General features: G+C 67.4%; 102 protein-coding genes, 1 tRNA gene and 1 pseudogene (2 of these 104 cut by a window edge). 36 read left to right on the top strand and 68 right to left on the bottom strand.

From position 1 onward, the window contains the following. From ACZ5PO_RS05705 to ACZ5PO_RS05690, 4 genes are all read right to left on the bottom strand, one after another. A protein-coding gene (locus ACZ5PO_RS05705) for a phosphotransferase family protein (RefSeq protein ID WP_464191159.1) crosses the window boundary here: on the bottom strand, window positions 1-322 show its 5' portion. The gene continues 716 nt to the left of window position 1, outside the view; the window shows 322 of its 1,038 coding nt (coding positions 1-322); the start codon lies at window positions 320-322; its stop codon lies beyond the left edge, outside the window. A gap of 92 nt (window positions 323-414) precedes the next feature. Continuing rightward, window positions 415-717 (bottom strand): hypothetical protein, encoded by a 303-nt coding sequence (locus tag ACZ5PO_RS05700; protein ID WP_464191157.1) that lies wholly within the window; start codon window positions 715-717, stop codon window positions 415-417. Between the two features lie 110 nt (window positions 718-827). Further along, window positions 828-1,469, bottom strand: coding sequence for a response regulator transcription factor (locus tag ACZ5PO_RS05695; protein ID WP_464191154.1), 642 nt, complete (start codon window positions 1,467-1,469; stop codon window positions 828-830). Window positions 1,470-1,788: 319 nt separating this feature from the next. Beyond that, window positions 1,789-2,790, bottom strand: coding sequence for an AraC family transcriptional regulator (locus tag ACZ5PO_RS05690; RefSeq protein ID WP_464191152.1), 1,002 nt, complete (start codon window positions 2,788-2,790; stop codon window positions 1,789-1,791). 285 nt (window positions 2,791-3,075) lie between these two features. Here ACZ5PO_RS05690 and ACZ5PO_RS05685 point away from each other — a divergent pair, with 285 nt between their 5' ends. Next, on the top strand, window positions 3,076-4,518 hold the full coding sequence (locus tag ACZ5PO_RS05685; protein ID WP_464191150.1) for a DUF1254 domain-containing protein: 1,443 nt from the start codon (window positions 3,076-3,078) through the stop codon (window positions 4,516-4,518). Between the two features lie 233 nt (window positions 4,519-4,751). On the opposite strand, the gene ACZ5PO_RS05680 is transcribed toward ACZ5PO_RS05685, so the two are convergent. Both ACZ5PO_RS05680 and ACZ5PO_RS05675 read right to left on the bottom strand, forming a co-directional pair. Continuing rightward, on the bottom strand, window positions 4,752-5,588 hold the full coding sequence (locus ACZ5PO_RS05680; protein WP_464191148.1) for a penicillin acylase family protein: 837 nt from the start codon (window positions 5,586-5,588) through the stop codon (window positions 4,752-4,754). 125 nt (window positions 5,589-5,713) lie between these two features. Further along, window positions 5,714-7,150, bottom strand: a pseudogene (locus ACZ5PO_RS05675) (penicillin acylase family protein); the annotation flags it as partial. A gap of 273 nt (window positions 7,151-7,423) precedes the next feature. Here ACZ5PO_RS05675 and ACZ5PO_RS05670 point away from each other — a divergent pair. The 9 genes from ACZ5PO_RS05670 to ACZ5PO_RS05630 all read left to right on the top strand — a co-directional run bounded on the left by ACZ5PO_RS05670 (window position 7,424) and on the right by ACZ5PO_RS05630 (window position 15,343). After that, window positions 7,424-8,581 (top strand): ABC transporter substrate-binding protein, encoded by a 1,158-nt coding sequence (locus tag ACZ5PO_RS05670; RefSeq protein WP_464191146.1) that lies wholly within the window; start codon window positions 7,424-7,426, stop codon window positions 8,579-8,581. A gap of 28 nt (window positions 8,582-8,609) precedes the next feature. Next, window positions 8,610-9,482 (top strand): branched-chain amino acid ABC transporter permease, encoded by an 873-nt coding sequence (locus ACZ5PO_RS05665; protein ID WP_464191144.1) that lies wholly within the window; start codon window positions 8,610-8,612, stop codon window positions 9,480-9,482. Further along, entirely contained in the window at window positions 9,479-10,417 is a 939-nt protein-coding gene (locus ACZ5PO_RS05660; protein ID WP_464191142.1) for a branched-chain amino acid ABC transporter permease, read from the top strand. The genes ACZ5PO_RS05665 and ACZ5PO_RS05660 overlap by 4 nt, the downstream gene beginning before the upstream one ends. Continuing rightward, complete coding sequence (locus tag ACZ5PO_RS05655; RefSeq protein ID WP_464191140.1) at window positions 10,414-11,202, top strand: ABC transporter ATP-binding protein; 789 nt, start codon at window positions 10,414-10,416, stop codon at window positions 11,200-11,202. The genes ACZ5PO_RS05660 and ACZ5PO_RS05655 overlap by 4 nt, the downstream gene beginning before the upstream one ends. Continuing rightward, a complete protein-coding gene (locus tag ACZ5PO_RS05650; RefSeq protein WP_464191138.1) occupies window positions 11,189-11,908 on the top strand; it encodes an ABC transporter ATP-binding protein in 720 nt (239 codons plus the stop codon). The genes ACZ5PO_RS05655 and ACZ5PO_RS05650 overlap by 14 nt, the downstream gene beginning before the upstream one ends. Next, complete coding sequence (locus tag ACZ5PO_RS05645) at window positions 11,901-12,665, top strand: SDR family NAD(P)-dependent oxidoreductase (protein WP_464191136.1); 765 nt, start codon at window positions 11,901-11,903, stop codon at window positions 12,663-12,665. Before ACZ5PO_RS05650 ends, ACZ5PO_RS05645 begins: the two co-directional genes overlap by 8 nt. Further along, on the top strand, window positions 12,658-13,419 hold the full coding sequence (locus ACZ5PO_RS05640) for an SDR family NAD(P)-dependent oxidoreductase (RefSeq protein WP_464191134.1): 762 nt from the start codon (window positions 12,658-12,660) through the stop codon (window positions 13,417-13,419). Before ACZ5PO_RS05645 ends, ACZ5PO_RS05640 begins: the two co-directional genes overlap by 8 nt. A gap of 22 nt (window positions 13,420-13,441) precedes the next feature. Then, window positions 13,442-14,269 (top strand): polysaccharide deacetylase family protein, encoded by an 828-nt coding sequence (locus ACZ5PO_RS05635; RefSeq protein WP_464191132.1) that lies wholly within the window; start codon window positions 13,442-13,444, stop codon window positions 14,267-14,269. Window positions 14,270-14,554: 285 nt separating this feature from the next. Continuing rightward, complete coding sequence (locus tag ACZ5PO_RS05630; RefSeq protein WP_464191130.1) at window positions 14,555-15,343, top strand: IclR family transcriptional regulator; 789 nt, start codon at window positions 14,555-14,557, stop codon at window positions 15,341-15,343. 117 nt (window positions 15,344-15,460) lie between these two features. Here ACZ5PO_RS05630 and ACZ5PO_RS05625 read toward each other — a convergent pair whose 3' ends face one another. Then, entirely contained in the window at window positions 15,461-17,707 is a 2,247-nt protein-coding gene (locus tag ACZ5PO_RS05625; protein WP_464191128.1) for a heavy metal translocating P-type ATPase, read from the bottom strand. A 69-nt stretch (window positions 17,708-17,776) separates the two neighbouring features. Between ACZ5PO_RS05625 and ACZ5PO_RS05620 the strand changes: the two genes are divergently transcribed. Together ACZ5PO_RS05620 and ACZ5PO_RS05615 are read left to right on the top strand one after the other, a co-directional pair. Beyond that, on the top strand, window positions 17,777-18,196 hold the full coding sequence (locus tag ACZ5PO_RS05620; RefSeq protein WP_464191126.1) for a MerR family transcriptional regulator: 420 nt from the start codon (window positions 17,777-17,779) through the stop codon (window positions 18,194-18,196). A 162-nt stretch (window positions 18,197-18,358) separates the two neighbouring features. After that, entirely contained in the window at window positions 18,359-19,432 is a 1,074-nt protein-coding gene (locus ACZ5PO_RS05615; RefSeq protein ID WP_464191124.1) for a tartrate dehydrogenase, read from the top strand. A 127-nt stretch (window positions 19,433-19,559) separates the two neighbouring features. On the opposite strand, the gene ACZ5PO_RS05610 is transcribed toward ACZ5PO_RS05615, so the two are convergent. The 8 genes from ACZ5PO_RS05610 to cyoA form a co-directional block, all read right to left on the bottom strand. Beyond that, the gene (locus ACZ5PO_RS05610) at window positions 19,560-20,018 is read right to left on the bottom strand and encodes a cupin domain-containing protein (protein WP_464191122.1); all 459 of its coding nucleotides are present in this window, start codon (window positions 20,016-20,018) and stop codon (window positions 19,560-19,562) included. Window positions 20,019-20,129: 111 nt separating this feature from the next. Then, the gene (locus tag ACZ5PO_RS05605; protein ID WP_464191120.1) at window positions 20,130-20,663 is read right to left on the bottom strand and encodes a response regulator transcription factor; all 534 of its coding nucleotides are present in this window, start codon (window positions 20,661-20,663) and stop codon (window positions 20,130-20,132) included. Continuing rightward, complete coding sequence (locus ACZ5PO_RS05600) at window positions 20,656-21,885, bottom strand: ATP-binding protein (RefSeq protein WP_464196696.1); 1,230 nt, start codon at window positions 21,883-21,885, stop codon at window positions 20,656-20,658. The genes ACZ5PO_RS05605 and ACZ5PO_RS05600 overlap by 8 nt, the downstream gene beginning before the upstream one ends. 201 nt (window positions 21,886-22,086) lie before the next feature. After that, a complete protein-coding gene (locus tag ACZ5PO_RS05595; RefSeq protein WP_464191118.1) occupies window positions 22,087-22,923 on the bottom strand; it encodes an SURF1 family protein in 837 nt (278 codons plus the stop codon). After that, window positions 22,920-23,312: a cytochrome o ubiquinol oxidase subunit IV gene (cyoD, locus tag ACZ5PO_RS05590; protein WP_464191116.1), complete on the bottom strand. Its 393-nt coding sequence runs from the start codon at window positions 23,310-23,312 to the stop codon at window positions 22,920-22,922. Before cyoD ends, ACZ5PO_RS05595 begins: the two co-directional genes overlap by 4 nt. Further along, window positions 23,309-23,938, bottom strand: a complete 630-nt coding sequence (cyoC, locus tag ACZ5PO_RS05585; protein WP_464191114.1) for a cytochrome o ubiquinol oxidase subunit III — start codon at window positions 23,936-23,938, stop codon at window positions 23,309-23,311. Before cyoC ends, cyoD begins: the two co-directional genes overlap by 4 nt. A gap of 3 nt (window positions 23,939-23,941) precedes the next feature. Further along, window positions 23,942-25,945: a cytochrome o ubiquinol oxidase subunit I gene (gene cyoB, locus ACZ5PO_RS05580; RefSeq protein WP_464191111.1), complete on the bottom strand. Its 2,004-nt coding sequence runs from the start codon at window positions 25,943-25,945 to the stop codon at window positions 23,942-23,944. A gap of 101 nt (window positions 25,946-26,046) precedes the next feature. Further along, entirely contained in the window at window positions 26,047-27,192 is a 1,146-nt protein-coding gene (gene cyoA / locus ACZ5PO_RS05575; protein ID WP_464191109.1) for a ubiquinol oxidase subunit II, read from the bottom strand. A gap of 235 nt (window positions 27,193-27,427) precedes the next feature. On the opposite strand from cyoA, the gene ACZ5PO_RS05570 reads away from it, so the two are divergent. Further along, window positions 27,428-28,735 carry an MFS transporter gene (locus tag ACZ5PO_RS05570; RefSeq protein ID WP_464191107.1) on the top strand — a complete coding sequence of 436 codons (1,308 nt, stop codon included), beginning with the start codon at window positions 27,428-27,430 and terminating at the stop codon, window positions 28,733-28,735. A gap of 26 nt (window positions 28,736-28,761) precedes the next feature. Here the strand turns inward: ACZ5PO_RS05570 and ACZ5PO_RS05565 are convergent, their stop codons facing one another. The 4 genes from ACZ5PO_RS05565 to ACZ5PO_RS05550 all read right to left on the bottom strand — a co-directional run bounded on the left by ACZ5PO_RS05565 (window position 28,762) and on the right by ACZ5PO_RS05550 (window position 31,473). Next, on the bottom strand, window positions 28,762-29,313 hold the full coding sequence (locus tag ACZ5PO_RS05565; protein WP_464191104.1) for a GNAT family N-acetyltransferase: 552 nt from the start codon (window positions 29,311-29,313) through the stop codon (window positions 28,762-28,764). Next, the gene (locus ACZ5PO_RS05560) at window positions 29,313-29,621 is read right to left on the bottom strand and encodes a type II toxin-antitoxin system TacA family antitoxin (protein ID WP_464191102.1); all 309 of its coding nucleotides are present in this window, start codon (window positions 29,619-29,621) and stop codon (window positions 29,313-29,315) included. Before ACZ5PO_RS05560 ends, ACZ5PO_RS05565 begins: the two co-directional genes overlap by 1 nt. A gap of 342 nt (window positions 29,622-29,963) precedes the next feature. After that, window positions 29,964-30,266, bottom strand: a complete 303-nt coding sequence (locus ACZ5PO_RS05555) for a hypothetical protein (protein WP_464191100.1) — start codon at window positions 30,264-30,266, stop codon at window positions 29,964-29,966. Between the two features lie 181 nt (window positions 30,267-30,447). Next, entirely contained in the window at window positions 30,448-31,473 is a 1,026-nt protein-coding gene (locus ACZ5PO_RS05550; RefSeq protein ID WP_464191097.1) for a GlxA family transcriptional regulator, read from the bottom strand. A gap of 157 nt (window positions 31,474-31,630) precedes the next feature. On the opposite strand from ACZ5PO_RS05550, the gene ACZ5PO_RS05545 reads away from it, so the two are divergent. Then, on the top strand, window positions 31,631-32,449 hold the full coding sequence (locus tag ACZ5PO_RS05545; protein ID WP_464191095.1) for a dienelactone hydrolase family protein: 819 nt from the start codon (window positions 31,631-31,633) through the stop codon (window positions 32,447-32,449). 689 nt (window positions 32,450-33,138) lie between these two features. Here ACZ5PO_RS05545 and ACZ5PO_RS05540 read toward each other — a convergent pair. Continuing rightward, entirely contained in the window at window positions 33,139-34,890 is a 1,752-nt protein-coding gene (locus ACZ5PO_RS05540; protein ID WP_464191093.1) for an N-acyl-D-amino-acid deacylase family protein, read from the bottom strand. 245 nt (window positions 34,891-35,135) lie between these two features. On the opposite strand from ACZ5PO_RS05540, the gene ACZ5PO_RS05535 reads away from it, so the two are divergent. Both ACZ5PO_RS05535 and ACZ5PO_RS05530 read left to right on the top strand, forming a co-directional pair. Then, window positions 35,136-36,185 (top strand): lysylphosphatidylglycerol synthase domain-containing protein, encoded by a 1,050-nt coding sequence (locus ACZ5PO_RS05535; RefSeq protein WP_464191091.1) that lies wholly within the window; start codon window positions 35,136-35,138, stop codon window positions 36,183-36,185. 1 nt (window position 36,186) lies between these two features. After that, window positions 36,187-37,296, top strand: a complete 1,110-nt coding sequence (locus ACZ5PO_RS05530; RefSeq protein ID WP_464191089.1) for a radical SAM protein — start codon at window positions 36,187-36,189, stop codon at window positions 37,294-37,296. A 56-nt stretch (window positions 37,297-37,352) separates the two neighbouring features. Here the strand turns inward: ACZ5PO_RS05530 and ACZ5PO_RS05525 are convergent, their stop codons facing one another. Then, a complete protein-coding gene (locus tag ACZ5PO_RS05525; protein ID WP_464191087.1) occupies window positions 37,353-38,294 on the bottom strand; it encodes a LysR family transcriptional regulator in 942 nt (313 codons plus the stop codon). 456 nt (window positions 38,295-38,750) lie between these two features. Between ACZ5PO_RS05525 and ACZ5PO_RS05520 the strand changes: the two genes are divergently transcribed. The 3 genes from ACZ5PO_RS05520 to ACZ5PO_RS05510 all read left to right on the top strand — a co-directional run bounded on the left by ACZ5PO_RS05520 (window position 38,751) and on the right by ACZ5PO_RS05510 (window position 41,204). Continuing rightward, a complete protein-coding gene (locus ACZ5PO_RS05520; RefSeq protein WP_464191085.1) occupies window positions 38,751-39,263 on the top strand; it encodes a flavin reductase family protein in 513 nt (170 codons plus the stop codon). An 88-nt stretch (window positions 39,264-39,351) separates the two neighbouring features. Continuing rightward, the gene (locus ACZ5PO_RS05515; protein ID WP_464191083.1) at window positions 39,352-40,500 is read left to right on the top strand and encodes an LLM class flavin-dependent oxidoreductase; all 1,149 of its coding nucleotides are present in this window, start codon (window positions 39,352-39,354) and stop codon (window positions 40,498-40,500) included. A 104-nt stretch (window positions 40,501-40,604) separates the two neighbouring features. Continuing rightward, window positions 40,605-41,204 (top strand): glutathione S-transferase family protein, encoded by a 600-nt coding sequence (locus ACZ5PO_RS05510; RefSeq protein ID WP_464191081.1) that lies wholly within the window; start codon window positions 40,605-40,607, stop codon window positions 41,202-41,204. Between the two features lie 184 nt (window positions 41,205-41,388). Here the strand turns inward: ACZ5PO_RS05510 and ACZ5PO_RS05505 are convergent, their stop codons facing one another. The 5 genes from ACZ5PO_RS05505 to ACZ5PO_RS05485 form a co-directional block, all read right to left on the bottom strand. Next, a complete protein-coding gene (locus tag ACZ5PO_RS05505; protein ID WP_464191079.1) occupies window positions 41,389-42,234 on the bottom strand; it encodes an HpcH/HpaI aldolase/citrate lyase family protein in 846 nt (281 codons plus the stop codon). Next, a complete protein-coding gene (locus ACZ5PO_RS05500) occupies window positions 42,224-43,393 on the bottom strand; it encodes a CaiB/BaiF CoA transferase family protein (RefSeq protein WP_464191077.1) in 1,170 nt (389 codons plus the stop codon). Before ACZ5PO_RS05500 ends, ACZ5PO_RS05505 begins: the two co-directional genes overlap by 11 nt. Window positions 43,394-43,455: 62 nt before the next feature. Further along, the gene (locus tag ACZ5PO_RS05495) at window positions 43,456-44,895 is read right to left on the bottom strand and encodes an aldehyde dehydrogenase family protein (protein WP_464191075.1); all 1,440 of its coding nucleotides are present in this window, start codon (window positions 44,893-44,895) and stop codon (window positions 43,456-43,458) included. 670 nt (window positions 44,896-45,565) lie between these two features. After that, on the bottom strand, window positions 45,566-45,895 hold the full coding sequence (locus ACZ5PO_RS05490; RefSeq protein WP_464196694.1) for a zinc-binding dehydrogenase: 330 nt from the start codon (window positions 45,893-45,895) through the stop codon (window positions 45,566-45,568). After that, window positions 45,865-46,536, bottom strand: a complete 672-nt coding sequence (locus tag ACZ5PO_RS05485) for an alcohol dehydrogenase catalytic domain-containing protein (RefSeq protein ID WP_464191072.1) — start codon at window positions 46,534-46,536, stop codon at window positions 45,865-45,867. The genes ACZ5PO_RS05490 and ACZ5PO_RS05485 overlap by 31 nt, the downstream gene beginning before the upstream one ends. Window positions 46,537-47,164: 628 nt before the next feature. Here ACZ5PO_RS05485 and ACZ5PO_RS05480 point away from each other — a divergent pair. The 6 genes from ACZ5PO_RS05480 (at window position 47,165) to ACZ5PO_RS05455 (ending at window position 51,512) form a co-directional block, all read left to right on the top strand. Further along, a complete protein-coding gene (locus tag ACZ5PO_RS05480) occupies window positions 47,165-47,674 on the top strand; it encodes a methylated-DNA--[protein]-cysteine S-methyltransferase (RefSeq protein ID WP_464191070.1) in 510 nt (169 codons plus the stop codon). A gap of 283 nt (window positions 47,675-47,957) precedes the next feature. Further along, window positions 47,958-49,040, top strand: coding sequence for a bifunctional DNA-binding transcriptional regulator/O6-methylguanine-DNA methyltransferase Ada (gene ada, locus ACZ5PO_RS05475; RefSeq protein ID WP_464191068.1), 1,083 nt, complete (start codon window positions 47,958-47,960; stop codon window positions 49,038-49,040). 131 nt (window positions 49,041-49,171) lie between these two features. Beyond that, entirely contained in the window at window positions 49,172-49,678 is a 507-nt protein-coding gene (locus ACZ5PO_RS05470; RefSeq protein ID WP_464191066.1) for a DNA-3-methyladenine glycosylase family protein, read from the top strand. 327 nt (window positions 49,679-50,005) lie between these two features. Then, complete coding sequence (locus tag ACZ5PO_RS05465; RefSeq protein WP_464191064.1) at window positions 50,006-50,473, top strand: hypothetical protein; 468 nt, start codon at window positions 50,006-50,008, stop codon at window positions 50,471-50,473. Continuing rightward, on the top strand, window positions 50,457-51,107 hold the full coding sequence (gene alkB, locus ACZ5PO_RS05460; protein ID WP_464191062.1) for a DNA oxidative demethylase AlkB: 651 nt from the start codon (window positions 50,457-50,459) through the stop codon (window positions 51,105-51,107). Before ACZ5PO_RS05465 ends, alkB begins: the two co-directional genes overlap by 17 nt. Window positions 51,108-51,260: 153 nt before the next feature. Next, window positions 51,261-51,512, top strand: coding sequence for a hypothetical protein (locus ACZ5PO_RS05455; RefSeq protein ID WP_464191060.1), 252 nt, complete (start codon window positions 51,261-51,263; stop codon window positions 51,510-51,512). 193 nt (window positions 51,513-51,705) lie between these two features. Here the strand turns inward: ACZ5PO_RS05455 and ACZ5PO_RS05450 are convergent, their stop codons facing one another. Then, window positions 51,706-52,503, bottom strand: coding sequence for an isocitrate lyase/PEP mutase family protein (locus ACZ5PO_RS05450; RefSeq protein WP_464191058.1), 798 nt, complete (start codon window positions 52,501-52,503; stop codon window positions 51,706-51,708). A 383-nt stretch (window positions 52,504-52,886) separates the two neighbouring features. On the opposite strand from ACZ5PO_RS05450, the gene ACZ5PO_RS05445 reads away from it, so the two are divergent. Next, window positions 52,887-53,453 carry a methylated-DNA--[protein]-cysteine S-methyltransferase gene (locus ACZ5PO_RS05445; protein ID WP_464191056.1) on the top strand — a complete coding sequence of 189 codons (567 nt, stop codon included), beginning with the start codon at window positions 52,887-52,889 and terminating at the stop codon, window positions 53,451-53,453. A gap of 187 nt (window positions 53,454-53,640) precedes the next feature. Here ACZ5PO_RS05445 and ACZ5PO_RS05440 read toward each other — a convergent pair whose 3' ends face one another. The 3 genes from ACZ5PO_RS05440 to ACZ5PO_RS05430 form a co-directional block, all read right to left on the bottom strand. Then, the gene (locus tag ACZ5PO_RS05440; RefSeq protein WP_464191054.1) at window positions 53,641-54,339 is read right to left on the bottom strand and encodes a TMEM175 family protein; all 699 of its coding nucleotides are present in this window, start codon (window positions 54,337-54,339) and stop codon (window positions 53,641-53,643) included. 257 nt (window positions 54,340-54,596) lie between these two features. Beyond that, window positions 54,597-55,046 (bottom strand): ester cyclase, encoded by a 450-nt coding sequence (locus tag ACZ5PO_RS05435; protein WP_464196692.1) that lies wholly within the window; start codon window positions 55,044-55,046, stop codon window positions 54,597-54,599. A 584-nt stretch (window positions 55,047-55,630) separates the two neighbouring features. Beyond that, window positions 55,631-56,983 carry a ferredoxin reductase family protein gene (locus ACZ5PO_RS05430; RefSeq protein ID WP_464191052.1) on the bottom strand — a complete coding sequence of 451 codons (1,353 nt, stop codon included), beginning with the start codon at window positions 56,981-56,983 and terminating at the stop codon, window positions 55,631-55,633. Window positions 56,984-57,421: 438 nt separating this feature from the next. On the opposite strand from ACZ5PO_RS05430, the gene ACZ5PO_RS05425 reads away from it, so the two are divergent. The 3 genes from ACZ5PO_RS05425 (at window position 57,422) to ACZ5PO_RS05415 (ending at window position 60,317) form a co-directional block, all read left to right on the top strand. Beyond that, on the top strand, window positions 57,422-58,117 hold the full coding sequence (locus ACZ5PO_RS05425) for a VIT1/CCC1 transporter family protein (RefSeq protein ID WP_464191050.1): 696 nt from the start codon (window positions 57,422-57,424) through the stop codon (window positions 58,115-58,117). Between the two features lie 179 nt (window positions 58,118-58,296). After that, window positions 58,297-58,974, top strand: a complete 678-nt coding sequence (locus tag ACZ5PO_RS05420) for a response regulator (RefSeq protein ID WP_464191048.1) — start codon at window positions 58,297-58,299, stop codon at window positions 58,972-58,974. Beyond that, a complete protein-coding gene (locus ACZ5PO_RS05415) occupies window positions 58,971-60,317 on the top strand; it encodes a sensor histidine kinase (protein WP_464191046.1) in 1,347 nt (448 codons plus the stop codon). Before ACZ5PO_RS05420 ends, ACZ5PO_RS05415 begins: the two co-directional genes overlap by 4 nt. Before the next feature lie 12 nt (window positions 60,318-60,329). On the opposite strand, the gene ACZ5PO_RS05410 is transcribed toward ACZ5PO_RS05415, so the two are convergent. Genes ACZ5PO_RS05410 through ACZ5PO_RS05390 form a run of 5 tightly spaced genes read right to left on the bottom strand, consistent with a single transcriptional unit; the run spans window position 60,330 to window position 65,216 of the window. Next, the gene (locus ACZ5PO_RS05410) at window positions 60,330-60,989 is read right to left on the bottom strand and encodes a class I SAM-dependent methyltransferase (protein WP_464191044.1); all 660 of its coding nucleotides are present in this window, start codon (window positions 60,987-60,989) and stop codon (window positions 60,330-60,332) included. A gap of 26 nt (window positions 60,990-61,015) precedes the next feature. Beyond that, entirely contained in the window at window positions 61,016-61,681 is a 666-nt protein-coding gene (locus tag ACZ5PO_RS05405; protein WP_464191042.1) for a tetratricopeptide repeat protein, read from the bottom strand. A 29-nt stretch (window positions 61,682-61,710) separates the two neighbouring features. After that, window positions 61,711-62,490 carry an SDR family NAD(P)-dependent oxidoreductase gene (locus tag ACZ5PO_RS05400; protein ID WP_464191040.1) on the bottom strand — a complete coding sequence of 260 codons (780 nt, stop codon included), beginning with the start codon at window positions 62,488-62,490 and terminating at the stop codon, window positions 61,711-61,713. Continuing rightward, window positions 62,480-64,636, bottom strand: a complete 2,157-nt coding sequence (locus ACZ5PO_RS05395) for an AMP-binding protein (RefSeq protein WP_464191038.1) — start codon at window positions 64,634-64,636, stop codon at window positions 62,480-62,482. The genes ACZ5PO_RS05400 and ACZ5PO_RS05395 overlap by 11 nt, the downstream gene beginning before the upstream one ends. After that, entirely contained in the window at window positions 64,620-65,216 is a 597-nt protein-coding gene (locus ACZ5PO_RS05390) for a thermostable hemolysin (protein ID WP_464191036.1), read from the bottom strand. The genes ACZ5PO_RS05395 and ACZ5PO_RS05390 overlap by 17 nt, the downstream gene beginning before the upstream one ends. Before the next feature lie 289 nt (window positions 65,217-65,505). Here ACZ5PO_RS05390 and ACZ5PO_RS05385 point away from each other — a divergent pair, with 289 nt between their 5' ends. Beyond that, on the top strand, window positions 65,506-66,177 hold the full coding sequence (locus tag ACZ5PO_RS05385; RefSeq protein WP_464196690.1) for an LOG family protein: 672 nt from the start codon (window positions 65,506-65,508) through the stop codon (window positions 66,175-66,177). 34 nt (window positions 66,178-66,211) lie between these two features. Here the strand turns inward: ACZ5PO_RS05385 and ACZ5PO_RS05380 are convergent, their stop codons facing one another. Then, window positions 66,212-68,590 carry an HAD-IC family P-type ATPase gene (locus ACZ5PO_RS05380; protein ID WP_464191034.1) on the bottom strand — a complete coding sequence of 793 codons (2,379 nt, stop codon included), beginning with the start codon at window positions 68,588-68,590 and terminating at the stop codon, window positions 66,212-66,214. A gap of 131 nt (window positions 68,591-68,721) precedes the next feature. Continuing rightward, the gene (locus ACZ5PO_RS05375; RefSeq protein ID WP_464191032.1) at window positions 68,722-70,272 is read right to left on the bottom strand and encodes a bifunctional AfsR/SARP family transcriptional regulator/alpha/beta hydrolase; all 1,551 of its coding nucleotides are present in this window, start codon (window positions 70,270-70,272) and stop codon (window positions 68,722-68,724) included. A gap of 149 nt (window positions 70,273-70,421) precedes the next feature. Between ACZ5PO_RS05375 and mddA the strand changes: the two genes are divergently transcribed. Further along, the gene (mddA, locus tag ACZ5PO_RS05370) at window positions 70,422-71,255 is read left to right on the top strand and encodes a methanethiol S-methyltransferase (RefSeq protein WP_464191030.1); all 834 of its coding nucleotides are present in this window, start codon (window positions 70,422-70,424) and stop codon (window positions 71,253-71,255) included. A 152-nt stretch (window positions 71,256-71,407) separates the two neighbouring features. Here the strand turns inward: mddA and ACZ5PO_RS05365 are convergent, their stop codons facing one another. From ACZ5PO_RS05365 to ACZ5PO_RS05355, 3 genes are all read right to left on the bottom strand, one after another. After that, a complete protein-coding gene (locus ACZ5PO_RS05365; protein WP_464191028.1) occupies window positions 71,408-72,082 on the bottom strand; it encodes a dienelactone hydrolase family protein in 675 nt (224 codons plus the stop codon). Between the two features lie 174 nt (window positions 72,083-72,256). Then, on the bottom strand, window positions 72,257-73,657 hold the full coding sequence (locus ACZ5PO_RS05360; RefSeq protein ID WP_464191026.1) for an MFS transporter: 1,401 nt from the start codon (window positions 73,655-73,657) through the stop codon (window positions 72,257-72,259). A 133-nt stretch (window positions 73,658-73,790) separates the two neighbouring features. Beyond that, window positions 73,791-74,186 (bottom strand): luciferase domain-containing protein, encoded by a 396-nt coding sequence (locus ACZ5PO_RS05355; protein ID WP_464191025.1) that lies wholly within the window; start codon window positions 74,184-74,186, stop codon window positions 73,791-73,793. A gap of 220 nt (window positions 74,187-74,406) precedes the next feature. Here ACZ5PO_RS05355 and ACZ5PO_RS05350 point away from each other — a divergent pair, with 220 nt between their 5' ends. Then, window positions 74,407-75,003, top strand: coding sequence for a TetR/AcrR family transcriptional regulator (locus tag ACZ5PO_RS05350; RefSeq protein WP_464191023.1), 597 nt, complete (start codon window positions 74,407-74,409; stop codon window positions 75,001-75,003). A 458-nt stretch (window positions 75,004-75,461) separates the two neighbouring features. Here ACZ5PO_RS05350 and ACZ5PO_RS05345 read toward each other — a convergent pair whose 3' ends face one another. From ACZ5PO_RS05345 to ACZ5PO_RS05295, 11 genes are all read right to left on the bottom strand, one after another. Then, window positions 75,462-76,598 (bottom strand): acyl-CoA dehydrogenase family protein, encoded by a 1,137-nt coding sequence (locus tag ACZ5PO_RS05345; protein ID WP_464191021.1) that lies wholly within the window; start codon window positions 76,596-76,598, stop codon window positions 75,462-75,464. A gap of 82 nt (window positions 76,599-76,680) precedes the next feature. Beyond that, window positions 76,681-77,865, bottom strand: coding sequence for an acyl-CoA dehydrogenase family protein (locus tag ACZ5PO_RS05340; RefSeq protein ID WP_464191019.1), 1,185 nt, complete (start codon window positions 77,863-77,865; stop codon window positions 76,681-76,683). 43 nt (window positions 77,866-77,908) lie between these two features. Beyond that, window positions 77,909-79,105, bottom strand: coding sequence for an acyl-CoA dehydrogenase family protein (locus ACZ5PO_RS05335; RefSeq protein ID WP_464191017.1), 1,197 nt, complete (start codon window positions 79,103-79,105; stop codon window positions 77,909-77,911). A gap of 19 nt (window positions 79,106-79,124) precedes the next feature. Beyond that, window positions 79,125-80,303: an acyl-CoA dehydrogenase family protein gene (locus tag ACZ5PO_RS05330; RefSeq protein ID WP_464191015.1), complete on the bottom strand. Its 1,179-nt coding sequence runs from the start codon at window positions 80,301-80,303 to the stop codon at window positions 79,125-79,127. Window positions 80,304-80,334: 31 nt separating this feature from the next. Next, a complete protein-coding gene (locus ACZ5PO_RS05325; RefSeq protein WP_464191013.1) occupies window positions 80,335-81,099 on the bottom strand; it encodes a VOC family protein in 765 nt (254 codons plus the stop codon). Between the two features lie 24 nt (window positions 81,100-81,123). Beyond that, on the bottom strand, window positions 81,124-82,341 hold the full coding sequence (locus ACZ5PO_RS05320) for a CaiB/BaiF CoA transferase family protein (protein WP_464191011.1): 1,218 nt from the start codon (window positions 82,339-82,341) through the stop codon (window positions 81,124-81,126). Between the two features lie 9 nt (window positions 82,342-82,350). Next, window positions 82,351-83,052, bottom strand: a complete 702-nt coding sequence (locus ACZ5PO_RS05315) for an ABC transporter ATP-binding protein (RefSeq protein WP_464191009.1) — start codon at window positions 83,050-83,052, stop codon at window positions 82,351-82,353. Next, complete coding sequence (locus ACZ5PO_RS05310; RefSeq protein WP_464191007.1) at window positions 83,045-83,815, bottom strand: ABC transporter ATP-binding protein; 771 nt, start codon at window positions 83,813-83,815, stop codon at window positions 83,045-83,047. The genes ACZ5PO_RS05315 and ACZ5PO_RS05310 overlap by 8 nt, the downstream gene beginning before the upstream one ends. Then, on the bottom strand, window positions 83,812-85,740 hold the full coding sequence (locus ACZ5PO_RS05305; RefSeq protein WP_464191005.1) for an ABC transporter permease: 1,929 nt from the start codon (window positions 85,738-85,740) through the stop codon (window positions 83,812-83,814). The genes ACZ5PO_RS05310 and ACZ5PO_RS05305 overlap by 4 nt, the downstream gene beginning before the upstream one ends. Window positions 85,741-85,817: 77 nt before the next feature. Further along, window positions 85,818-87,068 (bottom strand): ABC transporter substrate-binding protein, encoded by a 1,251-nt coding sequence (locus tag ACZ5PO_RS05300; RefSeq protein ID WP_464191003.1) that lies wholly within the window; start codon window positions 87,066-87,068, stop codon window positions 85,818-85,820. Window positions 87,069-87,265: 197 nt separating this feature from the next. Further along, window positions 87,266-88,045, bottom strand: a complete 780-nt coding sequence (locus tag ACZ5PO_RS05295) for an SDR family NAD(P)-dependent oxidoreductase (RefSeq protein WP_464191001.1) — start codon at window positions 88,043-88,045, stop codon at window positions 87,266-87,268. Between the two features lie 549 nt (window positions 88,046-88,594). Here ACZ5PO_RS05295 and ACZ5PO_RS05290 point away from each other — a divergent pair. Further along, a complete protein-coding gene (locus ACZ5PO_RS05290) occupies window positions 88,595-89,437 on the top strand; it encodes an enoyl-CoA hydratase (RefSeq protein WP_464190999.1) in 843 nt (280 codons plus the stop codon). 51 nt (window positions 89,438-89,488) lie between these two features. Here ACZ5PO_RS05290 and ACZ5PO_RS05285 read toward each other — a convergent pair whose 3' ends face one another. The 8 genes from ACZ5PO_RS05285 to ACZ5PO_RS05250 form a co-directional block, all read right to left on the bottom strand. Then, a complete protein-coding gene (locus tag ACZ5PO_RS05285; protein WP_464196688.1) occupies window positions 89,489-90,169 on the bottom strand; it encodes a TetR/AcrR family transcriptional regulator in 681 nt (226 codons plus the stop codon). Between the two features lie 283 nt (window positions 90,170-90,452). Further along, on the bottom strand, window positions 90,453-91,268 hold the full coding sequence (locus ACZ5PO_RS05280) for an enoyl-CoA hydratase (protein WP_464190997.1): 816 nt from the start codon (window positions 91,266-91,268) through the stop codon (window positions 90,453-90,455). A 131-nt stretch (window positions 91,269-91,399) separates the two neighbouring features. Continuing rightward, the gene (locus ACZ5PO_RS05275) at window positions 91,400-93,700 is read right to left on the bottom strand and encodes a CaiB/BaiF CoA-transferase family protein (protein ID WP_464190995.1); all 2,301 of its coding nucleotides are present in this window, start codon (window positions 93,698-93,700) and stop codon (window positions 91,400-91,402) included. 1,025 nt (window positions 93,701-94,725) lie between these two features. After that, complete coding sequence (locus ACZ5PO_RS05270; protein WP_464190993.1) at window positions 94,726-96,501, bottom strand: monovalent cation:proton antiporter-2 (CPA2) family protein; 1,776 nt, start codon at window positions 96,499-96,501, stop codon at window positions 94,726-94,728. Then, on the bottom strand, window positions 96,501-97,553 hold the full coding sequence (locus tag ACZ5PO_RS05265; RefSeq protein WP_464190991.1) for an LLM class flavin-dependent oxidoreductase: 1,053 nt from the start codon (window positions 97,551-97,553) through the stop codon (window positions 96,501-96,503). The genes ACZ5PO_RS05270 and ACZ5PO_RS05265 overlap by 1 nt, the downstream gene beginning before the upstream one ends. A 71-nt stretch (window positions 97,554-97,624) precedes the next feature. Then, window positions 97,625-99,028, bottom strand: a complete 1,404-nt coding sequence (locus tag ACZ5PO_RS05260) for an alginate export family protein (protein WP_464190989.1) — start codon at window positions 99,026-99,028, stop codon at window positions 97,625-97,627. 149 nt (window positions 99,029-99,177) lie between these two features. Next, window positions 99,178-99,831: a hydrolase gene (locus ACZ5PO_RS05255; protein ID WP_464190987.1), complete on the bottom strand. Its 654-nt coding sequence runs from the start codon at window positions 99,829-99,831 to the stop codon at window positions 99,178-99,180. Between the two features lie 443 nt (window positions 99,832-100,274). Beyond that, window positions 100,275-101,168, bottom strand: coding sequence for a LysR family transcriptional regulator (locus ACZ5PO_RS05250; RefSeq protein WP_464190985.1), 894 nt, complete (start codon window positions 101,166-101,168; stop codon window positions 100,275-100,277). A gap of 570 nt (window positions 101,169-101,738) precedes the next feature. On the opposite strand from ACZ5PO_RS05250, the gene ACZ5PO_RS05245 reads away from it, so the two are divergent. The 3 genes from ACZ5PO_RS05245 (at window position 101,739) to ACZ5PO_RS05235 (ending at window position 103,925) form a co-directional block, all read left to right on the top strand. Further along, window positions 101,739-102,575 carry an alpha/beta fold hydrolase gene (locus ACZ5PO_RS05245; protein ID WP_464196686.1) on the top strand — a complete coding sequence of 279 codons (837 nt, stop codon included), beginning with the start codon at window positions 101,739-101,741 and terminating at the stop codon, window positions 102,573-102,575. Between the two features lie 155 nt (window positions 102,576-102,730). Beyond that, entirely contained in the window at window positions 102,731-102,949 is a 219-nt protein-coding gene (locus tag ACZ5PO_RS05240; protein ID WP_464190983.1) for a hypothetical protein, read from the top strand. Window positions 102,950-102,956: 7 nt separating this feature from the next. Continuing rightward, on the top strand, window positions 102,957-103,925 hold the full coding sequence (locus tag ACZ5PO_RS05235; protein WP_464190981.1) for a quinone oxidoreductase family protein: 969 nt from the start codon (window positions 102,957-102,959) through the stop codon (window positions 103,923-103,925). A 506-nt stretch (window positions 103,926-104,431) separates the two neighbouring features. Here the strand turns inward: ACZ5PO_RS05235 and ACZ5PO_RS05230 are convergent. The 9 genes from ACZ5PO_RS05230 to ACZ5PO_RS05190 all read right to left on the bottom strand — a co-directional run. Continuing rightward, window positions 104,432-104,508, bottom strand: a tRNA-Arg gene (locus ACZ5PO_RS05230). A gap of 17 nt (window positions 104,509-104,525) precedes the next feature. Further along, window positions 104,526-105,821 carry a BaiN/RdsA family NAD(P)/FAD-dependent oxidoreductase gene (locus ACZ5PO_RS05225; protein ID WP_464190979.1) on the bottom strand — a complete coding sequence of 432 codons (1,296 nt, stop codon included), beginning with the start codon at window positions 105,819-105,821 and terminating at the stop codon, window positions 104,526-104,528. 131 nt (window positions 105,822-105,952) lie between these two features. Beyond that, window positions 105,953-106,702, bottom strand: coding sequence for a hypothetical protein (locus ACZ5PO_RS05220; protein ID WP_464190977.1), 750 nt, complete (start codon window positions 106,700-106,702; stop codon window positions 105,953-105,955). A 242-nt stretch (window positions 106,703-106,944) separates the two neighbouring features. Beyond that, window positions 106,945-107,247: an alkylphosphonate utilization protein gene (locus ACZ5PO_RS05215; protein WP_464190974.1), complete on the bottom strand. Its 303-nt coding sequence runs from the start codon at window positions 107,245-107,247 to the stop codon at window positions 106,945-106,947. A 116-nt stretch (window positions 107,248-107,363) separates the two neighbouring features. Next, window positions 107,364-109,088 (bottom strand): AMP-binding protein, encoded by a 1,725-nt coding sequence (locus tag ACZ5PO_RS05210; protein WP_464190972.1) that lies wholly within the window; start codon window positions 109,086-109,088, stop codon window positions 107,364-107,366. Between the two features lie 44 nt (window positions 109,089-109,132). Next, window positions 109,133-110,005, bottom strand: coding sequence for an ABC transporter permease (locus ACZ5PO_RS05205; RefSeq protein ID WP_464190970.1), 873 nt, complete (start codon window positions 110,003-110,005; stop codon window positions 109,133-109,135). Window position 110,006: 1 nt separating this feature from the next. Then, the gene (locus tag ACZ5PO_RS05200) at window positions 110,007-110,960 is read right to left on the bottom strand and encodes an ABC transporter permease (RefSeq protein ID WP_464190968.1); all 954 of its coding nucleotides are present in this window, start codon (window positions 110,958-110,960) and stop codon (window positions 110,007-110,009) included. A 5-nt stretch (window positions 110,961-110,965) separates the two neighbouring features. Next, window positions 110,966-112,522, bottom strand: coding sequence for an ABC transporter substrate-binding protein (locus ACZ5PO_RS05195; protein WP_464190966.1), 1,557 nt, complete (start codon window positions 112,520-112,522; stop codon window positions 110,966-110,968). 19 nt (window positions 112,523-112,541) lie between these two features. Continuing rightward, a protein-coding gene (locus ACZ5PO_RS05190) for an ABC transporter substrate-binding protein (RefSeq protein ID WP_464190964.1) crosses the window boundary here: on the bottom strand, window positions 112,542-112,626 show its final stretch. It continues 1,472 nt past the right edge of the window; only the last 85 of its 1,557 coding nucleotides appear in the window; the start codon falls outside the window, past its right edge; its stop codon occupies window positions 112,542-112,544.

Genomic DNA, 112,626 nt, shown 5'->3' with positions numbered 1-112,626 from the left:
CGGCCGAGACGGAGAACGGCCGGCCGAGCCAGCGGCTGTCCTCCTCCAGCAGCAGCGGCTCCGCGACCGGCAGTCCCGCCCGGTACACCGCGTCCATCGTCAAGTATTCGGTGCGCCGGTCCGTGTCGATCAGGCTGGAGACGGGATCGATTCGCACGATCAGGCCGCGAGAGCTCTCTCCGGTCCGCGCGCTGCATTTCCATGTCTCGCGGGAGGCGCCGCCCGGTATGCGGGCGAGATCGGTGACATCCGTCGGGGCATTCCACGTGTGGCGAAGGTAATCGCTCAAACCAAGGCGCAACGTCTGCTCGCGCGTGCTCACAAGGTCCACTCCACGACTGTGGCGCAGGGCGCTTCGGCAAGCGCGCCGCCGTCCGGCCCGGGTGCCGGTGTCATCGCTATGGGGCTGTCGGGCTAGCCTTGCCGCCCCTCCAGCAGGCCCGCCAGAGGCGACGGCCGGAGCACGTCCGGGGCGGAAGGGCTCATCCGCGAGCGCGAGGCGACCGCGACGCGGATCGGCACGCGCGCCGGGCCGTTGCCGAAAGGCGGCTCCGGCCCGATCGGCGGGCCGTCGAGGGCGGTGGATTTGAGCCGAAGCAGCAGCCGCCCGAATGGGATGCGCATCTTCGTCTTGGCCAGATGCCAGCCGAGGCGGGCGCGTGCGCCGTGGCCGAGGTGCTTGCCGGGCCAGCGGTCGGCGGGGTGGTGCTGCGGCATGCTCGCTCCTCCCTTTGCGTCCCCGGTGCGTGCCGGAGGCGTCATCCGACCGATACAATCGGCCTAAGGCACCGCTCAATCCCTACAAAGAAGGGGATGGGCGGCAGCGGTCATTCGAGGCCGATCTCGCCGCGGCGGAAGGCGATCGACACCAGCTGGGGGAGGTTGCGGGCTTCGAACCGCCGCATGGCATTGCCCAGGTATTCGCGCACGGTGAACGGCGACAGCGAGAGGGAGCGCGCCACCTCTTTGATCGTGCAGCCACCGGCGACGAGGCGCACGCAGTCGCGCTCGCGCGCCCGGAGCCCCGGCCGCCCCTGCGGCTCGCCGCGCGCCGCCTGCATCCGCTCGAGGGCGTCGATGAAGGCGTAGGCGACCGCCTGGAGCCCGAAGTGAGCGTCGCCGACCAGGGGGGACGAGGCGGTGCCCCAGGTCTCGCTGCTCCAGCCCACATAGGCCGTGCCGCCGTCCGGCAGGTGAACGGGCACGCCGATGCACGAGCAAATGCCGAAGTCGCACTGCTGCGCCCGTATGGCCTTGTCCTGGGGCGACAGGTCGGCTTCGTCGCCGTCCATCAGCCAGCTCCGGAACGGCAGGCGTTCGCGCAGGCCGCGCCGCACGTCCAGGTGAATGCGGCCGATCTGGTTGGCGTGCCACCAGTCGATCAGCGCTTTCGATTCGCCCAGGGCCGCACAGATTCGGTCCAGCCGGCGCTCCAGCAGCACATTGTCGACCAGGACGGGGTTCGGCATCCCGACCACCTGTCCCGCGCTCAAGACGGCGTCCGTGGCAGCGTCGAGGGCGTTTGCCGAGCGAATGTCGCTTGCTAGCTTCGCTAGCTGTCCGACGACGTCCCTGCCGTTTTCGGACATCATGCAGAGCCTCCCTGAGCGCCGCGCGCCGGACGACGTGCCGCCGGCAGGAGGCCCTGAACGCACGCTTTCGGCGCGTTCTTTCAGAGCCGGGCAACGCCCGGACTCTTGATTGATTTCAATATCCTGTTGCGCGCGCCGCGGACTGTCAATCGGACGCGCAACCTGCGCTCGCGCGCGCCGCCCGGCCACCGACGCGTCAAAGACGGCGAAACTCCCGTGGTCCGTGGCCGGTGGCCTTTCGGAAAGCGCGTGCGAAATTGGCGGGAGAGGAATATCCCATCTCCGCCGAAACGCGGGTGATCGAGCCATTCGTGTGCCGGAGCAGCTCAGTGGCGCGCTGAATCCTGACCGCGCTCGCCAAGCCGCGAAAATCGGTGCCAGCTCGATTCAGCTCGCGTTGCAGCGTTCGGACGCTGGTGTCCATCGATTGCGCGGCACTCTCGATGGAGACGCTGCCGGTGAGAACTTGGGCGCGGACCTGCTCCACGACGACGTCGAGCAGATCCCGCGGAGCGCCGCCCCGGCGGTCTCGCGCCACATCCTCGATGGTGGTCATCGCCCATGACGCGCGCCGCGGAGCAGCCCGCAGATGATGGCGTTCCATGACAATGGTCACGGCTGGTGCGTTGAAGAGCACCGGGCACTGGAAGACGTCTTCGAACAGCCCGGTCTGGCGTGGCTTGTCGATATCGAGCTCAATCCGCAGCGGCCGCCAGCCACCGGGCAAATAGGCCCTGAGGACGCTCAGCAGGACGCCGGCCGCGGCTCCGGCGATCATGTCGTAGCCGGCGCGGCCGGCTAAGGCGAAGCCGTAGCTATATCGCGCTTCGTTGCCGACGATTGCGACCGACATCCTGTCATCGGTGCTATGATAAGAAAGCGCCGCAATGGCGCGTTCGATGGATTGCCCGAGGGTGTCGGCGCCGAGCACGTAGCGCCCGAAGCTGCCATAGTTGGCAACGTTCATCGCTGGGGCCATCAGGATCCCGAGGTTGGGCTCGCCCGCCGCTCTGGCCGCGGCATTCACGAAGCCGACCACCGCCGCGTGCGGGATGAAGCAATTCCGGTCCTCGGTCAGCTCGGGATCGAAGCCCGCGGCGCGGTTGGCGTGCAGAAGCGCCTTTTCCCCGATTTGATGACGCACGAAAGCCGGCACGCCGTGCAGTATGTGGTTGGAGATGACCGGAATCTCAGCCATGCGCGGGACGCTCCGGAGGTACCGCCATGGTGGCGTAAAATGAGTGGTCTCGAAGGCCGATTGCTGCTTTGTGGCGCAATATAAGTGTGTCGGACAAACGGGGGAACTCGTTTGAAGCCGTCGGCATGGCTTTGACTATAGCCGAGGAGGTTGTCGGCCGTGAGCGTGACGACGCTGCCGATGGCCGGACCGGCGTCTCGGACGCGCAGCGGGCGTGGTCAGGCGAGGCTTCTGCTGCCTATGCGCGCTCAACGATAAATTGCGAATCGGAAGGAAGTTGTCCAGATGCTTACAAAACGCGATCTGCTCCGCTCTGCCGCGATAGCTGCACTCGCCGCCACGACGGCGAAGTCTACCCCGGCTCTTGCGCAGAACAAAGCCGAATGGCCCTGGCTGTTGGAGGCCAAGGACATCGCCGAAGAAGGCTTCATCTTCGGCCTGCCGCTGGTGATGAATTACGCGGTCATGCAAGAATTCGCCGTTGATAAGAACTCGGGGCAGTTCAAGGCGCCGTTCAACGAAATCAACAACATGCACCATGTCGCCACCCCGGCGGATACGGCGGTCATCACGCCGAACAGCGACACCCCTTACTCGGTCATCTGGCTGGATCTGCGCGCTGAACCGATGGTTATCTCGGTGCCGATAATCGAAAAGGACCGCTACTACGCGGTCCAGCTCATCGACGGCAACACCTACAATTTCGGCTACATCGGCACGCGCGCCACACGGGCCGAGCCGGGCGACTATCTGGTGGTCGGCCCCGACTGGAAAAGTGAAACGCCCACCGGAATCAAGCAGGTCTTCCAATCGACGACGCCGTTCACGCTCGCGCTTATCCGCACCCAGCTCTTCAACCCCGACGACATGCCGAACGTCGAGAAAATCCAGGCCGGCTACAAGGCGCAGCCGCTTTCTGCCTTTCTTAAGCGCCCAGCCCCGCCTGCCGCGCCCAAGATCGAGTTCCTTCCGGCCACCACGGCCGGGATCAAGGACAACTTCTTCCAGTATCTCGACGCAGCCCTGCGATTCGTCCCCGAGACGCCAAGGGACAAGGCAATTCGCGCGAAACTTGCCAAGATTGGCATCGGTCCCGGCAAGACCTTCGATTTCAAGGATCTGTCGCTCGAACATAAAGCCGAAATCCTGGTCGGCATGAAGCAGGGTGACGACAAGGTCGACAGATGGCTGGCCGGCGGAAACAAGGCCATCAACGGCTGGAACGTCGGCTCGTTCTTCGGCAACGAGGCCTTCTTCAACGGTGATTGGTTGATGCGGGCCGGGGCTGCCAAGGGCGGTCTCTATGGCAACGATGCCGTGGAAGCCATGTACCCCTACACCCGAAAGGACGCGGCCGGTGAGCTGCTCGACAGCAGCAAGCACAAGTACACCATCACCTTCGCACCCGGCCAGTTGCCGCCAGTGAATGCGTTCTGGTCTGTTACGATGTACGACGGCAAGAGCCAGCTCCTGGTCAAGAATCCGATCAATCGCTACCTCATCAACTCTCCGATGTTGCCGGCGATGAAGAAGGAGGCGGACGGCTCGCTGACGCTATACATTCAAAAGGACAGCCCCGGTGCGGACAAGGAAGCAAATTGGCTCCCGGCGCCGGATGACACCATCTATCTCGTGATGCGTCTCTATTGGCCGAAGCCTACGCCACCTTCGGTCCTGCCGCCGGGCGAAGGGACTTGGCAGCCACCCGGTGTGAAACAGGTGTCATAGCTGGCGCAGGTTTCGTACGCGGGCGGCTCGCCCTGCCGCGCGTCTGCTTCGGACGGCACCGCGATGAAGCAATGCCGTCGGGTCGCCGCGCGTTGCTTCGGCGCGACAACGAGGCCATGGCTTCGCGCCGATCGGTCGGTGGCCCAGGCGTGGCTCCCCGGACATCGCGGGTGCCGCCGCGCGTTTCGATCTCAACCTCATCCGCACCGGCGGATCCGCGCCGCCGCCGGCCCTCACCCGCCGGCGGCGGCCTCGAGCTTGCCGCTCGCCGGCACCAGCCTGATCCGCTGCGCCGTCGCCGCCTCCACCGCCTGCTGCGAATAGACGAACGGCACGTATTCGCCCTTGGCCCACAGCACCGAGAGGTCGCGGTAGTGCGGCGAGCGGCTGTCGCCGGACTGGCCGGGCGTGTTGACGCAGAGGCTGGCGTCCCAGTTGCCCACGTCGAGCACGAAGCGCACGGAGGCGCCGGTGGTCACGCGAAAATCCTGGGGCCGGTAGGCGGCGAGCATGACGGTGGAGCCGCCGCCGCCCTTGGGCAGGGGGCCGACGTCGAGCGCCTTCGCGGCCTTGGCGCCGGCGACGCCGCTCAGCGCGTGCTCGAAATAGCCGTGGTGCAGCGCGCCCCATTGCCAGTGGCCGGGGTCAGGCCCCAGGCGGTCGCGCGCGTCCCGCACGGCCGCCGCCAGCGTCTCCGCCAGCAGCCGATCGCGCGCCGCGGGCGGATCGTCGCCGAAGTGATGGTCCGGCTGCTCCAGGGCCTGGAGCATGCCCTCGACGTCGCCGGGCGCCAGCAGGGCGCGCAACGCGGGGTCGGGCACGAACAGGGCGAACAGCGCCGGCTTCAGGTGCCTGGTGAACCACAGCTCCGAGAGCGCCGCCGCAGCCGAGTCCGCGTGCAGCGCGTTGTCCCAGGCGAGCAGCATGGCACGGCCCGCGGCAAGATCCGCGTCGGCGCCCGGCGTGATCGCTCCCAGCAGCGCCTGCAGCCGGCGGGCCGGCATCGAGACGGTGTCGGTCTGCAGCGCGGCGGAGGCCGCCACCGAGTGCGTGGCGTCGGCGGCCAGCACCTCGCGGATGCGCGCGGCGCGGCTGTTCTCCAGCCACTCGTAGCCGATGCGCGCCCGCTCCTCGTTCCAGCCCGGGGGATGTTGAACTCGTTGGCGCTGGCGACGAAGCCGTCCGGCGGATTGACCAGGCTCGGCATGTCGTCGAGGTCGACGAAGCCGTCCCACTCGAAGCGGCCGTCGCCGGGCACGGGCAGCAGCCCGTCCCAGGCGCGGCGGATCGGCGTCATGCCGAAGGGCAGCCAGGCGATGGTGCCGCTGGTATCGGCGTAGACGTGGTTGAGCGAGGGCGTGGCGAAGCGCCGGATGGCGTCGCGGAACTCCTCGAGGTTTTTGGCGCGCATGGACGACAGGCCGGCCAGATAGGCGCCGGCGCCGGGCTCGAACCAGGCCGAGCGGACGGCGTAGGCGACGCGCCGCTCCGGATCGGCGTAGAGCACGGGCCCGTGGCGGGTGAAGCGCAGCGGGCGCACCTGGTCGGCTTCGCCCTTCACCTGGAAGCGCTCGTGGCTCACCTCCATGGCGACCCACTCGTCGCCGTAGCGATAGCGGTCCGGGTTCCCGGGCTCCGTCTCGTAGACGTAAATGTCCTCCTGGTCCGAGCCGAAGATGGTCTGGGTGAAGGCGATGGTGCCGTTGTGGCCCATGGAGATGCCCGGCATCGACGGCTCGCCGGCGCCGATCACGTCAAAGTCCGGCGCGGTGAGGTGGACCAGGTAGCGCAGCGACGGCACGCCGTGGGTGCGGTGCGGGTCGCCGGCGATGACCGGGCGACCGCTGCCGGTGCGCGCCGGCGCCACGGCCCAGTTGTTCGAGCCGGTCCACTCGGCATCGGCGACAACCTCGCTCAGGTCGTTCACCTTGGTCCATCGCCCCTCCTCGGCGAGGGGCGCCTGCAAGCGCTCGTCGGAAAAGCTGACGCCTGCGGTCGCGAGCTTGAACAGGTCGAGCACCTCGAGCGGGATCGAGGCGAGGTCGAGGCCGCCCGGATTGGCCGGGACGACCCGCGGCTCGAGGTTCTTGCGCAGCAGGTCGGTGGCGTCGTCGGTGCGGGAGGCGAGGCAGGCGCGCATGATCTCGGACAGCGCGTTGCGCGTCAGCGCGTGGCTGCGGATGCGGACCACGTCCTGGGGCTCCCAGCGCGCCGGGCGCGTTCCCGTCAGCCCGAACTCGACGGGCAGGCGCGCCGGCTCGCGCTCGGTCAGCGCCACGTAGGCGTTCACGCCGTTGGCGAAGGCGGTGCAGATGGCCCGCGCATCCGGCGCGTAGCTCGTCCACTCCGCGTCCATGTCGCCGCGGAACAGGAAGGCGCGGGAGGCGCAGTCCTGGGCCAGATAGCCGGGCCCGAAATCGGCCGCGAGCAGGCCGAGGCCGCGCTTGCGCCAGAGGTCGATCTGCCAGAGCCGGTCGCGGGCCGCGTTGAACCCCTGCGCAAAAAACGCGTCCGCCGCGCTCGCCGCCTTGATATGACAGATGCCCCAGCGGTCGATGCGGATCTCGGCCGGCGCCGACAATCCCTCGAGCGGGATCGCTTCCGTGACGGATGCGGCGGTGTCGTTGGCCATGGCAGTCCTCCAGCGGATGAAGCGGCGCCCGCCCAGTGGCGGCGAGGCCCAAACGTATTGATACGCAATACGAATAGATCGATATCCGATATTATGATCCGAGTGGGCCCCGCGCTGCAAGTCGGCCGACTGCCACTCGAAAAGGCATGGATGTTATCGTCTTTGGGCAAGATTGGAGAAAATTCTGTTTGACAGGCTTCGACGCGGCGGCGCACCATCTCGATATAGGCGTATCGGATATCGATACGACATGCCGCAGCCCAGGAGCCAGCCTTGATCCGCATCTCTCGCCGCAGATTCATGGTTGCAGCGCTCGGGGTGGCGACGCTGGCACCGCTCGCCGCCACGGCCCAGGAGACGGGGCCGCTCCGCATCGGCTGCATGCTCAGCCTGTCGGGCCCGGCCTCCATCGAGGGGCATCAGATCCTCAAGGGCGTCGAGTTCGCCGTGAAGGAGGCCAACGACAAGGGCGGCGTCTTCGGGCGCAAGCTGGAGCTCGTCGTCGAGGACGACGAAGGCAATTCGACCAAGGGCGTCACGGCGGTCCGCAAGCTCATCGAGCGCGACAAGGTGCCGTTCATCATCGGCACCTATCCGACCGCGGTCGTCCTCGCCGCCTCCAAGGTGGCGCGCGAGTACAAGGTGCCGATGCTGTCCGGCGGCTCGACCGGCGCCGCCGCCACCGACGCCAACCCGGTGGGCGACCCGTGGTTCTTCCGTGCCTGGCCCGACAGCAACGGCCAGGGCGCGGACACGGCGAAAGCCATCGTCGGCCAGTTCAAGGCCAAGACCGTGGCGATCCTGCACGACGCCACCAACTACGGCGTGACCTTGGCCGACAAGGTCACCAGCGTGGTCGACGCGGCCGGCAGCAAGATCGTCGCGCGCGAGAGCTTCAACGCCGGCGAGCAGGATTTTTCGTCCATGCTCACCAAGATCCGCACGCTCAAGCCCGATGTCGTCTACATCGCCGGCTGGATCGGGGACGGCGCCACCATCGTCCGCCAGGCGGCGGAGGTGGGCCTCAAGGCGCAGTTCGTCGGCTCCGGCTCGATGCTGAGCGACGATTTCATCAAGCTCGCCGGCCCCGCCTCCGAGGGCTTCGCCGTGGCCTCGCTCTATGAGCCGTCCACGCCCAACGAGGCCGGCCGCGCCTTCGCCGCGCGCTTCAAGCAGGCCTACGGCTCCGAGCCCGGCACGCTCAACGCGCTGGGCTTCGATTCCACCAGCATCGCCATCGAGGCCCTGCGCCGGGTCGGCAAGCCCGACAGCCTCGCCGTGCAGCAGATGCTGAAATCCGGTCTGAAGGACTTCCCCATCGTCCAGGGACCGAAGGGGGCCACGGCCGCCTTCGACGAGCACGGCAGCGTGAACTTCCCGATGTTCATCGCCATCATCAAGGACGGCAAGCGCATCCTGTCGGGCTCCTGAGCCAGGCGCCGACAGAGGAGCCTGTCCCTTGGATCTCTTCCTGCAGTACCTGGCCAACGGCGTGGTCATCGGCAGCACCTACGTCCTGGTGGCCGTCGGTCTCACCCTGATCTTCGGCATCCTGGGCGTCGTCAACTTCGCCCACGGCGAGTTCTACATGCTGGGGGCCTACGCCGGCATCTTCGCCGTCACCCTGCTCGGCCTGCCGCTACTGGCGGCGGTCGGCGTCGTCGTGGTCTTCTCCTGCGGCCTCGGCCTCGGTGCCGAGGCCATCCTCAACAAGCCGCTCAAGCACCGCGACGCGACCAGCTCGATCATCGCCTCGTTCGGCCTGGCGGTGGCGCTGCAGAACGCCGCGCTGCTCGCGCTCGGCCCGCAGCCGCTGCTGCTGCGCACCTCCCTCGCCACCATCCCGGTCGAGATCGGCCCGGTGTTCATGCCGATGCAGCGCGCGCTGATCCCGATCGCCATGATCGTGCTGATCACGACGCTCTACGTCGTGCTCCGCTACACCTGGACCGGCCGCAGCCTGCGCGCCATGGCGCAGCACGCGACCGTCGCGCGCCTGTGCGGCGTGCGCGTCGAGCGCGTCGCCGTGGTGACCTTCATGGTGGGCGCGTCGCTGGCCGGGGTCGCCGGCTTCCTCATGTCGTCGGTGTTTATGGTGCACCCGCTGATCGGCAACATGATCGTGCTCAAGGCCTTCACCGTCGTCATCCTCGGCGGCATGGGCAATATCGCCGGCGCCGCCGCGGCAGGCCTGCTGCTCGGCATCACGGAATCGATGACCTCGGCCTACCTGACCAACGGGCTGCGCGACATCGTCGGCTTCATCGTCGTCATCGCGGTGCTGCTGTTCCGCCCGCAGGGCCTGTTCGGCGCGGCGGTCGAGCGCTCATGAAGCCCCTGTTCGCCGCCCTCGCCGTCGTGGCGCTGCTGGCCCTGTCGCCGCTCGTGCTCGGCGGCTACGAGGTCAACGTGCTGATGGTGGCGCTGTTCTATGTGATCGTCGCCACCGGCCTCAACCTCGTCGCCGGCTATTGCGGCCAGTTCTCCTTCGCCCAGGGCGCCTTCTACGGCATCGGCGCCTATACGACCGCCATCATGGCGCGGGATCTCGGCACCGGCTTCTGGGTCAACCTGCCCGCCGGCATGGTGGTCGCCGGCGCCTTCGGGCTGGCGCTCGGCGTTCCGGCCCTGCGCGTCAAGGGCCACTTCCTGGCGATCGTCACCATCGCCTTCCAGACCATCGTCTACCTCACGCTGACGCAATGGTCGTCCTTCACCGGCGGCCAAGTGGGGCTCCCCGTGCCGGCGGTCGGGCCGGTCGGCGCCTTCGGCACGACGCTGTTCGAGATCTCGAGCCTCCGTTCCTATTTCTGGCTGACGCTGGCGCTCGCGGTCGGGCTCGTCTTCGTCGCCTGGCGGCTCACCCGCTCGCGCCTGGGGCGGGAGTGGATCGGCATCCGCGACGACGAGACCCTGGCCAGCGCTGTGGGTCTCGACACCACGCGCGGCAAGCTCGCCGCCTTCGCCATTGCCGCGGCGATGGCGGGGGCGGCCGGGGTCGTCACCGCCCATGCCATGCAGGGCGTGACGCCCGACGATTTCACCATCTGGATCTCCGCCACGGTGGTCGCGATGATGATCGTCGGCGGCAAGGGCACGTTCGTCGGCCCGATCCTCGGCGCCGTGCTGCTCACCCTGCTCCCGGAGCTCCTGGGACGCTTCGCCGAATACAAGCTGCTCATCTTCGGCGTGCTGCTGGTGGTCACCATCACGCTGATGCCGGAGGGCATCATGGGGCGGCTCTACCCGGCGGAGCGCCGGTCGTGAGCGCGCCGGTGCTCGAGGTGGTCGGCGTCACCAGGCGCTTCGGCGGCGTCGTGGCGGTCAGCGGCGCCAGCCTCACCGTGGGGCCTGGCGAGATCGTCGGGCTGATCGGTCCCAACGGCTCCGGCAAGTCCACGCTGGTCAACCTGATCACCGGCGAGCTGGCTGCCAACGAAGGCCGCTTCGTCTTCGACGGGCAGGACATCTCCCGCCTGCCGCCGCACGCGCGGGCGCGCCTGGGTATGGCCCGCAGCTTCCAGATGCTGCGGCTGTTCGGGTCGCTCAGCGTCGAGGACAACCTGCTGCTGGCCCGCCACATCCGCATGAAGAGCAGCCTCGCCGACAGCCTCTTCGGGGCCAAGGCGGCGCGGGCCGAGGAGGCCCGGGTGCGCGCCCGGGCGCGCGAGCTGCTCGCCTGGTTCGACCTGGAGGCGTTCGCGACGAAGCCGGTGTCGGCATTGTCCATCGGGCAGCAGCGCATGGTGGAGCTGGCGCGCGGCATCATCTCCGAGCCCAAGCTGTTCGTGCTGGACGAGCCGGCGGCGGGCCTGTCGCCGCCCAACGTGGACCGGCTGATCGAGCTGATCCGGCGCATGCGCGATTCCTTCGGCATGAGCATCCTGCTGGTCGAGCATGACATGCGCGTGGTGCGCGACCTGTGCGACCGCGTCGTGGTGCTCGATTCCGGCGTCATGATCGCCGAGGGCGAGCCGGAGCGCGTCATCAAGGATCCCGCCGTCGTCGAGGCCTACATCGGCTCGGGCTGGAGGCGCCGTGCTCGCGCTTGACAACATCGTCGCCGGCTACGGCCGCACCCGCATTCTGCACGGCGTCAGCCTCGCCGTGCCCAAGGGCGGCCTCGTCGCCCTGCTCGGCGGCAACGGCACCGGCAAGTCGACGACGCTCAAGGCCATCGCCGGTCTGGTGAAGACGGACGAGGGGCAGATCCTGCTCGACGGCCGGCGCATCAACGACGTGGCGGCGGAGGAGCGCGCCACCATCGGCCTGTCGCTGGTGCCGCAGGGCAAGGAGGTCTTCGGCGCCATGAGCGTCGAGGAGAACCTGCTGATGGGCGCCTACCACCGGCGCCGCCACCGGGCCGAGGTGGCGGCCGACCTGGAGAGCATCTACCAGCGCTTCAAGCGCCTGCGCGAGCGGCGCAAGGTGGCGGCCGGCATGCTCTCCGGCGGCGAGCGGCAGATGCTGTCGATCGGCCGGGCGCTGATGGCGCGGCCCTCGGTGCTGCTGCTCGACGAGCCGTCGGCGGCGCTGGCGCCGCGCGTGGTGGAGGAGGTGGCCGACGCGATCCTGGCGCTGCGCGACCTCGGGCTGACGCTGCTCCTGGTCGAGCAGAACGTCGGCATGGCGCTCGACATCGCGGACTACGTCTACGTCATCCGCGGCGGCCGCATCGCCTACCAGCGCGAGGTCGGCGACGGCCTGGCGCTGGACGAGCTGCGTGAATTCTACCTCGGGGGGCAGGCCCATGACTGACCGTTTCGCCGGCCGCATCGTCGCCGTCACCGGCGCTGCCGGCGCCCTCGGCCGGGCGACGGCGCTCATGCTGGCGCGCGAGGGCGCGCGGCTGCTGCTGTTCGACCGCGACGGCGCCGGCCTGCACGACACCGCCGCCGCCTGCCCCGGCTCGGTGATCTGCATCGGCGACGCCGCCCGCGCCGCCGACGTGGAGGCGGCGGCCCAGATGGCCCGGGATGCGTTCGGCCCGGTGGAGATGCTGGTCGCGGCGGCCGGCATCCTCGGCCCGGCGCGGCCGGCCATCGACGTGGACGAAGAAACCTTCGACCGCGTCTTCGCCGTGAACGTGAAGGGGCCGTGGCTCGCCGCCAAGGCCTTCATCCCGCAGATGCGCGAGGTCGGCCGCGGCTCCGTCGTGCTGTTCTCGTCGACCGCCGGCATCGTCGGCTCGCCCATGCTGTCGGTCTATTCCGCGTCCAAGGGCGCGGTGACGCTGCTGACCCGCAGCCTCGCCCTCAACCACGCGCGCGACAACATCCGCGTCAACTGCGTCTGCCCGGGCACCATCGACTCGCCCATGGCCTACGACGGCATCGACCAGGCGGGCGACGGCGCAGCGCGCCAGCGGCGGCTGGCCGAGATGACCGCCAAGCATCCCCTGAACCGCTTCGGCACGCCGGACGAGGTGGCGGCCGCGGTGCTCTACCTGCTGAGCGACGCGGCCGCCTTCTCCACCGGCGTCGCCCTGCCCGTCGACGGAGGCCGCCTTGCCTGATCCCACCCGCTTCTCCGGCAAGGCCGCCATCGTCACCGGCGCCGCTCGCGGTATCGGCGGCGCCACGGCCCGGCGGCTCGCGGCCGACGGCGCCCGCGTGCTGCTGGTCGACGTGCTGCCCGAGGTCATGGACACCGCCGCCGCCGTCGGCGGCACCGGCCTCGTCGTCGATATCACCGACCGCGCGGCGGGAGCCGCCATCGTCGAGGCGGCGCTCGCCGCCTTCGGGCGGATCGACATCCTCGTCAACAACGCGGGCGTCGGCGGCTCCAAGGCGCTGGTTGAGTCCGACGACGCGCTGATCGACCGCATCATCGACACCGACCTCAACGCCATGCTGCGCATCACCCGCGCCGTCATCCCGCAGCTGACCAGGCCCGGCGGCCGCATCGTGAACGTCTCCTCGATTTTTGGGCTGATCGGCTATCCCGGCACCACCGCCTATGCGGTGGCCAAGGCCGGCGTCGCCCATTTCACCCGGCAGCTGGCCGGCGAGCTGGCGCCGGAGGGCATCCTCGTCAACGCCATCGCGCCGGGCGTGGTGGAGACGCCGATGACCGCCCAGCGGCTGCGCGACCCGCACTACATCAAGCTCCAGGTCGACCCGACACCGCTCGGCCGGGTCTGCCAGCCGGAGGAGCAGGCCGCCGTCATCGCCTTCCTCGCCTCGGACGACGCCTCGTTCGTGGCGGGCGCTGTCATACCGGTCGACGGCGGCTATACCGCCGCCCGCCATACGCCTCGCGATCAATGAGCGTAGAAAGGGAGAACCGTCCATGCACGACATGAGCGTCAAATGGCCGAACGGCGCGCGCTGCGCCGTGATGCTGACCTTCGACTTCGACGCGGAGACGCTGTGGACCTCGCGCGATCCGGACAATGTCAGGCGGCCGGGCGTGCTGAGCCAGGGCAGGTACGGCGCCAAGGTCGGCGTGCCCAAGATCCTCGACACGCTGGAAGAAGCCGGCGTCAAGGGCACGTTCTTCGTGCCCGGCTGGACCGCGGAGAACCATACCAGCCGGCTGGAGATGATCCTCAAGGCCGGCCACGAGGTCGCCCACCACAGCTACTCCCACCGCTGGGTCAGCGACGACCCGGCGGCCGAGGTGGAGGAGATCGAGAAGGGGCTGGAGGCGCTGAAGCGCACCGTCGGCGTGGTGCCGAAGGGCTACCGCTCACCCGCCGGCGAGGTCAGTGCCGGCCTGTTCAAGCTGCTGCAGAAGCACAATTTTCTCTACAACTCGTCGCTGATGGACGACATCAATCCGTACCGCCACGTGTTCGAGGACGGCTCCAAGGGGCCGATCGAGCTGCCCTGGCACTGGAGCCTGGATGATGCGCCCTTCGCGCTGTTCTCGGTCAAGAACCCCCGGCCGATCTTCACCAATCAGCACATGCTCACCGTCTTTCAGGACGAGTTCCGCGAGATCTACCGCTGGGGCGGGCTCTACAACATCATCTTCCACCCGCAGGTGAGCGGCCGGCCGAGCCGTATCGCGCTGATCCGGGAGCTGATCGCCTTCATCCGCACCTTCCCGGGCGTCTGGTTCGCCACCGGCGCCGAGGTCGCGGACGCCTGGTCCGCCGCCTACGAGCAGGGGTGAGGGCAGCAAAGGTCAGCGGCCGAGCCGCCGCGTACCTTCTCCCCGCTTGCGGGGAGAGGGCAGGGTGAGGGGGCTAGCCGCATGGCGTGACCGGCCTTCAGCCTATTTCTGCACGCCCCCTCACCCGGCTTGCGCTACGCGCAATCCGACCTCTCCCGCAGGCGGGGCGAGGTGCGCGGCTGCCGCGCCGGCGCCCTTACTGTGAAGAAGGGGTCGCCCGATGCCATGCATGCGCGCCGACAGTGTATGGAAGCGCTCCCTCGATCTGTGACCCTGGATCATGTGATGCATAACAACGGGCGGTTTCAGGCCGTCGACGAGCGCTTGTTCCTCCAGTCCGTCTCGCGCGCGCTCGACGTGCTGGAGGCATTCGCCGCCGATCCCCGGCCCAAGTCGCTGGGCGAGATCGCGGCGGCGGCCGGCATCACCAAGAGCGCCGCCCAGCGCATCGGGCAGACCCTGCTCGGCCGCGGCTACCTGGAGCAGGCGGAGGGCGGCGGCCTCACACTCGGGCGTTTGCTGCTCGACCGCTCCTTCGACTACCTGCGCTCCAACCCGCTGATCGAGCGGGCCACCCCGGTGCTGACCGACCTGCGCAAGATCACCGGCGAGCGCGTCGACCTCAGCCTGTTCGACGCCCGGCACGACAACCTGGCGATCGTCTATGCCATCCGCCAGCAGAGCAAGCGCGAGACGTTCTATGCGACGCTGGCCGGACGGCGCATCCCCACGTTCGCCTCCACCGGCGGGCGCTGCTGCCTGGCGCATCTGGCGGACGAGGCCGTGGACGACATCCTGGCCCGCTCGGACCGGCGCGCCATCACGCCGATGACCATCACCGCCATCGACGGCATCTGGGCCAAGGTGCACGAGGCGCGCCAGGACGGCTACGCCTTCGCGGCGCAGGAGGCCTTGATCGGCGAGATCGTGCTCGCCGCCGCCATCCGCAGCGGGGCGGGCGAGCCCATCGGCGCCCTGCACATCGCCGGCTCCCTCAGCGACTGGTCGATCGACGCCTTCCGCAAGCGCTTCGCCCCGCTCGCCATCGAGGCGGCGCGGGCGCTGGGCGGGTAGCGCTTTGCAATTGGATGAACACCATCCAATTGCAGAGACATTCTCCAACATTTGAATCTGGAGCGCTTCGCGATTCCGGCCGGGATCGCCGATCCCGCGAGCCCTGCTTCGGATTGTCTACCCGAGCCTCACCCGCAGCAGGCGCAGGGCGTTCATGGTGACGAGCACGGTGGCGCCGGTGTCGGCCAGGATGGCCGGCCACAGCCCCGTCACGCCCAGCACCGTCGTGACCAGGAACACGGCCTTGAGGCCGAGCGCGATCGTGATGTTCTGGTGGATGTTGGCCATGGTGCGGCGTGAGAGGCGCACCATCCGGGCGATGTCCGTGACGCGGCCGTGCAGCACGGCGGCGTCCCCGGTCTCGAGCGCCACGTCGGTGCCGCCGCCCATGGCGATGCCGACGTCGGCGGCGGCGAGCGCCGGCGCGTCGTTGATGCCGTCGCCGATCTTGGCGACGATGCGTCCCTCGCCCTGCAAGCTCCGGACAATGGCCTGCTTGTCCTGCGGCAACAGCTCGGCGCGCGCCTCGATGCCGAGCCCCCGGGCGATCGCCTCCGCCGTGCGGCGGTTGTCGCCGGTCAGCATCACGGCCGACACGCCCTCGGCCCGCAGGGCGGCGAGGCCGTCGGCGGCGTCCGCCCGCGGCTCGTCGCGCACGGCGACGAGGCCGGCAACGCCCTGCCCGGCGACGAGCACGGAGACGGTCTTGCCCTCGTCGTTGAGCCTGGCGATGCGGACCTGCTGCTCGGGGGTGAGCGTCACCTGCTCGGCCGCCGCCTGCGGCGAGCCGAGGAACAGGGCCGTTCCGTCGACCGTGCCGGTTACGCCCTTGCCGGGCACGGCCCTGGCCTCGGCGGCGGCGCGCACGGCCACGCCCATCGCCTCGGCGCGTCCCAGGACGGCGAGCGCCAGCGGGTGGCTCGACCCGCGCTCCAGCGCGGCCGCCATGGCGAGCACCTCGGCCTCGCCGCGGCCAAAGCCGATCACGTCGGTGACCTGGGGCTTGCCCGCGGTCAGCGTGCCGGTCTTGTCGAAGGCGGCCACGGTGATCTTCCCGACGGTTTCGAGCACTGCGCCCCCCTTGATGAGGAGGCCGCGGCGCGCGCCGGCCGACAGCGCCGCGGCGATGGCCGCCGGCGTCGAGATGACGAGCGCGCAGGGGCAGCCGATCAGCAGAATCGCCAGCCCCTTGTAGATCCACTCGTTCCAGCCGTCGCCCGTGAGCAACGGCGGCAGCACGGCGACGAGCGCGCCGAGGACGATCACCCCCGGCGTGTAATAGCGGGAAAAGCGGTCGATGAAGCGCTCGGTCGGCGCCTTGCTCTCCTGGGCCTCCTCCACAAGCCGCACGATGCGGGCGATGGTATTGTCAGCCGCCGCCGCGGTGACGCGGATCTTCAGCACGGCATCGCCGTTGATCGTGCCGGCGAACACGCTCGCGCCGGGGCCCTTGAGCTTCGGGATGCTCTCGCCGGTGACCGGGGCCTCGTCGATGGCGCTCTCGCCCTCCACAACCTCGCCGTCGGCGGCGATGCGGTCTCCCGGGCGCACGAGGATGAGCGCGCCCACGGCGAGGCTCTCCGCCGGCACCTCCTCGATGCGGTCGCCATGGTCGAGCAGCGCCGTCTTCGGCACGAGGGCGGCGAGCCCCTTGATGCTCGCCCGCGCCCGTCCTGCGGCAACGCCCTCCAGCAGCTCGCCGACCAGGAACAGCAGCACGACCGCCGCCGCCTCCTCGGTGGCGCCGATGATGACGGCGCCCACGGCGGCGATCGTCATCAAGGTCTCGATCGAGAACGGCGAGCCCAGCCGGGCGCCGGCGATGGCGCGGCGCGCAATGGGAACCAGGCCCGCCAGCATGGCGGCGAGGAACGCCCAGCCCGCGATCTCCGGCACAGCGCGGCCGGCGACATAGGCCAGCAGCAGGGCGACGCCGCAGGTGATGGTCAGCCGCCCCTTGCGGCTGCGCCACCAGGGGCCGTCCTCGCTCGTGTGGTCGTGCAGGTGCCCGCTCAGGCCGGCTTCGCCGGCTTCTCCCTTGTCCTGCGCATGCGCGTGGTCGCCGCCGCCGTGATCGTGGTGCTCGTGGCCGTGATCGAGGTGCCCATCCGCATGCTGGTGGGCGGGCGCATGGCTGTGGCCTGCCGCAGGCGCGACGCCGTAGCCGAGCGGCGCCAGCTGCGCCTCGATGCGCGACAGCAGCTCGGGGCTCGGCCGGTGGTGAACGGTCATCGTGCCCGCTGTCGCCGAGACCGAGACGTCCTGGATCCCCGGCAGGCGGCGCACGGCCGCGTCGACCTTGGCGGCGCAAGCGCCGCAATCCATTCCCGTCACGCGGTAGCGCGTCCGCACAGCGTCTTCCATGAGCCGACCTTTCTTCTCGCCGGCTCTCCTCCTACATCCTCTAGCGACTAGAGGTTCAAGGGGGTCCCCATGGAATTTTCGATCGGTGAGCTCTCGCGCCGCACCCAGGTCAAGGTGCCGACCATCCGCTACTACGAGCAGGTCGGCCTGTTGCCGGCGCCGAGCCGCACGGAAGGCAAGCAGCGCCGCTACGGCGCGCCGGAGGCGATGCGGCTCAACTTCATCCGGCACGCGCGCGAGCTCGGTTTCGAGATCGAGGCTATCCGCGAGCTTCTGGAGCTGAGCGGCAGACCCGATCGTCCCTGCACGGAAGCCGATGCCATCGCCCGCCGGCATATGGAAGCCGTCGAGCGGCGGATTGCGCAGCTCACGGCGCTGCGCGCCGAGCTCGCGCGGATGATCGACGAATGCGGCCACGGCGAGATGTGCGAGTGCCGCGTCATCCAGGTGCTTGCCGACCACGGCCAGTGCACGCGCGACCATCATTGAGGCCCGGCCGGGCCGCGATCAAAGCCGTGCGATAGAGCGCCTCGTCTGCCATCGGCATCGCGGGCCGAACCGGCTACAAACGTCTGGGCCGCGAACGGCCTCGGAGCTGCCGGCCCGCCGCGCCGGCCTATCCGGCCACCCCCTCAAGCAGGAGACACCGACATGGCCGACAGACGCTATCGCATCGCCGTCATCCCGGGCGACGGCATCGGCAAGGAGGTCATGCCGGAGGGCATCCGCGTGCTCGAGAAGGCGGCCTCGCTCTACGGCTTCACCGTCGAGCAGAGCTGGCACGAATTCGCCAGCTGCGACTGGTACGCCCGCCACGGCCAGATGATGCCCGACGACTGGAAGGAGCGGATCGGCCGCTCGGACGCCATCTTCTTCGGCGCGGTCGGCTGGCCCGACACGGTGCCCGACCACGTCTCGCTCTGGGGCTCGCTGCTGCTGTTCCGGCGCGAGTTCGACCAGTACGTCAACCTGCGGCCGGTGCGGCTGATGCCGGGCGTCGCCTCGCCGCTCGCCGGCCGCGGGCCGGGCGACATCGACTTCTGGATCGTCCGCGAGAACACGGAGGGCGAATACACCTCGATCGGCGGCCGCATGTACGCGGGCACGCCGCGCGAGATCGTCATCCAGGAAACCGTCATGTCGCGCCACGGCGTCGACCGCGTCCTGAAGTATGCCTTCGAGCTGGCGCAGCGGCGACCGCGCAAGCACCTGACCTCGGCCACCAAGTCGAACGGCGTGGCGATCACCATGCCCTATTGGGATGAGCGCGTCGACGCCATGAAGGCGGCGTACCCCGAGGTGCGCACCGACAAGTACCATATCGACATCCTGACGGCGCAGTTCGTGCTCCACCCCGACCGCTTCGACGTGGTGGTCGCCTCCAACCTGTTCGGCGACATCCTGTCGGATCTCGGGCCCGCCTGCACCGGGACGATCGGCATCGCGCCGTCGGGCAACATCAATCCGGACCGCACCCATCCGTCGCTGTTCGAGCCGGTGCACGGCTCGGCGCCGGATATCGCCGGCCGGGGCATCGCCAATCCGGTCGGCCAGATCTGGTCCGCTGCGATGATGCTCGACCACCTGGGCGAGACGGGCGCGGCCGCCGCGATCGTGCGGGCGGTCGAGCGTGTGCTGGCCGATCCGGCCGGCCGCACCGCCGATATCGGCGGCCACGCCGACACCGTCGCCTGCGGCAAGGCGATCGCCGCCGCGCTGGAGTGAGCAGGGCGGGCCTCTGCCCCGCCCGACGGACTCGTTTGATCGGGCAGAATAGCGCTGCGCCGTTGAATTCGAGCGCCATCGGAGCCGCGTCTTGCGACGGCCGCGACGTGCGTCCGCCGCCTCCGGGCTACGGTGGGTAGGGGGTACCCTCCTTGTGCAGGAACCGGCCGTCGGTGCTCGGGCTCATCATGTCGATGTCCGAGCAGGTGATGACATCCGTGGGCGAGCGCGAGCCGACCTCGATATAGACCGCCGGGGCAGCGGACCGGTTGATCATGTGGTGACCGTTGCCGGAGCTCTTCGGAAAGGCTGCGCAATCGCCGGCACGAAGCAGCGTCTCGCCGTCATCCTCGATCAGCGTCAGTTCGCCTTCGAGCACATAGACGAACTCGTCTTCGGCCGAATGCCAGTGGCGCTGGCTCGACCAGCCCCCCGGCGGCAGCCGCATGAGATTGATGCCGAAATCGGCGAGGCCGCCGGCGTTGCCCAGCCGCTGCCGCACGCGCTCCGCGCAGGGAGCATCGAACGGCGCCGGATATCCTGAGCCGAGCCGCTTCGGCACCGCGTCGATGTCGATCTTGGGCATGGGACCCTCCTGTCAGGCGCTAGAGCATTTCGCCATTGGATGAGGTCATCCAATGGCAGAGAAATGCTCATAATTTTTTGAATCTGGAGCGCTTGGAGAGATCGTGGACGCCTACGTCACCCGCCGCTTCTCGAGCTTCCGCGCCAGCGTCCGGCGGTGCATGCCGAGGCGGCGGGCGGTTTCGGAGATGTTGAAATCGGTCTCGACCAGGGTCTCGTGGATGCGCTCCCATTCGAGCGTCTTGATGGACGAGCGCCGGGCCGTCAGCGGCACGCTCGTATCACCCTCGGCCTTGTCGAACGCCGCCTCGATATCGTCGGTGTTAGAGGGTTTGGCGAGGTAGTGGCAGGCGCCGAGCTTGATCGCCTCGACGGCGGTGGCGATGCTGGCGAAGCCGGTCAGCACGACGATCTTCATGCGTGGATCGTGGCTGTGCAGCGCCTTGACGCATTCGAGGCCGGACTCGCCCACCAGCTTGAGATCGATGACGGCGTACATGGGCGAGACCGTCTCGATCAGCCGGCGCACGGCGTCCAGGTCGCCGCAGACGTGGACGTCGTAGTCGCGCCGTTCGAACGACCGGCGCAATGTGCGGGCGAACGACGGGTCGTCCTCGACGATCAGGAGTGATGGCCTATCATCCATAGTCGGCCTCCTGCGACAGCGCGGCGAGCGGGAAGGTCAGCGTGACGGTTGCACCGCGCGGGCCGTTGGCTGCGGCAACGGTGCCCCCGAGCTTACGCACCACGTTCACGACAAGGAACAGGCCGAGCCCGCTGCCGGGGCGGCCCTTGGTCGAGCGGTAGGGCTTGCCGAGCTGATCGATCATGTCCGGCGGAAAGCCCTGACCGCGATCGCTCACGATGATGGCGAGCCGCTCCCCCCGCCGCTCGACCACGACACCGACCCACGCCGGCGACGCTTCCAGCGCATTGTCGAAGACGTTGAAGATCACCTGCTTCAGCGCGAGATCGGAGACGATCGCCTCATCCGGGGCAAACCGGTTCACGTAGTCGAGCGAGGCCGGATTGCACAGCGCCCGCCAATCCGCGACGAGCTCGTCCATGAACGTCCTGACCGTCGTTCTGACCGTGCCTTCGCCGCGCGCCTCGCCGGAGGAGAGCAGGATGCCGGAGACGATGGCCTTGCAGCGGCCGAGCTGCGTCTGCATCTCGTCCAGGTCGTGCAGGGTTTCCGCGTCCATCGCGAAGGTCGGCATGCGGCGCCAGTCGTTGACGATCACCGACAGCGTGGCGAGCGGCGTGCCGAGCTCGTGCGCCGCCCCGGAGGCCAGCAGGCCCATGCGGACGATGTGATGCTCCTCGGCCGACTGCTGGCGCAGCTCGGCCAGGCGCAGGTCGCGGGCCCGCAGATTGCGGTTGATCCGGGTGACGAAGAAGACGAGCAGGCTGGCCGCCAGCACGAAGCAGATGAACATGCCGCGCGTGTGGAGGCTGAAGAGCTCGTCATCGCCGCCTTGGCGGCCGAGGATGGCAATCGGCCGGTAGACCACGGTCAGGCCGATGAAGCAGGCGCTCGTCACGAAGACCAGCACCCAGGTCGACCAGGCCTCGAGCAGCACGGCCCCGATGATCACCTGCAGCAGGTAGAGCGACACGAAGGGGTTGGTGGCGCCGCCGCTGAGGCAGAGCTGGACCGTCAGCGCCGCGACGTCGAGGAGCAGCTCGAGGAAGAGCTCCCCATTGGTGACGTCGCTTCGGCGCCGCAGCCGGACGAGCGTGAAGGCGTTCAAGCCGATCAGGAAGACGATGACGCCGCCCATCGGCAGCAACGGCAGGTCGACATCGAGCCACGCGTCGACGATCGCGATCGTCGCAACCTGACCGATGACCGCGGCCCAGCGCATCTGCACCAGAAGGAGCAGGTTCTTCTTGTTGGCCGTATCCTGGGCGGAAATTGTCCTTGCTCCTCGGATGTGTGCCGGATCCGTGTCGCGGTTGCCTGGCCGTCCGCCGTCAGCGAACGGATATAGTCACTCTTCTTGTCCGGGAGGGGGCGGATGCGCCACGGGGCCGCTCTCGCTTCACGCAACAGTGACGCGCCCGGCTCAGATGACGCCGTCCGATCGGGAGGCGGCGCGGGCGGTGCGCCGTGCCCGCAGGCGCCACTCGCGCCGTCCCACCAATACGACGGCAGCCATCGGCAGGGTGCTCAGCGCGAACCAGGTGAGCGCGTAGACGAGATGGTTGTTGGCGAAACGGACCACCGTCAGCCCCCCGACCGGCAGCGCCTGCGCGTCGGATCCCCGATCGGCGTCCACGAAGTAGGGGGCGACCTGCGACAGCCCGCGCCGGTGCGCGATGGCCGCCACGTCGCGCGAGTACCAGCGGTCGGCGGCCGGGTCGTTGGCACGGAGGAAGGCGCCGCCGACCTCGGTCATCCGCAGCAGGCCCGTCACCTCGGCCGGCCCGTCCGGGGGCGCGGGCCTGTAGGCGGCCGGATCGCGCTCGCCGGATGGGATGAAGCCGCGATTCACCAGCACGGTGAAGCCGTCGGTGGTCTCGAGCGGTGTCAGCACCCAGTGGCCGCTGCCCAGCGCCGTGGACGCGAACACGCGCGTCTCCCGATCGTAGCGGAAGCGCCCCGTCAGCCAGAGGTGGCTGTATTCGTCGCCTGCCGCGCTGATCGCCGCCCACCGCTCCGGGCCGGGCGCGGCCGCGGGCGGGGCGCTCACGCGCGTCTCGACCCGCTCGATCAGGTCGAGCTTCCAGTGCAGCCGATGCACCTGCCAGACGCCGAGCGCCAGCAGCCCGGCCGCGAGGGCGAGCGCCGCGAGGCCGAGGACGAGCAGGGCCCAGGCAGGGAGCGGGCGCCGGTCCGCCGGCGCCGCGGCGGCCCGGGCGGCGGGGCGTGCATCCCCTCCCGCAAGGCCCGCCGCGATCACCGCATCTGTTCCATGGTGTGGCTGGGCATCATGTTGGTGTTGAGGTGGTACATCACCCACAGCGAGCCGCTGAGCACGATCACCAGGATGATGGCCGTGAAGATGAAGGCCATCATGGTCCAGCCCTCGTCCGAGTGGGTGTTCATGTGCAGGAAGTAGACCATGTGGACGACGATCTGCACCGCGGCGAACGCCATGATGGCGAAACCGGCCACCTGCTTGCTGGCGATCGGCTCGGCCATGACGATCCAGAAGGGGATGGCGGTGAGCAGCACCGACAGCCCGAAGCCGATGAGGTAGCCCCGCATCGAGCCGTGGGCATGCTCGCCGCCATGCGAAGCCGCGCCGTCGGCGTGAGCCGCCGCTCCCGTGTGCGCCTCAGAGCTCATCGCAGCATTCCCATCAGGTAGACGAAGGTGAAGACGCCGATCCAGATCACGTCGAGGAAGTGCCAGAACAGGCTGAGGCACATCAGACGGCGCTGGTTGGCCGGGATCAGGCCGCGCAGGCCGACCTGAACCATCAGGGTGACGATCCAGATCAGGCCGAAGGTCACGTGCAGCCCGTGCGTGCCGACGAGCAGGAAGAACGACGACAGGAACGCGCTGCGCTGGGGCGTCGCGCCGATATGGATCAGGTGGGCGAACTCGTAGAGCTCGATGGCGATGAAGGCGAGGCCGAACACCGCGGTGACCGCCAGCCACGCCTGCGTCGCCCGGACCCGGTTCTTGTCCATCGTCAGCATGGCGAAGCCATAGGTGATCGAGGACAGCAGCAGCATCGTCGTGTTGAGCGCGACGAGCGGCAGCTCGAACAGGTCCTTGGGCGCCGGCCCGGCCGCATAGCTGGTGCCGAGCACGCCGTAGGTGGCGAACAGGATCGCGAAGATGAGGCAGTCGCTCATCAGGTAGATCCAGAAGCCCAGCATCGTGCTGCTGCCGTCCGGATGCTCGTGCTCATGCGCGAGGTGGAAGACCGGCTCCTCGGCCGGCGCGATCTTCGTGACGACGGTCATCGCTCAGCCCTGCACGGCCAGTTGGCGGGTCCGCGCTTCCTCGACCCGAGCGACGTCGTCGGCGGGAATGTTGAAGCTGCGGTGGTAGTTGAAGGTGTGGGCGATGGCGACGGCGATCAGCGCGGCGAAGCTGACGGCAGCGAGCCACCAGATGTACCAGATGAGGGCGAAGCCGAGCGCCACGCTGAGCCCGGCCAGGATGATCCCGGTGGCGGTGTTGCTCGGCATGTGGATCGGCTGGAAGCCGCTGAGCGGCCGCTTGTAGCCGCGCGCCTTCATGTCCCACCAGGCGTCGACATCGTGGACGACGGGCGTGAAGGCGAAGTTATAGGCGGGCGGCGGCGACGAGATCGCCCATTCCAGGGTGCGTCCGTTCCACGGATCGCCGGTGACGTCGCGCAGGGCCTCGCGCCGCCGGATGCTGACGTAGATCTGCACGACGAAGGCGGCGATGCCGGCGACGACGAAGGCCGCGCCGATGCCGGCGATGATGAACCAGATCTGCAGCGACGGGTCGTCGAACACCCGCATGCGCCGGGTCACGCCCATCAGGCCGAGGACATAGAGCGGGGTGAAGGCGAGCCAGTAGCCCACCACCCAGCACCAGAAGCTGATCTTGCCCCAGAACGGGTCGAGCCGGAAGCCGAAGGCCTTGGGGAACCAGTAGGTCATGCCGGCGAACAGCCCGAACACCACGCCGCCGATGATGACGTTGTGGAAGTGGGCGACGAGGAAGAGGCTGTTGTGCAGCACGAAGTCCGCGGGCGGCACGGCCAGCAGCACGCCGGTCATGCCGCCCACCACGAAGGTCAGCATGAACGCCACGGTCCACATCATCGGCAGCTCGAAGCGGATGCGGCCGCGGTACATGGTGAACAGCCAGTTGAAGATCTTCGCCCCGGTCGGGATCGAGATGATCATCGTCGTGATGCCGAAGAAGGAATTAACGCTGGCGCCCGAGCCCATGGTGAAGAAGTGGTGCAGCCACACCAGGTAGGACAGCACCGTGATCACGATGGTGGCGTAGACCATCGAGGTGTAGCCGAACAGGCGCTTGCCCGCGAACGTGGCCGTCACTTCCGAGAAGATGCCGAACACCGGCAGGACGAGGATGTAGACCTCCGGATGTCCCCAGATCCAGATGAGGTTCACATACATCATCGGATTGCCGCCGAAGTCGTTGGTGAAGAAGTTCGTGCCCACGTAGCGGTCGGCGGAGAGCAGAACGAGCACGACGGTCAGCACCGGGAAGGAGGCGACGATGAGCACGTTGGTGCACAGCGACGTCCAGGTGAACACCGGCAGCCGCATCATGGTCATGCCGGGGGCCCGCATCTTGATGATCGTGCAGATCAGATTGACGCCGGATAACGTCGTGCCGACGCCGGCGACCTGCAGGGCCCAGATGTAGTAGTCCACCCCCGCGTCCGGGCTGTAGCCGATGCCTGAGAGCGGCGGATAGGCGAGCCAGCCGGTGCGCGCGAACTCGCCGATGAACAGCGACATCATCACCAGCACCGCGCCGCCGGCCGTCATCCAGAAGCTGAAGTTGTTCAGGAAGGGGAAGGAGACGTCGCGGGCGCCGATCTGCAAGGGCATGATGTAGTTCATCAGCCCCGTGACCAGCGGCATGGCCACGAAGAAGATCATGATCACGCCGTGCACGGTGAACAGCTGATCGTAGTGGTGGGCGTTGAGGTAGCCCTCGCTGCCGTTGAACGCCATCGCCTGCTGGAGGCGCATCATGACGGCGTCGGAGACGCCGCGGATGAGCATGACGATACCCAGCACCATGTACATGATGCCGATGCGCTTGTGGTCGACGCTGGTGAACCACTCGCGCCACAGATAGCCCCACAGGCCGAAGCGCGTGATCGTGGCGAGCAGGGCGAGCCCGCCCAGCGCCACCACGGCGAAGGTGACGACGACGATCGGCTCGTGCAGCGGAAGCGATTCCAGTGACAGGCGGCCGAAGATGGCGTGGAGGGCGGGCGAGCCTTCCGACATGTGCTCTCACCTTCTCTGGTCTAGGGCGCCGGCCGTGAGGTGCGAGGACCCACGCGGTCCCCGGCGCGCAACGAGGAGTGCAGCGGCGGCTTGCGCCGCTGCTAGGAATTGCGGGGCGTCATGCTCGGCTGTGGCTTGGCCGGCTTCGTGGCCGGGCGCGGCAGCCCGGCTCCCTGGATCGGCTCGGACGGCGCCGGTGGCGCCCATGCGGTGAGCCTGCTGTTCGCCTCCTCCACGCTGCAGACGCTGGGGAGGTAGGCGGGGGCCGCACCGAAGACGGCGCCGCGGCGGGCGTGCTTGTCGTAGGTGAGCGGCAGCACGTTGTTGACGCCGGCCAGCCCCAGGCCACCCTTGGCGTCCAGCGCCATCCGCTCGTTCATGCACATCTTGCCGGGCTCGACGCACATGTTGAGGATGGCGCCGAAGAGGTCTGCGTCGACGCGGCCGTAATGGCGCACCGGCTCGTTCTCGCTCGGCCGCTCGAGGGCCAGGTAGCCCGGCCGGTCGAGCCCGTTGCCGCTGGCGCGGACGCTCGCCACCCACTTGTCGAAGTCGGCGCGCTCCATGCCATGGAAGGCGAAGCGCATGCCGGAGAAGCCCGCACCGCTGTAGTTGGCGGAGAAGCCGCGATAGGTCCCCGGCTTGTTGATCACCGCATGCAGCTTGGTCTGCATGCCGGGCATGGCATAGATCTGGCCGGCCAGCGCCGGGATGTAGAAGGAGTTCATCACCGACGACGAGGTGATGCGGAAGTTGATCGGCTTGTCGACCGGGGCCGCCAGCTCGTTGACGGTGGCGATGCCGAGCTGCGGGTAGATGAACAGCCACTTCCAGTCGAGCGCGACGACCTCCACCTCGACCGGCGTCGCGTCGGCGGCGACGGCCCGCTCCGGATCGATCCGGTCGAGCGGCCGGTAGGGGTCGAGGAGGTGCGTGGCCATCCAGGTGACGGCGCCCAGGCAGATGATGATCGCCAGCGGCGCGGACCAGATGACGAGCTCCAGGCGCGTCGAGTGGTGCCAGTCGGGATCGTAGGCCGCCTCGGTGTTGGAGTGGCGGTAGCGCCACGCGAACAGCACGGTGAGCGCCATCACCGGAATGATGATGACGAGCATCAGCAACGTCGAGATCAAGATGAGGTCGCCCTGCTGGCTGGCGACGTCGCCGGAGGGGCGTAATACAATCAAGTTGCAACCGCCTAGAATGCTTATAAGCGGCAGAAGGGCAGCAATCCGAAAGGGTCTCACGACACCACCTGGAAATGGGCACTGTTATTTGGAGGCATCGCTAGCGCCGGGAGTACGAGATCGGCATTGGACAATTTGCCCAATGCCCAGGCCGGGGGGTGCGGCGGCAAGAAGAGCCGCAGACAGGGGCCCTGCCGAGCGCGGCGGCCGTGCGGAGCATGCGCGCCGGTGGCGCCCGTCTCCGGCCGGATCGGCACGTGCCCGCGCGAGAGGCCCGTTCATCGGTGTGGAGTTGATGGCTCAAACGTCAGCGCTGGAGCGGGATGCAACAAGCATCCACGCGGATGAAGAGGTGGACGCCGGCGACATCGCCGTGGGCGTCATCATTGGCCGCACGTCGGAGTATTTCGACTTCTTCGTCTATGCCATCGCGTCGGTGATCGTGTTCCCGAGGCTCGTATTTCCCGAGCACGATGCGCTGACCGGCACGATCTACTCCTTCGCCATCTTCGCCTTGGCGTTCCTGGCGCGGCCGTTCGGCACCATCATCTTCATGGCCGTCGACAGGGCCTATGGGCGCAGCGCCAAGCTCACCAGCGCGCTGGTCCTGCTCGGCACCTCCACCGTGGCCATCGCCTTCCTGCCCGGCTACGTCCAGATCGGCGTCGCATCGGCCTGGCTGCTGGCCCTGGCGCGCATCGGCCAGGGCGTGGCGCTCGGCGGCACGTGGGACGGCCTCGCCTCGCTGCTCGCCCTCAACGCCCCCGCGCGCCGTCGCGGCTGGTATGCGATGATCCCGCAGCTCGGCGCCCCGCTCGGCCTGATCATGGCGAGCGCCCTGTTCGCCTTCTTTGCGGCCAACCTGTCGTCCGAGGATTTCTACGACTGGGGCTGGCGCTACCCGTTCTTTGTCGCCTTCGCCATCAACGTGGTGGCGCTGTTTGCCCGCCTGCGCATGGTGGTGACGCCCCAGTACCGGCAGCTGTTCGAATCGCGCACGCTGCAGCCGGCGCGGGTCGGCGAGACGCTGCGGGCGCAGGGCGGCAACGTGTTGATCGGCGCCTTCACGCCGCTGGCGAGCTTCGCGCTGTTCCACATGGTCACGGTGTTCCCGCTGTCGTGGGTGTTCCTCTACACCCGCGACGGACCGGCCCGCTTCCTCGGCATCGAGACCCTCGGCGCGGTGGCCTGCATCGTCGCCATGGTCATCTCGGGCGCGATCGCCGACCGGGTCGGCCGGCGCGCCCTGCTCGGCGGCTCGGCTGCCGCCATCGCCGTCTTCAGCGGTTTCGCGCCGCAGTTCCTCGATCTCGGCCTCGGCGGCGAAGCGATCTTCATGATCCTCGGCTTCATCCTCCTGGGGCTGTCGTTCGGCCAGTCCTCCGGCGCGCTCGCCTCGCGCTTCCCGATCCGCTACCGCTACACCGGTTCGGCGCTGACGTCGGACCTCGCCTGGCTGTTCGGCGCCGGCTTCGCGCCGCTGGTGGCGCTGCTGCTGGCCAGCAGCTTCGGCCTCATCGCCGCCGGCGCCTACCTGCTGTCGGGCGCCGCCTGCACCCTCGCCGCCCTGTGGCTTAGCCGGCCGCAGGGGGAGGGCGAGTAGGCGGGGAGCGCAGCCGCGTGACGAGCTCAAGACGCTGACAGCAGCGCCTGGATCACCTCGATCGGCATGAGCATGACCCGCGTTCCGAGCGGGGAGGGCACAAAGCCGTGCCTTTGATAGAAGCGCCCGGCTTCGTCGTCGATCGCGTGAGCCACGACCGCGCGAACGCCGGCGATCTCGGATGCGGCAAGGCAGCGGCGCAGCGCATCGGCCAGCAGATCGGTTCCGAGCCCGGTCCCCTGATGCGCCTGGTCGACGGCCAGACGTCCGATCAACAGCAGGGGGATCTGCTCGGGCATGCCCCGTCGCAGTTTGGCGCTCGGCAATGCAACCCGCATTTCCATCGCCGTCGAAACGGCGTAGTAGCCGACGACACGCTTGGGTGCCTCCGAAGCGCAGACCACATAGGTCCGTGCCGACATCCCTTCGCTGGCAAAAGCACGCTCTCGCAGCCAGTCATCAAGGGAGGAATGCTTTCCGTTCCGGAAGTTGCCGACGTCATGATCGCCGCTCAGCAGCTCCGGAGGCCGGACCCGCGATGCCCTGCCGGCCTGTCCGCCATCGCCGCCTGCCGGCATCAACGTTCCCAGGCGGGCTGACGTCTCATGCGCGTGCGAAGCTCCTCGGACGGCTTCGCCGGCGCGTCCAGCAACGCGAGAAACTTGTCGTGCGCTTCGGCATCGAGAAAGAAGCTGCGCTGATCCAGAATGGTCTCTTCCGCCTGCCGACGGGCGCTGTCCAGCATGAACTCCGACAGCTTCTGCCCCCGCAAGGCCGCCGCCCGGCTCAGCAGCGCCTTGGTGCCCGCCGACGCACGAATCTGAATGACATCATCCTTCCGAGCCGAATGCTTCCGGTCGGTGTCCGCCTGAGCCGACTGCGCCATTGGGCTCTCCTGGTCTTACCACGGCACTTAGTCGTTGCCACGACAATGTCAATACAGCCTCTTCCTGCGAAGTGAGCCCGTTGGCGCGCGGCCGCGGCACTCGCCGTCGATACGAGCGCCCAGCAATGGCCCCACGCGGCTTGAAACCGGCACCTCCGACCGGCCGATCGCAATGAGGCGACGTCGGATCCCGTCGACGAGATTCGCTCCGAGGTCGTCTCTCCAGGCAGCCCAGGCTATGAGCTTAGCTGATGCTGAGGCAGCCCCGGCCCTGTCCCGCACGGCCCCGTTGCGGCCCGGGCGCCCCGAGCCGTGGCGAGCGGATCACCCGCCATAGCGCCTCTACCGAAACGCCGCTCGCCCGCCGCCGTAGCGCCTGTGCCCGAAGCCGGCCCTGCCGTAAGGCCTGCCGTGATAGCCAAAGCCCGGCCGTCCATAGACGCCCCGGCCATAGCCATAACGCCCGCCGCGGTAATAGCCGCCGCGGCGGTAGTAGCCCCCGCCGGCATAATAGCCGCCACCACCGCCGTAATAGCCACCACCGCCGTAATAGCCGCCGCCGTAGTAGCCGGGGCCGCCGTAGCTCGCTCCTCCGGCATAGTAGGAGCCCGGGCCGGGCGATACGCAGCCGGTCAGCACGGACATGCCAACCGCTGCAACGAGAATCGACAGGGTGCGGCCTAGGGTCATTTCACTCGCAGCGCTTTGTGTCGGGCAGGCGGGCGGCCGCCCGCATCCCAGCAACTAGGGCGCTCGGCCGCCTGATCAATACCTCCCGGCCATCCCGTGGCCTTGCGGCCGCCGCGATTCCAATGCCGGCGCCGCATCAGGACGCGGCCGGGGAGGCCGCCCGGTTCCCGATCGCGGCGGTCCGCCGATCGTCGAACACGTTCAGCCTGAATTGGCTCGGCGTCGCCCGCGTGCCCTTGCGCATGAGACGCCGCAGCGCGGTGGCGTCGGCGTAGCCGACCTGTTCGGCGACCTGCTCGACCGACATCCGGCTCGTCTCCAACAGCATGCGCGCCCGATTGATGCGCACGCTCTGGAGCAAGGCCGACACGCTGCGCCCGGTCGCGGCCTTGATGTGGCGAAGGAGCGTGCGGTTCGACATGCTGAGCTCCGTCGCCAGCTCCTGCACGGTGGGCGGGTTCGGCAGCCCCGCCTCGAAGCGCGCCACCAGCCGGCCGACGAGCTCGTTGCCGTTGGCGAGCGCCGCCGGCACGATGAACGGCGCCTGCGACTGCCGCCCATCGATCACCATGGCGCGCGACACCGCGCCGGCCAGCGACGGGCTCAGTCCGGTGAGCAGCAGATGGAGCATGAGATCGACATGGGCGAAGGCGGCGCCGCCGGTGACGATGTTGCCGTCGGCGACCACCATCTGATCGACATCGACGACGCAGTCCGGCTCCAGCTGCCGGAGAAGGCCGCCGAGCCACCACGTGGTCGTGGCCCGCTTGCCAGCCAGCAGGCCGGCTTCCCGCAGGAGGAAGACGGCCGAGCATGAGGCCGCAATGGTGCCCCCGGCAGCGGCCTGGGCCCGTAACGCTCCGATCGCCCGGACGGCGTCCGGCTGCGAAAAGCGGCTCATCACGGCGTCGGCGGTCTCGAGGCCGAGGCCCGGCACCACCCAGATCGAACCGTCCGGCCGTGGCGTCTTCGGCAGGAGCGTCGCGTCGATCTTGAGGCCGTTGCTGAGCACGACCGTCGTCTCGGTCGAGCACACCCGCCATCGCGGCGCAGCGCAGCCTGCCCCGGTGGCGAGGCTCGCGGCGCTCGACAGGATGTCGAGGGTGGCTCCCACACCGGACGCGAAGGCGCCGCGGAGCGCGAGGAGGGTGAAATCGAACATTGGCTGATCAAGCCTCAAAAATGTCAGATCCGACACTTCAGTCAAACGCCGTCCGGCGGTCAGATGCAAGCCGCGTCGACCGCATCGGCGCTGCCGTCGCATCCGGCGCGGCGGCAAGCAGCGGCGCGCCGCCGACCCACCGAAAGGATACCGGCCCATGCCGACGAGGACGCTCGACGCCTACGATCCCCTGGAGGATTTCGCGCCACGCAAGCTCACACTGAGCGGAACGACCAAGATGGTCCACGTCTCGGGCGCAGGGCCGGGCGTGATCGTGATCCACGAAATGCCGGGCATCAGCCCGCACGTCGCGCGGTTCGCCCGCTGGGTGCGGGAGGCGGGGTTCACCGTCTACATGCCGTCGCTGTTCGGCCGCGACGGCGAGCCGGTCGATCTCGAGATCGGCAAGGCCATCTTCAAGCGCGTCTGCATGAGCGCGGAGTTCCGGGCCTTCGGCGCGGGCGGCTCGAGCCCGGTGACCAAGTGGCTGCGGGCGTTGGCGAAGCTTGCGCACGAGGAGTGCGGCGGCCCGGGCGTGGGGGCGATCGGCATGTGCTTCTCGGGCAATTTCGCGCTCAGCATGATGCTCGAACCGTCGATGCTGGCGCCCGTTCTGTCGCAGCCGACGCTGCCGATGGACGACGACGCCGGACTGGAGATCGCTGCGGACGAGCTGAAAGCCGTCAAGGAGCGTCTCGACAGGGAGGACCTCACCGTGCTGGCCTATCGCTTCGAGGGCGACCGCTTCTGCAAGGCCCAGCGCTTCGCGGCCTATCAGGAGGCGCTCGGTGACCGCTTCGACGGCCGCGTCCTGCCCGACAGCGCGGCCAATCCCGACGTGCCGGAATTCTTCGCCAAGGCGGTGGCAACCCCGCACAGCGTCGTGACGGTCCATCTCATCGACGAGGAGGGCCAGCCGACCCGCACGGCACGCGACGAAATCCTCGCCTTCTTCACCCGCCGGCTCGCGTCATAGCAAGTCTAATGGGCGAAGAAGGCGATCCAGATCGCTGCTGCGAGCGCGCCGAGTGCGACCACGACCAAGAGCGCGAACAAGGCGTACACCGACCTTCGTTTGCGCACGGCTACTCCCTCCGGCCGCCGCGATCCTTGCAATTACGACGTGCTGCCGTGGCCCCGCCGATTGGCGCGGCAGAGGCATCCCGAACCGCGGTTCACGCACTTTCGAGGGGGTGTAGGGCTCGCACCGGGCGCTCTTGGGGAGCTTGCCGGCCCATGCCTCCCTCGGGCCGCGCGGCAAACCGCCGAAGAGCGGCGCGGGCCTCTTCGCACGCCAGAGCCTCCTCGGGCGTCGCGTGCTCATGGTTACAGCCTATGCCGACCCCACCCGCGACAGTCGTGCACAGACGCCATGTGGTGGAAACCGCGCCGTCGTCACGACGTGCGACTCCGGACATCAATTCAAGAATCATTTTCGCGCCCCCCCCACCGGACCTCTCATAGGCCGGCCCCCTTCGATCGACATTGAAGGGCGGGGATCGGTCCGCCTCAACAGGGGGAAATTCCCCCGTCAACACCGGTTGGACTCAGGATCGTGCGGCCCGCGCCGCCGACCGTCGCGTTTGGGGAGTGCATCCCGTTCGCCGGAGCGCGGCCGAGCCCGTTGCCCCGGCCGCCGTCAGGTGGCGCCTGCTCGCCGCCGGCTCACTCCGCCGCGACGCCCTGGGCCAGGGCCGCCGGGGCCGGCTGCGGGCCGCGCACCAGCGCGCCGGGCAGGGCGCCGGTGGCCTCGCCGTCGCGGTAGGTGACCTGGCCGGCCACGACGGTCGCCGTGTAGCCGCGCGCCCGCTGCAGGAAGCGGCGGCCGCCGGCCGGCAGGTCCGCCCTGATAAAGGGCTTCTCGATGGCGAGCCGGCCGAAGTCGACGACGTTCACGTCGGCACGCAGGCCGACACGGAGGAGGCCGCGGTCGTAGAGGCCCACGGCGTGGGCCGTGTCGCTGGTCAGGCGGCGCACGCACTCCTCGAGCGGCAGCCGGTCGGTCGGACGGTCTCTGCCCCACCAGCTCAGCAGATAGGTCACGAAGCTGCCGTCGCAGATGAAGCCCACGTGTGCGCCGCCGTCGCCCAGGCCCATGATGGCGTTGGCGTCGCCCAGCATCTCCCGGCTCGGCTCTAGATTGTAGTCGGCGTAGTTGAGGATCGTGAACAGCAGGAAGTCGGTGCCGTCGCCGGCGACGATCAGGTCATAGGCGACCTCCGGCGCGCTGCGCCCCTCGCGCGCGGCGATCGCGGCGATGGAGTTCTCCTCGGCCGGCTCGTAGTTCGGATTGTCGTCGAGCAGGAACAACCGCTTGTAGTTCAGCGCGCGCAGCAGCGGCACATTGCCCTTGCTCAGATCCTCGCTGAGCACTTTGGCGCGGAACTCCGGATTGCGCATGATGGCGAGCCGCTCGGCGAAGGGCTTGTCGGCGATCGATCGGTACGCCTGCGTGCCGGAGAACGGATTGAGGCTGCTCGTGAGACCGAACAGGACGCTGATCGGCCGCGGCGGAAAGACCGGCCGCATGATGTGGCCTTCGCGCGTCGCCTGGCCCGCGAGGGCCAGCAGCTTGCGGTAGTCGCCCGGCCGGTCGTGCTTCTGGAACAGCGAGAACAGGCACGGGCGCCGGGATGCCTCGACCACCCGCCGCAGCATGGCGAACTCGGTCTCCGCATCGGGCTGGTTGAAGTCCGTGATGAGCTGCAGATGGCCCTTGCCGGCGTCGGCGAGGCCCATGGCCAGGCCCAGGAGCTCGTCCTCCTGCGCCTTCAAGGTCGGCGTCGGGTCGCCGGCCAGCGTCTTGTGGTTGATCGTGCGCGAGGTGCTCACGCCGAAGGCGCCGGCGCGGATCGCATCCGTCACGATCTGGCGCATGCGGGCGACGTCGGTCGGCGTGGCGTTCTCGAGCCGGAGCGCCCGTTCGCCCATGACGTAGACGCGCACCGCCGCATGGGGCAGCTGGGCGCAGACGTCGACGTCGCGCGGGCGCGCCGCCACCACGTCGAGATAGTCGCCAAAACTTTCCCAGTTGAAATCGAGGCCTTCGGCCAGGCAGGGGGCCGGGATGTCCTCGACGCCTTCCATGAGCGCGATGAGCTTGTCGCGATCGGTGGCCTTCACCGGCGCGAAGCCGACGCCGCAATTGCCCATCACCACGGTCGTCGCGCCGTGCCAGGCGCTCGGCGCCAGGTGGCGGTCCCACACCGCCTGGCCGTCGTAGTGGGTGTGGATGTCGACGAAGCCGGGGGTGACGAGCTGGCCCTTGGCGTCGATCTCCTCCCGACCGAAGCCCGCGACGCGGCCGATCTCGGCGATGCGGCCGCCGCGGATGGCGACGTCTGCCTCGAACGAGGGGCCGCCGCTGCCATCCACCACCGTGCCGTGACGGATCACCAGATCGAAGTCCCTGGCCATGTCTCTCTCCCATAGCGGCGGCGCAGGCACCGCCTTTTGCTCCATAATCTGTCTTACGGAACGGATGGGTCAAGGGCTTGGCCGCCTTGCACCCGCGGTGTGGCGCCGCTTGCGCGCGGATGTTATTCATGTTGGTCGGCTGCAGGCCTGCGTTGGCTCGGCTGGCTCGCGTTGGCATTCGGTCGGGGCTGGGTTATCTCAATCGGATCGCGGGGGAGCCTTCCCTGACAAGCAGGATGCGTGACGTGGCCGAGCCGTCGTTGGAGCGAGGGGGCGACGGGGGCGACGCCTTTCCCGGCCTGCGGAGCGGCCTCCGCTATGGCGGGATTCTGCTGGTTCTCCTGTGTCTCGCCTTCGCTGCCTTGGCCCTCTTCATCGACGGCGGCCTCGGCGAGATGCGGCGGGTGGTCGCCGCCTTGCCGGCGGGCCTGGCCGTGTCCGCCGCTGTGCATGTCCCGCAGATCGTCTTTACCGCCCTGGCGTGGTGGTGCCTCCTACCGAGGGACGACCGCCCCTCCGTTCGGGCCATGACGATGCTGCGGTGGTTCCGGGAGACCGCGAACACACTGCTCCCGGCTGGCGCCATCGTCGGGCAGGTGGCGGCGGCACGGCTGCTGACCCGCTGGGGCGTTCCGGGGAAGCTGAGCGCCGCGACGGCCACCATGGACGTGACCGTGGAATCCGTGTCGCAAGGCCTCTTCACGATCGTCGGCCTCGCGCTTCTTCTCATGATCAATCGGGAGACCGATCTGCTCGGTGCGGCGGTCGTCGGGGCGGGACTCGGCGTCGCCGGCATCGTGGCGCTGGTGGTGCTGCAGGGGGGCCGCTCCTTGAGCTGGGCGGAAAATCTGCTCCTGCGTCGTTTTCCGAAGCTGAGGCTCGAGTCCTTTCAGAGCTTCCGCTCGACCATGGCCGAGGTGCGCGCCGCGCATGGCTCCCTGGCGTGGGCCATGCTCTGGCACAGCATGGCCTGGGTGCTCGGCAGCGTGGAAATCTGCGGTGTCCTGGCGCTTCTCGGCCACCCGATCGATCTGAGCCGCGGTCTCATCATCGAAAGCCTCAGCCAGGCGATGCGCATCGCCGGCTTCATGCTGCCGGGCTCCCTCCTGGTCCAGGAAGGCGCGATCGTGGCGTCCGCGGCCCTCGTCGGCGTGCCGGCGGAGGCCGCGATCGTCGTCGCGCTGGTGCGCCGGGCGCGCGAGCTCGCCATATCCCTGCTCGGTCTCGTGGCGTGGGCCGGCGCCGAGCGCGCCGACGCCCGCCAACGCGCCGTCACCATTTCTCAAGGACGATGACATGCCCGGTCTGACCGATCTTCTGCGTCTCATCCCGTCCGGCGGCCCGGCGGTCTGCAACATCTCGGTCACCAACGTGTGCAACGCGACCTGCGACTTCTGCAGCTTCGCCCACGACAAGGGACTGATCACCCATCGCCGCTGGCTCGACGCGCAGCGCTTCGGCGCGGCGCTCGAGCTTCTCCACTCGCGCGCCAACGTCAGGTTTCTCACCTTCATGGGCGGTGAGCCGCTGTTGCATCCCAAGATCATCGACATGGCAAAAATGGCCGCCGACGCGGGCATCCAGGCCACCCTCGTCACCAACGGCTGGAACCTGCTCGACAAGCTCGATGCCGTTGCCGATGCGGGCATCAAGACGATCTTCATTTCCATCGACAGTGCCGATCCCGCGGTTCACGAGAAGAACCGCGGCTTGAAGGGCGTCTGCACGCGCATCAAGGAAGCCAATGGCCGGATGGCGAAGCGCGGCATGACGCCGGTCGCCTCCGTGGTGATGAGCAAGCTGGTCACGGATTACCGTGCCCTTGGCCGGTTTCTCCGGGAGCTCGGCTTCAAGGCGGTCACCTTCTCCTATCCGCGCAAGGCCGCCTATGGCTCGTCGTCGATGGTCTTCGCGGAGGACAGCGACATCGTCGACGTCTCCCCGGAGGAGCTGATCCGCTCCTTCGCGGCGGCGGACGGCATCCGCGACATCATCCCGGTGCAGAACCCGCGCGCCTCGATGGACGATATGGTCCGCAGGCTGCGCGGCGAGAAGGAACGCTTCGTCTGCGTCGCCGGCTACAAGTATTTCTATCTCGACTGGAACTATGACCTCTGGCGCTGCGAGGCCTGGAACAAGCCGATGTGCTCGCTGTGGGATTTTGACGGCGCGCAGACGATCCGCGACGGCTGCCAGGCCTGCATGACGGACTGTTATCGCGACGCCAGCGTCATGCTGCACCTGGCCGTGGCGATCGGCGACGCCTTCAAGCGCCTCTCGGAGGCGCGTCCGATCGCGGCTGCGGCCGCCCTGGCCAATCGCCAGACCATCGGAGCGCTCGGGGCGGTCGTCGGCCAGGGCGCACATCTGCAGGGACTGACCGGTATCGGGCGAAGCCGCCGGTAGGCCAGGCCGGTCCACCGAATGGATCCTCGCTTCCGGGACGGTGGCTCAGCCTAAGCCTACGGCCGGGCGCCCCCACCGTCCGCGCTTGCCCCGGACGCGCGCGGAGGAAGCAGCGTGGCGGCTCGCTGCACCATCTCCGCGAACTCCCGCGCGGCGGCGGAAAGCGGTCCCTCGCCATAGACGAGGCTGAGCGACGCGCGTGGCGCGTTGCCCCTGATTTTTCGGTAGGCCACGCCGTCGGCCTGCAACCGATTCATGGAGGCGGGCACGATCGCGACGCCGATACCGGATGCGACCAGCGCGATGGTCGATGCCATCTGCGGCGCCTCCTGGACGATACGGGGGCTGAAGCCGGCCTTTTGACAGCCGCCGATGACCGTGTCGTAGAGCGCCGAGCCGTTGGCCCGCGGATGCAGTATGAACGGCTCCTGCGTAAGCTCCCTGATGGCGACGGCCTTCAGCTTGGCCAGGCGATGCCTCACCGGCAGCGCGACCTGCATCTCCTCCTCGAAGAGAAGGCGCGACCACATGCCCTTCGTCTCGCTGCTCGCCGGCCGCAGAAACGCGATGTCCAGGCGGCCTTCGCGAAGATATTCGAGCGATACGCGGGTGGTGTTCTCGCTCAGGAAGACGTCGACCCTCTCGTGTCGCGCCCGGAACTCGCTGATGATGCCGGGAACGAACGGATTGAAGGACGCGGAGCTGGTGAAGCCGATTCTGACGGAGCCGCGCTCGCCCCGTGCGATCTGCTGGGCCGAGGCGACGGCCCGCTCGGCCATATCGAGAACCGCTCGCGCGTCCTTCAGGAAGGATTCGCCTGCCGGGGTCAGCTCGACGCCGCGCGACAGGCGGTGGAAGAGCTGCGTCCCGATCTCGCCTTCGAGCACCCGGATCTGCTGACTGAGGGGAGGCTGGGCAATGCCCAAGCGCCTGGCGGCTCGTGTGAAATGAAGCTCCTCTGCGCAGACCACGAAATATCGGAGACGACGAAAATCCATATCGGACCCCTGTCAGCACTGGACGTCTTGCACCCCGGCGATCGACGGGACGAGCCGCGGCCCGCGCTCTCGAGCCGGCACTCGGTCGACGGACGGCGTCCCCGCCCGAGGATACAAATCTCATATCGAAATAGCATGTCCCATATATTGGACATTTCGATTGCCGCGCTCGATGTTGTCCTGACTGGGGATGGATGGAGAGCGGTGCAAGCGATGGTGGCCGCGTAACGACCGCGGCTTTCGGCAGTCACGGGCCGGCGCCGGATAGTTTTCGGTGGATCGCCGCCCACGACCGATCAATGTTTCCGCCGTGCACCGCGCGGCTGTGCTGATGATTTTCCAGATCGGCCCAGCCACTGGCTCCTTTGTTCTTGCGCCGGGAGGAACACGTGCGGCGAACGACAGGCTCGAGCCGTCGACCGATCGTTCCGACCAGAAAAAAGAGGAGGGCGGAAGGTGGAGGAAGGACGCATCTGTGAAGGCGAGCTGTCGTCGGCCTTCAAGGCCGCCATGCGGCGTATGGCAGCCACGGTCACGATCGTCACGGCCAGGGCCGGATCGCGACGCTATGGCATGACGGCGACCGCGGTCAGCTCCGTCACCACCTCGCCGCCGTCGCTTCTCGCATGTGTCAATAGATCGGCGAGCGTTCACGATCCGATCGCCGATACGGGCAAGTTCTGCATCAATTTGCTCGCTTGCAGTCATGACGGGCTCGTGCCGCTGTTCAGCGGCAAGCTGAACGGCGAGGAGCGGTTCTCGGCGGGCGCCTGGGCTGACCGATCGGGCGAAGCGCCCTACCTCGTCGACGCGCAGGCCAGCCTCTTCTGCTCGCTCGTTCGATCAATAGCCCATGGCAGCCATTCGATCTTCATCGGCGAGGTCGAGGACGTGCACCTGAGCGGAGAGATCTCTCCGTTGCTGTACCAGGATGGCTCGCTGGTCCGCTCGACCGCGCTCGGCGCATGACGCGCGGCGTGTCCGCAGACCGGGTGCCCCGAGATGCGTCCACCGCCGGTTCAATTCAGCCCATCGACACGATCACGAGGACATGGTCATGAGCAATCTCGACGCCTATCGCGCCGCCGGAAACCCGATGTTCAACAACAACAAGCTGAAGCTCGGGATCTTCGGCTCCAACTGCTCGAACGCGTGCGCCATTACCCTGGCGGAAACCAGCTTCCGTCCGACCTTCGAGAAGAACCTGGAGATCGCTCGCACCCTCGAAGCGGCGGGCTTCGAGTGCATGGTTCCCATTGCGCGCTGGCGCGGCTTCGGCGGCCCGTCGAACTTCAACGGCAACTGCATGGAGACCTACACATGGGCCGCTGCGCTCGCCGCGCAGACGAAGGACATCTTCCTGTTCGCGACGTCCCACGTCCCGACGCTCCATCCGATCGTGGCAGCGAAGATGGCGACCACGATCGACCATATCTCCAAAGGGCGCTTCGGGCTCAACATGGTCTGCGGCTGGTTCACACCGGAAATGGAAATGTTCGGCGTGAAGATGATGGAGCACGATAATCGCTACGAATACGCGAGCGAATGGGTCGAAGTCGTCGAGAAGCTCTGGAGCGAGGAATGGTTCGACTTCTCCGGGGAACATTTCACGATCAACCAGGGCTTCTCGGATCCGAAGCCATATCAGAAGCCACGCCCGGTGCTGATCAGCGCGGGCTCCTCGCCCAAGGGACGAGACTTTGCCGCACGTTACTGCGACATCAATTTCTCGGTCGTGGAGGACCTCGAGAAGGGGAGCGCATGGGTGCGCGACATGAAGAAGCTCGCCTGGGATTCCCACCGGCGCGAGATCGGCACGTTCACGTACTCGTACGCCGTGGTCCGCGACACCGAGAAGGAGGCTCGGGACTATTTCAACCATTATGTCCACGAGAAGGGCGATTGGGAGGCTTGCGACAATATCTGCCGGGTCTTCGGCGTCGAGAGCGGAAGCTATTCGCAGGAGTATTTCGACAAGTTCCGCGAGAATTTCATCGCGGGCTGGGGCGGCTATCCACTCGTCGGTACGCCGGAGCAGGTCGCCGACAAGCTGGTCGCCCTGTCGTCGACCGGGATCGACGGCACGCTCATCACCATGGTTGATTACAATCAGGAGCTTCCCTATTGGAACGAGCGGGTCATGCCGCTGCTCGAACAGGCCGGGCTCCGCGAGCCGAAGGTCGAAGCGGCGCGGTCGGCCGCCTGAGCTGCTGGCGAGAGCGGCAGGGGCGGGTATCTTCGACCGTGATGGCCGCCGGTTAACGGCGGCCATCAAATGCGCGATGTGCCTATAGGGAGACCGGAAGCGCCATGCCCGCGAAAGTCCTGATCAACACGACGTCTCCCTACGCCCGGATTGCGCGCGTGGCGCTCATCGAGAAGGGCATCCGGCCGGACGAGCAGATCGTCAATCCCTGGAACGACGATCCTGCGCTGATGGCGGTGAACCCTGCGGCGCGGGTGCCGGCGGTGGTGACCGAGAAGGGGCGCCCGCTGACGGAAAGTCTTCTGATCCTGCTCTGGCTTGAGAAGACGATCCCGGAGCCGAGCCTCGTCTTCGGCGATGTCGAGACGGTCGTCGCGAAGGCGGGCCTCGCCTTCGGAGTGATCGAGGCGGCGGTCCACACGTTGGTCGGCCGGGTGATAACCGGCGCCGGGTTCGATGCGGCGCCGGTCGGCCTGAGGCGCCGGCGGACAATTCTCGCCGGGCTGCAGCAGCTGGATGCGGACCCGCCGCCCTACGACGGCGGCACGCCGGACATCGCCGTCATCACCGCGGTCATCGCCATCGACTACGTGCGCCTTCGCTTCTCCGACACGGAATGGTTCCGGACGTTCCCGAAGCTGGAGGCCCTCCGTGCGACGGTCGCGGATCGGCCGGCCTTCAAGACCACGGAGCCCTACGTCTGAGACACCGCTGCATCCGTGCCGCGCGGCCTGCGCCGGCGAACGCGGATCAGCTAAGTCGGCTTATCATCCAGCGCCGCCGATGCGCCGCTGGCGGCCGGCGCGACCGTCGGACGACGCGGCGCTCCGGCGAATCCGATCTCTGCAGGCCGTCGGCCCCGACGCGACCCGGACATCCTCCGGCGCGTCACCGGCCTTTCGGCGCGGCTGCGGCGTCCGAGCCGGGGCGCGCCAGGATGCGCTCGGCCTTGATGAGGACCGGCCGATCCACCATCCGGCCATCGATGGCAAAAGCGCCGCTCTGTCCGGACCGCGTGGCTGCATCCAGGACCCTTCGGGCCCAGTCGCGCTCCGCGGCCGATGGCGTGAAGCCCTCGTTGATGGCGGCGACCTGCTTGGGGTGGATGCAAAGCTTGCCCCCGAAGCCGAAGGCGCGGGCGCGGTCGACATCGGACGCCAGGCTCTCACCGTCCGACAGGTCGGTGGTCACGCCGTCGACGGGGGAGGCGATGCCCGCGAGCCGGGACGCCAGGACGAGGTGCGAGCGAAACGACGCCAGTGGATCGCCGTCTGCGGGAATTCCAAGATCGAGCTGAAAGTCGATCGATCCGAAGAGGAGGCGCACGACGCCGTCGCCCTGGGCCAGCACTTGCGCCGAAGCCATCCCGCGGGCGCTCTCCACGAGCGGCAGAAGGGCAGCGGCCGGCGCCGCCCCTCTCACGCGCTCCATATCCCGCAAGCTCTCGGCCTTCGGCAGAACGATACCGGCGACGCCCCGATGGCGGCATGCCTCGAGATCGCAGGCGAACTCGGGCGAGCCGGCCGCGTTGATCCTGACCAGCACGGGGCGATCCGGCGAAAGCCACTCTGTGAGGCGCGCCCGCGCTTCCGCCTTCCGATCGTCGGCGACCGCATCCTCGAGGTCGATGATGGCGAAGTCGGCGCCGGAGCTTGCTGCCCTGGCGAAGCGTTCCGGCCTGTCGCCCGGCACGAACAGGAACGATCGGGCGGCTGCGATCGATTCAGCCGACACGGGCAGTCGTCCGGACCGGGGTGTCGATCCCCAGCTCCGCCAGGATCTTGGCGTTGTGCTCGCCGACGGCGGGGACCGGATCCATGCGGGGGAGGAACTCGCCGGGCACGCCGGGCGGCAGCAGGGCCGGCACCTGACCGGCGGGCGTATCGACGTCGACCCAACGGCTGCGCGCGCGGAGCTGCGGGTGGTTCCAGACCCCTTCCATGTCGTTGACGTTGGCGTTGGCGATGCCGGCGCGGTCGAGGCGCGCCACGACCTCGGCGGTCGAAAGCTCCGCGAAGGATTGCCTGATGATCGCCTTCAGCGCCTCGCGCTCGGCGGAGCGCTGCGCATTGGTCGCGAAGCGGGGATCGGTTGCGAGATCCGGCTTGCCCAGCACGATCTCGCAGAAGGCCGCCCACTCACGCTCGTTCTGAATGCCGAGCATGACGGATGGGCCATGCCCGACGGGGAAGGGGCCGTAGGGATAGATGCTGGCATGGGAGGCCCCGGCGGGAACCGGGGGAGGCGCTCCGTCGAACGCGTAGTAGAGCGGGAAGCTCATCCATTCGACCATGCATTCGAGCATGGAGATCTCGATGTGGCAGCCGCGGCCGGTCTTTCCGCGCACGATGAGCGCGGCCAGGATATTGCTGTAGGCGTACATGCCGGCGGCGATGTCGGCGATCGAGCAGCCCGCCTTCGCCGGCTGGTCGGTGCTGCCCGTGACCGAGAGAAATCCCGCCTCGCTCTGGATCAGAAGGTCGTAAGCCTTCTTGTCGCGGTAGGGGCCGTCTGCTCCGTAGCCCGAGATATCGCAGACGACGAGAGCGGGATGGCTCTCCCTGAGCTTCCCGTAGCCCAGGCCGAGGCGGTCGGCCGCGCCCGGCGCGAGGTTCTGCACGAGAACGTCGGCGCGTGTCAGCAGCGCGGCCAGGATGGCCATATCGTCTGCGTTCTTGAGGTCGAGCGCCAGGCTTTCCTTCGAACGGTTCACCCAGACGAAGTGGGACGACTGGCCATGCACCCGCTGGTCGTAGCCGCGCGCGAAGTCGCCCGCGCCCGGCCGCTCCACCTTGATCACCCGCGCACCGAGGTCGGCAAGCTGGCGCGTGCAGAACGGGGCGGCGATGGCATGCTCCAGGCTCACCACGGTTATGCCTTCCAGTGGGCGCATGTCATTCGACTCCCGGCTTCCTTTGGCTGTCCCGACGGCCCGGCCCTGAACCCGCGCCGGCTTCAGACGCCATGATTGAGCACCATCGTCTTGGTGCGCGAGAAATCGCGCAGCGCGGCGAAGCCCTTCTCGCGGCCGTGTCCGCTCTTGCCCGTCCCGCCGAAGGGCAGCTCGATCCCCGCGCCCGCGCCGTACGTGTTGATGAAGACCTGGCCAGCGCGAAGCCGCCGGCCGACCCGGAGCTGGCGTGCGCCGTCGCGCGTCCAGACCGCGGCGACGAGGCCATAGTCCGTGCCGTTGGCGAGCTTCACGGCATCCGCCTCGTCCTCGAACGGCATCGCCGCCAGCACGGGACCGAACACCTCCTCTCGCGCCAGGGCGTTGGCGCGCGGCGTCGGCCCGAACAGCGATGGCTTCACATAGAACCCATGCGGATCGACGCCGGCGGCGATCGTCCCTTGGGCCAGAAGGGGAATGCCGTCGGCGGCCGCCTGGTCGATGAAGCGCTGCACGCGGGCCTGCTGCCTGGCGGTGATGATGGGGCCGCAGTCCAGATCCATCTCCGGGGCGCCGACGCGCATCTTCGCGAACGCGTCCGACAGGCGCTCGACAAAGGGTTCGTAGGCTGACCGTTCCACCAGCACCCGGCTGCCTGCGGAGCAGGTCTGGCCGCTGTTCTGGATGATCGCCCTGCAGACGACCGGGACGGCGGCGTCGAAGTCGGCGTCGGCGAAGACGAGATGCGGCGACTTGCCCCCCAGCTCCAGGGTGCAGCCGATGTAGTTGTCTGCGGCGAGCTTCTGAATGACTTGCCCGACCTCCGGAGAGCCGGTGAAGGATATGAAGTCGATGCCCGGGTGGGAGACGAGAGCGGCGCCGGCGCTTGCTCCCGGGCCCGTCACCACGTTGATCGCGCCTTCGGGAAAGCCCGCGTCCATCGCCAGCGCCGCAAGTCGCAGCGGCGACGCGCAGGCGTCTTCCGCCGGCTTCAGAACGGTGGCGTTGCCCACGGCCAGTGCCGGCGCGAGCGTCCGTCCGAACATTTGAGCGGGGTAGTTCCAGGGCAGAATGTGGCCTGTGACCCCATGCGGCTCGGGCAGCACCGACACCAGGAAGCCGTTCAGGTAGGGGATGGTTTCGCCGTGAAGCTTGTCGGCCGCGCCGCCGTAGAACTCGAAATAGCGGGCGAGCGCCACGATGTCGGCGTCCGCCACGCTCTTGGGCTTGCCGGTGTCCCTGGCTTCGATCGCCGACAGCTCGGCGGCGTTCGCGAGGATCAGCTCGGCCATGCGGCTCAGCATTCGCCCGCGCTCGGTCGCCGTCGTGCGTCCCCACGGGCCGTCGTCGAAGGCTGCCCGCGCGGATATGACCGCGGCATCGATGTCCACCGCCGCGCTGTCGGCGATCTCGCCGTACGTCGTCCCTGTCGCCGGCTCGATCATCGGCAAGGTGGCTCCGGATGCGGAAGAGACCCACTGTCCGCCGATAAAGTTCTTGCTCATGGGGCTCCCTTCACGACACGGCCGCGCGCGCCGGCGTCTCCGGCGACCGGATGATGTCGGCCGCGCCGGGCGGCGGGGCCGAGGATGTGGATCGACACGCGCTGAGGTCGACGGCCCCGTTACCGGCTGCGCGCCAGCAGGTCACTTCCATGCCGAGATCCGCGAAGGCTACGAGGCGGGAAGTCTTGGAAGCCGACAGTGCCGAGCAGCCATCCTTCGAGGCGTTTTGCATTCCTTCCTCTCGGCGGGTGCGGCGCATCCAGCGAGCGAACCTAAGACGCTTCCCCCATGGGGTCCAATATATCGAGGTCGTGTTTCTGATATGATTTCCGTATGCTGCTCGACGGCGGGCCGCCCGCTGGCGTCTTCGACGGAATGAGGAAGAACCGCCGCCGGAGCCGGCGCATCGCCACACTAGCGCCGCTTCGCGATGGGGTGGAATCACCTAGACGGCACGGTGCATGCCGTAAGCACAAGCGCCCCCAAGAGGAGGCCCTTTAAAGGTACTGATTCCTTGCCGGCGACGACGGAGCGCGCGGGAGCCTCATAGCTGTGAGCGGCTCGAGCCGGTGTCGATGGGGCTCCCAGCGTTCATGCGAAGGCGGCCGGCCCGCGCAGTCCGGCCTCCGGCCCGCCATCCGATCAACGCACGACGGTCAGGGCGCGACGGTCAAGGCACCATGACCAGGCTGCCGGTGGTCTTGCGTGCCCCCATGTCGCGATGCACTTGGGCAACATCGGCAAGCGGGTAGATTCGCGGCGGTGGCAATTTCAGAATGCCCCGACTCAGCGCATCGACCAGGTCATCGGCGACCTCCTTGAACAGGGCCGGCGTCCGAATATAAGTGAAGAGCACCGCGCGGGTGTAGAACAATGAGCCCTTATCGGATAGATCGGTCACCTTCAGCGGGTCAGGATGCCCTGAGGCGCTGCCGTAGTTGACGAACATGCCGAGCGGCGCCAGCGAATTCATCGATGCTTCCGCGGAATCTTTGCCGATGGCATCATAGACAGCATCGACGCCCTTCCGCCGGTCAGCTCTCTGACCCGCTTGGCGACGTCGTCCCGGGACGAGATGAGCACATGCGCGGCCCCGACCGACTTGGCAATGGATGCTTTCTCTTCTGAACCGACCACGCCGATCACGCGGGCGCCGAGCTGGCTGCCCCATCGAACGAGATGCTGTCCCATGGCGCCGGCCGCGGCCCACACCAGGATGTCGGACCCCGGCTTCACCGGATAGGTGCGCTTGAGCAGCACCTCGGCCGTCATGCCCTTGACGATGGACGCCGCTGCGGCTTCGAACGAGACCTGGTCCGGCAGGCGGAAGGCGCGATGCGCCTCGACGACGGTCACCTCGGCGTCCGCGCCAGGCGCGATCGCCATATAAGCCACCCGATCCCCCGGCCGAAACGCGGATACGTCCGGACCTACGGACTCCACGACGCCCGCCGCCTCGTTTCCGATTCCGCCGGGTATCGGCAGCGGAAAATCGCCGCGGCGCTGCCTCGTCTCCAAATAATTGAAGCCAATCGCCCGATTCCGGACGACGATCTGACCTGGGCCGGCGACCGGCATATCCATGTCGACCAGCCGCAATACCTCCGGGCCGCCATAGCTCTCCAGATAGACCGCTTTCATCCTGTCTCCCCACCGGTTTTCTCATCTCGGGTGCCAAGACGCCGACAGAGACTTCGTGGCGTTCCATAGCCGATGCGCCCCTCGCCGAAGCGCATCTTGCGTCTTTGACCGAACTCTATGCCAGCGCTCCCGACAACTATAGCCTGCCAGAGCGATGACGTTGAGCATCTCCGGTTATCGATAGCGCTTGTCGCCGAGCAACGTCCATAGTCGGCGGCAATTCGGTTCTCAGGTTAAGCTGATATTACATGCGCGATGGTGGGAGCTGCTGCGTCTTGGACCAACTCGGTCTGGCCGCCGCCGCCGAGCTCGGGCGCGACGGCCGGCCCGCAATCGGGAGGAGACGACGGCCTCCTGATCGGCGAGCATAGCCGAGACCCGCCCGGCGAGCATCGACGGTGCGCCAGCCGCTCGTAAACGCATGGCCGCCATCATCCAAGTCGATCGACGCCGCTACGTCGCTCGGCGCGATCCGCTCGCACCTTCTCGGCCCCAATTTCGGCGGCTGGAGTTGAATCTCCACGGGAAAAATCCGCTGCCTTTTCACCTTTCGATTTGGAAGCAAGGGACGGAGCGAGACTCGCCGCGCCTCTGTCTATGGTCTCTAAACAAAGAGAAGGTAAAGACGATGCGCGAAATCATCCGATTTGCATGGGGGAGCAGCTCCCTTGGCGATTTCTTGGTCGCCATGTCCAGTAAGGGCATCGTGGCCCTTGAATTCAGCTCGATGCGCACTGCACTAGAGGATGATCTGCGCATCCGCTTTCCGGACGCTCATCTCGAACGCAGCCAGGACGAGCTCGCTGACGTGATGCAGGTCGTTGCCGGGGTGATCGACGATCCAGCGGCCGACTGCGATCTGCCGCTCGATTTGCGCGGGATGCCCTACGAGGTGAGGGTCTGGCTGATGCTGCGGGACATCCCAGCCGGACAGACGACGACCTACGGCGCTCTGTCGGCCAAAATCGGCTCTCGGGATCCGAGAGACGTGACGGCTGCGATCGCGAGCAATCCGATCGCGGTGATCGTTCCGTGCCATCGTGTCATCAAGAAAGACGGTTCGATCTCCGGTTATCGTTGGGGCGTCAGGCGCAAACGTGCGCTTCTCGCGCGTGAGCACCGACCGGTGGAACAATAGGACGTTCTTGACCCATTTATCACGGGGCTCGCCGGCGCAAGCTCGAACTGAACGAGCCCGATGTCGGGCGTTCGCCGCTCGTCGCCGTTGTGCGACGCACGAAGGGCCGGCCGCATCTGATCGCACGTCGTCGGCGAGAGCGCGAGGGGGCGGTCCGTCCCTCCCTCGGGCATCGACCGGGCACGCGAAGATGCGGAAGATAATCCGATTTGGAGGCAAGGATCGGAGTGTGGCGAATACGGGTCTACGGCATGATCTGATCAGAACAATCTGAGAAGACGACATGACGATCACCGTAAAGCTCGCCCGGGCCCTTCCCGTGGCGGATGATCCGCGCTGGGCTCGCATCGTCGCCCGCGACAAGACGGCCGACGGCCAACTCTGGTATTCCGTCTCGACGACCGGAATCTATTGTCGCCCGTCGTGCCCGTCGCGCACCGCCAATCCCAAGAACGTGACGCTCCACGATACGTTGGAGAGTGCGCGAGCGACCGGGTTCCGGCCCTGCAAGCGCTGCAACCCGAGCGGCCCCTCACTCGAGTCCGAGAATGCGGCCCTGGTCGCCAAGGCCTGTCGCCTCATCGAGGAGCGCGAGGAGGAGCCTTCGCTGGAGGACCTCGCCGCGGCCGTGGGGCGTAGCCCGAGCTATTTCCATCGCGTGTTCAAGGCCGTAACCGGGCTGACGCCGAAGGCCTACGCGGCTGCCGACCGTGCGAAGAAGGTGCGCAAGGGCCTCGAGGCCGGCAGCAGCGTCACCGAAGCGATCTATGATGCGGGCTTCAATTCCAGCGGCCGCTTCTACGAGAAGTCGACCGGCATGCTCGGCATGACGCCGACGCAATACCGCGCCGGCGGTGCCAACGAGGAGATCAAGTTCGCGGTCGGCCAGACGTCCCTCGGCGCAATCCTTGTCGCCTCGAGCAAGAAGGGTGTCGCCTCGATCCTGCTCGGGGACGATCCCGACGAGCTCGTCCGCAATCTTCAGGACCGATTTCCCAAGGCCCATCTGATCGGTGCCGATCGCGAATATGAAGCGCTGGTCGCCCGCGTCGTCGGCTTCGTCGAGAACCCCGGCATCGGGCTCGATCTGCCGCTCGATGTGCGCGGTACTGCGTTCCAGCGCCGCGTCTGGCAAGCCCTGCAGGAGATCCCGGTGGGCGAGCGTGTGTCCTACTCCGAGATCGCCCGCCGCATCGGATCGCCGAACGCGGTGCGGGCCGTGGCCGGCGCCTGCGCGACGAACAATCTCGCGGTCGCCATTCCCTGCCACCGCGTGGTTCGTAACGACGGCGCCCTTTCCGGTTACGCCTGGGGCGTCGAGCGCAAGCGGGCGCTCCTCGATCGCGAGGCGTCACAGACGGCATGAACCTGTCTTCACGCTATGACGAGTCGGTCGCCTTCCTGACGAACGTCGATGACGACTGGGCCGAGCTGATCGCCCTCGTCGGCCCGTGCACGCACGACCCCAAAGCCGCCCGCGAGCCCTACGAGGCGCTGGTGCGGGCGATCGCCTACCAGCAACTGACAGCCAAGGCCGGGGACGCGATCATCCGACGCCTCAAGGCGCTGTTCGAGGACCGGGATTTCCCCAGCCCCGAGGACCTCGTCGCCGCCGAGTTCGAGACACTTCGAACCTGCGGCTTCTCGGCCAGGAAAGTCTCGACCATCAAGGCGATCGCGGACGGCGCGGTGTCCGGCGTTGTTCCCACTCGCGACGTCGCGGTCTCGATGGATGACGAGACGCTCATCGGCAGGATTGTCGGCATCAAAGGCATCGGCCGATGGACCGTCGAAATGCTGCTGATGTATTCCCTCGAACGGATGGACGTTCTGCCGGTCGATGATTTCGGCGTTCGGGAAGGTTATCGTGCCCTGAAGTCGCTGCCCGAGCTGCCCAAGCCCAATGATCTGCGCGACATCTCGACGGCCTGGGCTCCGCATCGCACGGTCGCGGCCTGGTATCTGTGGCGCATACCGCGTGAACGCGGGAATGTCCTGAAATAGGCGCTCCAACGATCAGGATTTGCGCGCCCGAACGATCGCTGCTTTGATGGTAAGAGTCGGAGTGCGGGCGGCTGGCCTCCGCAGTATGCTGCGCCAAAAGCTCAAGAGGACCGGTCAGATCGCGCGGTCCAGGTAGGTCCTATGCGCCACCTTCAAAACCGCGTCACGCCGTTCGGCGAGATCGTCGCTCTTTCGCAGCGAGGCCTATTCATCGGCAATCGTGGCATCATCCACGATCCGGCAACGAAGACTCTGCTCAGGAAGCGCTGGGCGACGCGGAGCTGGCTCGTCTGTGACTGCGAATACAAGGGCCGTCGCCGGGAGGTCATGGCGCGCCGCAGCTGGACCGAGTTGTTCTTTCTCGACGAGGCGGTGGCGTTCGCGGCCGGCCATCGCCCATGCTTTCTATGCAGGCGTGGCGCCGCCGAGCGGTTTCGCGCTTGCTGGGCGATCGCGAAAGGTGGGGCGCTGCCGTCCGCCACGGCGATAGACGCAACTCTGCACGCCGAACGCCTCGAGTGCGGCCGCAAGCGGCTGCACCCCATTGCCGCGCCGCTGGCGCAGTTGCCCGACGGCGTGATCGTCACCGTGGGCGACCAGGCGTTCACACTTCGCGGCGGCCTCGCACACCGTTGGACCAATGAGGGGTATGCTTCGCCCCAACGCCTCGCCAGCGCCGATTGCCTTCTGACACCGCCGTCGACCGTCATGGCCCTCCAGGCGAACTATCGGCCCGTCTTCCACCCGTCGATCGACACGATATCCGATAGGCCGTGCCATGTTCGATCTGCTTGAGGAGCGCACCCCACGCGATCCGCCGACCGACGTCATGGCGCACGGCGCCATGCTGCTGCGCGGGGCCGCGCTTTCGTTTGAGGCGAGCCTCCTCGCCGCCCTGAACGGCGTCGCCGCACAATCTCCCTTCCGGCACATGGTTACGCCTGGCGGGTTCACCATGTCCGTCGCGATGACGAACTGCGGCGCTGCCGGCTGGGTTACAGATCGGACCGGCTATCGCTACGACCGGAACGATCCGGAGACGGGGTGCCCCTGGCCGCGCATGCCGGATTGCTTCCTCGAACTCGCCATGGCCTGCGCGACGCGGGCTGGGTATCCAGCATTTCGCCCGGATGCCTGTCTGATCAACCGCTACGAGCCCGATGCGCGGCTCTCGCTTCATCAGGACAAGAACGAGCGCAATCTTGCCAATCCGATTGTCTCGGTGTCACTCGGTCTGCCGGCGACCTTTCAGTTCGGTGGGCTCAGGCGCAGCGATCCGGTCAAGACGTTCGCGCTGCGGCACGGCGATGTCGCGGTATGGGGCGGTCCATCGCGGCTTCGCTATCACGGCGTGGCGGAGCTGAAGGACGGCGTCCATCCGACGGTCGGGCGCATGCGCATCAATCTCACGTTCAGGGGAGCGCTATAGTGTCCAATTGTCTTTCGGCGAGGCGGGGACAATCGGAGGGCTGTAAGAGCTGGCGCGCAGCCACATGTTGCTATCATTCGCGCAATCGAGTTGCGCACGCCTGATCTGCCACGATCGGACAATCGCAACGACTGAACAAGGAAAGCTCCTACTATGTTTTCGCGCGGCGGATTCGACGCAAAGACGAGCCGGCGCAGGCTGCCCGGAACGGAGGAGGCCGCCGAGGCGCTCGTCGCTATCGCCAAGGACAACCCGGATAAAGCGCTCGTCATGACATACATCGGCCAGCTCGTCGCCGATGGCTTTGCCGTTTGGGACATGCTCGACAATGGCGAGATCGAGGTTCGTTTCACGTCTGGCGAGATCTACCTGCTTGCGGAAACCACGATCCTACGGCTCGCCTGATCGATCGGGGGGAGCGAGAGCACTTGGCGCCCGTGCGCCGGCGCTCTCATCGTGTCCTGCACGCGTTGCGAACGGACCCTCTGCTCGCTTCCGGTCCCTGGAACGGGATGATTTATCGTCGAACCATCATCCTGCTCTCAGTCTTTGGTTTGAGCATGATCTTGTCCAAAGTCCGGTGTCCATTGTTTGCGGATCACGCTCGAGCGGCCTCTGACCGGCGCGCCGGGACGCATTCCGACGACAACTCGCCGAATTCGATGAACTGCTGCGCGGCTCGCCCGAAGCTTGCCCAGGACGCCTCGGCGAAGGAATCGCCAACGCTGATGCGCCGCACACCCTGTCGTCCAAGTTCCGAAGCTGTCATCCCAGGCTTCATCAGCTGGATATCGACCGGCTTGGGCGCGATGGCCTCGACGACGGCTCTGATGGCAGCCGGCTCGCAGAGGCCCGGCGCACAAAGAACATCGGCTCCGGCGCTGGCATAGGCGACCAAGCGCTCGATCGCATCATCAATGCTTGTGCGGCCGATCATGAGCCCCTCGAAGCGGCCGACCAACAGGACGTCGGCTCCGCTCATGGTGATCGCATTGCGGGATGCCTGAATACGCGCGATCGCGTATCGAGATTCATAGAGTTCGTCGCCAACCCTGTCCTTGATCGAAAGCGCGGCGATGCCGGTATCAATCGCCAGACGCACGTTTGCCATCAGCTCATTGGGGTCTGCCGCGAAGCCGGATTCGAAATCGGCGTTCACGGCAATTTCGGTGGCGTCGACGAGCCGGCGCAGATGCATAAGCACCTCATCGCGCGTGACGTCGCCCTCGTCGCGACCGAGCGCCCACGCCAAGCCGGCATTCGATGATGCGAAGCCCGCGAAGCCCAGCATTTCCAGCTGCTTTGCGCCGCGAACGTTCCAAGCGCTGGGCAGCAAAAAATAGCCTTCCTCATGCAGTGCGCGGAAATCAGCGCGTCGCGCGGCAATATCGAACATTGTCTCACGGTCCTTTTGCTGTTCTTGCGAAGGGAACATGGGGCCAAATGCGATGCCAGACGAGATGTGAAAGCCTATAGGCGAGGGAACAAGACTGGCGCTCGCGAGGACCTTACACACAATCAGGCGTCCCCGATCTCCGCTTCCTGCCTTCCAATTCAGAGGCGACTTCGAGGGCGGTGAATTTCTGTTGGTCGAGCAGAGCCCGAGGGGGACTGTCGAACGCTCCCACGAACGAGCGTCGGGCCGGGCGTTTCGCCCGGCGTTCCTCATTGCGCCGATCTATCGCCCAACAACCTCAGCTTTGACGGCAAGTATCGGAGTTTGCCGATGCGCTCGGTGAAGTAGTTTCGATCGTGAGGGCAGACAAAGGAGTTGCCGAGATGAACCTCATGACTATCAAGGACAGCATGCGTCCCGACTCGCGCGCGAGGCCGGCCGCGGCGCCCGCCGATGTTCTTTCCTACGCCGTCGCCGACGGCGCGCTCGGCAAGATGTTGATCGCGCGCAGCGCCAAGGGGGTCTGCTCGATCCTGCTCGGCGACAGCGCCGAGGCGCTGGAGGCAGATCTCGCTGGCCGTTTCCCGACATCCACGCTCATCCGGAGTGAGGATGCGGTTAAGGACGACGTCGCGAAGGTGCTCCGCTACATCGAGAAGCCGGCCGGCGGCCTCGATCTGGCGCTCGACATGCGTGGCACGCCGTTCCAGCGTCGCGTCTGGGAGAAGCTGAGGGCGATCTCCGCCGGCAGGACGGTGAGCTACACGGAGCTGGCTCGCTGGATCGGCCCGCTGGTCAATCCCCGCGCGGTCGCCGGCGCCTGCGCGGCCAACCCTGTCGCACTGGCCATCCCCTGCCACCGTGTCGTCCGCAGCAACGGCGATCTGGCCGGCTATCGCTGGGGCATCGAGCGCAAGCGTGCGCTCATCCAGAAGGAAGCCACGGCGTGAGGACGAACTTGGTCACCGGCTCCTCGGCCTCTGCGGACATGTCCGCAGAGGCCCGGGTCTCCGCCCGGGACTGGACGGCGCTCGGCAGCGAGCTCGATAGCTTCGGCTGCGCCGTCCTCTCGAGGTTGTCGCTCAGTCCTCCGAACCGGGCTCGCCGAACATACGGCGCGCTGCTGGCGCAGCCATGTCAAGCCGTCTTCAGCGCACGCTTGCGCGCGCCAGTATAGACGCCCTGGCTGGTCCACGCGTAGTAACCGACGACGAGCATGAAGACGCAGACAGCAATCACCGGATGGATGTACCAGCCGAGAAGCGCGGCCACGACATAGAGAAGTATGCCCACGATCGGCCGCAGGACCTCCGCCGCCAGCATCGCCATGGGCAGATGCGGCTTCGCCAGCTCAGGGTGACGGAACAGGTGCCAGAATGCAGGCAGCCAGGCTGCCGACATGAGGCTGGCAATCAGCGCGTAGAGCACGATCGCCGTGCGCTGGTCTGCAATATTTCCGTCTCTGAAGGCGTCGGCCAAGGCACCCGTCGGAAATGGAATCAACGCCGCCGTTCCGATGATGCCGAGATTGATCCAGTTGGTCGTCAGATCGACCCTGGAAAGACGATCGAACAGATAGTGGTGGTTGAGCCAGATCACCCCGACATAGACGAAGGCAACCGCATAGGCGACATACGAAGACCATGCATTGATCAGCTCGCGCTCGAGCTGTCCGGGGGACGCATGCGGCCGGTGAATTTCGAGAACCAGCAGGGTTATGACGATGGAGAAGGCTGCATCGCTGAACCCCTCGAGGCGCCGTGGCTCGGGGAGAAAGATCGGACGCTCTTCCTGTCCGGCCCGCGCCAGCGTGTCGTCGTCCGGCATAAGCATCATGAAATTGCTCTCCGTTGGTCAGGGGATCAGGCCGCACGCGCAGCCCCAATCGCGAGCATCGGTGGATTCAAGCTTGGACAGGTCGGCGGCCAGATGTTCCGTCGACGCCCATATTCAGATTTCCGGTCGCCGATCGAGCAGAAGCCCCGTTGCTTGCTCGATCAAATAGCGGAGGCCCGCACTCCGTTGTGCGAGCCCCGATCCCCTCCTTGCGGAGGGCGCGGCCGTCCGCGAGGGCAGGCCGTGTGCGGTTTCGATCAAGCTGCCTTGATGAGGCCGAGCTGCGTCAGAGCGGTAACGCCGTCGTCGAGACCGATTTCTTCGGCGATCTTGCCGTCGATGACCTTCAGCACGGTCGTTCCGGTGAAGCGCATCCTGCGGCCGGTCGCAGCCGGCAAGCCGCCGATCAGGAAGTCATTGAAAGCAGCACCCGTGTGCGTGCCGCCACCTTCCCACTGGCCGACGACGTAGTCGCCCTCGGCGATCAGGTCGGCGGTGCCCCAGAAGTTGAGGTCGGGGAACGCAGCGCGGAAGTCGGTCATGAACGCCTTGATGTCCTCGCGGCCGCGGCGGGGCTCGTGCAGGGAATACTTCAGCAGCATGTCGGGTGCGGCTATCTCGTCGATGACCGCGAGATTGACGTCCTTTCCCCAGAATTCGGTGAACCAGCGGCCAACGACGGCCTTGTTGGCTTCTTCGCTTCTCATGAAAAGGGTCCCCATTTGGCTTCGGACGACCATCGATCCAGCTCGACGATCTCCAAAAGGGAATACTTGACTATGCCTGCCACAAAACTCCGATTCTTACCTTCGAACTCGAGAGTCGGCTTGAGGCGGCCCCCAGCGTGCGTGGCAGCTCCTCTCCATGATGCCTCATCCAGGCACCGTCGTTGGCGGATCCGGCGCCAGGTTCCGGCCCGCCTGCGGCCGAGCTGCCGGCAGCAGCTCGAGTTTGGGAGTAAGTTTCGGAGCGCACAGCTCTCGCTGTTCTGCCACGAGGACACATACTCAATTTCTTGTCTTGGCATTCTCGCCGGGCGAACCGCCCCTTCTCGGAGCGCGGCGCATTCGGTCTTTGCGGCGGCCGCCAAGCCTGGCTTGTCCGCGGACCGTATCTGACCTCTGTTTCAGCATGGAAGGCTGCCCCCGTCCGAATCGGCGACGCCGCGGATCGACCGCGGTGCCGCCCGTCCGCACTGCTCGTGGAGCAGCCGGTCCGGCCACTGACCTGGAAGCAGCAGCCGACCGGCGACGGCAGGAGGACAGGGCGGCTTCGCGCCGCGCGCAACGGCTCAGCGCATGGCGAAAAGCTCCTGGTGGAACCTGTCCTCCACCGGAAAGCCCTCTGCGGCGAAATCCCGCCGCAGCGCGGCGCCGAAGCCAGCGGGGCCACAGAACCAGATGCTCGCCTCGCGCCAGTTCGGCGCGGCCTTGCGGATGCGCGCGCCGGTCAGGCGGCCATCACGCGCGCTGATCAGCAGGTGCAGGCGCACATGGGCGGCCCGCGCATCAGCCGCGAGCCGGGCGAGCGCCGCCTCGTCCACGTCGGTGGTGGTGTGGAACAGGTCGGCCGTCTGTCCCTCCGGCCAGTCCGGCGCCTCCCCGCGCAGGGCCATGTGCTTCATGCGGGCTATGAACGGGGTGATGCCGATGCCGCCGCCGACCCAGATCTGGTTGCGGCAGGCGTCGTCGAAGGTGAAGCAGCCATAGGGCCCCTCGAGCCGCACCTCCTGGCCCACCTCGAGCCTCTCCTTGAGGCGGCCGGTGTGGTCGCCCAGCTCCTTGGTCACGAAGGTGATCTGCCGACGATCCGGATGCCAGCCCGACGCAATGGTGTAGGGATGGGCGCCTTCGGAGGCATCCGAGCGGGCGAAGGCGAACTGGCCCGGCCGATGCCCCGGCCAGCCGGCCGGCACATCGACGATGGTTTCGAGCGCCTTCACGCCCGGATAGTAGGTCAGCTCGGCGATGCGCCCCTGCACCTGCCGCGCGGCGCCGACCCGGCGCACCAGCACCACGCCCGCGGCACAGGTGCCGCCGGCGAGCAGACACGCCATCACGACGCCGAGCGGCGTGACCCAATCGGCGAAGTTCAGGAGCACCACCGCGTGGAACACCAGCACCAGGTAGGCGACCGCCAGCAGCCGGTGGGTCTTGTAGAACAGGCGGTAGGGAAAGGCGCGGATCAGGGCCAGCGCGATCAGGGCCGCGGCCCCATAGAAGGCCCATTCGCCGACGCCCTCGGCGGTACCGCGCAGGCCGGCGAAAAAGGCTTCCACCGGGTTCTCGATGGGCGGCCGGGCGCCGCGGACGGGCCGCTCCAGCAGCCCCCAGCCCACCGCCCATTTCGGCCCCTGCGCCCATAGCCAGTGGACGACGGCGGCGACGAGGGCGGTGATGCCCAGCCATTTGTGCAGGCGGTACATCTTGTCGAGCCCGCCCAGCCAGCGCTCGGGCCAGCGTGGCCGCAGCGCCAGCACCATCGCGACGCTCATGGCGGCGATGGCCAGGACGCCCGTGTATTGCGCGGCCGCCGCCCGGACCGTGAAGAAGCCGCTCGCTTGGAATGCCCCGGGCTCCGCTGCGATCCACAGCACGGACAGGAGCGCGAGGAGGCCGAAAAGGGCCAGCTTGATGTGGCGCATCTCAATGGATCTCTTTCCCCTGCGGTCGGACGTGGGCGAATGAATGCGGAAGAGAGCGCCTTCAGCCGAGGCACCGCATTGAGGGGCCTCAAGGCGTCGGTCTTGAAGGCGTGAGGTCTTGGCGCTGGCGCGTCCGCGGCCTCCTCGCCGCTCCGCCTGCTCTTGCGCTGGAGGAAATTCTCAGTTTGTAATAATTCTAATAAGAATCACCATCTATCTGGATTGAAACGGGATGTGGGTGTCCGACCACACGCCCCGAGCAGCGCTGGAGGCGCGGTGCCGTCGATGGACAGCGGAGAGCGGGTGCGGAACACCGAGTCTTTCGACCGCGGCGCTGGCCTGCCTCGCGCATTCGGCGCCGCTTCCGGCGCCGGACGATGCCGAGGCGCTGGCCAATTCAGTCCGTAAGACAGTTGAAGTCAGCAAGGAAGCATGACGATGCGTCCCCTTCACCGCGAAAATCACCTGATCGAGCGTATCGGATGGCTGCGAGCCGCCGTGCTCGGAGCGAACGACGGCATCATCTCGACCGCCAGCCTCGTCGTTGGCGTCGCCGCCGCATCGACCAGCTCGTCCGAGGTCTTGGTCGCGGGGGCTGCGAGCCTGGTCGCCGGCGCGATGTCGATGGCCGCGGGCGAGTATGTGTCCGTCAGCTCTCAAGCCGATACCGAGAATGCCGATACCCAGAAGGAGCGCCGCGAGCTTGCCGAGGACCCGGAGGCCGAGCTCGATGAGCTCACGCAGATCTACGTCGCGCGCGGCGTCGAGCCCGCGCTTGCTCGTCAGGTGGCGGAGCAGATGACGGCGAAAGATGCGTTTGCTGCCCACGCGCGGGATGAGCTCGGGCTGTCGGAGCATGTGGCGGCCCGGCCGGTGCAGGCCGCCCTGACATCCGCGGTGACCTTCGCGCTCGGCGCCGCCGTTCCCCTGGCGATCGCAGTGGTCACCCCCAAGCCCTTGCTGCCCACGATCGTTTCCGTCGGATCTCTGATCTGTCTCGCGGGGCTCGGGGCGCTTGGTGCGAGTGCAGGCGGTGCCGGAATGTTGAAGCCCACGCTCCGTGTGACCTTCTGGGGCGCGTTCGCGATGGCGGCGACGGCCGCCATCGGCACCTTGGTCGGCCATGCCATCTAGAGCAACGCGGATTTGTCGTTCTCGCTCGGTCGAGCTTAGATAAAGACATTTAATTTATGGGTATATCCATCGATGTGCTTTGATTTGAATCAAGCTGCCAAATCGACACTTTGCACTATCGATCAATTTTGCGCCACATTCTTGATTGAGGGGTTTAATAAATATCCGGATACTACTGGATGCGCATTCTCCTCGTCGAAGACAACGCTCAGCTCAGCGATCTGACGGCAAGCGCCCTGCGCGCCTCGGGATTCGCCGTGGATCCCGTGCACGGCGCGGGCGATGCCGAAGCGGCCGTCAGCGTCTCCTCGTATGATGTCATCATATTGGATCTCGGCCTGCCGGACCTGGACGGCATGGACCTGTTGGATGGCATCCGCCGCCGCAGGCTCGCCACGCCGGTGTTGCTCCTCACCGCGCGCGACGATGCCGGCTCGGTAGTGGCGGGCCTCAACGGCGGTGCAGACGACTATCTCCGTAAGCCGTTCAACATGGAGGAGCTCATAGCCCGCGTTCGGGCGCTGCTGCGGCGCCCCGGCATCCCCGTCGCCACGGCCTTGCGCGAGGGCAACGTCGAGCTTGACACGGTGACCCGGCAGGTCCGGGTCGGCGACACCCCCCTCACCCTGAGCCGGAAGGAGGCGAGCGCCCTGGAGCTCCTCATGCGACGCTCCGGCGCCGTGATTTCCAAAGCCGCAATGGAAGAGGCGCTCTACGGCTTCGGTGAGGAGGTCAGCGCGAACGCCATCGAAGTGCTCGTCCATCGCCTTCGCCGAAAGCTCTCGGGCGCGGGGGCCGAGATGGAGATCCACACGTTGCGCGGCATCGGCTACCTCCTGGCGGAGCGCCATCGGTGAGGCGGCTCGTCCGAGGCCTGTTCGGACGGCTCATGCTGGGCATGATCGTCGTGAGCGTCCTCGCCGTGTGCACGACGGCGGCGTTTCTCTATATCCGGTTCGATGCCGTCAATACGCGCTTTCGCGAAGGCACGCTCCACAGCTTCGCGGTCAGCATCGCGAAGGATGTTGCGGCCGGCGCGGTGCCGTCGGCGCACATTCGCCCGTCCACGGTGCGCAGGATCGCGCAGGAGGGCGGGCATTTCATCGTCCTCGGCGCCTCCGGAGCCCGGCTTGCCGGCTCGGCGCAGGTGGATGAGGCTTTCGTCCCGGTGGAGGATGTGGACGAGCGATATTTCGAGCTTCCCGGAGGCAGCCGGCCCGACGCGCTCTACGGCATCTCGCTGCGCCTTCCGGGCTCGCCGCCAGCCTATGTCCAGGTGGCATTTCCGAGCAGCAACGTCATCTTCGATTCGGTTCTGGAGGAATTCCTGCAGGACATCGCCTGGCTCTGGATCCCCTTCATGCTTCTGATGCTCGCGACGAACCTCCTCGTCGCCCGCATCGCGCTCGGGCCCCTGGCCCAGACGGTGAGGGAGGCCGAGGCGATTCACCCCGGAGGCGTCTCCATCACGTTGAGCGAGCGGGGGCTGCCGGACGACGTTCTGGCGCTGGTGCGCGCGGTCAATCAGGCCCTCGGCCGCTTGCGGGAGGGATACCGGGCGCAGGAGGAGTTCTCGGGCGATATGGCTCACGAGCTGCGCACGCCTCTGGCCGTGATGAAGGCCCAGCTTGCCGCCGTGCGGGAGCCTTATGCGCGGGTGCTGGAGCGGGAGCTGGGCGCGATGGAGCGTCTGGTGGAGCAACTGCTCGACCGGGTGCGCCTGGGCCGCTTCCGCATCGAGCCCGGCGATGTGGTGGATCTCGGGGAGGTGGCCCGCGAAGCCGCAACCTTCATGGCTCCGCAGGTCATCGCCCGGCGTGGGCGCATCGAGGTGATCGGCGGCGATGCGCCGGTGCTGGTGGACGGCGGACATGACGACCTGTTCCGCGCCGTTCGGAACCTCATCGAGAACGCGCTCGAGCATTCGCCCGTGAACGGCATGATCTCCGTCGAGGTCACCGCCGCGCCGGCGATCCGCGTCCGCGACCGCGGCGCCGGCTTTCCCGCCGCGTTGCTGGATGGCGAGCACAGGCGCAGCGGCCTGGTTCGCAGCGACCGGCGCGACGGGGTGGGGCTCGGCCTCGCCATCGTCGAGCGCACCATGCAGGTGCACGGCGGCTTCCTGGACCTGCGCAACGCCCCATCCGGAGGGGGGGATGCGGCGATGGTGTTTCCGCGGCCGGCGAGCGCCGAGACGTGAGACGGAGGGGCGTCATTGCGCCGGCCGCTCCGCGACCGCGACGAGCCCCGTCATGCCGAGGGCCAGGAGGACCTTGCGGACGGCGATGGCCTCGGGCGAAAAGCCGCCACGGCGAAGGAGCTCCCGCAGGTCGTCCGCATCGAACGTGGCGTGGGTTTCCGGCCCGGCGAAGGGCCAGTGCCGCATGGTCTCCCGGTCGGTGACATAGAGCGCGAGCCGCCCGCCCGGTCGCAGCACCCGGCCGATCTCGCGGATGGCGCGCCCCTCTCCGTCGAAGAAGTAGGCGACGTTCACGGCGAGCACGCCGTCGAAGCTCCGGTCGGCCCATGGCAGCCGGCAGAAGTCGCCTTGGGCCAGCTCGACGTGGTTGCGGGCCACCGCGGCCCGGTTCCGCCGCGTGGCCAGCCGCACCATGGCCGTCGAGCCGTCGATGCCGAAGACGCGCCCTTCCGGCAGAAGCCGCCCCAGAGCGGCGATGCCCTCGCCGGGCCCGAAGCCGATCTCCAGCACGCGATCGCGTGGGGAGGGGCGGAGTCCGTCGATCGCGATATCGTAAGGCACGGCGTTCACCAGCGCCATGACACGGCCGATCACCGCGCCCCAGCGGCCCCGCGGATGGGCCAACTGGCGGCCGAGCCCGTGCCAAAGCGCTTCGCGATTGGGTGGCCTCATCCGATCGCGGGCCTCGTCGGGCGATGTCAAGGCTTGGCCTTCATCTGCGCGAGCTTCTCGTTGATCACCACGCGTCGGTTCTCATCCCAAAGCGGCCGATCGGCGTGGGCGGGTATGGCGAGGGCGTGATTGAAGGCCTCGCGCGCCGTGGCATATTCGCCCTGGGCCAGCAGGAAGTCCCCATAGAAGTACCAGGCGTCGAGCCCATTGGGTGCCGCGGCGGTGGCCTGCTTCAGGAAGCGGCGGGCCTTCGCCTTGTCGCCGAACGCCACGGGGAAGCCCGGTACGCGGTAGTAGAGCACGCCGAGGCTCGTGGGCGCGCCCGCATCCAGCGCCAGGGGGTTCATCTTGTAGGCCTTCTCCAGCGTGTCGCGGGCGCGCGTGGCCAGGGACAGCGCCGAGATGGGATTGACCATGGAGGCGCGCTCGCTGGTGATGATGCCGTCCCAGATGAGCGCCTCGACGCGCTCGGGATACTTGGTGGCGAGAGCGTCGGCTTCTGTGCCGAGGGTGTTCATCTGCTCCGTCTGCTTGCTTCCCTCGGGAACGGTGAACTTGATCGTCTCCCACTTGCTTTGGATCTGTTTGACCTGGGCCGCGACCGGGTCGTCGCTGGCCATGGCCGCGAAGGCACAGAATGGGATCGCCGCGGCGAGGACGGCGCGACGAAGGGCGCGGGAGGGAGCGCGCATGGGCATGGTCCTTTGTCGGTTGCAGGGGCTCAGGCGTTGGCACGGGCGATCACACGACCGAGAGCCCGGTCTACGAGCTTGGGGGCGAGGCGCTGGACGAGCACGAAGAAGCGCTCCGGGCCGGCGGGATAGGCGGCGTCGCGCCCCCCTTCGACGGCCCGCCAGATCTGGGCGGCGACACGCTCCGGCGCGTCGAGCTGCATGCCCGTGGCGGCGATGAGGTCGCGGAAGGCGCCCGCGGCGTCGGTCCGCGTGGCTCGCGGGGCCACATAGGTGACGCCGATGCCGCGGGGCTTCCACTCGCGCCGCAGCGCGCTCGAGAAGCCCCGCAGCGCGAACTTGGAGGCGGAATACGCGGCGAACCCGGGGTAGGCGATGTCGCCGAATACCGAGCCCACGTTCACCACGCGTGACGGGCGCGCGGCGGCGAGCAGAGGCGCGAGGTCGCGCGTCAAGGCGATGGGCGCCAGGACGTTGGTCCGCAAAAGCTCGTCCAGCACGGCGTCGCCGACGTCCTTGACGAGACCGCCCTCGACCAGGCCGGCGTTGTTGACCAGCACGTCGAGCGCTCCCCAGGCCTGGTCCAGGCACGCCACCACGCGCGCGCGGCCCGACGGATCGGTCAGGTCCGCGTCGATGACGATGGGACGGGCGGAGGCCGGCAGGGCCGCCGCGGTCTCCTCGAGGGCGGCGCGGCGCCGGCCGCAGACGGCGACCTCCATGCCGCGCCGCGCCGCCTCGATGGCGAGGGCGCGGCCGATGCCGGACCCGCCGCCGGTAACGAGCGCACGCCTCGCCTCACGCGGCATCGGGCAGCTCCCGGCGCGCGCCCAGGTCCCGGAAAATGTCGCCGTAGAGGCGATAGAACATCTTCGCGTGATCGATGATGATGTCCTGAACCAGCTGATCGTCGAAGCCATTCACCAGCGTGCGGAAGAAGGCCACGTGCTCCTGGTCGAGGCTGCCGTGGGAGGTCAGGTAGGAGAAGCCCTCGGTGCCGGCCGCACCGAACTGGCGCCGCAGCACGTCCGCCAGCCGGTCGGCGAGCAGCACCGACATGCCTTCGAGCACATGAACGCTGCCCAGCATGGCGTAGGGACTCACGTGCTCGATGGCGTGACAGGCGAACGCCACCATCACCCGGCAGGCCGGTCCCGGCCGGCCGGCGCGCACCGCCTCCGCGTCGCCGCCCATGGCGCGGATGTCGTCGAGGATCCACTTCTCGTGGCCACGCTCCTCCGCCATGTAGTCCACCAGCGCGTCCTGGTAGCGCTCGTCGGTGGTGCGGCACGCGGCCAGCGCCAGCAGCGGGAAGGTATGCTTCACGTGGTGGTATGCCTCGGTGAGGAAGGCGACGTAGAGGCTCTTTGGGCCCCCCGACGTGAGTGCTTCTCGCACCAGCGGGATGGACAGGAAGCTGTCCCGCTCCGCCGCGGTGTCCCGCATGAGGCGGTCGTAAAAGGTCATGGCTCGGCCTTCTCCAGGTTGGGGGATGGGGGTGGGGCAGACGGGTGCGGGCTCGGCCTGCGCGATGAGCGCGGCAGCGGCGATCCGACGGATGCGGCCGTTGTCGGTGAGGAGGCCGGCGGCTTTCGCTGCAGGGAGGCCGAGGACGATGACGTGCTGCGGCTGCGCATAGGCCGGAAGGGCGGCACAGCGTGCTGCGATACGATGCGTGACGGCCTCCCGGCTCGCGCCGCTGAACCAGGCGGTGGCGGCCGCGGTGGGCACGACGAGCGCGGCGAGCCGGCCCTCCGCCACTCCCACCGCACAGGCCGCAAGGCCCGGGTCGTCGAGGATCGCCGTCTCCACCCATTCCGGGCTGACGTTTCGCCCGAGCGCGGTGACGACGAGATTGTCCTTGCGGCCGAATATGACGAGCCGACCCGCGGCATCGAACGCGCCCAGGTCTCCGGTCGGCCAGGGCCGCGCCGCGCCGGAACGCCGCGCATAGCCGTCGGTCACCGAAGGGCCGTCCACCAGGATCTCGCCGTCCCGGATGGCAACCGACAGGCCGGGGAGCGGCGGGCCCGCCGTCCCGGCGGCTCGCGTGCCGGGACGGTTCACGGCCACGACCGAGCAGCACTCGGAGAGGCCGTAGCCCTCGTGCACCGGAATGCCCATCTGCCAGGCGGCGTCGGCGAGGCGTGGCGGCACCGCGGCGCCCCCCACCGCAACGAAGCGCAGGCTCTCCGGTGCCCGCGCCCGGGCGCCGAGCAGTTCGTCCAGCCACACCCGCAAGAGTTCCGGCACGACCACGCCGACGGTCGGCCGATGGCTCTCGAAGGCGGCGGCGATGCCGGCCGGTGCGCCCCGTCCGATCGCCTCGGCCAGATCTGCCTCAAAGCGCGTGCGGCCACCGACGAGCGCCGGGATGAAGACGGCGCAGATGCTCTCGAGCAGCAGGGACAGCGGCAGCACGGAGAGGTAGGAATCCGCCGGTCCGGCGCCGATGGCGGCCGCGAGCGTGGCGGCCGACCAGCCGACCTGTCCGCTCTCGTGGCGAACCCCCTTGGGCTGTCCCGTGCTGCCGGACGTGTAGATCAGGGTGCCGTAGCCTTCGCGGAACGCCGGCATCAGGCCGCCCTCTCCGGTCACCGCCACGGCATGGCGGGCGATACCCTCCGGCGCCGCGCCGTGGCCGCCGGGCGGGACAAGGAGCAGTTCGATCCCCGCGTCGCGCACGACGTGGGCGATCTGGGCGGCACTGAAGAAAGCGGGCAGCGGCACGGCCATGCGCCCGGACGCGACGCAGGCGAGTTGTGCTACCGCCCACGCCCGTCCGTTGGGCAGCAGCAGGCCGACGACGCGCACATGGTCCGGCAGCGCCTCGGCGAGGCGAGCCGCATCCCCCAGCAGCCCGGCGCGGGTGAGGTCGCCCTCCGCATCGCTGAAGACGATACGGCCCGGTTTGCGGCGGGCCAGGCCGGCCGCTGCCTCAAAGAAGGTCCGCATGGTGCATCGCCTGGGCTGCGGGGGTGAGGGCCTTCACATGGGCCGCGAGCAGGTTGACGCCGCACACGCCGTAGACCTTGGGCTCGCTCTCGTAGTAGCGGCCCCAGGAGGCCGGATCGTTCACGCGGCTCGGATCGGCATCGGCGAGATAGATCGGCGCGAGCCCCCGGCGCCGCACCAGCAGGCCGAGGCGTCGAGTGAGCGTGAAGAAGCACCAGGACAGGCCGTAGTGCGCGCCGAAGACGATGATGTCGTCGATGAAGGCTGCGAGGTCGCGCGGCGAGCGGCTCGCCAGCGTCGTCACCTCGTACACATCGTCCCGCCGCAGGCTGCGGCCGGTGGCGCGGGCGAGCTCGGCTTCCACCGGCTGGGCGAGGTATCGCTCGGAGAAGAAGCCGTCTGCCGGCAGCCGCAGGCCCGCGGCGCACAGGATGTCGCCCCGCGCGCCCCTGCGGCAGAGCAGCCGGTCCGCGAGACGCCCGACGCGTGCACCATACTCGTGTGCATAGATGGCCCGGACGAACGCCTCGACCTCGGCTCGGTCGGCGTCGGCGGGTTCAACAATATGCGCAGATCTCATGTCCGCTCGTCCTGGTGGTGAAGGAAGCGAGCGGACGTTGCAAGGCTGAGCTTACGCCCGGCTTACAGGGGCAAGGTCAGTCCGGGGAGATTGTGGGGCCGATTTGAGGCGCCCGGAGATGGGTGGGCGGGCGGCGCCGCCCGAGCGGCGACGATGATGCTATGGATCAAAGGAGCTCCAGCGTGAGCGGCTGCTGCAACCGAGAGGGACCGCCTTGACCGAAGACCGGACGTCACTGCCAAGCTATCGCCTTCCCGCGCTGGACCAGGACTTCATCCTCGGCGATTCCATGCGCGGCGTGCGTTTTCTGCTCGAATACGCCAAGGTCGAGGAGGCGCTGCGGCACTGGAAGATCCGGTCGACGATCGTCGTGTTCGGCTCGGCCCGGGTGAGGGAGGATGGGCCGGATCGCCAGTCCTTTTTCTATGCGCAGGCGCGTGCCTTCGGGCGCATCGCCTCCGAGCGCGGCGGCGCGCTCGCCGCGACGAACGACGGCTTCCGCGACAATGTGATCGCCACCGGTGGCGGGCCGGGTCTGATGGAGGCGGCCAATCGCGGCGCATCGGACGCAGGCGCGCCGAGCATCGGCTTCAACATCAGCCTGCCGCACGAGCAGGGCCCCAACGCCTATTCGACGCCGGAGCTGACCTTCCGCTTCCACTATTTCGCGATGCGCAAGATGCACCTCGCGATGCGCGCCAACGCGCTCGTGGTGTGCCCCGGAGGTTTCGGCACGCTCGATGAGCTGTTCGAGATCCTGAACCTCCGGGCGACCGACAAGGCACCCCCGGTCAGCATCGTCCTGTTGGACGAGGGCTATTGGCGGTCGGTCATCAACTTTGCGGCGCTCGTCGACAACGGCATGATCGAGGCGCGCGAATGCGAGCTCTTCCAATTCGCCGAGTCGGCCGAAGACGCCTGGCGGAAGCTGGAAGCTGCCGGATTGTCCGCCCATCCTTAGCGGGCGACGCCAAGGGGCCCTCGAGCTCTCGGCCTCACCTGCGGTCGACGGGCATCCACCGTAGCATCGCGACCTTCACCGTATCCAGGACGAGGCCGTAGCCGAGGCTTGCGCCATAGAGCGAGAGGACGAGCTCACCCCGCAGCGGCGCCATCAGCCAGCCCAGCCAGGCGAAGGCCGACGCCAGCACCGCCGCGGACGCGATCGCGGCGAGCAGCACCGCGGCCGGCCGCGAGCGCCAGACGTGGTCCCGCGTTCTCAAGACGAGAGCCGTCGTCTGGCCCGCCAGCACCAGCGTCAGGAAAGTCAGGCTGCGCATCGCGTCGGCATCGAGATGCAGCCAGAACCAGCCGAGCGCCAGCACGGCCATGACATAGATCAGCTTCACCGCGCCGAGCGGCAGCGCCACCACGACCAGCTCGCCGATCCGCCAGGCATTGGGGTATGGCGTGGGCTTCGCCCGGTCTGCCGCGCGCGCCATCATCGGGAGGTCGCCTTCCAGCATCCAGAGCGCCTGCAGGAAGGGCGTCATCACGGCATGCCCCGTCATCATCAGGCCGCCGCCCATGACGATCAGCGTCACGGCCTTGTTGACCAGCATGCTCAGCGTGAAGGTCAGCACACGCTGGAAGGCCGCGCGGCCCTCCTCGATGCAGGCGAGGATACCGCGCAGCCCGGGCCGCGTGAGCACCAGACCGGCGGCAGACTTGGCCACATCCGTCGCGCTCGCCACAGCGATGCCCATCTGCGCCTGGCGCAGCGCCGGCGCGTCGTTGGCGCCGTCGCCGCACATGCCGACCGCATGACCGAGGCGCTGAAAGGCTTTGACCAGCCGGAACTTGTCCTCTGGGAAGACGCCGGCATAGACGGCGTAGTCGTGCGGTCCGGCTTGCTCGGGGATTTGGCCCGGCGGGCAGACCGGCCCGTCAAGCCCGATGGCGCGGGCGACTGTGCCCGCGGTCTCGGCGGTGTCGCCGGTGACCATGACGGCGGAGATGCCGAGATTCCGCAAGTCGGCCAGCAGCGGCGGGGAATCTGCACGCGGCGGATCGCTGAGCCCGATGAGGCCGATCACCGCCATCGCCTCGGGGGCGCCGGCGGCAACGGCCAGGACGCGGCAGCCCTCGGCCGCGAGCCGCTCCTGGGCGGCATGGGCGGCCGGGGAGAGCGGTGCCAGCGCGGCAATGGCAATCGGAGAGCCCTTGGCGATACGCCGCGTGGCCCCCTCCGGCCCGCTCACCAACGCCTCGGCCATCTTGGCGGTGGGATCGAAGGGCGTGAAGCGGATCACCGGCAGCGCCGGTTCGCCCCGTTGTGCCGCTGCCGCTCGGATGGCGGCATCGACAGGGTCCTGCCCGTCAGGCGAGCTCGCCGCTGCGGCGTGAGCGAGCAACGCCGCTTCGGGGACTTCGTCGGCGAGCGCCACCACGCGCGCCACGCTCAGGCTGTTCATCGTCAGGGTGCCGGTCTTGTCGACGCAGAGCACGTCGATCATCGCCGCTTCCTGCAGCGCCGAAAGGCGCGCCAGCAGAACACCCTGATCCGCCAGGCGCCGGGCGCCGAGCGTCGCCGCCAGGGTGAAGACCGCCGGCATGGCGACCGGCACGGCGGAGAGCAGGGCCGCCAGCACCAGCGGAATGATCTGCGCCACGGTCATGCCGATGGCGTGGGCATAGGCGACCATGGCGATGACGATGGCCATGTTCACCGCAGTCAGCGCCTTGACCACGCCGAGCACGGCCTGCTGCTCACTGCTTTCGACATCGGCGGAGCGCACCAGCTCGGCGGTGCGGCCGAAATAGGTGGCCGCGCCCGTGGCCGTGACCTCCGCCACTGCCTCGCCGCGGCGCACCAAGGCTCCCGCGTAGGCCTGCCCACCCGCATCGCGCTCGACCGCGACGGACTCGCCGGTCAGCATCGACTGGTCGATCGCCACCGAGCCCGAGAGCAGGCGCACATCGGCCGGCACGATGCCGCCGAGCGAGAGCTGCACGATATCGCCCGGCACCAACACGGCGGCAGCCACATCGGACCACGTGCCGTCCCGCCGCACCCTGGCGCGCGGCGCCAGGCGCTGGCGCAGCAGGGCCAATGTCGCGCTCGCGCGCCCCTCCTGCACCACGGCCAGCGCGACATTGATCAGCAGCAGAACCGCCACCATGGCGGCTTCCAGCCGCTCGCCGGCCGCGAGCTGCAGCCCGATGGTCGCTTCGAGCATCCACGGCACCGGCGCCCAAAAATGGCGCAGCGCCCGGCGCAGGGGATGCTCCCGCGCGGCCGCCATCTCGTTCGGGCCGGCCTCGGCCAGGAGGCGCGCGGCCTCTGGGGCGGAGAGGCCGGTTGGCAGCGCGCTGGAGCCGTCGACCAGGCCGTGCTCGCTCTGATGTGTCCAGTCGGACGTTCTCGTCGCCATTCACTCGCCGGCGTGATTCAGCTCTTGAGCTGTGGGGCGGAGTAAAGGTCCGTCCATATCGCGCCATGACCCTCGTCAAAGCCGCGCGAAGGCGGAGGATCTGCACGGTCGCGATGGCGTTTGAGTCTGTCTTACGCTGCGAGGCAGCCGGCAAATTGCTTGATGCTGGCCAGGACGGGTTGCTGATCGCCCGCGAAGGCCCAGTGGTCGGCGCCGTCGAGTTCGACGAATCGGGCCTGCGCGATGTGGCTGGCGAGGTGCCGGCCGGCGCCGATGCGAACGGCGCGGTCGCCGCGGCGGTGAAGCACCAGGGTCGGAGCGGAAATTCGGCTCAGAAGATGCCGCACATCCGTATCGCGGAACGCCTCGAGCACGCCCTTGAGGGCCCCCGGGCTCGACGCTGCCCGGAGCAAGCCTGCCCACCAGGCTCTCGCCTGAGGATCGCCGGAGAGGCTCGGCGCGAAGGTCTCGATGCCGGCCGGCCCGCCCCAGACCGCCACGAGTTGCTGCAGCCACATGTCATACTGACCTGCGTGCAACGCGTGCGGATAGTCGGGCGCAGCGCTTCCCTTCGCCAACGAGGCGAACAGGATGAGCCCGGCGACACGGTCCGGATGATCGGCCGCGAACTTGATGCAGGCCGGTCCGCCCTCGGACGCGCCGAACAGCATGACGCGGCGGCTGCCGGCGGCATCGAGCACGGTGCCGATGTCCTGCGCGGTCGCCTCCACGCTGGGGCTGGCCCCGATCCGGTCGGACAGGCCGACGCCCCGACGATCGAGCAGGATGAGACGGCCCATCCCGGCGAGGCAGGACAGGAATGTCCGGCTCCGGGGCTCCTCCCAGACCCGTTCGACGTGGGACACGAAGCCCGGCAGCAACAGAACATCCAGCCGCCCGGTGCCGTAGGTCTGGAAGGCGAGATGGACGCCGCCGCCGCTCACGTATCGCGTCCGCGGCGGATCCGCGGCTGCTACCATTGCGCCCGCTTTGAGGAGCGCGCGGGTTTCGGCTTCCGGCGCCGCATCGAGCTCGTCGCGAAGACGCTGCGTCAACGCCGTCAGGTGGCGCTCGGCCGCGGCCCGATCGCCGGCGAGCAGGAGATTGCGGATGAGGTGGCGGCCATACACTTCGCTCAGCGGATCGAGCGCTGCGAGACCGGCGGCATGGGCGGCTGCGGCCGCGTAGTCGCCGGCCGCATTCTTCGCCTGCACGACCCGCTCCAGCGCCTGTATCGCCCGGCCTCGCAGGGCCTCTCGGCGAAAGAAGGCCCACTCGTCGAATTGCGGGCAGTCGCCGGGCGAGAAGCCGTCGAGGAAGTCGCTTTGATAAAGGCGGCAAGCATGCTCGAACTCGCCGCGATCGCAGGCCTGCTCGAACAACCGGGAATCGACCCCAATGTCGATCGCTGACGACAATCGAACAGTCGACCGGTCGGTGGTGAGAACGTCGTCGCCGAGCGCCTGTTGCAAGCGATGCAACAGGCGCCGCAGCCGCGCCCTTGCGACCTCCTCGGAGCTGTCCGGCCACAGCATGGTTGCGATCACGTCGCGCCCGACGGGGCCCTTCGCTTCGGCCAGATAGATCAGCAAGGCCATGCCCTTGCGCAGCGCCAGCTGGCACAGCTGGTCATCACGATGGATCTCCGGAAATCCAAACGTCCGGACGCTGAACAGAGCCATCGTGATGCGATCCGAACTCCGCCGAGGCCCCAGGGGACGGCCAGGGGACGCCGCGATGCTAGCACCGGCGGCACAGGCTGGTCACCGGCCGTCCGCGTGCGCCGTGCCATGCGCGGCCGTCGTGGCCCGCGCACATAGAGGAGATCGTCATGATCGGTCGCGTCGTCGCCCTCATCTATGGGCTTGCGAGTTATCTCGTCTTCACCCTCGCGTTTGTCTATGCGGTGGCCTTCGTCGGCAACTATCTGGTGCCGAAGACGATCGACGTCGGAGCCGAGAGCGGGCTCGCCCTGTCGATTCTGATCAACGGGGTGCTGCTCGGCCTCTTTGCGCTCCAGCATAGCGTCATGGCTCGCCCGGCCTTCAAGCGCTGGTGGACGCGCATCGTCCCGGCGTCTTGCGAGCGCAGCACCTATGTGCTGATCTCGAGCCTCCTTCTGATCCTCATCTTCTGGCAGTGGCGGCCGATCGTCACGACGATCTGGCACCTGGAGGGCTGGCCGGCGATCCTGCTGACCGCAATCTACTGCATCGGCTGGCTGATCAGTTTGACGTCAACCTATCTGATCGATCATTTCGAGCTGTTCGGATTGCGCCAGGTCTTCGACGCGCTGCGCGGCGCGGCGGCTCGCGTGCCCGCGTTCAAGACGCCGCTGCTCTACCGCCTCGTGCGTCATCCGATCCTGCTGGGTTTCCTGCTCGCCTTCTGGGCAACGCCGCACATGACCACCGGGCACCTGCTGTTCGCCGTCCTGATGACCGCGTACATCCTCGTCGGCGTCCGTCTCGAGGAAGGGGACCTGGTTGCGCAATTCGGCGCGCGCTACGAGCAGTATCGTCGACGTGTCCCGATGCTGATGCCAAGCCTGCTCGGCCGCCGCTCCCGTTTGACCGCCCAGCGGGAAAGGGAATGCGCCAAGGCGCCTGCGGCCGACCGAGATCGTTTTCCCGACACTCCGGCCGATGGGTTTCGTCGCCTCTAGAGCATGATCCCCAAAAGTCGACGCCGGCTTTTGGGCAAGATCATGCTCAAGACAAGACTTGGAGCGGGATGATGAGTCGAAGATAAATCATCCCGCTCTAGAACTCGCCGATAAACGGGCGCAGGCGAGACAGCAGCGCAGCGCGGTCGGTGTCAGCCGAGATGCTTGTGGAAGAACGCCGTGGCGCGCTCCCATGCCTGTTCGGCGGCGGCGCGGTCGTGCACGGCGGCGCGCTGCTCGTTCACGAAGGCATGTTCGGCGTCATAGCGGAAGAACTCGGCGGTCTTGCCGGCGGCCTTGAGAGCCGCCTCGAAGGCGTCCACCACCTGTGGCGTGCACCAGTCGTCCTTGTTGGCGAAATGGCCTTGCAGCGGAATCTTCACATCAGCCGCCTTCGCCGCCTGCTCCGGCGGAATGCCATAGAACGCCACGGCCGCCGCCAATTCATCGATCTTGGTGGAGCCGATGATCGTCACCGCGCCGCCGAGGCAGAAGCCGGTCAGACCGACCTTGGCGCCGTTGCGCTTGAGATACTGCACCGCGCCGCGCACGGTTTGCGTGGTCGCGTCCATGAAGTCGAGCGAGGTCATCTGTGCGTTGGCCGCCTCCGTGTCGTGATAGGGCACGATCACGCCGTCGTAGAGGTCCGGGGCAAGCGCGTCGAAGCCGGCCAGCGCAAAGCGGTCGGTCAACGCCTTGATGTTGTCCGAAAGGCCCCACCATTCCTGGATCACGACGACACCTGGCGCGTTGCCGCTGGCGGCGTTGGCGAGATAGCCCTTGGCCTCGGCGCCGTCCGGGCGCTTGAAGGTGATGTGCGAACCCATGCGTCTCCTCCGCCCCGTTAGGGATGACGTCAGTGTGGCAACGCGCAGCCGTGAAGGCAATGCGTCCACGCAGTCCGGCTCTTCGGCGGCTCCGACCATGGCGCCGGCGCGGCGTTCTTGTCCACAGCCGTCGCGTGCCCAGCAAGCCGGATCGTATGGATCTGGCACGGGCCGCTAGCGGGTCGCGGATCGACGCGCGCCCGCAGGTCGCGACCGGTTCAGACCGGCCCAGATGATGACCACGGCCGTCAACGTCAGGACGACATCAGCCGCGAGTGCCAGCTGGATCCCAGCCAGCAGGTCGCCTCGAATCGCCATTACGGCGCCGAGGACCGGGATTCCGACAGTGACCGCCACCCGTTGGCTCGTGGTCACGAGGCCAGAGGCGAGCCCTTTATGGGTGTCGGGAACGTCCGAAGTGGCGGTGACGGTTGCGGCGACGACAGCGGTGATGTGCCCGAAAAAGCCGATGAAGAGCGCTGGGATCAGCAGCCAGAGCGAGTTCGACTGAGCGCCGAGCAGGATCAGGGGCGCGGTGAGGCCGCCCTGGACCAGCATCGCCGCCAGGAGCACAGGATATGCGCCGCGACGCTCGATAATTCGGCCGGCGGCGACGCCAGCGGCCATCGAGGAGAGACCGGGAACGCCGAATATCAGGCCGGTCGTCACCGGCCCGAGATGAAGCACATCCTGAAGGTACAGCGTCATGAGGAAGACAAGCGCAGCCTCCATCGAGAAGATGGTCAGCGCCGCGAGGTTCCCCCACCGAACCGACGGGCGCTTGAGCATTTCGATCGCGACCAGCGGCGCTGCCGTTCGGCGCTCGATCCGGAAGAACAGTGCGAACAGCATCAGTCCAACGGCCAGTGCCGGCAGGGACCGATCGGTGATGCCGAAGACGGTGGCGAAGAGGGCGAGCGTCACGGACGCTGCACCTGGAATGTCGAGCCGCACGCCTTCGGGCGAACGGCCCGCGGGAATCACGAAGGGCGTCAGCGCCAGGATCATGAGAGCGACCGGGACGTTGATCAGGAACGCCCAGCGCCAGCTTAGCGCACCAACGAGCATTCCACCGGCAATCGCCCCGAACGTGAAGCCGCCCGAAAGCAACGCTCCGCTCCAGCCCAGTACGCGGGCGCGCTGCCCTTCGTCGGCGAAGGTCGTGATCAGCAGCGCCAATGCCGCGGGAGCGGTCATCGCCGTGGCCACGCCTTGGAGCGTGCGCGCGATGAGAAGCAGGGTCGATCCAGTCGAGATGCCGCCCAGAAGCGACGCCAGCGCGAGCAGCGCAAGGCCGCCAGCAAAGATGCGTCGGCGCCCATAGAGGTCGCCGAGCCGTCCGAACAGGAGCGAGAGCCCGGCAGATGGAAGCGCGAAGGTCGTGGTCACCCAGGGAAGGTCGTCCACACCCAGACCCACGTCTCTTCCGACCATAGGCAGGGCGACGTTCAGGATCGAGAAGTCGGCCGACAGCATGAAGTTGGCCCCAAGAAGAAGGACGAGGATCAGCCGCTGCCGAGCCGTCATCGTGAGCGCCTCGCTTGGACGCCCCTCGATCGTTTCCGACGTTGTCATCGCGCAATTGTCCTGAATGTGCCGATCGAGGCGGCGCCGACGCGCGGATCGACGGAGCAATCGATCAGCGCTCCCCGCTCCGTATGGAACTTCATGCGCCCAGATGCGGCCGCCTGGGCTCTGCCACGGCGATCTACGGGTTCGACGGTCGAAGCCGATCGTAGTTGCGCCGAAACAGCGCCACAGAACCATCCGCGCCCAGCCGGTCTAGACCGGCGACGGTCCAGCCATGACCCCATTCGAAGGGGCGCCCCAAGCCCTCAGCCACCAGCTCAGAGCAGAGGCGGGGCGAGGTCGCCAAGTGAATCGCGCCGTTGAGGTGGATGTGGCCGAGTTCGTCCGAGCCGACATAGAAGTCGATCCCATCGACGCGATTCGGCTGATCGAAACGCCAGTGCGTCGTGGCCTCGACCTCTGGCCATGCGGCCACGGCGTCGGCTACCGCCTTCAACGTCCCAGTCAGCGCAGGCGGCGGGGCCATTCGACCTTTGGCCTCGCGCGGTAAGGTGGAGAGCGTTTGGTCGGTCATATCTGTTCCTTGCTCCGTCACCGGAGGTTTGAAGCACTGCGCTGCTCGCAGCGGCGCCTCGAACGCCGCCGGCCTCGTTTCCGTCAGTGCTTCGGCGCGCGCGCTGCCTCCCGTTTGCGGGAGGGTGGTTCCAGAGCCGTCCCATCCCGTGTTAAATCGAAGGGAGACTACGTTTAACGTACCGTAGGATACCTACGTTTAGCAAGAGGCATCACCCGACGTGCAGGACGAATCCTCTCGTAAGTCGACGCGCCGACCGCGTTCCGACGGCGAGCGCAACCGAGCGCGTTTAATCGTGGCGGCCAAGCGCGCCTTCGCCGAGAAAGGCGCGGCCGTCAGCCTCGAGCACATCGCGCGCGAGGCGGACGTCAGTATCGCCACGCTGTACCGCCACTTTCCGACGCGCGACGAGTTGATCTCGGCGGTGTATCAGGAGGAAGTCACAGCGCTGATCGAGGAGGCCGATCAGCTGATGATCGAGCGCGAGCCGGTGGCTGCGCTTCGCGATTGGCTGACGTCGTTCGTGGAGTTTCTCGACGCCAAACACGATATGGCGGCGGCGATGGACACGCTCATCGGCGGGCCTGAACCCATCTACAGCAAAACCCCGCATCGCCTCGACGTGCCCGTCAAGGCGCTGGTCTCACGTGGGGTCGCCACTGGCGTGTTTCGGGACGACATCGAGCCGCACGATTTGCTTCGCGCGCTCTCCGGCGTAGCGCACGTTAGGCCCAGTGAAAACTGGAAGCGGCAAGCCGTTCGGATGGTCGATCTTCTGCTCGGTGGCTTGCAGCTCAACGCGCGAGACGGAGACTAGAGCGCTTTGCGATTGGGTGGGCTCACCCAATCGCGAGAAAGCGCTCCAGATTCAAAAGACTATGAGCATTTCTCTGCCATTGGATGGGTCCATCCAATGGCGAAATGCTCTAGAGCCCCGAGATGTCTGACTATGAGGCACTCGGCGGAGCCAGGCGTAAGCCCGCAGCCGCGTGTCAATCAACTGAATTGAATTATGTTTTTTGCGCACCCCGACACGATTCGAACGTGTGACCTTTACCTTCGGAAGGCTGGCGTCGACGGCCCCGCTGGGCCAGGAAGCGCGATGCCATGGGAGACGCCGGTGCAGACGGTATCGTCCCTGATGCGGCCGATGATACACGCCTGCTAGGTCGGGATCGTGGCCCGGATCGCTGTCTGAGGCGGCATCAAGCAGCATCTGCGCTGGTCAGCGTTCGAGAAGGGCCCGCGCCCGGGCGAGCCGTGGTCTCCCCTCCGTCAACTCGCAAGCAGATTCCCGTCGCCGCTCCGGCGGGTGCGGTAACGGGCGAGGTGATAGCGGTTGTCCCCATAGGCATATTCCAGCACCTGCGCCTTGCGGAAGTAGTGGCTGATGGCGGCCTCGTTGGTCATGCCGATGCCGCCGTGCAGCTGGATGCCGTCCGCCGCCACGTGGCGCGCCGCCGTGCCGATCTTCCATTTGACGGCCGAGACGCGCTCGCCGCGGCGGGCCGCGTCGCCGGCAAGCGCGGCCGACAGCAGCGGCAGCAGCGAACGGGCATACTCGATCTGCACGGCCATGGCCGCGAGGCGGTGCTGCACCACCTGGAAGCTGCCGATCGTCTGGCCGAACTGCTGCCGCGTCTTGGCGTAGTCCAGGGTGATGGCGAGGATTGCATCCATGGCGCCGATGGCTTCCGCCGCCGCACCGGCCGCGCCCCAGTCGAAGGCCGCCTCGATGGCGGCGAGGGCCCCCTGGGGCGAGCCGAGCAGGGCGTCGGCCGAAAGCTCCACGCCGTCGAACACCACGTCCGCGGCGCGCTGGCCGTCGACCGTCACGAACGCGGCGAGCGCCACGCCGGGCTGGCGCACGGGCACCCAGAGCAGCACCGGCCCGTCCTCGCTGGCCGCCGACACGACGAGATGGGAGGCCACCGGCGCGCCGAGCACGGCGAACTTGCGGCCGGAGAGCTGCCAGCCGGCGCCGATGCGGCGCGCCCGCGTGGCGGCCGGCCCGAGGTCGTAGCGCCGTTCCGCCTCCGCCCAGGCGAGCGCCAGCACGGCGTCGCCCGCCGCCGCGGCCGCCAGCAGCTGTCCCGCCCGCTCCGGCGCCGCCGCCAGCACCGCCTGGCTCGGCACGACGAGCCCGGAGAGAATGGGCTCAAGCACCAGGCCGCGGGCGGTGGCCTCCAGCAGGACGAGGGTCTCGTCCGGTGACGAGGCGTAGCCGCCGGCGCTCTCCGGCAGGCAGGCGCCGAGCCAGCCGAGGTCCCCGATGCGCTTCCAGAAGGACGCATCGAAGCTGCCGCCCCTGTCGACGGTGCGGCGGTAGTGCTCGAACGTGTAGTCCGAGGCCACGAGCCGTTCGACGCTGGCGCGGAACTGGCCGAGCTCTTCGGAGGGGATGAGATCCATCGGGGTCAACCTTGTTGAGGCGTGCGTGTGACTGTCCCGGCGGGGCCTGGCCTGGCCCGGCGCCGGCCGCGCCGTGGCCGCGCTAGAGCCGCAGCCCGCGCTTGGCGATGATGCCGTGCTGGATCTCGTTGGTGCCGCCGTAGATCGACACGGCACGGCGGATCAGGAACTGGGACATGAGGCCCGGTGCGGCCTCGATGCCGTAGTCGAAGTTGCTCTGCGCCTTCGGCCCGTAGAGCGGCGGGGCGTGCGGGCCCAGCGCATCGAGCCAGAGATTGGAGATGCGCTGGCGCAGCTCCGCGCCCTTGATCTTGACCATGGAGGCGCCCACCGCCGGATCGAGGCCGGGCGCGCCGCTGAGCAGCCGGTAGATCATCATCTCGTGCGCCGCGAGGTCGATCTCGGTCTTGGCGATCTCCTCGTCGAAGCCCGGATCGGCGGCGAGCGGCCGCCCGTCTTGCGTCATCTCGGCGGCGAGCTCCTTCAGCCGCTTGAGGTCGCGCTTGCTGTCAGCCAGGTAGGCGCTGCTGGTGCGCTCGTTGTCGAGCAGGAACTTGGCGTAGGTCCAGCCCTTGTTCTCCTCGCCGATGCGGTTCTCGACGGGCACCCGGACGTCGTCGAAGAACACCTCGTTCAGGTAGTGCGCCATGTCCTGGCTGATGATCGGCTTGATGGTGACGCCCGGGCTCTTCACGTCGATCAAGAGCATGGAGATGCCGCCCTGCTTGGGGCCGGTCGTATCGGTCCGCACCAGGCAGAACATCATGTCGGCGTAATGGGCCTCGCTGGTCCAGATCTTCTGGCCGTTGACCACGTAGTGGTCGCCGTCGCGGACGGCCCGGGTCTTGAGGGACGCCAGGTCCGAGCCGGAGTTCGGCTCCGAATAGCCCTGGCACCAGAACTCCGAGCCGTCGGCGATGCGGGGCAGGTAGCGCTGCTTCTGCTGCTCCGTGCCGAAGGCGATGATCACCGGCCCGATCAGGTGCGGCCCGAAGGGTGTTCCCGGCGGCGCGTCGAGCTCGGTGAGCACGCCGTCAAAGATCATCCGCCGCAGCGGCGACCATCCGGTGCCGCCGTACTCCGTCGGCCAGTTCGGCATCGACCAGCCGCGCTCGTGCAGGATCTTGGTCCAGCCCTGCATGTCCGCCTTCGTCGGATGAAAGCCCTGGCGCGTCCGCGCCCGCATGTCGGCGGGCAGATTGGCCTCGACGAAGGCGCGCACCTCGTCGCGGAAGGCGATGTCGTCGGCGTTCCATCCGATGGTCATGCGTTTCCCCTGTGTACGGCCGGGCCGGTCGGTCGCGCCGCCCTCAAAGCCCCAGCATCTGCTTGGCGATGATGTTGCGCTGGATCTCGTTGCTGCCACCATAGATCGACATGCAGCGGCGCCAGAAATAGTTGTTGGCGGCCGTGACCGCGTACTCGGGCCCGATCGGCTCCTCGTTCGACTGGCCGGCGATCAGGCCGGGCTGATAGGGCAGGGCGTAGTAGGCCGTCGCCTCCATGCCGAGCTCGCTGATGCGCTGAGCCACCTCGGTGCCGCGGATCTTCAGCAGCGACGACACCGGGCCCGGCGAGGCGCCCGACGCGACCTCCGACAGCACGCGCAATGCGGCCATCTCGAGCGACATGAGCTGGGCCTCGACGGCGATCAGCTTGGCCTGGAAAAGAGGATCGTCGATCAGCGGCCTGTCGCCGTCGTGCTCGGCGCCGGCGATGGCCTTGACGTGGTTCAGCGCCTGCTTGGTGACGCCGATGGCGGCGTTGTCGACGCGCTCGTGCTCGAGCAGGAACTTCGCATAGGTCCAGCCGCGCCCGGCCTCGCCGATCCGGTTGTCCTTCGGTACGCGGACGTTGTCGAAGAACACGGCGTTGAACGAGTGGGTGCCCTCCAGCATGAGGATCGGCTTCACGATGACGCCGGGGCTCTTCATGTCGATCAGCAGGAAGGAGATGCCCTGCTGTGGCCGCTCCTCCCGCGAGGTGCGGACGAGGCAGAACATCCAGTCGGCGTGGTGTGCGTAGCTCGTCCAGATCTTCTGGCCGTTGACGACATAGTGGTCGCCCGCATCCTCCGCGCGCGTAGCCAGCGAGGCGAGGTCCGACCCGGACTGTGGCTCCGAATAGCCCTGGCACCACCATACGGTCGACTGGCGGATGCCCGGCAGGAAGCGCTCCTTCTGCTCGGGCGTGCCGAAGGTGTAGATGACGGGGCCGGCCATGCGCGGGCCGAACGGCTGGATGATCGGGCAGTCCATCTCCGCCGAGATGACCTCGAAGAGGTAGCGCTGCACCACCGACCAGCCCGGGCCGCCGTGCTCCTCCGGCCAGGTGAAGACGTGCCATCCGCGCCGGCCGAGGATCTGCTGCCAACGCATGTGGTCGTCCTTGCCCAGGTGCTCGTTGCGGCGCACGCGGGCGGCGATGTCGGCCGGCAGGTTGTCGCGAATGAAGGCGCGGACATCTGCGGCGAAGGCCTGCTCGGCCGGGCTCAGCTTGAGTTCCATGGCGCTATGCTGCTCCGTGTCAGGCGGCCGTCGGGGCGGAGGCCGGATGCTCGGCGGCGGCGCGCGCCGCTGCGTCGAGCGCTGCGACCCGCCGGATGTGCCAGTCCGTGTTGCCCAACGACGTGGCGATGGTGGTGAGCCGCTTGAAATAGTGGCCGACATCGAGCTCGTCGGTCACGCCCATGGCTCCGTGCAGCTGAACCGCCTCCTGGCCGACCTTGGTGGCAGTGCGGCCGATCTCGATCTTGGCCAGCGAGATGGCGCGGGCGCGGACCGCCGGGTCGTGCTCGGCCATCGACAGGCTCGCTGCCAGCGCCGCCGATCGCGCCTCCTCGAGCGCGATCACCATGTCCACCATGCGATGCTGCAGCGCCTGATTGCTGCCGAGCGGCTTGCCGAACTGCTTGCGCACCTTGAGGTAGGCGAGCGTGGCGTCGCACAGCGCCGCCATGGCGCCCACCGCCTCCGCGGCGACCGCGGCGATGGCGCCGTCGACCGCGCGCTCCAACGGGGCGAGCGCCGCCCGCGCCGGACCGAGCAGCGCATCGGGCCCGAGCACGACGCCGGCCAGGTTCAGCTCCGCTGCGCCCTGGCCGTCGTTGGTTTCATAGCGCCGCACGCCGAGGCCCGCGGCGTCCGCGTGCACCAGAAACAGGCTGAGTCCGTCGCGATCGCGCCGGCCGCCGGCGGTGCGTGCCACCACGACGAAGGCGTCGGCCACCTTGCCGCCCACGACGACGGCCTTGCGGCCCTCCAGGCGCCAGCCGCCGCCCGTGGCTTCGGCTTGGGTCGTGCAATCCGCCAGATCGTAGCGGCTCTGGGGCTCGACGAAGGCGACCGCGAGCTTGCGCTCGCCGGCGATGAGCGGTGTCAGCCAGGCCTGCTTCTGCGCCTGGTTGCCCACATGGGCGATCAGCCCGCCGGCCATGATCGTCGGCAGGAACGGCTCCAGCACGAGGCCGCGGCCGATCCCCTCCATGATGATGGCGAGGTCGACGGCCGAGCCGCCGTAGCCGCCGTCGTCCTCCGCGAAGGGAATGCCGAGCCAGCCGAGCTCAGCGAAGGTCGCCCAATGCCCCGGGCTGAAACCACCGTCGGCCAGAATCCGCTGACGGCCCTGGAAGCCATAGTCGTCGCGCACGAAGCGCTCGACGCTGTCGCGCAGCAACTGCTGCTCGGTGCTGTACTCGAGATCCATCTTGACCCTCTCGCCGGCCGTGCGGCCGTGCTCAGCCCTTCAGGTTGAAGCGGACGCCGCCGATCTCTATCCGGCCATCGACGATGGCACGGCCGCGGGCCGCTGCGCGCTCGCGCAGCGCATCCATCTCGGCCACCGCGACGTCGATGCCGCCGAGGCCCTCGCCACGGCCGTCCGTGGCTTCGACGAAGCGCAATTCGGCGTTGTCCACGGCGAGCCGCCATTCGCCGTCGGCGAGCCGGGCCGGCCGTTGCAGGATCTCGCCCCAGCGCGCGGCGAGCCTGGCCGGATCGGCGCCCTGCAGCTCGGCCCCGGTGATCCCCGTCACTACGCCGGTGCGGACGAAGTCCTGCCAGTGCGGTCCCGCCGGATGGTAGAGGCCGTCGATCGGGCCGTTGCCGGCCGTGCAGTTGATCTCCAGCAGGGCGCCGCCCGTGTCGCGCGGATGCAGCTGGAGGCCGCGATAGATATCGATGGTCAGCGGCGCGGCCACGCGCACTCCGATGCGGTCCACATGCGCCTGCCACGGAGTCACGTCGGCCGTGTCGAGGATGACCATGTAGCCGCCGTCGCCCTTGCGGCGCTCCAGATAGCGCTCGGCCGTCGTGTTCGCCTGCACCGGTGCGACGATCTCGATGAAGCTCGTGCCGATCGGCAGCAGCGCATTGTGGAGGCCGAACATGGCGACGGCCGGATCGCGGTGGCACACCGCGATGCCGAAGATCGCCTCCAGGTCGGCGACGACCGGCTCGAGCCGGTGCGCGACGAGGCAGAGCTGGCGCAAGCGCAGGAACATGTGGAACCTCTCCTGGACAATCGTCTAGACGACTTGGCGCCGCCGCAGCGCCTCGACCTCGCCGTCCGCAAGGTCGAGCCACTCGGCCAGCACCTCGGCGGAGTGCTCGCCGAGGTGGGGCAGGGCGCGGCGGATGGACAGCGGCGTCTGCGACAGCCGCATGGTCACGCCCTGGATCGGGATGCGCGCGCCGCCCGGATGCGCGACCTCCGCGATCTGGCCGCGATGGCGCAGCTGCGGATTGGCGATCATCTCGTCGATCGTCGCCACCTTGGCACATGGCACCCCGGCCTTCTCCAGGGCGAGAACGACCGCGTCGGCGCTGAGCGAGCGCGTCCACTGCGTCACCTCGGCCTCGATCGCCTCGACGTTGGCGACACGGCTGGTGCGGTCGGCGAAGCGCGGATCGCGCGGCAGATCGGGCCGGCCCATCGCCCGGGCTAGGTTCTCGAACATCTTCTCGTCGGCCACCGTCAGCAACACCCAGCGACCGTCGCCGGTGGCGAAGGTGTTGCCGGGGGCCGAGAAGCGGTCGCGGTTACCGTTCCTCTCCAGGGGGATACCGCCAACGGCGCGATCGGGGATGGCGCTGAGCATCAGCGAGACCGCCGAGTCGAGCAACGCCACGTCGACCAGCTGTCCTTCGCCGTTGACATGGCGAGCATTCAGCGCCGCGAGCACCCCCATGGCCGCATACATGCCGGTGGTGTAGTCGATGATCGCACTGCCGGTGAGCATCGGCGGCCGGTCGGGCTGGCCGGTCATGTGCATGAGGCCGCTCATGGCCTGGGCGACGGCGTCGAAGCACTGGCGGTGGGCGAGCGGCCCGTCCTGGCCGAAGCCGGAGATGCGCGCCATCACCAGCCGTGGGTTGATGGCCCGCAGAGTCTCCCAGCCGCAGCCGATCGCCTCCATCACGCCTGGGCGGAAGTTCTCCACCAGCACGTCGGCCTTGGCCACCAAGGCATGCAGCAGCTTGCGACCTTCGTCGCTGCCGTAGTCGAGGGTGAGGCCCTTCTTGTTGCGGTGCACGGCAAAGCAATAGAAGCTCTCACCGTCCACGCCGGGCTCCAGGCCGCGCGCCGTCTCGCCCTTGCCCGGGCGCTCGATCTTGACGACGTCGGCACCCATGTCGCCGAGGATCATCGCGCAATAGGGGCCCGCGACGAAGCGGGACAGATCGAGGACGCGAACGCCCTCCAGCGGGCCGGGCTGTCGCGGGGCTGTCTGGGTCGTTGTCATCGAGACTCCCTAGACCGCGAGATATCGCTGCTTCAGGTCGGCGTTGCGGTCGAACTCGTCCCAGTTGCCGGCGAAGACGATGCGCCCGGTGTCGATGAGGTAGAGGCGGCTGGTGCAGGCGCGGGCGAACCAGATGTTTTGCTCGCACAGCACCAGGCCGACCTTCTCGTCGTCACAGATGGCGGCAATCTCGTGCGCCATCTGCTCGACGATGACCGGCGCCAGCCCCTCGGTGGGCTCGTCGAGCAGCAGCAGCCGTGGACCGGCGGCGAAGGCGCGGCCCACGGCGAGCAACTGCTGCTGGCCGCCGCTGAGCTGGCCGCCGTAGCGGGCCTCCAGCGGCTTCAGCATGCTGAAGCGCTCGAGAATGTGGTGTGGCTCCATCGCCTTGCGGCCGGCGGCGCCGTAGCGGGCGATGGCGATATTCTCCAGCACCGTAAGGTGCGCGTAGATGCGCCTGTCCTCCGGCACCAGCGCCAGCCCCAGCTGCGCCCGCCGGTAGGCGGGCATGCCGGCAAGGAGCCGGCCGTCGAAGCGGATCGCCCCGGAGACGCGCGGCCCGGCGTTCATCAGGCTCTTGAGCAGCGTGGACTTGCCGGCGCCGTTGCGGCCGAGCACCGCGACGCGCTCGCCTTGTGCGGCGTCGAGGGCGATGCCGTGCAGGATCTGGCCGTCGCCGTAGAACGCATCGAGGTTGGCGACCTCAAGCACTGTACATCTCCTTGCCGAGATAGACCTCACGGACCGCCTCATCGGCGCGGATGTCCGCCACCGTGCCGGTGGCGACAACCTGGCCGTAGTTGAGCACCATGATCCGGTTGGCCAAGCTGAAGACGATGTCCATGTCGTGCTCGGTCATCACCACGGTGATGCCGCGCTCGTCGCGAATGCGCTCGATGAGCTTGGCGATGCCGACGCGATCGCTGGGCGACATGCCCGCGGTCGGCTCGTCCAGCATCAGGATCGACGGCTTGAGGGCGAGCGCGATCAGGAACTCCAGCCGCTTCTTGTCGCCGTGGGAGAGGAGGCTCGCCTGGCTGTAGCGCACATGGTCGAGCCCGATGTCGCGGATCAGCTCGTCCGCCTCCTCCACGATCTCCGCGGCCGGCGCGATCGACAGCGCGGGACCGACCCGCTCGCCGGCGTTGCGGCGCCGCGCCTCGATCGCCACCACGATGTTGTCGCGCACCGTGAAGTCGCGGAACACGCGCGCCACCTGGAAGGTGCGGCCCATGCCCCGACGCACCCTCTGGTGCGCCGGCTCGCGGGTCACGTCGGCGCCGTCAAAGCTGACGCGGCCGCCGTTGCAGGGGCTCTCGCCCGTCATGACCTTGAAGAGCGTCGTCTTGCCGGCCCCGTTTGGGCCGATGATGGCGAAGATCTCGCTCCGCAGCACGTCAAGCGAGACGCTTTTCAGAACGGCGAGCGAGCCGTAGCTCTTGGAGACGGCGGCCACGTCGAGAATGGCGCTCATGGGCGTGCTCCCATGCCGGATGCCGAACCTATCGCAGCAGGCACCTGCGGACGGCGCCGGAACCACGCCGCCTCGAGGGAGCGCAGCACGCCGACGATGCCGCCCGGCGCCACCAGCACGATGAACAGCAGGATCGTGCCGACGATCAGCTCCGACAGGCCGACCAGCGTGCGCGTGCCGTAGTTGATGGCGGTGAACACGGCCGAGCCGAGCAGCGGGCCCCAGAACGAGTTGACGCCGCCCAGCATGGCATTGAGCACCGGCTGCGTGGAGGCGAGCCAGTGCACCTCGTCGAGGGTGACGATCCTGGCCCATGGGGCGTAGAGCGCGCCGGCGACGGCCGCTACGCCGCCCGACAGCATGAAGGCGCCGATCCGCACGCCCGTGACGTTGAGACCAAGGAAGGCGGCCCGCTCCGGGTCCTGGCGGACGCTCAGCAGCTTGCGCCCATAGCGGCCGTGCAGGACCCACCAGAGCGCTCCGATGATCGCTGCCGTCGTAACGAGGAGGAACCAGAAATAGGCCGCCGAGCTCGCGAGGTTGACGGCGAACGGCAGGTGCAGCACGGGCCTTGGGATGTTGACGAGCCCGTCCTCGCGCCCGAGCAGCGAGCTGTACCCGATGAGCACCCGCATGGCTTCGCTCAGGGCGACCGTCAGCACGGCGAGGAAGATGCCGCTCATCCGGCGGAGCGCCAGCGCGCCGACCACGAACGCGACTGCGGCGCCCAGGGCCGCCGCGGTAAGCAGCGTGCCGAGGAACGGCACTGCCGGCCAGTAGCGCAGGATGGCGCCGGAGAGATAGGCGCCGAGGGCGAAGAAGGCCGCGTGGCCGAACGAAGCGAGCCCGGCGTAGCCGAACAGGATGTTCCAGGATAGGGCGAACAGCCCCTGCACCAGGGTCGTGCCGGCGAGGAAAAGGAGGCCTTCGTTGGCCCACAGCGGCAGGCTCGCGGCGAAGGCCGCGACCGTCAGGCCGAGCGCCTGCCATACGCCGCGGCCGATGCGTGACCGCGCCATGCCGCTGCCCTCATCCGCGTCCGGCGCGGCCTGCGTGGCGAGGCTCGGAAACAGGCCGGCCGGACGGACGAACAGGAAGATGGCGAGCGCCACGTAGATCGCGATGCCCGGCATCTCCGGCAGAAACACGGTGTTGAGGCTGCTCACCAGGCCGAGCAGGATGGACCCGACGAAGGCGCCGCGGATGTTGCCAAGCCCGCCGATGATCACGGCGAAGAAGGCGTAGAGCAGGTAGGAATCGCCGAGCTGCGGGGACAGGCTCTGGTTCGGCAGCAGCAGGCCGCCGGCCAGCCCGGCGAGGAAGAAGCTCACCATCACACTGAGCGCGAGCCCCAACGGCACGTTGAGCCCGAGCAGGCCCGCCATCCACGAGTCGGTCGCCAGCGCCTGCATCAGCTTGCCGAACCACAGCCGGTGCAGCGCCACTTCCATGATGAGGTAGACGACGAAGCCGGCGGCGATGATGAAGAGCGTGTAGCGCGACACGAACAGCGACCCGATCTCGATCGGCTCGTCCAGGATCGTCGGCGGGTTCACGCTGACGAAGTCGACGCCCCAGATCAGCTTCACCAGCCCGTTGCAGACCATCATCAGCGCGAACGTCGCAATCAGCACGTAGTGGTAGTCCACATGCCGCAGGCGCGTCAGCACGAGCCGGTCGGTGACGAGGCCCAGCAGAGCCACCGCGAGCCCCGCCCCCAGCGCCGCAAGCATGAACGAGCCCAGGGACGACGCCCCCGTGCCGAGGATCGAGAAGGCCACGTAGGCGCCGATCATGAAGAAGGCGCCCTGCGCCATGTTCAGCAGCTTCAGGATGCCGAAGATGAGCGTCAGCCCGGCCGCCACCAGGAAGATGGACATGCCGAACGCCAGGGCATTGAAGCCGGCAAACAGGATCTGGTTCATCGCGTCATTCCCCGCGCACAGGCGCCCCGCCGCTGCGGGGCGAAGCATGACCGGTCGGCATGGTCGGAACGGCTGTGTCAGCCGGGCAGCTCGAACTTCTGACCCGGGGTCGGCGGTTCGATCACCTCCCGGTCGGAGAGTTGCTCCAGAACGTCGAGCCCATAGAATGGATCGGTGTCGCGCGGTCCGACCTTGGCATAGAAGGACGTGCCGTAGCCCTGATGGTCCTCCTTGCGGATCGAGTATGGGCCGCCGATGGTGTCGAAGGTCAGACCCTCGAGGGCGGCAATGACGCTTTCGGTATCCGTGCTGCCGGCCTTCTTCACTGCGTTGAATAGGGCCAGACACGAACGGTGGCTGGTGGTCAGAAGACCGATGGGATGCCGGTCGTTGGTGGCGGCGATATACTCCTTGTAGAGTGAATTGCTGATCGGGTTGCTCTTGAAGGGCTCGTCCTGCGGGAACCAATAGCTGCACGACCAAAGGTTGGTCGGCGTGGATTTCTGCATGGCCCGGCCGATGAGCAGGTCGGTGCCAGCCTCGCCGATCACCTTGAGCTTACGGCTGAGGCCGACGGCGCGGGCCTGCTGCAGGAAGCTGATGCACGGAGCGGCGATCAGCCCGAGGTAGAGCCCCTGCGCTGGCGAGTTCATCAGCGCGTTGATCTCCACCTTGAGATCGGTCTTGGTCGGCGGCACGAAGATTGGTGGCTGGAAGTTGATGCTGCGGCCGGCTGCGGCGCGGCGCACGCCGTGCTCGAAGAAGCGAACAGAATCGCGGCCATACTCGCTGTCGAACGAGATCGTCGCCCATTCGCTCACGTCGGGATGACGGGTGGCCGCAATCCTCGCGAGCCCGCCATAGAGCGTGTAGGCGTTCGGGCAGAGCCGGAAGAAGTTCCGGTTGAAGTTCTCGTGGGTGAGCGACATGGCGGCCGGTGTCGGTGCGACACAGACAGCCTTCAGCTCGCCCAGGACGGGGGACAATCCCAACGCCATCGGCGATTGCGAGGCGCCGACGAGCAGGTTGACGCCCATGCCCGCGAGCTCGCGCCCGGCCGCGACCGACCCGGCGCTCGAGTATTTGTCGTCCCGCACCACCAGCTCGATCTGCCGGCCGAGCAAACCACCCGCCTGGTTCCACTGGGCGGCAGCCAGTTCCGCGCCCCGCAGCCAAGCGGCCCCCGCCTCCGCGCCGATGCCTGACATCGGAAACATGACGCCGATGCGCAGAGGCGCCGATTGTGACAGAGCCCTCCGGACGGGCGCCGCCGCGGTTGCGGCGAACGCTGCGCCGCCGATCAAAACGGATCGTCTCGAATAGCTCATATTTATCCTCCGGTGGCAGGCGTTCTTATGAATATAATTGGTTGTATCGCGCGCTCGCGGGTGCCTGCCTAACCCGTTATCGGCGCGGTATACATCGCTTTACGACGAGCCATGCTTGTGCCAACGCGCACGCCACAACCGCTCGCAAAAGACCGCTGATGGGCCCATGAGAGAGCGAAGCGGTTCACTCCGCGCGGTCAGGCCCACATGTCGGATCCCCCGCAGACGGTCAGGGCCTGGCCGGTGACGTATCTGCTGGCATCGGAGGCGAGGAACACTGCGACCCCGCCGAAATCGTCCGGCTCGCCCAATCGGCGCAGCGGGATCTCGCTCTTGGCCATCGCCTCAGCTTCAGGATTGTCCCAAAGCGCCTTTGCGAAGTCGGTGCGGATCAGACCTGGACAGATTGCGTTGACGCGTAGGCCGCTCGGGCCGAACTCCGCAGCAAGATTGCGCACCAGGCCGATCAGTGCCAGCTTCGACATGCCATAGGTGCCCAGCGTCAGCGACGGCGAAAAGGCACCGACGCTGGCCGTGAAGATCATCGAACCGGAGCCCTTCGCCACCATGTCCGGCGCCACCATCTTGGCCAGCCAGAGATTGGAATGGACATTCGTCGACATTGTTTTGTCGTAGGCTTCGTCCGATATTTCCGAAATCGGACCGTAAAAGACATTGACTCCGGCGTTGCCGATCAGGATGTCGATCGGCCCTGCAAGTTCATGCGTCTTATCGACCAGCTCTCGCAGTTCATTCTTGCGGCCGGCATTGCAGGCGACCGCATGAGCACGCTTCGCTCCGCAGCTTTCGTTCATGGCCGCCGCCGCGGCATCGAGTTGATCCTGCTTGCGCGACGAGATCACAACGGTGGCGCCATGCGCGACGAGAGCTTCTGCCATCGCGCGGCCCATTCCTTTCGAGGCACCGGTCAACAGCGCGACCTTGCCCGTGAGGTCGAAAAGATTCGTGTCCACCATGGCTCAGCCAATCCTGCGACAGCTGAAGGATTGATGCGTATCGGGCGGGCGCCCGCGCAGCTGCCGCGCCGTTGCGGAACCGTCGACTGGCCAAGTTTGCACCTTCTTCTCCCTAGGACCTTTTGATTTCTGTCGACATGCTTCGCCGTGCGGGCGGCTGACGATCGTCAGGCAAGCTAAGGGTGGAGAGAGGCTGCCGTCAAGGGGGCGTTTGGAGCGTCGGTCCGGGATGAACCGCCGAACGCGCAACCGAACTATTGACGGCGCGCCGAAATCTCCATACCTGACAAACGTCAGGTGTTCGGCCGCGGCCGGCTGCGCCTGCATGTTCGACGGCCGGCATGATGCTCCGGGACGAAGAGCGCGGGGGAGCGATTCGATCTGAGATCAGAGCGTACATTCGGCTCCTTGGCGCGCTCGGGTCATCATCGCGCATGTCCAGGCGACGCGCGGTGAGATTCGAAAGGTGAATTGAACGCCGGCGCGCGTTGAACCGCCAACGTGCGAGGAGAGACCCGTTCACTAAGATAAGAATAGGAGGAGAGCCCGATGAGCAACTATGAACAAATCGTCGTCGAGACGGCCGATCGCGTGACCACGATCACGCTCAATCGCCCCGATCGTCTGAACGCCTGGACGCACGTCATGGCCGACGAAGTGCGTGATGCGGTGGGGCGAGCCGGCAACGCCGACGACAATCGCTGCATCGTCGTGACCGGCGCGGGCCGCGGCTTCTGCGCTGGCGCAGACATGGACGGGCTGCAGGGCACGGCCGACGGGCGCGGGGAGAGCGGAGCCGAAGGCCTGTATCCTGAAGACGTCGGCTTCCCGCATGCGCCGGGGCCAAGCCTGGGCGAGGCTTATCCCGGCCGCTTCGGCTATCTCTACAGTTGCCCCAAGCCGATCATCGCCGCGATCAACGGCCCATGCGCAGGCATCGGCTTGATCTTCGCCCTTTACGCCGATCTCCGCTTTGCTGCCGAAGATGCGAAATTCACCACGGCCTTCGCAGCGCGCGGGCTCATTGCCGAGCACGGCATTGCCTGGCTCCTGCCCCGTCTGATCGGCGAGGCGAATGCGCTCGACCTGCTGTTCAGCGCCCGCAAGTTCACCGGGGCGGAAGCGGAGAAGATCGGCCTCGTCAACAAGGCTGTGCCCGCAGGTTCCTTAAGACCACATGTCGCCGAGGTGGCGCAGGTGCTGGCCAACGACGTCTCGCCCCGCTCCGTAGCGGTGATGAAGCGTCAAGTGCGGGCATCGTATTTGCAGAGCTTTGCAGATTCGCTGAAGGCCGCCGATGCCCAGATGAACGAGAGCTTTTCGACGTTCGACTTCAAAGAGGGCGTGCAGAGCTTCGTCGAGCGCCGCGCGCCCGCTTTCCGGGGGCAGTGATCCGCCGCTCGGGTCTGGAAATGGCAGCTGATTTGACCGCAGCCTCGTGCTTCATGCGGGACCTTGCGGCGGTTCGGCAAGCTGGTCGATCATCGCCAGAAGGCCGGAGACGACCGTGCGCCGGACCAGATCCTCGTCGATGTCCTGGCTCAGCCAGTCCCGAAACGGGCCGAAGGCATTCACATAGGTGATGAAGTTGGCGACGACTTCGACGCGCTTGTCATCGGCGGCGGCGCCTGTGCGTCGCCGCAGTTCCCGGGTCAGCGCGCCGAGCAGCCTCTCCTCCCGCTGTCGAAGCACGGCGCGATCCTGGGCGTCGAGATGCGGAACCGTACGATAGGCGAGCAGGTGGCTCTTGCGCCGTGCGCCCCAGGCATCCTTGAAGACTTCGTTCAGGATTTGCTCGAGCGATTCATCGCCCTGCGCCGCCAATCGGTCCGGTAACAACGGTTGATCCGAGCGGAACCAGAGATTGTTGAGGAGACGGCGCAAAATATCTTGCTTGTTTGCCACATAATCATAAATGCTCGCCGGGTTTATGCCGGAGCGGCCGCAGATGTCTCGAATCGTGGTCGAGGCGTAACCCTTTTGGAGGAAAAGCTCCAAGGCCGCATCGAGTAGTTGTTCACGGCGCGCTTCCACAAGTTCGAGGTCTCGAATTGACTCGACTTTCGCCTCGATGAGATTGCCTTCGCGATCCTTCTTAGAATTTGCTCGAGCTTTGACTACCATTTCCACCTTTCGCCCCATAGTCGCACGGCTCTGGAGGCACCGATTAAGACGATTTGGAGTTTGATGAGGCATCCTCGATTGCTGGTCAATCGATTTGAAGGAGCGCATCCAGCGCCTTCACCGGGCGGCCGCTTCTTTGAGGCGCCGACGCTGTATCCACCGATGATGCCATCGTGGCGGGCTCGGAGCGGTTTGCACTTGGCCGTCCGAGCTCGCATCGGTTTTCCACGGTCTCCGACACGAGCCCGTACGGAGACTTGGACGGCTTCCGCAACTCGGTCCTTCACCGGCCCCGAAAGATGGGCACGCGCTTGTCGACAAACGAACGTGCGGCATTCTTGTGATCTTCGGTGCGGCCCGCATGGACGTGGTGCGTGGCTTCGAGATCCAGGCACTCGCCCATCGATCCGGCCATGGCACGATTGAGATTCTCCTTCATGTAGCGGTATGCGACGGGCGGTCCCGCGGCAAGCCGGAGCGCGAGCGCCATGGTCTCGGCTTCCAGCGCTTCGGGGGCCACGACCCGATTGACGAGGCCGAGGCGCTCCGCTTCGAGAGCGTCGATCCGGTCGGACAAGAAGTACAGCTCGCGTGCCTTGGCCGCACCTACGAGCTGTGTCAGGAAGTAGGTGCCGCCGTAGTCGCCGCTGAAGCCAACCTTCGCGAAAGCCGTCGTCAGAACGGCAGAATCAGCTGCCACCCGCAGATCGCAGGCAAGCGCGAGTGAGAACCCGGCACCTGCTGCGGCGCCCGGCAGAGCGGCGATTGTCGGCTTGGGCATTTCAAACAGGCGGCCAGCGGTGGCTCGTTGGTTCAGACGCTGTTTGTGGATGAGGGAGTCGATGTCGTCGTCTGCCGCTCCGCTTTCGGCCATCACCTTCACGTCGCCGCCTGCGCAGAAGGCGCCGCCAGCGCCGGTCAGGATCACCACGCGGACGTCGGGATCCGTTTCGGCCTGCCCCAACGCATCCGCCATTGCTTCGGTCATCGCTTGCGACATCGCGTTGCGCCGCTCGGGTCGGTTCATCGTCAGCACAAGGACGCCGTCCTCGAGCCTCGACAGCAGATCGCCCGTGTTCGACTTGTATCGATCGGTCACAGATTCGTCTCCACGTTAGCTTGGACCTATGGGCTGGACTCTCGGCCAGGGTCATGATCTTGGCGAAGGGCCGAGCACGTTTCGCCGCGGCCCGACTTCAAAAGTATCGGATGTGCTTCTTGAGCTGGGAGCTACCGGCGCAATTCCGTCGGCGTTAAGCTGATCACGCCTCTCGCGACCATCTGGGCGAAGACCGACGGCTCGATCCCAAGCGTCGCGACGAGCACCTCGTGGCTGTCGTTGCCAAAGTAGGGGGCGGGCCCGCGGACTTTGTAGCGGTCCGCGTTCTCCATGATCGCCATGCCAGCCTGCCTTTGGCGGCCCACATAGTCTCGCTCGAGCTGGTGAAAGAAGTTTCGGGCCAGAAGATGGGCGTCCGAGAAGGCGGCTTCCGGCGTCAGGACTGGCGCGGCGATCACGCCGGCCTGCTGCAAGAGGAGAGCGGCCTCGGCGGCGTCCCGCGTCCGAGTCCAGTCGCGGATGACTGCGTCAATTCCCTCCGCGTGTGCGCGTCGCGTGGAGGGATCGTCGAAGGCTCCGACCAACCAGTCGGTCTGCCCCAGCGTCCGCGCCAACGCGGCCCAGGCTCCGGGGTCGCCGACGGCCACGGCCACCCAGCTGTCGTCGCGCGCGGCGGGGTAAATGCCATGGGGCGACATCTCGGCATGGCCGTTGTGGTAGCGTGCTGGTTCTCGTCCTGTCGCGCCACGGGTTAGAATTGCCGGTGCAGCGAACGGCAACATGCATTCGATCTGGCTGAGATTGATCCACTGGCCGGCCCCCACGCGTTGGCGATGGTGCAGGGCGGCAAGGATCGACGCCGCGCCGTATACGCCACCGATCGGATCGCCATAGGCGATGTGCGCCATCGCCGGTGGTCCGCTCGGGGCGCCGCGGAAGGACGGAAGGCCCGAGCCCTGCTCGAGGGTCGAGCCATAGGCGCGCGTATGGGACCATTCGTTGCCGCTGCCGTAGGCCGACATGGAGAGCATGATCAAGTCGGGGCGGACGCGGCTCAGGTCGACAAAACCGAGCCCCAGGCGGCCCATCACCCCGGCGGCCTGATTTTCGATCACCACGTCGCACGACCGTACGAGAAGACGGGCTATGTCGAGACCTTCGTTGTTTGTCAGGTCGAGGCTGATGCTCTTCTTGCCACGGTTTAGGGCGGCGAAGCGGCGGCTTTCCTCGTACTGCTTTCGAGCGACGGCCTCAGGCGACCACTCGGTCGCGCGCCACCAATCCGGATAGCGGCCCGCCTCGATCTTGATGACCTCCGCACCGAGATCAGCCAGCAGCCGTGTGGCCAGGGGGCCGGCCCAACCCATCGAGAAATCGGCGATGCGAAGCCCGGCGAGCGGCGCTCCCGGGGCACCCAGTGGCGGCTGGTGTTCTCCTCCGGCCTCGGCCGCAGGAGAACCGACGCGCACGGGAGAGCGCGGCCCTACCAGGTCACGCCCGTTCGCCCGCACCGGGGTCAGGGACCGTCGCGCCGCGAACACCGGATGATGCAGGATGCCCTCCGCATCCGGCACGACGACCATCGGCACGCGCTTTTCACGGCCGATCGCGGCCCACTCATGGGCTGTGCGGCAAGCGAGGCGCTCGTCGATGGCCCGCTCCAGAATCTCCACCCGCTCGGAGCGGAGGTTGATGGTCGCATAGGCCGGATCCGCCGCGAGTTCCGCCAGATCCAAGATCTCGCAGAACGCCTGCCATTGCGCGGCGGTAATCACCGTCACGCCCAGCCAACCCTCCCTGCAGCGATGGATGCCCAGCGGACAGGTCGGATGGAAACGGTTGACACCCTCGCGTGTGACGGGACGTCCCAGTTGCTCGGCGTCGGCCGCCTGAAGCTCGGCGAGCACCATGTAGCTCTCGAGAATGCTGACCTCGAACGTACGTTGCCCACCCGCGGGATCGGTGACCAGCGCCACCATGCCGGCGACAAACGCCGTGACGCCGCCGACGATGGCGGATTGAATGTCGCCAAGAAATTGCGGCGGGCCTTCGGCCGGCCCGCAAGGATGGACCATCCCGCTCAGCGCCTGCACGACGAGCTCCGCGCCGCGCCAGTTCGCGTAGGGTCCGGACCGGCCAAGCCAGCTAATGTCGACCACGGCGCGGCGTGCGCTGGATCGCGGGACCGGCCCTCGATGATCCTCGCCCACAATCAGTACGTCACAATCGTCAAGATCAAGACGCGTCGACACCGTCTTGCCCGCGTCGAGCCACGCGCGTAACAGGCCCTGCGTCTCCGGTGCATCAGGCTCTTCCCGCCGCGTCGACAGTCCGTCTCCGGTGGCGGGCTCAAGCCGCGCCACATCGGCCCCGAGGTCTGCAAAGAGCCTGCCGCACCAGCCGCCAGCAACCCCGCCGCCGGTTTCAATCACGCGGATGCCCGCGAGCGGCCGCCCATCGTCGGGCTCCATGAGCGCTCTCGTCGAACTCACTGGTCGCTCTCCCTCGTTGCGATGAGGACTGGCGCCTGAAACGTCCACCCCCGATCCTGCGACGCACGTTTGCGCGCAGGCGGGGCGAACGGATCACCAGCGACCACGAACCGCGGTCTATTCATTCGCATGTCCGATCCTCCCTTGGATTCTGTGGACGTCTTCGCCCTTGGCCGCGGCGGCAACGCGCCATTGACCGCGGTCGCATCGATTGCGTCCTATTTGCCTGACGTTTGTCAGCCATTCAAGGTCTTACTTTTCCAGCTAAAGCTTTAGCGCTGCGCGACAGCCACATGGCATCCGGGCGATCTGGAGAAGCTGTGTCAGCCTGCGGAGGCGACACCCAGTGCATTCCGCCACCGGCGCTAGCGCGAACCCCTTGAGGAAACGCCGGTCAATGTTGTGCGACAGCTCGACGACGCGCGCCGGGCGTCAGCTCCTCAGCCGGGCGCCTCTGCGGCACTCTGCCGATGCAACTTTTTTGTCGATTTCGACGACATGGAGTTTGAGTATGACCACCGGCGCGCGGCGTATTTGGTCTGGCAGAAAAGGCTGGGTGCGACGCAGAAGTGGACTGCGGATCGAGCGGAGCCCACTGGACGTCGCGCTTTTCTTCCTCTCTGCAAGTTTTTGCGCTCGCTACCTCTGCCCCCTTCGCACCGTCAGCATTGGGGAGGGCCGCTGCCCCAGCACGCTGGAACCGCCTTTCACTCTCGCTGAAGTGCTTACACAGTTCTTACAACGTCGGGGAAAATTTTGTTAAGTAATTGAAAATACTGGTGCGCTGCTCCGGGCGAAAATGATAAATACAGCTACGCTATAGCCCTCCAGAACGAGGCGGGAATATCGGCCGGAACTTGCTGATATAACAGAAGGATTCCGGCCAAGGCATGCTCGTTTCCACTGCGCGGAGGTTTGCCCGCTCGCAATCCTGCTGGGCGGCCCGTCACCGCATCTGCATCCATCGCTTTACGCCCGTCGAGTTCGGTGGCTCGTGCGGCGATCTAGCTCTGCGGCCTGCTATGAGTCGGCGGTGCCGTTAGCGGCTCTGCTAGGGGCTGGAGGATCAACCTATCGCTGCCCGACATGGCGTCGCCCTGGACCTGCTCGGCCAGCCGCTCTGTATCGCGCCGGCGAATGTCCTTGGCGGCTTCCTCGATGTCGACGTCGGCAAAGCCCAAGGCCCGCAGGCCCGCCGCTCCCATCAGATAGGCGGCTTCGACCGTCTCGCGGATCTGATAGTCGACACCCGCGCGGATCAGTTCGATCGCATGTCCACGGTCATGGCTTCGCACCAGGAGCCTGGCCTGCGGAAATTCGTGCCGCGCCAGTTCCACGATCTGCATCGCGGCCTTGGGATCGTCGATGCAGATCATGATCGCATCGGCCAACCTCGCGCCGGAGTGGCGCAGGACGTCGAGCCGGGCGCCATCGCCGAAGTAGACCTTGAAGCCGTATCGTCCCGCGTCGCGGATCCGGTCGGGCTCTTTGTCGATGACGGCGAGGTCAACGCCCTTGGAGAGCAGCGCCTGCGACGCGATCTGGCCGAAGCGGCCGAAGCCGATGAGGAGGATCCGTCCCTTCAGATCGCGGGCGACGTCGACGCCGTCCATCGATGCTTCGCTGCGCAAAAGCCGATCAGCTGCGATCATGAGCAGCGGGGTCAGGGCCATGGACAGGATCACGACGGTGGAGAACAGTGCGTTCTCCCGCGCATCGATCACGCCGCCCGACGTCGCCGCGGCATAGAGCACGAAGGCGAACTCGCCACCCTGCAGGAACATGGAGGTTCGGTGCTGTGCCTGGTGGCTGGAGCCGCCGAACAGCCGGGCGACCGCATAGACCACGGCCCCCTTCGCGACCGTGAACGCGGCCAGCATGGACAGAAGAAGCCGCCATTCGGCCGCGACGACGGCGAGGTCGAGCGACATGCCGACGGCCAGGAAGAACAGCCCCATCAGCAGGCCGCGAAACGGCTCTATGTCGCTTTCGATCTGGTGCCGGTAGGTCGAGCTCGACAGCATCACTCCGGCAAGGAAGGCGCCCATCGCCATCGACAGCCCGGCGACCTCCATGAGCAGCGCTGCACCGAGGACCACCAGGAGCGCGCCCGCCGTCAGGACTTCGCGCGTCCGCGCCCGGGCCAGCAGGGCGAAGAATGGGTTCAATCCCCAGCGCGACACCCCCAGGAGCGCAGACAGCGCAGCAACCGCCACCAGAATGGCGGTCCATCCCGCCTGCCCGTGCGAGAGAGGCGACAGAACGGCGACCACCGCCAGAAGCGGCACGATCATCAGATCCTCGAACAGGAGGATCGCGACCGACTTCTGGCCCTCCGCGCTCGACATCTCACCGCGGTCCTGCAGCACGGACATGATGACGGCGGTCGAGGACAGGACGAAGCCCGCCCCGGCAATGAAAGCGACCGGACCGGACAGCCCGAACACCACCGCGCCCGTCAGCGCAAGGGCCGCGATCGCGGCGGCGACCTGGGCGAGGCCCAGTCCGAAGATCAGGCTGCGCATCGCCCATAGCTTGGGCGGGCGCAATTCCAGTCCGATCACGAACAGGAACATCACCACGCCGAGCTCGGAGAAGTGCAGGATCGACCGGGCATCGGTGAACAGGCCGAGCACCGATGGCCCCACCAGCACGCCGGCGGCGAAGTAACCGAGGACCGATCCGAGGCCGAGCCGCCGGAACAGCGGCACGGCAACCACGGCCGCTCCCATCAGGACAATCGCAGGAGCGATCGTCTGCCCCAAGCTCGCTGCAGCCATCAGGTCGCCTTCTCGGTTTCGCGCGTGGCCGCCCGGACGATCGGCGCGACCTCGGTGCCCAGGAGCTGGATCGAACGCTTCATCGCCGCCGTTTCGAGCGAGGCGGTGCTCATCTGGAAGGTGATGCGCGAGACACCGCCGAGCACCTCGCCGGCATGAAGCATCTTGGCTGCGACCGTCCTTGGATCGCCGATCAGGAATGCGCCTTCCGGACTGGCCATGGCGTCGAACTGCTGGCGCGACGGCGGCGGCCAGCCGCGCTCGCGGCCGATCCTTCCCGTCAGATGCGCCCAGCCCGGGAAGAACGCGTCTTTGGCCGCCGCGTCGGTTTCGCCGACGAAGCCCATCGCATGGACGCCCACCTTGAGCTTGTCAGGGCTATGCCCGGCACTCGTGCCAGCCTCGCGATAGAGATCGACGAGCGGACGGAAGCGCTCGAAGGTGCCGCCGATGATCGCCACCATCAGCGGCAGCCCGAGCGTGCCGGCGCGAGCGAAGGATTGCGGTGTGCCGCCGACGCCGATCCAGAGCGGCAGGCGCGGCTGATGGGGACGCGGATAGACGCCCCGTCCCTCCAGTGCCGCGCGGAAGCGACCCTTCCAGATCGGATAGGTCGTCTCGTTCAACTTCAGGAGCAGATCGAGCTTCTCGGCGAAGAGGTCGTCATAGTCCCGCGGGTCCGCGCCGAACAGCGGATAGGCTTCGCCGAACGAGCCTCGGCCGACGACGATCTCAGCGCGACCCCTGGCGATCAGGTCCAGCGTCGCGAACTCCTGGAAGACCCGGACCGGGTCGGCAGCGCTCAGCACCGTCACGGCGCTCGTCAGTCGGATCCGGCTGGTGCGGGCCGCGGCGGCGGCCAGGATGATCGCCGGCGCGGAATCGAGAAACTCGGCGCGATGGTGCTCGCCGATGCCGAAGACATCGAGCCCGGCCCGGTCGGCGGCCTCGACCTCCTCGAGGAGATCGGCCATGCGATCGGTCGGCGAGGGAGGTTTGCCCGTCGCCGGATCGGGGAGGATCGCTGCAAAACTGTCGATACCGATTTCCATAGGTGATCCTTAAGCTCGTTCAGCGGCGCGGCGTGGGGACATGGGTTCGAGAGCAGCGAAGGACGGCATGGTCAGAACCGATAGTTCGCCATGACGCCGATCAGCTTGATGACCTGAGCTGGGCCGGTCTCCTGAGTGAACGTTCCTGGATCGAAGACGCCAACCGAGGCCGCCAGGTTGAGCTCCGGCGTGGCCTGCCAGCCGACGGCGATTTCGGCCTGTGTTCCGATGAAGCGCGCATCGCTGCCTTTGCCGCTGCGCACGAGGGCGCCCGAGATCGCATAGATGCCGTCGTCGGTGCTCTGTCGCCAATAGGCCGAACCCGACAGCGACAGCTCGACGTTCTTGTACGGATGGATCGTGATGGAAGGCCGAACCTGGATCAGGTTGCGCGGCCCGATCGGCGACTGAGACACAAAGTACTTGCCTCTTGGAAAGAGGGGATTGAGCGTTCCCAGTTGCGGATCGTCCAGATCGTCGTCGCCCGAAATCACATCAGCGGCGAGCCTGAGGTCGGGCTGCAGCGGCGCTTGTGGAAAACGATGGCCAATCTCGCCGCCGATGCCCCATGCCGCCCTGCGGTGGTTCGCGAAGGTTCCGTGCTGAACGGCGGCTTCGAGGTTCCAGTATGAGGAGCCGGTGTCTCCGAACAGCCGGGCGCCGAAAGTGTGGACCAGCTCCTTGCCGGCGCCCTGGTCGTAGACCGCGTTGCGATCGCGTAGGCCGAGATAGAAGACGTCGAAGCCATTCGTCCGAGTTTCGCCCAGCCATCGCGTCGCATAGACGCCCCAGAGTGTCTTCTGGGTCGAGGTCCGATCGTCGAAATCGTCAAGCCTGTTGTCGACCGGGCGAGTATAGAGCGCCGTCAGCTGCCAGGCCTTGCCCGTCAGAGACATGTCGAAGCCGTCGAAGGCCTGAGGGATATTGGGACCGTAGCGCGTGTCGACGAAGCGTCCCGCGCCCAGCGAGATCAGCTTGCGACCTGCCGACATCCGCAGCGAGGTCGCCTCCGCGACATCCATCTCCACCTCGACGAATGCCTGCAGCATATCCGCGCCGGTCGTATCGACCGGCCGCTTAGCGCGGCGGACGCCCGAGATCCCGGAGACCATAGGCTGAGCGAACAGGCGCAGCTTTCCCACATGGAAATCGGCATAGGGCATGAAGCGATGCCAGACATAGCCGTCGTCCGGCGCTTCACCCCAGCGGACATTGGCATAGCCTTCGTAGCGGGATCGGACTTCGAGGCCTGTCGTGAGATAGGTCGATCCGTCCGCGCTCAAAGGGATGTATTTGAACGGCTCCGTCCACCGCCCTGTCCGCCGGGCGGGGTCTGCCAGATAAGACCAGCTTTCGGGGTAACGCTCGATCGTCAAGGTCGGCGCGCGGCCGACATCGGTCCCGACCTGTGCCTGTGCCTCGACCTGTGTAGCACCGACGATAATCGCGACGACGAAGCCCCGGATCGACGTCATCGGCAGTCGCCAGCCGCTCCGGCTGGAGCGACGCGATTGATGCTGAGCGTGCCTACGTCCGGCTGAGCGTCGAGATGGGATGACGGATCCCGACAAGCATTCAGTTCCAGCGGAATGCATCGCGCAGGATTCTCGTCATCCCGCTTCGATCAGCCGGCCGCTTTCGGCACCGGCGTGTTGAGCAGTTGCTGCTCCCAAAGATACGCGATGCCGCTGCCGCCGAAGTGCTGGATGAGAATCTCGGTCAGCTCCTCGACATGCTCGGTGCGCGCCCAATCGCGTTGCCATTCGCCAGCGAGCGCCATCACGGTCATCACATTCGCGCCGGCCGCGATCATTCGCTGGATGGCAACTTCGTGAGATTCCTTCGAAATGCCGCCCGACGCGTCGGTGATCACGGTCACGTCCCAGCCTTCGCCGGCGGCCTGGATGACAGGCATTGCGACGCAGACCTCGGTCCACAGGCCGGCGATGATCAGCTGCTTGCGGCCAGTCGCCTTGACGACGCTCACCACATTCTCGTCCTGCCAGGTGTTCACCCAGGTGCGATCGATGACGTCCTGGTCCGGAAATACGTCGGTGATCTGCTTAAAGAGAAGTCCACCGCGCGCCGCGATCACGCTGGTGAGAATAGTCGGAACATTGAAGGCTTTTGCCAGCTTCGCAAGAGCCGTCGTATTGTTGACGACCATATGAGGGTCGTGGCTGTTTAGATTGGCCAGCTGGTAAGGCTGATGGTCGATCAGGACGAGAACCGAATCTTCAGGACGAAGGAGCGAATTAAGGCCATTGCGAAAGGTCACGATTATCCTCTTCTCGCGTCAGTTTCAGACGGTATGAACTGCTGAAACGATGCCTTGTATTTGCCGCCTTTACGGGAATTACGATAGCTCCATGATCCGTAAAACTGTGTCGCAGAATGGGGAACGCTGCATAGGATATCGAAGATCTGAAGACGTTCGTGGACGTTGTCGATGTCGGCGGTTCTTGGGTTTCTAGGAGGCCTCGCCCTTGCCGATGCGAATGCCGATTTCGACTAACCCGAACCGCGCGAGCGGGAAGAGCGCTTTCGGCCCGACGAATGCCTAGACCGGCGGGCGACCGTCTGCCCAACTAGCCCTGTGATACGTCAAGCTGTGTCGCAGTAAGTGGAATGTGTGGGCAATGTCGTCGAGCTCAGCGGCTCGCAGTAGGGCGACTGTCGAAGGCAATTCTTTGATAAGGCTGCGCACCGTTCGCGTTCTAACTAATCGTCGACACCCCAAAGTTCCGGATTCCGTCTGAAATACTCAGTCAGCATTTCCGTGAGCACCCGCACTTTCCGCGTGGGATGCTGACCCGGCGGGCGGACGACATACGCGGCCCCCGGAGGTACCGGATAGCGTGTCAAGATCGGGACCAGCGCGCCGGAGGTCACATATTCATGTGTGATGCAGTCGGGGAGCCAGGCGATGCCGAGACCTGCCGCCGCCGCGGCGGCAAGCGCCGTGGCGCTGTCGGCCTTGAACCTGCCCTGCGGCTGGACCGTGACGATCTTGCTGCCATCCATGAACTGCCAGGCTTCCGTTCCCTGCATGAGGGCCTGATGGGTGACGAGTTCATCCGGAGTCTCGGGTGACCCGTGCGCTTCGATATAATGCGCGCTTGCGACAAGCTTTCCATGGATCGGCCCGATGCGCTTCGCGATCAGGTTGGAGTCCTGAAGATAGGCGCCCCGGATCGCGCAATCGAAGCCCTCTGCGATGAGATCGACGAAGCGATCGCTGTAGGAGGTATGAATGTGAAGCTGCGGGTGCTGGCGCGCCATGTCCGCAAGCACGGGGGCGAAGTGCGTCGGGCCGAAAGTCAGCGGCATGGCGACCCGCAGGCGGCCGCGCAACTCACCGGTGGGGAGGATCGCTTCCCTGGCGGTGTCGATCTCGGCGCTGGCTCGGCCCGCATGATCCCTGAACGTGACGCCCGCTTCCGTAAGCGCCGCGCCGCGGGTCGTTCGCGCAAGAAGCTGGACGCCAAGCTCCGCTTCGATCCGTAAAAGCCGCCGACTGACGATCGACTTGGAGACGCCAAGCCGGCGCGCGGCCGCCGATACGCCCCCTGCGTCGGCCACTGCGACGAATGTCCGTAGATCTTCGATGTCCAATTCGGCGTTCCTCATTTCGCGACACAGTTTGCCTGACTATGGCACTACCGTATCGCCGAAGGGAACGGCAGGTTGCGTCGAGGCGACGTGGCCCGCTCGTGCATGCGTCCGTTGAACCCATTGCCGTTCATAGCGGCAGAGAAAGGAAATCTTGATGATCCTCGTAACGGCTTTGGTTCGCTTCTTCGTCCCGAAGACTCGGTACGCGTTCTGAGCGATCACCAGTCCTACCAGCTCGCGGCGCCTTTTGATGTCAGCAATGAATACGATGTGCGCGGATGCTGATCCTGGCTGACTGGCAGCCGGTGAAGCCTTCCGCCGAAGTGGCTCGATCTGGTCCGCCGCAACAGACCCGTTCATGTGCGGTGACTACGTGTGATCCTACCGCGCTGCTTTTGAATAACTCGCGGAGACTTCTCCATGCCTCCCGTCTTCACCCTTGGCCTGCCGCTCAACCGCCGCGACGCCCTGATCTCGGCCTCGGCGCTCGCTGCGAGTTTCGCCTTTCCGCTGGCCACCGCGCATGCCGTGGGGCCTGTCGTTCCTGACCTTCAAGAAGGAGACCACGCCATGGGCTTTGTCACGACCGACGACGACGTACAGATTTTCTACAAGGACTGGGGTCCCAAGGACGCCCGCCCGATCGTCTTCCACCATGGCTGGCCGCTCAGCTCCGACGACTGGGATGCGCAGATGCTTTTCTTCCTGTCGAAGGGTTATCGCGTCATCGCGCATGACCGGCGCGGCCACGGACGCTCGGAGCAGGTCGCCGAGGGGCACGACATCGACCACTACGCGGCCGACGCCTTTGCCGTCGCCAAGGCGCTGGATCTGAAGAACGCGGTTCACATCGGTCATTCCACCGGTGGCGGCGAAGTGGCGCGTTACGTGGCCAAGTTCGGCGAACCCGCGGGCCGGGTGGCCAAGGCCGTCCTCGTCGCCGCCATTCCGCCGCTGATGCTGAAGACCGACGACAACCTCGAAGGAACACCCATGGAGGTCTTCGATGGCTTTCGGACGGCGCTGGCCGGCAATCGCGCGCAGTTCTTCCGCGACGTCCCGTCAGGCCCGTTCTACGGCTTCAATCGGGAAGGCGCGACGGTGCATGAAGGCGTGATCCAGAACTGGTGGCGGCAGGGCATGATGGGTAGCGCCAAGGCGCATTACGACGGCATCAAGGCCTTCTCGGAAACCGACCAGACCGAGGACCTCAAGGCGATCACCGTGCCGACGCTGGTGCTGCACGGTGAGGACGACCAGGTCGTTCCGATCGCCGCCTCGGCTTTGAAGGCGGTCAAGCTGCTGCCGAACGGCTCGCTGAAGACCTATCCCGGTTTCTCGCACGGGATGCTGACGGTGAACGCCGACGTGCTGAACGCCGACCTTCTGAAGTTCGTCACGAACTGAAGTGGCTGCGGGCGCGGCTCTCCGGCAATGCCAGGAGCACGATGGGAACAAAAGGTGCCAGCCACAAGACCTGTCGCCATCGTTACGGGCGTCTCTTCCGGGATCGGTGCCGTATTCGCCGGCCGCCTTGCCGACGTGGCTACGATCTGGTGTTGGTGGCTCGCCGAGCCCAGCGCCTGCGCGATCTTGCCGAGCGTCTGGCCAACACTCATGGTGTCGGCGTCCGGACGGTCATGGCAGACCTGACCAACGAGCAGGATTTTTCAAATCTGGATCGGTTGATCCGGGACGAAACCGGCCTGGCAATGCTCGTAAACAATGCCCCTCTTGCTGACGCGTCTGACCGTTCTCTCAAGCGAGTGATGACGCAGTGAGAGAGCCATGAAAGCAGCCATCTACGATCGCCCCGGCGCGCCGGATGTCCTTCGCTACGCGGATGTCCCCGATCCGGTTTGCCCGAGCGACGGGGTCCTGATCCGCGTCGAGGCTGCCGCCATTGAGGGCGGTGACCTGATCAATCGTGCGTCCTCGTCGCCACCCCATCCAGCCTTCGTCGTCGGCTATGCGGCCGCAGGTGAAATCATCGCGGTCGGAGAGAACGTGTCGGATCGCCATGTGGGCCAGAAGGTGACGAGCTTCGATCTCGCCGGGTCGCACGCGGAGTTGCGTGCCGTTGCCGCCAGCCGGACCTGGCCTGTGCCGGAAGGACTCGACATGGCCGCCGCCGCAGCTCTGCCGATCGCATTCGGAACCGCTCATCACTGCCTCTTCGCACGGGGTGGTTTGAAGCGTGGCGAAACTGTCCTCATCCAGGCAGGTGCCGGCGGCGTCGGGCTCGCCGCCATCCAACTCGCGCATCGGGCTGGCGCGACCGTGCTTGCAACGGTCTCCGGGGTCGAGAGGGCCGAACGCCTTGGCGGGCTTGGCCTCGATCATGCGATCGATCATCGCTCAGCCGACGTCGTCGATACGGTCCTGCGTCTGACGGAGGGGCGTGGCGCCGATCTTGTCTTGGACCCGGTAGGAGCCACCCTGCAAAGGTCCCTGGCGGCGCTCCGCTCCGAGGGGCGTCTGGTCTTCGTCGGCAACGCCGGCGGTTCGCAGCTCAGTATCGATCTTTGGCCCGCGCTGCAGGCGAACCATTCGCTTTTCGGCGTCTTCATGGGAACGCAATTGGACAAGCCGGATGTCTACCGCACTGTTTCCGGGATGCTGGAGCTGGCGGCGACCGGGGATCTCAAGGTGATAGTGGACAGAACGTTTCCACTTGCGGCCGCCGCCGAGGCCCATGCCTATGCCGAGGGCAATTCCATCCTCGGGCGCGTCGTAATCGTCTCGACCAGGCAATGAGCATCGTAGCTCGGGTGATTACGCGTGCGTATGCCGAGTGCCGCCGCATCAGCCCGGAGATCGTTGATCAGGACCACTGGCGCCGCTCATCAAAATGATGGCAGTTGGCGCCGACGACGCGAGCGCATGCGTGTTGATCAGGTGTTGGCCGCGCCCAGAAGAGGAACGGGCCGCGGACAGACGGCCCTCCCGCAAATGCCTGATTTCCTTGCGGAGATTTGGAGCGGGCGAGGGGATTCGAACCCTCGAACCCAACCTTGGCACGGTTGCGGACCCCATATGACTCGCACGCCGTTGGCGCTTGGCTTCTTGAAGGTCGAGACCCCAGCTTTTCCACAAGCTCCCGCGCTCGCCTTCGTCGGGAAATCCATCCGGCATCTACCGCAGCAGGTGCGACACTCTATCCCACAGCTTGCGGTCGGTTGTTTCCGCCGTGCTTCCGCGGTGCACGCCAGCGGTAGGAACGCTCGCGGTCTCGTGCCAACCTACTGTATTTGCGAGTTCTTTGGCGCACCCGACACGATTCGAACGTGTGACCTTTGCCTTCGGAGGGCAACGCTCTATCCAGCTGAGCTACGGGTGCTAGCCAGGGCGCGGACACTAGCCGAGCTGGGCCGGGGGCGCAATGGGGCTCGTGCAGCTTGTCGCGGTGGTATCCCCACTTCGTGCGGCGAGCCACGTCAGCACCCCTCGCCCAGCGGCGGCGCCGGTCGCCAGTGTCGCCTGCAGCAGGTAGCCGCCGGTCGGTGCCTCCCAGTCGAGCATCTCGCCGGCGACGAAGGTGCCGGGGCGGGCCCGCAGCATGAAGCGCGCGTCGACCCCGTCTTGCGCGACGCCGCCGGCGGTGGAGATGGCGCGGGCGAGGCCGGCCAGGCCGTCGACGGGGATCGGCACGGCCTTGATGCGCCGGGCGAGCGTTGCGGCGTCCGCCGCCGTCGGCGGCGGGTCCGGCTGTCCCGGCCGGTGCTCGGTCTCGCGCAGCAGGGCCGCGGCTGCGGGCGGCAGGCCCGCCTTGCGCAGCCGGTTGGCGAGCGACGGCCGGCCACCGGCGCGGCCGAGCTGCTGCGCCAGCTCGGCTTGCGTCAGGTCGGGGCGGAGGTCGAGGTGCACCAGGGGGCGCTCGCCGCGGTCCAACGCGGCGCGCACGTCGCGTGTCAGCGCGTAGACGGCGCCGCCCTCCAGGCCCGTCTCGGTGAGCACCGCTTCGCCGCGTACCGTGCGGCGGCCCAGCGTGAGCGCGATGCGCTTCAGCGGCGTGCCGGCATGGCGCGCGCGCAGCAGCGGTGTCCAGGCGACCAGGAGCCCGCAATTGGCCGGCGCCAGGTCGGTGACGGGGATGCCCGCCGCGCCCAGCGGCGACACCCAGCTGCCGTCGGCGCCGAGCCTGGGCCAGCTCGCCCCGCCGAGCGCCAGCACGCAGGCGTCGGGGCGTGCCATGACCGGCGCGCCGTCCGGCCCGTCGAACACCAGCGCCGCACCGTCGCCGCTCCAGCCGCGCCAGCGGTGGCGCAGCCTGAGCTCGACGCCGAGGCCGGCGAGCCGGCCGAGCCAGGCGCGCAGCAGGGGAGATGCCTTGAAAGCGTGCGGGAACACCCGGCCGCTGGAGCCGACGAAGGTGGGTTGGTCCAGGCCTTCGCACCAGGTGCGCAGAGCCTCTGGCGGGAAGGCGCGAATCGCCGGTGCAAGCCACGGGGCTTGCGGCCCGTAGCGCGTCAGCAAGCGGTCGAGCGGCTCCGAGTGGGTGAGGTTGAGGCCGCCGCGGCCGGCCATCAGGAACTTTCGTGCCGGAGAGGGCATGCGCTCGTAGACGACGACGCGGTGGCCGGCGCCGGCCACCACCTCCGCCGCCATCAGGCCGGCGGGGCCGGCACCGATGATCGCGACGCTGCTGCTCATGGGCGACGAACGGAGGGAGGGCAGGCGACTGGCATACCCCGCGGTTTAAGCCATGGGCCGCCACGGCGGAAGCGGCGTGTGCCGACGGCGGCCTTTCCGCGCGAACGCCGGCCGCGCGAGGGCGAGGCGGATCAGCCTGTCGCCGCTCCGGTCAGCTGCGGGGCGGGTGCCCGCATCATCCGCTTGAAGCCGCTCTGCGCGTGCGGGTCCACGTAGTGGAACAGCGCGGTCGACCGGATCTCGTCCGCGTCGCAGGGCTCGTTGGTGTGCAGGGATCGGTAGCCCCAGAAGAAGTACAGATTGCCCGGCGTCAGCTCGAGGCTGACCATGCGGCGGAATTGCCGCCTGTAGGCGTACTTGAAGAGCGCCTGGGACAGTCCGTTGTCGACGAGAATCTTGTCGAGGAGATTGGCGCCGTACGATTTCCGGATCGGCCGCGTCTGCGGAAAGATGATCAGATTGCCCTTGCTGCCGCGCGACGGCATCATGATGGGGATAAGCGCCGTCAGGACGTACGAGTCGTAGTGGAAGCGCATGGAGTGATGCTTCGCCTGGGTGCCGGAGAGGCAGCGCAGGATCTGATAGAAGCCCACGTCCGGTGCCGGTGCGCCGCTCCCCTGCTGGTAAATGCCGCGGCACAGGCCGACGAACGCCGGGTCGGCCGGAAGGCGCTCCAGGAAGGTGCCGCCGAGATCGGTGTGGCCCGAGAACCCGACGTATTCGCCGCCGTTGCCGGCCACCGCGCTGCGGACGAACGCCTGCGCCGCCCTCAGCTCGTCGGGCCGGACGAAGCCGTCCACCACCGCATAACCGCTCGCATCGATGCGGCTTGCGAGATCGGCTGGGAGGGACGCGGGCAGGCTCCGGGCAACTGCGCTCATGCGGGGGCACCTATCGACAGGGTGACGCGTCGAGGCGCCGCAGCCTGCCGGCGGAGCAGGGCTGCGGCCGACACGGCGTGGTTGCAGCAATACCGGCCCGGCAGCGGTCGCCACAACGGTCCAAAACGGCCAAGCCACCGCCTCGGCCGTCCTCCGAAGGAAGGTGCAGGGATCGCCCAATTGCGGACTCGGCGCTGCAGCTTCAGCCCGGCAGGCGGTCCAGGGTCAGGCCCGACGCTTGATCAGCGCTTGCGCACGAACTCAGTGCGCAAGACGAGGCCTTTGATCGCATCGTGGCGGCAATCGATTTCGTCCGGGTTGTCGGTGAGCCGGATCGACCTGATGACCGTTCCCTGCTTCAGCGTCTGGCCGGCGCCCTTGACCTTGAGGTCCTTGATCAGGACCACCGAGTCGCCGTCTGCGAGAACGTTGCCGGATGCGTCGCGAACCTCAGCGGCCCTGGCTTTATCCGCAGCGATTTCGGAGGCGGGCCGCCACTCGCCGGTTGCCTCATCATAGACGTAGTCGTCGTTCTGGCCGCTCATATCCATCCTGCGTGGCGTCTCGTTACGCTGTGATCCATGAGCCGCCCTGCTTCATGGCAGGCGCTCGATGGACATCAGGCGAGCGAATAGCACATCCCGACCTTCGCGATATGAGCCTACAGCCCCAGCTCGTCCACGATCTGGCGCTTGAGCTTGTACTTCTCGATCTTGTTGGTCGGCGTCACCGGCAGCGCCGCGACGAAGCGCACGTGCGCGGGCTGCATATATTTGGGCATGACGCGGCGGGTGTGGTCGCGCAGTTCGTCCTCGCTCAGCGCCTCGCCCTCGGCCAGCTCGACGAAGAGGGCGATGTCCTCCTCGCTGCCGACGCGGGCCGGGATCGGGATGGCGGCGGCGGCGCGCACCTTGGGGTGGCTCGCCACCAGCGCCTCCACCTCGTAGGACGACACGTTCTCGCCGCGCACGCGGAAAAAGCCGCCCATGCGGTCGACGAAGCAGTAGACGCCGGAGCCGTCGTCGAGCGCCTGGACGGCATCGCCGGTGTGGAACCAGCAGGTGCGTAGCACTTTGAGCGTCGCCTCCGGCTTGCCGAAGTACTCGAGGAGCAGGAGCCCCGGGAAGCGCGGCCGGAAGGCGAGCTGGCCCACACGGCCCGGCGGCAGCCGGTTGTCGTCCTCGTCGAGGACGGCCGCCTCGAAGAGCGGGTTGGGCGTGCCCATGAAGCCCTTCGGCACCGGGCCGCCGCCGTCGACGACGAGGCGGCCGCTGGCACGGCAGCTCTCGAGGAAGGCCTCCTTCGACAGGCCGCGCCAGAGCGCCGCGGGGGTGCCTTCCGCGGTCCCGAACTGGTCGATGACGCCGGCGAAGCCGGCGCCCGATTCGGTCTGGCCGAAACCGGAGCTCACGAAGTCGAGGCCGAAGCGCCGCGCCACCTCGTGGTGGTTGGGCGGCAGCGGCTGCATGTGCACCTTGTTCAGGGTGTTGGCGCGATCGTCGGGCCTGGGCTCGGCGCTCATCAGCCAGGGCACCATGACGTCGAGCAGCACGCAGTTGGTGGCGCCGCATTCGGCGATGCGGTCCCAGAACTTCGTCGGGCTGAACTTGTCCCAGAGCCCGACGGTGTTGCCCTGCCACAGCGCCCGCGCCACCAGGAAGAAGGCGCCGCCCACGTGGTACATGGGCAGGTCGCAGTAGATGACGTCGTCGGCCGAGGTCATCTGCCGGAACGGGAAGGTGTAGTGGTTGATCCAGCGGAACGGCTGCAGCACGCCCTTCGACGGGCCTGTCGTGCCCGACGTGTAGACGATGTTGGCCGGCTCGAACGGGCTGCGGGCGATCGCCGGTGGCGCTGCATCGGTCGCCGCGAGCGCTGCGAGGTCGTGCACGGCGAGGCGCCCGAAGGCCGGGCCGAAGCTGGCCTCGGTGTGGTCGTGGTCGCCCGGCGCCGGCATATGCACGATCAGCCGCTCCAGCGGCACCTCGCCGATGACCTCTTCCAGCACCTCGGCGAACGTGGGGTCGGTGATCAGCGCGAACGGCCTGGTGTCGTTCAGCTGGTACGACAGCAGCATGCCGCGGAAGTTGAAGTTGATCGGCGCGAAGATGGCGCCGGCGCGCCAGATGGCGACCATGGCGATGGCGCTCATCAGCGAGTTGCGGGTGAGCACGCTCACCGGCACGCCCGGCGCCACGCCGATCGCCGCAAGCCCCGCCGCCAGGCGGTCGGTGCGGCGCTTGAACTCGGCGAAGGTGAGGCGGATGCCGTCCTCGCCGTAGTGCAGGAACACCTTGTCCGGCACCGTGCGGGCGCATTCATCGAGCTTGTCGAGGACGATGTCGCCCTCGGCGACCATCTGGGCGAAGACGTCCTCCGGGCTCATGGCGGTATCCTCCGTCGCGGTGGCGTTGTTGGCGCTTGACGTGCTCAGCGGCGCTTGGCCGTCGGGTCGAGGGCGACGCGCAGGGATTCGCCCAGCGTGTTGAAGGCGAGCGCCGTGAGCAGGATGGCCAGGCCCGGCGGGTACATCTGCTCGGGCGCGATCTCCATGTTCTGGTAGGCGCGCGCCAGCATGGCGCCCCAGCTGGGGTTGGGCGGCTGGATGCCGAGGCCGAGGAAGCTCAGCGAGGCTTCGGCCAGCAGCGCGCCGGCGAGCAACAGCGTCACCTGAACGATCACCGGCTGGATGGTGTTGGGCAGGATGTGGCGGGTGAGGATGCGCGAGGTCGGCGCGCCGAAGCAGCGGGCGGCGTCCACGTAGAGCTCGCCGCGCACCACCAGGGTCCGCGCCCGCACCAGACGGGCGAGCTGCGGCGAGAAGACGATGCCGACCGAGATCATGCCGTTGGTGAGGCCGATGCCGAGCGCCCCGGTCACGGCGATGGCGAGCACGATGGCCGGGAAGGAGAGCAGGGTGTCGATGATGCGGCTGATCACGTCGTCGACCCAGCCGCCGAAGTAGCCGGCGATCAGCCCGACCGGCACGCCGAGCAGCAGGGCGATGCCGACGGCGAGCGAGCAGGCGTAGAGGGTCGCCGGCGCGCCGTAGATCAGCCGGCTCAAGGTGTCGCGGCCGAGGTCGTCGGCGCCCAGCCAATGGGCGGCGGACATGGGCGCCAGGGCTGCGTTGTAGTCCTGCTCGGTGGGCGAGTAGGGCGCGATCACCGGCGCCAGCACGGAGACCACCACGAGCAGCAGCAGGAAGCCGAGGCTGACCGCGCCGCGAATGTCGCTGCGCAGCCAGGAGCCGAACCGCTGCAGGGGGCCGGGCTCCACCAGGGTGAGAGCAACAGTGCTCATGTCAGGAGATCCGCGGATCGAGGACGCTGTAGAGCACGTCCGTGGTGAGGTTGATCAGCACGACGACGAGCACCATGGCGAACACCACGCCCTGCACCACCGGGAAGTCGCGGTGGATGGCGGCGTTGACGATCAGCCCGCCCATGCCGGGGATGGCGAACACGGCCTCCACCACCACGGTCGCCGCCAGCATGCGGTTGGCGAGCAGGCTGATGACGGTGAGCAGGTTGACGCTGACGTTCTTGAGCCCGTGCCGCCACAGGATGTTGGCCGGGCTCAGGCCCTTGGCGTGCAGTGTCCGCACCTGCTGGGAGGAGAGGATCTCCACCAAGGACGAGCGCAGCTGCCGCGAGACCTCGGCGACGCCGCCGGAGGCGAGCGCGATCGCCGGCAGCAGGGCATGGCGCAGCGCTCCCCACGGGTCCTCGCCGAAGGGCACCGAGCCGGTCGCCGGCAGCCAGTTGAGGCCGAGCGCAAACAGCGCCACCAGCAGCATGGCGAGCCAGAAGTTCGGCACGGCCACACCGAGCGAGGCGATCGACATGACCAGCCCGTCGAGCCAGGAGCCCGGCCGGCTGGCGGCGGCGATGCCGAGCGGGATGCCGACCACGAGGGCGATGGTGAGCCCCATCACCACGATCAGCAGCGTGTTGGGGAAGCAGCGCGCGATCGAGGTGAGCACCGCCTCGCCCGACAGCAGCGACTTGGAGAGGTCGCCCTGCGCCGCCCGCCATAGCCATTCGCCGTACTGAACCAGGAAGGGCTGATCGAGCCCGTACATCTGGCGGATCTCGGCGATGCGCTGGTCGGTGGCGTTCTCGCCGGCGAGCGTCACGGCGATGTCGCCGGGCACGAGCTTCAGCAGCCCGAAGACGATGAACGTCGACAGCACGATCACGGGGATCGTCTGCAGCACGCGGCGGCCGATGATGCGGCGCTTGGTGGCGGACAGCATGGGGATCAGCCGAGGCTCACGTTCTCGAACTTGGGCTTGCCGAGCAGGTCGGGCGTGTAGCCCTTGACCTTGGCGGCGAGCGCATCGAGCTCGTACTGGAAGGCGAGCGGCGCCGAGAGCGCGTTCTCCATGACGAAGCGCTGGATCTTGGCGAAGACGGCGGCGCGCACCGCGATGTCCTCGCTCTCGCGACTCTGGCGGATCAGGTCCACCAGCAGCGGGTCGGCCTCGCGGCCGGGGTTGTAGTAGGCGCCTTTGTCGAAGCCCAGCGCATAGGTCATGCTCGGGTCGGGCCGGCCGGTCCAGGCCGACAGCAGCGTGTCGAACTTCTTCTCGCTGCCGAGGGCCTGCGCGCTGATCTCGGCCACGGTGCCGCGCGTGACCTTGAGGCGGATGCCGACCTTGCCGAGCTGATCCTGCACGATCTCGGCGCGCTGCACCCAATCCTGGTCGGTATAGCAGCCGCAGGTGATGTCGAGGCCGTCTGCGTGGCCGGCCTCGGCGAGCAGCTTGCGGGCCCGGTCGGGGTCGTGCGGGTAGAGGCCGACCAGCGACTTGTCGAAGGCCCAGTGGGACTGTGGCAGCGTCATGTGCGCCACCTCGCCGAGGCCCGAGAGGGCGGCCTTCACGAACACCTCGCGGTCGAGGGCATAGTTGAAGGCCTGCCGCACCTTGAGGTTATCCAGGGGCGGGCGCGCCGAGTTGAAGTAGAACTGGATGCAGTAGAGCGTCGGCGCGGTCACGACCTGCAAGCCCTTGGCGCGGTCGATGACCGGTTTCAGCCGCGGCGGCAGGGCGTAGACCATGTCGTTCTGCCCGGCGATGACCGAGCGCAGTCCCGTCGCGAGCTCGGTGATGATGGCGTACTCGATGCCGTCGAGGTAGGGTCGGCCGGGGCGCCAGTAGCTCTCGTTGCGGGTCAGCACCACACGCTCGTTGTCGGCCCAGCTGACGAACTTCCAGGCGCCGGCGCCGACCGGCTTGCGGTCGCTGGCATTGCCGGAGAGCGCCTTGATGTTGGTGGGTGAGACCATCATGCCGGCGCGGTCGGTGAGGATCGCCGGCAGGGCGAAATCCGGGTTCTTAAGCTTCAGCGTCACCTGGAGCGGGCCCGTCACCTCGACCGTGTCGATGCTTGTGAGGTCGGCCTTGACGTTGGAGCGCTGGTCGGTGCGGCTGCGGTCGAGGTTGAACTTCACCGCGTCGGCGTCGAGCGGCGTGCCGTCGTGGAAGGTGATGCCCGGGTTGAGGTCGAGCACCATGGTGCGCGGCTCGGGATAGCTCCACTTGGCGAGGCCCGGCTTGGGCTTGAGCGTGTCGTACTCCCACTCCGTCAGCGTGTCGTAGATCGGCCATAGGTAGGAGTGATCGAAGCCGCTGCCGCCGGTCGCCGGATCGAGCGTCGAGGGGTTGGCGGCCGCGGCGAGCCTCAGCACGCCGCCTTTCCGTCCGGTCTCTGCAAGAGCCGGCATCGGCGCCAGGCCCGCGGCTGCGGCGCCGCCGAACAGGGCCAGCAGCTGCCGCCGATGCAGCGCACCCATGCCCTCGATAGCGTTTGCCATCTCGTCTCTCCTCACGCGATCAACCCAGGCTGACGTCTGCGAACTTGGGCTTGCCGAGCAGGTCGGGCGTGTAGCCCTTGACCCTGGCGGCGAGCGCATCGAGC

The organism is Chelatococcus sp. KU-N122 (genome assembly GCF_055391085.1).
The sequence above is the reverse complement of the archived record's forward strand: the minus strand, read 5'-3'. Positions and strand labels throughout refer to the sequence as shown.

What these genes read in the sequence shown, in the direction of transcription:
- mddA (WP_464191030.1), top strand. Translation starts at nt 70,422, where the DNA reads ATGATCGGTCGCGTCGTCGCCCTCATCTATGGGCTTGCGAGTTATCTC.
- ACZ5PO_RS05325 (WP_464191013.1), bottom strand. Translation starts at nt 81,099, where the DNA reads ATGTTCCTGCGCTTGCGCCAGCTCTGCCTCGTCGCGCACCGGCTCGAG.
- ACZ5PO_RS05440 (WP_464191054.1), bottom strand. Translation starts at nt 54,339, where the DNA reads ATGATGCTTATGCCGGACGACGACACGCTGGCGCGGGCCGGACAGGAA.
- ACZ5PO_RS05465 (WP_464191064.1), top strand. Translation starts at nt 50,006, where the DNA reads ATGGCGCGCCGCAGCTGGACCGAGTTGTTCTTTCTCGACGAGGCGGTG.
- ACZ5PO_RS05570 (WP_464191107.1), top strand. Translation starts at nt 27,428, where the DNA reads ATGGCTCAAACGTCAGCGCTGGAGCGGGATGCAACAAGCATCCACGCG.
- ACZ5PO_RS05335 (WP_464191017.1), bottom strand. Translation starts at nt 79,105, where the DNA reads ATGGAACTCAAGCTGAGCCCGGCCGAGCAGGCCTTCGCCGCAGATGTC.
- ACZ5PO_RS05660 (WP_464191142.1), top strand. Translation starts at nt 9,479, where the DNA reads ATGAAGCCCCTGTTCGCCGCCCTCGCCGTCGTGGCGCTGCTGGCCCTG.
- ACZ5PO_RS05205 (WP_464190970.1), bottom strand. Translation starts at nt 110,005, where the DNA reads ATGAGCACTGTTGCTCTCACCCTGGTGGAGCCCGGCCCCCTGCAGCGG.
- ACZ5PO_RS05560 (WP_464191102.1), bottom strand. Translation starts at nt 29,621, where the DNA reads ATGGCGCAGTCGGCTCAGGCGGACACCGACCGGAAGCATTCGGCTCGG.
- ACZ5PO_RS05690 (WP_464191152.1), bottom strand. Translation starts at nt 2,790, where the DNA reads ATGGCTGAGATTCCGGTCATCTCCAACCACATACTGCACGGCGTGCCG.
- ACZ5PO_RS05545 (WP_464191095.1), top strand. Translation starts at nt 31,631, where the DNA reads ATGCCGACGAGGACGCTCGACGCCTACGATCCCCTGGAGGATTTCGCG.
- ACZ5PO_RS05410 (WP_464191044.1), bottom strand. Translation starts at nt 60,989, where the DNA reads ATGAGGCCACCCAATCGCGAAGCGCTTTGGCACGGGCTCGGCCGCCAG.
- ACZ5PO_RS05550 (WP_464191097.1), bottom strand. Translation starts at nt 31,473, where the DNA reads ATGTTCGATTTCACCCTCCTCGCGCTCCGCGGCGCCTTCGCGTCCGGT.
- ACZ5PO_RS05225 (WP_464190979.1), bottom strand. Translation starts at nt 105,821, where the DNA reads ATGAGCAGCAGCGTCGCGATCATCGGTGCCGGCCCCGCCGGCCTGATG.
- ACZ5PO_RS05220 (WP_464190977.1), bottom strand. Translation starts at nt 106,702, where the DNA reads ATGAGCGCAGTTGCCCGGAGCCTGCCCGCGTCCCTCCCAGCCGATCTC.
- ACZ5PO_RS05200 (WP_464190968.1), bottom strand. Translation starts at nt 110,960, where the DNA reads ATGCTGTCCGCCACCAAGCGCCGCATCATCGGCCGCCGCGTGCTGCAG.
- ACZ5PO_RS05450 (WP_464191058.1), bottom strand. Translation starts at nt 52,503, where the DNA reads ATGTTCGATATTGCCGCGCGACGCGCTGATTTCCGCGCACTGCATGAG.
- ACZ5PO_RS05540 (WP_464191093.1), bottom strand. Translation starts at nt 34,890, where the DNA reads ATGGCCAGGGACTTCGATCTGGTGATCCGTCACGGCACGGTGGTGGAT.
- ACZ5PO_RS05300 (WP_464191003.1), bottom strand. Translation starts at nt 87,068, where the DNA reads ATGAGCTATTCGAGACGATCCGTTTTGATCGGCGGCGCAGCGTTCGCC.
- ACZ5PO_RS05310 (WP_464191007.1), bottom strand. Translation starts at nt 83,815, where the DNA reads ATGAGCGCCATTCTCGACGTGGCCGCCGTCTCCAAGAGCTACGGCTCG.
- ACZ5PO_RS05565 (WP_464191104.1), bottom strand. Translation starts at nt 29,313, where the DNA reads ATGCCGGCAGGCGGCGATGGCGGACAGGCCGGCAGGGCATCGCGGGTC.
- ACZ5PO_RS05365 (WP_464191028.1), bottom strand. Translation starts at nt 72,082, where the DNA reads ATGGGTTCGCACATCACCTTCAAGCGCCCGGACGGCGCCGAGGCCAAG.
- ACZ5PO_RS05605 (WP_464191120.1), bottom strand. Translation starts at nt 20,663, where the DNA reads ATGGATGATAGGCCATCACTCCTGATCGTCGAGGACGACCCGTCGTTC.
- ACZ5PO_RS05260 (WP_464190989.1), bottom strand. Translation starts at nt 99,028, where the DNA reads ATGACGTCGATCCGGGGCTTCGTCGTCGCGATTATCGTCGGTGCTACA.
- ACZ5PO_RS05625 (WP_464191128.1), bottom strand. Translation starts at nt 17,707, where the DNA reads ATGGAAGACGCTGTGCGGACGCGCTACCGCGTGACGGGAATGGATTGC.
- ACZ5PO_RS05305 (WP_464191005.1), bottom strand. Translation starts at nt 85,740, where the DNA reads ATGAACCAGATCCTGTTTGCCGGCTTCAATGCCCTGGCGTTCGGCATG.
- ACZ5PO_RS05695 (WP_464191154.1), bottom strand. Translation starts at nt 1,469, where the DNA reads ATGCCGAACCCCGTCCTGGTCGACAATGTGCTGCTGGAGCGCCGGCTG.
- ACZ5PO_RS05340 (WP_464191019.1), bottom strand. Translation starts at nt 77,865, where the DNA reads ATGACCATCGGATGGAACGCCGACGACATCGCCTTCCGCGACGAGGTG.
- ACZ5PO_RS05555 (WP_464191100.1), bottom strand. Translation starts at nt 30,266, where the DNA reads ATGTCCGTGCTGACCGGCTGCGTATCGCCCGGCCCGGGCTCCTACTAT.
- ACZ5PO_RS05385 (WP_464196690.1), top strand. Translation starts at nt 65,506, where the DNA reads ATGCGCGGCGTGCGTTTTCTGCTCGAATACGCCAAGGTCGAGGAGGCG.
- ACZ5PO_RS05455 (WP_464191060.1), top strand. Translation starts at nt 51,261, where the DNA reads ATGTTTTCGCGCGGCGGATTCGACGCAAAGACGAGCCGGCGCAGGCTG.
- ACZ5PO_RS05445 (WP_464191056.1), top strand. Translation starts at nt 52,887, where the DNA reads ATGAACCTCATGACTATCAAGGACAGCATGCGTCCCGACTCGCGCGCG.
- ACZ5PO_RS05235 (WP_464190981.1), top strand. Translation starts at nt 102,957, where the DNA reads ATGAAAGCAGCCATCTACGATCGCCCCGGCGCGCCGGATGTCCTTCGC.
- ACZ5PO_RS05495 (WP_464191075.1), bottom strand. Translation starts at nt 44,895, where the DNA reads ATGAGCAAGAACTTTATCGGCGGACAGTGGGTCTCTTCCGCATCCGGA.
- ACZ5PO_RS05295 (WP_464191001.1), bottom strand. Translation starts at nt 88,045, where the DNA reads ATGGTGGACACGAATCTTTTCGACCTCACGGGCAAGGTCGCGCTGTTG.
- ACZ5PO_RS05395 (WP_464191038.1), bottom strand. Translation starts at nt 64,636, where the DNA reads ATGCGGACCTTCTTTGAGGCAGCGGCCGGCCTGGCCCGCCGCAAACCG.
- ACZ5PO_RS05510 (WP_464191081.1), top strand. Translation starts at nt 40,605, where the DNA reads ATGCCCGCGAAAGTCCTGATCAACACGACGTCTCCCTACGCCCGGATT.
- ACZ5PO_RS05210 (WP_464190972.1), bottom strand. Translation starts at nt 109,088, where the DNA reads ATGAGCCCGGAGGACGTCTTCGCCCAGATGGTCGCCGAGGGCGACATC.
- ACZ5PO_RS05485 (WP_464191072.1), bottom strand. Translation starts at nt 46,536, where the DNA reads ATGAAAGCGGTCTATCTGGAGAGCTATGGCGGCCCGGAGGTATTGCGG.
- alkB (WP_464191062.1), top strand. Translation starts at nt 50,457, where the DNA reads ATGTTCGATCTGCTTGAGGAGCGCACCCCACGCGATCCGCCGACCGAC.
- ACZ5PO_RS05265 (WP_464190991.1), bottom strand. Translation starts at nt 97,553, where the DNA reads ATGGAAATCGGTATCGACAGTTTTGCAGCGATCCTCCCCGATCCGGCG.
- cyoB (WP_464191111.1), bottom strand. Translation starts at nt 25,945, where the DNA reads ATGTCGGAAGGCTCGCCCGCCCTCCACGCCATCTTCGGCCGCCTGTCA.
- ACZ5PO_RS05480 (WP_464191070.1), top strand. Translation starts at nt 47,165, where the DNA reads ATGCGCGAAATCATCCGATTTGCATGGGGGAGCAGCTCCCTTGGCGAT.
- ACZ5PO_RS05620 (WP_464191126.1), top strand. Translation starts at nt 17,777, where the DNA reads ATGGAATTTTCGATCGGTGAGCTCTCGCGCCGCACCCAGGTCAAGGTG.
- ACZ5PO_RS05435 (WP_464196692.1), bottom strand. Translation starts at nt 55,046, where the DNA reads ATGAGAAGCGAAGAAGCCAACAAGGCCGTCGTTGGCCGCTGGTTCACC.
- ACZ5PO_RS05270 (WP_464190993.1), bottom strand. Translation starts at nt 96,501, where the DNA reads ATGGCTGCAGCGAGCTTGGGGCAGACGATCGCTCCTGCGATTGTCCTG.
- ACZ5PO_RS05530 (WP_464191089.1), top strand. Translation starts at nt 36,187, where the DNA reads ATGCCCGGTCTGACCGATCTTCTGCGTCTCATCCCGTCCGGCGGCCCG.
- ACZ5PO_RS05615 (WP_464191124.1), top strand. Translation starts at nt 18,359, where the DNA reads ATGGCCGACAGACGCTATCGCATCGCCGTCATCCCGGGCGACGGCATC.
- ACZ5PO_RS05700 (WP_464191157.1), bottom strand. Translation starts at nt 717, where the DNA reads ATGCCGCAGCACCACCCCGCCGACCGCTGGCCCGGCAAGCACCTCGGC.
- ACZ5PO_RS05275 (WP_464190995.1), bottom strand. Translation starts at nt 93,700, where the DNA reads ATGGAGCCCGACGATGGGCGGCCGCTCGCGGGCATCCGCGTGATTGAA.
- ACZ5PO_RS05195 (WP_464190966.1), bottom strand. Translation starts at nt 112,522, where the DNA reads ATGGCAAACGCTATCGAGGGCATGGGTGCGCTGCATCGGCGGCAGCTG.
- ACZ5PO_RS05525 (WP_464191087.1), bottom strand. Translation starts at nt 38,294, where the DNA reads ATGGATTTTCGTCGTCTCCGATATTTCGTGGTCTGCGCAGAGGAGCTT.
- ACZ5PO_RS05380 (WP_464191034.1), bottom strand. Translation starts at nt 68,590, where the DNA reads ATGGCGACGAGAACGTCCGACTGGACACATCAGAGCGAGCACGGCCTG.
- ACZ5PO_RS05290 (WP_464190999.1), top strand. Translation starts at nt 88,595, where the DNA reads ATGAGCAACTATGAACAAATCGTCGTCGAGACGGCCGATCGCGTGACC.
- ACZ5PO_RS05375 (WP_464191032.1), bottom strand. Translation starts at nt 70,272, where the DNA reads ATGGCTCTGTTCAGCGTCCGGACGTTTGGATTTCCGGAGATCCATCGT.
- ACZ5PO_RS05630 (WP_464191130.1), top strand. Translation starts at nt 14,555, where the DNA reads ATGCATAACAACGGGCGGTTTCAGGCCGTCGACGAGCGCTTGTTCCTC.
- ACZ5PO_RS05400 (WP_464191040.1), bottom strand. Translation starts at nt 62,490, where the DNA reads ATGCCGCGTGAGGCGAGGCGTGCGCTCGTTACCGGCGGCGGGTCCGGC.
- ACZ5PO_RS05360 (WP_464191026.1), bottom strand. Translation starts at nt 73,657, where the DNA reads ATGACAACGTCGGAAACGATCGAGGGGCGTCCAAGCGAGGCGCTCACG.
- ACZ5PO_RS05390 (WP_464191036.1), bottom strand. Translation starts at nt 65,216, where the DNA reads ATGAGATCTGCGCATATTGTTGAACCCGCCGACGCCGACCGAGCCGAG.
- ACZ5PO_RS05345 (WP_464191021.1), bottom strand. Translation starts at nt 76,598, where the DNA reads ATGGATCTCATCCCCTCCGAAGAGCTCGGCCAGTTCCGCGCCAGCGTC.
- ACZ5PO_RS05215 (WP_464190974.1), bottom strand. Translation starts at nt 107,247, where the DNA reads ATGAGCGGCCAGAACGACGACTACGTCTATGATGAGGCAACCGGCGAG.
- ACZ5PO_RS05330 (WP_464191015.1), bottom strand. Translation starts at nt 80,303, where the DNA reads ATGGATCTCGAGTACAGCACCGAGCAGCAGTTGCTGCGCGACAGCGTC.
- ACZ5PO_RS05405 (WP_464191042.1), bottom strand. Translation starts at nt 61,681, where the DNA reads ATGCGCGCTCCCTCCCGCGCCCTTCGTCGCGCCGTCCTCGCCGCGGCG.
- ACZ5PO_RS05420 (WP_464191048.1), top strand. Translation starts at nt 58,297, where the DNA reads ATGCGCATTCTCCTCGTCGAAGACAACGCTCAGCTCAGCGATCTGACG.
- ACZ5PO_RS05355 (WP_464191025.1), bottom strand. Translation starts at nt 74,186, where the DNA reads ATGACCGACCAAACGCTCTCCACCTTACCGCGCGAGGCCAAAGGTCGA.
- ACZ5PO_RS05285 (WP_464196688.1), bottom strand. Translation starts at nt 90,169, where the DNA reads ATGGTAGTCAAAGCTCGAGCAAATTCTAAGAAGGATCGCGAAGGCAAT.
- ACZ5PO_RS05610 (WP_464191122.1), bottom strand. Translation starts at nt 20,018, where the DNA reads ATGCCCAAGATCGACATCGACGCGGTGCCGAAGCGGCTCGGCTCAGGA.
- ACZ5PO_RS05515 (WP_464191083.1), top strand. Translation starts at nt 39,352, where the DNA reads ATGAGCAATCTCGACGCCTATCGCGCCGCCGGAAACCCGATGTTCAAC.
- ACZ5PO_RS05425 (WP_464191050.1), top strand. Translation starts at nt 57,422, where the DNA reads ATGCGTCCCCTTCACCGCGAAAATCACCTGATCGAGCGTATCGGATGG.
- ACZ5PO_RS05645 (WP_464191136.1), top strand. Translation starts at nt 11,901, where the DNA reads ATGACTGACCGTTTCGCCGGCCGCATCGTCGCCGTCACCGGCGCTGCC.
- ACZ5PO_RS05600 (WP_464196696.1), bottom strand. Translation starts at nt 21,885, where the DNA reads ATGCGCTGGGCCGCGGTCATCGGTCAGGTTGCGACGATCGCGATCGTC.
- ACZ5PO_RS05500 (WP_464191077.1), bottom strand. Translation starts at nt 43,393, where the DNA reads ATGCGCCCACTGGAAGGCATAACCGTGGTGAGCCTGGAGCATGCCATC.
- ACZ5PO_RS05685 (WP_464191150.1), top strand. Translation starts at nt 3,076, where the DNA reads ATGCTTACAAAACGCGATCTGCTCCGCTCTGCCGCGATAGCTGCACTC.
- ACZ5PO_RS05430 (WP_464191052.1), bottom strand. Translation starts at nt 56,983, where the DNA reads ATGCGCCACATCAAGCTGGCCCTTTTCGGCCTCCTCGCGCTCCTGTCC.
- cyoD (WP_464191116.1), bottom strand. Translation starts at nt 23,312, where the DNA reads ATGAGCTCTGAGGCGCACACGGGAGCGGCGGCTCACGCCGACGGCGCG.
- ACZ5PO_RS05635 (WP_464191132.1), top strand. Translation starts at nt 13,442, where the DNA reads ATGCACGACATGAGCGTCAAATGGCCGAACGGCGCGCGCTGCGCCGTG.
- ada (WP_464191068.1), top strand. Translation starts at nt 47,958, where the DNA reads ATGACGATCACCGTAAAGCTCGCCCGGGCCCTTCCCGTGGCGGATGAT.
- cyoC (WP_464191114.1), bottom strand. Translation starts at nt 23,938, where the DNA reads ATGACCGTCGTCACGAAGATCGCGCCGGCCGAGGAGCCGGTCTTCCAC.
- ACZ5PO_RS05245 (WP_464196686.1), top strand. Translation starts at nt 101,739, where the DNA reads ATGGGCTTTGTCACGACCGACGACGACGTACAGATTTTCTACAAGGAC.
- ACZ5PO_RS05320 (WP_464191011.1), bottom strand. Translation starts at nt 82,341, where the DNA reads ATGACAACGACCCAGACAGCCCCGCGACAGCCCGGCCCGCTGGAGGGC.